General features: G+C 63.3%; 85 protein-coding genes, 1 tRNA gene, 2 pseudogenes and 1 riboswitch (1 of these 89 cut by a window edge). Of the genes and pseudogenes, 48 read left to right on the forward strand and 40 right to left on the reverse strand.

Going from position 1 to position 93,149, the window contains the following annotated elements:
- On the reverse strand, window positions 1-196 hold the start of the coding sequence (locus CK228_RS06620; RefSeq protein WP_095771846.1) for a pilus assembly protein N-terminal domain-containing protein. Its footprint begins 227 nt before the window's first position; only the first 196 of its 423 coding nucleotides appear in the window; it begins with the start codon at window positions 194-196; the stop codon falls past the left edge of the window.
- Between the two features lie 355 nt (window positions 197-551).
- Between CK228_RS06620 and CK228_RS06625 the strand changes: the two genes are divergently transcribed.
- The 9 genes from CK228_RS06625 to CK228_RS06665 all read left to right on the forward strand — a co-directional run bounded on the left by CK228_RS06625 (window position 552) and on the right by CK228_RS06665 (window position 9,656).
- A complete protein-coding gene (locus CK228_RS06625; RefSeq protein WP_027043512.1) occupies window positions 552-728 on the forward strand; it encodes a Flp family type IVb pilin in 177 nt (58 codons plus the stop codon).
- Window positions 729-903: 175 nt separating this feature from the next.
- Window positions 904-1,422 (forward strand): prepilin peptidase, encoded by a 519-nt coding sequence (locus CK228_RS06630; protein WP_095771847.1) that lies wholly within the window; start codon window positions 904-906, stop codon window positions 1,420-1,422.
- A gap of 214 nt (window positions 1,423-1,636) precedes the next feature.
- On the forward strand, window positions 1,637-2,452 hold the full coding sequence (cpaB, locus tag CK228_RS06635) for a Flp pilus assembly protein CpaB (RefSeq protein ID WP_095771848.1): 816 nt from the start codon (window positions 1,637-1,639) through the stop codon (window positions 2,450-2,452).
- Entirely contained in the window at window positions 2,449-3,975 is a 1,527-nt protein-coding gene (locus CK228_RS06640) for a type II and III secretion system protein family protein (protein ID WP_095787291.1), read from the forward strand. The genes cpaB and CK228_RS06640 overlap by 4 nt, the downstream gene beginning before the upstream one ends.
- Window positions 3,976-3,989: 14 nt before the next feature.
- Entirely contained in the window at window positions 3,990-4,730 is a 741-nt protein-coding gene (locus CK228_RS06645) for a CpaD family pilus assembly protein (RefSeq protein WP_095771850.1), read from the forward strand.
- Window positions 4,731-4,767: 37 nt separating this feature from the next.
- Complete coding sequence (locus CK228_RS06650) at window positions 4,768-6,057, forward strand: CpaE family protein (protein WP_020629131.1); 1,290 nt, start codon at window positions 4,768-4,770, stop codon at window positions 6,055-6,057.
- 24 nt (window positions 6,058-6,081) lie between these two features.
- Window positions 6,082-7,590: a CpaF family protein gene (locus CK228_RS06655; protein WP_095771851.1), complete on the forward strand. Its 1,509-nt coding sequence runs from the start codon at window positions 6,082-6,084 to the stop codon at window positions 7,588-7,590.
- A gap of 23 nt (window positions 7,591-7,613) precedes the next feature.
- A complete protein-coding gene (locus tag CK228_RS06660) occupies window positions 7,614-8,627 on the forward strand; it encodes a type II secretion system F family protein (protein ID WP_095771852.1) in 1,014 nt (337 codons plus the stop codon).
- A gap of 9 nt (window positions 8,628-8,636) precedes the next feature.
- The gene (locus tag CK228_RS06665) at window positions 8,637-9,656 is read left to right on the forward strand and encodes a type II secretion system F family protein (protein WP_095771853.1); all 1,020 of its coding nucleotides are present in this window, start codon (window positions 8,637-8,639) and stop codon (window positions 9,654-9,656) included.
- An 87-nt stretch (window positions 9,657-9,743) separates the two neighbouring features.
- Here the strand turns inward: CK228_RS06665 and CK228_RS06670 are convergent, their stop codons facing one another.
- Window positions 9,744-10,565 carry a tetratricopeptide repeat protein gene (locus CK228_RS06670; protein ID WP_095771854.1) on the reverse strand — a complete coding sequence of 274 codons (822 nt, stop codon included), beginning with the start codon at window positions 10,563-10,565 and terminating at the stop codon, window positions 9,744-9,746.
- A gap of 129 nt (window positions 10,566-10,694) precedes the next feature.
- Between CK228_RS06670 and CK228_RS06675 the strand changes: the two genes are divergently transcribed.
- From CK228_RS06675 to pdeM, 5 genes are all read left to right on the forward strand, one after another.
- Window positions 10,695-12,059: a leucyl aminopeptidase family protein gene (locus tag CK228_RS06675; RefSeq protein WP_095787292.1), complete on the forward strand. Its 1,365-nt coding sequence runs from the start codon at window positions 10,695-10,697 to the stop codon at window positions 12,057-12,059.
- Between the two features lie 77 nt (window positions 12,060-12,136).
- The gene (locus CK228_RS06680; RefSeq protein ID WP_095787293.1) at window positions 12,137-12,487 is read left to right on the forward strand and encodes a MarR family winged helix-turn-helix transcriptional regulator; all 351 of its coding nucleotides are present in this window, start codon (window positions 12,137-12,139) and stop codon (window positions 12,485-12,487) included.
- A 31-nt stretch (window positions 12,488-12,518) separates the two neighbouring features.
- Complete coding sequence (locus CK228_RS06685; RefSeq protein ID WP_095787346.1) at window positions 12,519-13,379, forward strand: NlpC/P60 family protein; 861 nt, start codon at window positions 12,519-12,521, stop codon at window positions 13,377-13,379.
- A 98-nt stretch (window positions 13,380-13,477) separates the two neighbouring features.
- Window positions 13,478-16,012 carry a ligase-associated DNA damage response DEXH box helicase gene (locus CK228_RS06690; protein WP_095787294.1) on the forward strand — a complete coding sequence of 845 codons (2,535 nt, stop codon included), beginning with the start codon at window positions 13,478-13,480 and terminating at the stop codon, window positions 16,010-16,012.
- Window positions 16,009-16,725 carry a ligase-associated DNA damage response endonuclease PdeM gene (gene pdeM, locus CK228_RS06695; protein ID WP_095787295.1) on the forward strand — a complete coding sequence of 239 codons (717 nt, stop codon included), beginning with the start codon at window positions 16,009-16,011 and terminating at the stop codon, window positions 16,723-16,725. The genes CK228_RS06690 and pdeM overlap by 4 nt, the downstream gene beginning before the upstream one ends.
- 6 nt (window positions 16,726-16,731) lie before the next feature.
- On the opposite strand, the gene CK228_RS06700 is transcribed toward pdeM, so the two are convergent.
- From CK228_RS06700 to CK228_RS35200, 4 genes are read right to left on the reverse strand one after another with little or no spacing between them, the layout of a single operon-like run.
- Window positions 16,732-17,667, reverse strand: coding sequence for a dimethyl sulfoxide reductase anchor subunit family protein (locus tag CK228_RS06700; protein ID WP_095787296.1), 936 nt, complete (start codon window positions 17,665-17,667; stop codon window positions 16,732-16,734).
- Between the two features lie 2 nt (window positions 17,668-17,669).
- Entirely contained in the window at window positions 17,670-18,404 is a 735-nt protein-coding gene (locus CK228_RS06705; protein ID WP_095787297.1) for a 4Fe-4S dicluster domain-containing protein, read from the reverse strand.
- A complete protein-coding gene (locus CK228_RS06710) occupies window positions 18,401-21,331 on the reverse strand; it encodes a molybdopterin oxidoreductase family protein (RefSeq protein WP_095787298.1) in 2,931 nt (976 codons plus the stop codon). Before CK228_RS06710 ends, CK228_RS06705 begins: the two co-directional genes overlap by 4 nt.
- Entirely contained in the window at window positions 21,328-21,486 is a 159-nt protein-coding gene (locus CK228_RS35200; protein ID WP_179295829.1) for a hypothetical protein, read from the reverse strand. Before CK228_RS35200 ends, CK228_RS06710 begins: the two co-directional genes overlap by 4 nt.
- 123 nt (window positions 21,487-21,609) lie before the next feature.
- Between CK228_RS35200 and CK228_RS06715 the strand changes: the two genes are divergently transcribed.
- Window positions 21,610-22,512 (forward strand): LysR family transcriptional regulator, encoded by a 903-nt coding sequence (locus CK228_RS06715; protein ID WP_095787299.1) that lies wholly within the window; start codon window positions 21,610-21,612, stop codon window positions 22,510-22,512.
- Here CK228_RS06715 and CK228_RS06720 read toward each other — a convergent pair whose 3' ends face one another.
- The 4 genes from CK228_RS06720 to CK228_RS06735 form a co-directional block, all read right to left on the reverse strand.
- A complete protein-coding gene (locus CK228_RS06720; RefSeq protein WP_095787300.1) occupies window positions 22,513-23,769 on the reverse strand; it encodes an Hsp70 family protein in 1,257 nt (418 codons plus the stop codon). It abuts the gene before it with no gap.
- 173 nt (window positions 23,770-23,942) lie between these two features.
- A complete protein-coding gene (locus CK228_RS06725) occupies window positions 23,943-24,734 on the reverse strand; it encodes a TIGR02186 family protein (protein WP_095771870.1) in 792 nt (263 codons plus the stop codon).
- Window positions 24,734-25,657, reverse strand: coding sequence for a sulfite exporter TauE/SafE family protein (locus CK228_RS06730; protein ID WP_095771871.1), 924 nt, complete (start codon window positions 25,655-25,657; stop codon window positions 24,734-24,736). Before CK228_RS06730 ends, CK228_RS06725 begins: the two co-directional genes overlap by 1 nt.
- A gap of 191 nt (window positions 25,658-25,848) precedes the next feature.
- A complete protein-coding gene (locus CK228_RS06735) occupies window positions 25,849-29,913 on the reverse strand; it encodes a peptidoglycan-binding protein (RefSeq protein ID WP_095787301.1) in 4,065 nt (1,354 codons plus the stop codon).
- 452 nt (window positions 29,914-30,365) lie between these two features.
- Between CK228_RS06735 and CK228_RS06740 the strand changes: the two genes are divergently transcribed.
- From CK228_RS06740 to CK228_RS06780, 9 genes are all read left to right on the forward strand, one after another.
- Window positions 30,366-30,827, forward strand: a complete 462-nt coding sequence (locus CK228_RS06740; RefSeq protein WP_081296132.1) for a MerR family DNA-binding transcriptional regulator — start codon at window positions 30,366-30,368, stop codon at window positions 30,825-30,827.
- A gap of 393 nt (window positions 30,828-31,220) precedes the next feature.
- Complete coding sequence (locus CK228_RS06745) at window positions 31,221-33,011, forward strand: acyl-CoA dehydrogenase (RefSeq protein ID WP_095771873.1); 1,791 nt, start codon at window positions 31,221-31,223, stop codon at window positions 33,009-33,011.
- Between the two features lie 102 nt (window positions 33,012-33,113).
- Window positions 33,114-34,283: an acyl-CoA dehydrogenase family protein gene (locus CK228_RS06750; protein WP_095787302.1), complete on the forward strand. Its 1,170-nt coding sequence runs from the start codon at window positions 33,114-33,116 to the stop codon at window positions 34,281-34,283.
- A 33-nt stretch (window positions 34,284-34,316) separates the two neighbouring features.
- Window positions 34,317-35,525, forward strand: a complete 1,209-nt coding sequence (locus CK228_RS06755) for an acetyl-CoA C-acetyltransferase (protein WP_095787303.1) — start codon at window positions 34,317-34,319, stop codon at window positions 35,523-35,525.
- 14 nt (window positions 35,526-35,539) lie between these two features.
- The gene (locus tag CK228_RS06760; RefSeq protein ID WP_095787304.1) at window positions 35,540-37,759 is read left to right on the forward strand and encodes a 3-hydroxyacyl-CoA dehydrogenase NAD-binding domain-containing protein; all 2,220 of its coding nucleotides are present in this window, start codon (window positions 35,540-35,542) and stop codon (window positions 37,757-37,759) included.
- 338 nt (window positions 37,760-38,097) lie between these two features.
- Entirely contained in the window at window positions 38,098-38,541 is a 444-nt protein-coding gene (locus tag CK228_RS06765; RefSeq protein WP_095787305.1) for a nuclear transport factor 2 family protein, read from the forward strand.
- A gap of 42 nt (window positions 38,542-38,583) precedes the next feature.
- The gene (locus CK228_RS06770) at window positions 38,584-38,775 is read left to right on the forward strand and encodes an RNA-binding protein (protein ID WP_245437981.1); all 192 of its coding nucleotides are present in this window, start codon (window positions 38,584-38,586) and stop codon (window positions 38,773-38,775) included.
- A gap of 120 nt (window positions 38,776-38,895) precedes the next feature.
- Window positions 38,896-39,534, forward strand: coding sequence for a helix-turn-helix transcriptional regulator (locus CK228_RS06775; RefSeq protein ID WP_095771878.1), 639 nt, complete (start codon window positions 38,896-38,898; stop codon window positions 39,532-39,534).
- A gap of 9 nt (window positions 39,535-39,543) precedes the next feature.
- A complete protein-coding gene (locus tag CK228_RS06780; protein ID WP_348629231.1) occupies window positions 39,544-40,404 on the forward strand; it encodes a thermonuclease family protein in 861 nt (286 codons plus the stop codon).
- Here the strand turns inward: CK228_RS06780 and CK228_RS06785 are convergent.
- Window positions 40,370-42,016 carry a lysine--tRNA ligase gene (locus tag CK228_RS06785; protein WP_095787347.1) on the reverse strand — a complete coding sequence of 549 codons (1,647 nt, stop codon included), beginning with the start codon at window positions 42,014-42,016 and terminating at the stop codon, window positions 40,370-40,372. The genes CK228_RS06780 and CK228_RS06785 overlap by 35 nt on opposite strands.
- A gap of 173 nt (window positions 42,017-42,189) precedes the next feature.
- Between CK228_RS06785 and CK228_RS06790 the strand changes: the two genes are divergently transcribed.
- Complete coding sequence (locus tag CK228_RS06790; protein ID WP_095787308.1) at window positions 42,190-42,603, forward strand: tellurite resistance TerB family protein; 414 nt, start codon at window positions 42,190-42,192, stop codon at window positions 42,601-42,603.
- A gap of 29 nt (window positions 42,604-42,632) precedes the next feature.
- Here the strand turns inward: CK228_RS06790 and CK228_RS06795 are convergent, their stop codons facing one another.
- The gene (locus CK228_RS06795; RefSeq protein WP_095787309.1) at window positions 42,633-43,484 is read right to left on the reverse strand and encodes a transporter substrate-binding domain-containing protein; all 852 of its coding nucleotides are present in this window, start codon (window positions 43,482-43,484) and stop codon (window positions 42,633-42,635) included.
- Between the two features lie 257 nt (window positions 43,485-43,741).
- Here CK228_RS06795 and CK228_RS06800 point away from each other — a divergent pair, with 257 nt between their 5' ends.
- The 3 genes from CK228_RS06800 (at window position 43,742) to CK228_RS06810 (ending at window position 45,971) form a co-directional block, all read left to right on the forward strand.
- Window positions 43,742-44,473, forward strand: a complete 732-nt coding sequence (locus CK228_RS06800) for a LuxR family transcriptional regulator (RefSeq protein WP_095771882.1) — start codon at window positions 43,742-43,744, stop codon at window positions 44,471-44,473.
- Between the two features lie 98 nt (window positions 44,474-44,571).
- Window positions 44,572-45,210 carry an acyl-homoserine-lactone synthase gene (locus CK228_RS06805; protein ID WP_095771883.1) on the forward strand — a complete coding sequence of 213 codons (639 nt, stop codon included), beginning with the start codon at window positions 44,572-44,574 and terminating at the stop codon, window positions 45,208-45,210.
- Window positions 45,207-45,971: an enoyl-CoA hydratase-related protein gene (locus tag CK228_RS06810; RefSeq protein WP_245437728.1), complete on the forward strand. Its 765-nt coding sequence runs from the start codon at window positions 45,207-45,209 to the stop codon at window positions 45,969-45,971. The genes CK228_RS06805 and CK228_RS06810 overlap by 4 nt, the downstream gene beginning before the upstream one ends.
- Before the next feature lie 58 nt (window positions 45,972-46,029).
- Here CK228_RS06810 and ppk2 read toward each other — a convergent pair whose 3' ends face one another.
- Window positions 46,030-46,938, reverse strand: a complete 909-nt coding sequence (gene ppk2 / locus CK228_RS06815; RefSeq protein ID WP_095787310.1) for a polyphosphate kinase 2 — start codon at window positions 46,936-46,938, stop codon at window positions 46,030-46,032.
- 113 nt (window positions 46,939-47,051) lie between these two features.
- On the opposite strand from ppk2, the gene CK228_RS06820 reads away from it, so the two are divergent.
- From CK228_RS06820 to CK228_RS06830, 3 genes are all read left to right on the forward strand, one after another.
- The gene (locus CK228_RS06820; protein ID WP_095787311.1) at window positions 47,052-48,317 is read left to right on the forward strand and encodes an ATP-binding protein; all 1,266 of its coding nucleotides are present in this window, start codon (window positions 47,052-47,054) and stop codon (window positions 48,315-48,317) included.
- Between the two features lie 108 nt (window positions 48,318-48,425).
- Window positions 48,426-49,151, forward strand: a complete 726-nt coding sequence (phoU, locus tag CK228_RS06825) for a phosphate signaling complex protein PhoU (RefSeq protein WP_095771886.1) — start codon at window positions 48,426-48,428, stop codon at window positions 49,149-49,151.
- A 97-nt stretch (window positions 49,152-49,248) separates the two neighbouring features.
- The gene (locus CK228_RS06830; RefSeq protein ID WP_095771887.1) at window positions 49,249-50,256 is read left to right on the forward strand and encodes a magnesium and cobalt transport protein CorA; all 1,008 of its coding nucleotides are present in this window, start codon (window positions 49,249-49,251) and stop codon (window positions 50,254-50,256) included.
- 67 nt (window positions 50,257-50,323) lie between these two features.
- Here the strand turns inward: CK228_RS06830 and CK228_RS06835 are convergent, their stop codons facing one another.
- Entirely contained in the window at window positions 50,324-50,842 is a 519-nt protein-coding gene (locus CK228_RS06835) for a GcrA family cell cycle regulator (RefSeq protein WP_095771888.1), read from the reverse strand.
- 357 nt (window positions 50,843-51,199) lie between these two features.
- Between CK228_RS06835 and CK228_RS06840 the strand changes: the two genes are divergently transcribed.
- The 3 genes from CK228_RS06840 (at window position 51,200) to CK228_RS06850 (ending at window position 54,488) form a co-directional block, all read left to right on the forward strand.
- Window positions 51,200-52,399 carry an aspartate aminotransferase family protein gene (locus CK228_RS06840; protein WP_095771889.1) on the forward strand — a complete coding sequence of 400 codons (1,200 nt, stop codon included), beginning with the start codon at window positions 51,200-51,202 and terminating at the stop codon, window positions 52,397-52,399.
- Window positions 52,400-52,415: 16 nt separating this feature from the next.
- Window positions 52,416-53,327, forward strand: a complete 912-nt coding sequence (gene argF / locus CK228_RS06845) for an ornithine carbamoyltransferase (protein ID WP_095198318.1) — start codon at window positions 52,416-52,418, stop codon at window positions 53,325-53,327.
- A 129-nt stretch (window positions 53,328-53,456) separates the two neighbouring features.
- Window positions 53,457-54,488: an Hsp33 family molecular chaperone gene (locus CK228_RS06850; protein WP_095771890.1), complete on the forward strand. Its 1,032-nt coding sequence runs from the start codon at window positions 53,457-53,459 to the stop codon at window positions 54,486-54,488.
- Between the two features lie 37 nt (window positions 54,489-54,525).
- Here the strand turns inward: CK228_RS06850 and apaG are convergent, their stop codons facing one another.
- Window positions 54,526-54,918, reverse strand: a complete 393-nt coding sequence (gene apaG, locus CK228_RS06855; RefSeq protein ID WP_010913396.1) for a Co2+/Mg2+ efflux protein ApaG — start codon at window positions 54,916-54,918, stop codon at window positions 54,526-54,528.
- Window positions 54,919-55,146: 228 nt separating this feature from the next.
- Between apaG and CK228_RS06860 the strand changes: the two genes are divergently transcribed.
- On the forward strand, window positions 55,147-56,298 hold the full coding sequence (locus tag CK228_RS06860) for a ceramide glucosyltransferase (protein ID WP_095787312.1): 1,152 nt from the start codon (window positions 55,147-55,149) through the stop codon (window positions 56,296-56,298).
- A gap of 33 nt (window positions 56,299-56,331) precedes the next feature.
- Here the strand turns inward: CK228_RS06860 and CK228_RS06865 are convergent, their stop codons facing one another.
- Complete coding sequence (locus tag CK228_RS06865; protein ID WP_095771892.1) at window positions 56,332-57,522, reverse strand: O-succinylhomoserine sulfhydrylase; 1,191 nt, start codon at window positions 57,520-57,522, stop codon at window positions 56,332-56,334.
- A 56-nt stretch (window positions 57,523-57,578) separates the two neighbouring features.
- A riboswitch (SAM riboswitch) is annotated at window positions 57,579-57,656 on the reverse strand.
- 138 nt (window positions 57,657-57,794) lie between these two features.
- Between CK228_RS06865 and CK228_RS06870 the strand changes: the two genes are divergently transcribed.
- Entirely contained in the window at window positions 57,795-58,889 is a 1,095-nt protein-coding gene (locus tag CK228_RS06870) for a 2'-deoxycytidine 5'-triphosphate deaminase (protein ID WP_095771893.1), read from the forward strand.
- A 244-nt stretch (window positions 58,890-59,133) separates the two neighbouring features.
- On the opposite strand, the gene araD1 is transcribed toward CK228_RS06870, so the two are convergent.
- The 4 genes from araD1 to chvE form a co-directional block, all read right to left on the reverse strand.
- Window positions 59,134-60,126, reverse strand: coding sequence for an AraD1 family protein (gene araD1 / locus CK228_RS06875; protein WP_095771975.1), 993 nt, complete (start codon window positions 60,124-60,126; stop codon window positions 59,134-59,136).
- A 289-nt stretch (window positions 60,127-60,415) separates the two neighbouring features.
- Entirely contained in the window at window positions 60,416-61,702 is a 1,287-nt protein-coding gene (gene mmsB, locus CK228_RS06880) for a multiple monosaccharide ABC transporter permease (RefSeq protein WP_095771894.1), read from the reverse strand.
- Window positions 61,699-63,231, reverse strand: coding sequence for a multiple monosaccharide ABC transporter ATP-binding protein (gene mmsA, locus CK228_RS06885; protein ID WP_095787313.1), 1,533 nt, complete (start codon window positions 63,229-63,231; stop codon window positions 61,699-61,701). The genes mmsB and mmsA overlap by 4 nt, the downstream gene beginning before the upstream one ends.
- A gap of 161 nt (window positions 63,232-63,392) precedes the next feature.
- On the reverse strand, window positions 63,393-64,466 hold the full coding sequence (gene chvE / locus CK228_RS06890) for a multiple monosaccharide ABC transporter substrate-binding protein (protein ID WP_095771896.1): 1,074 nt from the start codon (window positions 64,464-64,466) through the stop codon (window positions 63,393-63,395).
- Between the two features lie 311 nt (window positions 64,467-64,777).
- On the opposite strand from chvE, the gene CK228_RS06895 reads away from it, so the two are divergent.
- Window positions 64,778-65,767, forward strand: coding sequence for a LysR family transcriptional regulator (locus CK228_RS06895; RefSeq protein ID WP_095771976.1), 990 nt, complete (start codon window positions 64,778-64,780; stop codon window positions 65,765-65,767).
- 105 nt (window positions 65,768-65,872) lie between these two features.
- Window positions 65,873-66,217 (forward strand): protamine-2 (modular protein), encoded by a 345-nt coding sequence (locus CK228_RS06900; protein WP_095787348.1) that lies wholly within the window; start codon window positions 65,873-65,875, stop codon window positions 66,215-66,217.
- Window positions 66,218-66,475: 258 nt separating this feature from the next.
- On the opposite strand, the gene CK228_RS06905 is transcribed toward CK228_RS06900, so the two are convergent.
- From CK228_RS06905 to CK228_RS06930, 5 genes are all read right to left on the reverse strand, one after another.
- A complete protein-coding gene (locus CK228_RS06905; protein ID WP_095771897.1) occupies window positions 66,476-66,685 on the reverse strand; it encodes a hypothetical protein in 210 nt (69 codons plus the stop codon).
- Window positions 66,660-66,893 carry a hypothetical protein gene (locus CK228_RS06910; RefSeq protein ID WP_245318077.1) on the reverse strand — a complete coding sequence of 78 codons (234 nt, stop codon included), beginning with the start codon at window positions 66,891-66,893 and terminating at the stop codon, window positions 66,660-66,662. The genes CK228_RS06905 and CK228_RS06910 overlap by 26 nt, the downstream gene beginning before the upstream one ends.
- An 88-nt stretch (window positions 66,894-66,981) precedes the next feature.
- Window positions 66,982-67,263, reverse strand: a complete 282-nt coding sequence (locus tag CK228_RS06915; protein ID WP_095787349.1) for a hypothetical protein — start codon at window positions 67,261-67,263, stop codon at window positions 66,982-66,984.
- 23 nt (window positions 67,264-67,286) lie between these two features.
- Window positions 67,287-67,541, reverse strand: a complete 255-nt coding sequence (locus CK228_RS35690) for a hypothetical protein (protein WP_245437983.1) — start codon at window positions 67,539-67,541, stop codon at window positions 67,287-67,289.
- Window positions 67,542-67,837: 296 nt separating this feature from the next.
- On the reverse strand, window positions 67,838-68,233 hold the full coding sequence (locus CK228_RS06930; protein WP_095787314.1) for a hypothetical protein: 396 nt from the start codon (window positions 68,231-68,233) through the stop codon (window positions 67,838-67,840).
- Window positions 68,234-68,417: 184 nt separating this feature from the next.
- Here CK228_RS06930 and CK228_RS06935 point away from each other — a divergent pair, with 184 nt between their 5' ends.
- Together CK228_RS06935 and CK228_RS06940 are read left to right on the forward strand one after the other, a co-directional pair.
- On the forward strand, window positions 68,418-68,717 hold the full coding sequence (locus CK228_RS06935; RefSeq protein WP_095787315.1) for a DUF1236 domain-containing protein: 300 nt from the start codon (window positions 68,418-68,420) through the stop codon (window positions 68,715-68,717).
- A 132-nt stretch (window positions 68,718-68,849) separates the two neighbouring features.
- Window positions 68,850-68,987 (forward strand): hypothetical protein, encoded by a 138-nt coding sequence (locus CK228_RS06940; RefSeq protein ID WP_348628961.1) that lies wholly within the window; start codon window positions 68,850-68,852, stop codon window positions 68,985-68,987.
- A gap of 767 nt (window positions 68,988-69,754) precedes the next feature.
- Here the strand turns inward: CK228_RS06940 and CK228_RS06950 are convergent.
- From CK228_RS06950 to CK228_RS06990, 8 genes are all read right to left on the reverse strand, one after another.
- Window positions 69,755-69,828 (reverse strand) — tRNA-Gly (locus CK228_RS06950).
- Window positions 69,829-69,925: 97 nt separating this feature from the next.
- The gene (locus CK228_RS06955; RefSeq protein ID WP_095787316.1) at window positions 69,926-71,815 is read right to left on the reverse strand and encodes an acyltransferase family protein; all 1,890 of its coding nucleotides are present in this window, start codon (window positions 71,813-71,815) and stop codon (window positions 69,926-69,928) included.
- Between the two features lie 214 nt (window positions 71,816-72,029).
- Window positions 72,030-73,520 (reverse strand): hypothetical protein, encoded by a 1,491-nt coding sequence (locus CK228_RS06960; RefSeq protein WP_095787317.1) that lies wholly within the window; start codon window positions 73,518-73,520, stop codon window positions 72,030-72,032.
- Window positions 73,521-73,683: 163 nt separating this feature from the next.
- On the reverse strand, window positions 73,684-74,709 hold the full coding sequence (locus tag CK228_RS06970; protein WP_095771979.1) for a glycosyltransferase family 2 protein: 1,026 nt from the start codon (window positions 74,707-74,709) through the stop codon (window positions 73,684-73,686).
- A gap of 111 nt (window positions 74,710-74,820) precedes the next feature.
- Window positions 74,821-76,251 (reverse strand): HAMP domain-containing sensor histidine kinase, encoded by a 1,431-nt coding sequence (locus tag CK228_RS06975; protein WP_095787318.1) that lies wholly within the window; start codon window positions 76,249-76,251, stop codon window positions 74,821-74,823.
- A complete protein-coding gene (locus CK228_RS06980; RefSeq protein WP_095787319.1) occupies window positions 76,248-76,922 on the reverse strand; it encodes a response regulator transcription factor in 675 nt (224 codons plus the stop codon). The genes CK228_RS06975 and CK228_RS06980 overlap by 4 nt, the downstream gene beginning before the upstream one ends.
- A gap of 49 nt (window positions 76,923-76,971) precedes the next feature.
- Window positions 76,972-77,358: a hypothetical protein gene (locus CK228_RS06985; protein WP_095787320.1), complete on the reverse strand. Its 387-nt coding sequence runs from the start codon at window positions 77,356-77,358 to the stop codon at window positions 76,972-76,974.
- A gap of 176 nt (window positions 77,359-77,534) precedes the next feature.
- The gene (locus CK228_RS06990) at window positions 77,535-78,152 is read right to left on the reverse strand and encodes an outer membrane protein (RefSeq protein WP_095787321.1); all 618 of its coding nucleotides are present in this window, start codon (window positions 78,150-78,152) and stop codon (window positions 77,535-77,537) included.
- 437 nt (window positions 78,153-78,589) lie between these two features.
- Here CK228_RS06990 and CK228_RS06995 point away from each other — a divergent pair, with 437 nt between their 5' ends.
- Window positions 78,590-78,853 (forward strand): DUF6460 domain-containing protein, encoded by a 264-nt coding sequence (locus CK228_RS06995; protein WP_027047739.1) that lies wholly within the window; start codon window positions 78,590-78,592, stop codon window positions 78,851-78,853.
- 3 nt (window positions 78,854-78,856) lie between these two features.
- Here the strand turns inward: CK228_RS06995 and CK228_RS07000 are convergent, their stop codons facing one another.
- On the reverse strand, window positions 78,857-79,759 hold the full coding sequence (locus tag CK228_RS07000; protein ID WP_095787350.1) for a histone deacetylase: 903 nt from the start codon (window positions 79,757-79,759) through the stop codon (window positions 78,857-78,859).
- A gap of 133 nt (window positions 79,760-79,892) precedes the next feature.
- Here CK228_RS07000 and CK228_RS07005 point away from each other — a divergent pair, with 133 nt between their 5' ends.
- Window positions 79,893-81,233 (forward strand): MATE family efflux transporter, encoded by a 1,341-nt coding sequence (locus CK228_RS07005; protein ID WP_095787351.1) that lies wholly within the window; start codon window positions 79,893-79,895, stop codon window positions 81,231-81,233.
- Here CK228_RS07005 and CK228_RS07010 read toward each other — a convergent pair.
- Both CK228_RS07010 and CK228_RS07015 read right to left on the reverse strand, forming a co-directional pair.
- Window positions 81,226-82,305 (reverse strand): quinone-dependent dihydroorotate dehydrogenase, encoded by a 1,080-nt coding sequence (locus tag CK228_RS07010; RefSeq protein ID WP_095787322.1) that lies wholly within the window; start codon window positions 82,303-82,305, stop codon window positions 81,226-81,228. The two genes, CK228_RS07005 and CK228_RS07010, sit on opposite strands and share 8 nt — an antisense overlap.
- Window positions 82,302-82,652, reverse strand: a complete 351-nt coding sequence (locus tag CK228_RS07015; RefSeq protein ID WP_095771908.1) for a DUF952 domain-containing protein — start codon at window positions 82,650-82,652, stop codon at window positions 82,302-82,304. Before CK228_RS07015 ends, CK228_RS07010 begins: the two co-directional genes overlap by 4 nt.
- 107 nt (window positions 82,653-82,759) lie before the next feature.
- On the opposite strand from CK228_RS07015, the gene CK228_RS07020 reads away from it, so the two are divergent.
- The 3 genes and pseudogenes from CK228_RS07020 to CK228_RS07030 all read left to right on the forward strand — a co-directional run.
- Window positions 82,760-83,194 carry a hypothetical protein gene (locus CK228_RS07020; RefSeq protein WP_027047742.1) on the forward strand — a complete coding sequence of 145 codons (435 nt, stop codon included), beginning with the start codon at window positions 82,760-82,762 and terminating at the stop codon, window positions 83,192-83,194.
- Window positions 83,195-83,374: 180 nt separating this feature from the next.
- The gene (locus CK228_RS07025; protein WP_095787323.1) at window positions 83,375-84,034 is read left to right on the forward strand and encodes a response regulator transcription factor; all 660 of its coding nucleotides are present in this window, start codon (window positions 83,375-83,377) and stop codon (window positions 84,032-84,034) included.
- A gap of 159 nt (window positions 84,035-84,193) precedes the next feature.
- Window positions 84,194-84,443 (forward strand): annotated as a pseudogene (locus CK228_RS07030) (LysR family transcriptional regulator); the annotation flags it as partial.
- 36 nt (window positions 84,444-84,479) lie between these two features.
- Here the strand turns inward: CK228_RS07030 and CK228_RS07035 are convergent.
- Window positions 84,480-85,757: an MFS transporter gene (locus CK228_RS07035; protein WP_245437984.1), complete on the reverse strand. Its 1,278-nt coding sequence runs from the start codon at window positions 85,755-85,757 to the stop codon at window positions 84,480-84,482.
- 140 nt (window positions 85,758-85,897) lie between these two features.
- Window positions 85,898-86,551 (reverse strand): O-methyltransferase, encoded by a 654-nt coding sequence (locus tag CK228_RS07040; RefSeq protein ID WP_095787352.1) that lies wholly within the window; start codon window positions 86,549-86,551, stop codon window positions 85,898-85,900.
- Between the two features lie 92 nt (window positions 86,552-86,643).
- On the opposite strand from CK228_RS07040, the gene CK228_RS07045 reads away from it, so the two are divergent.
- Entirely contained in the window at window positions 86,644-87,279 is a 636-nt protein-coding gene (locus tag CK228_RS07045; protein WP_095787325.1) for a TetR family transcriptional regulator, read from the forward strand.
- Window positions 87,280-87,312: 33 nt separating this feature from the next.
- Here the strand turns inward: CK228_RS07045 and CK228_RS07050 are convergent, their stop codons facing one another.
- Complete coding sequence (locus tag CK228_RS07050) at window positions 87,313-90,822, reverse strand: PAS domain-containing hybrid sensor histidine kinase/response regulator (protein ID WP_095787353.1); 3,510 nt, start codon at window positions 90,820-90,822, stop codon at window positions 87,313-87,315.
- Between the two features lie 249 nt (window positions 90,823-91,071).
- Here CK228_RS07050 and mscL point away from each other — a divergent pair, with 249 nt between their 5' ends.
- The gene (mscL, locus tag CK228_RS07055; protein WP_027047745.1) at window positions 91,072-91,491 is read left to right on the forward strand and encodes a large conductance mechanosensitive channel protein MscL; all 420 of its coding nucleotides are present in this window, start codon (window positions 91,072-91,074) and stop codon (window positions 91,489-91,491) included.
- A 231-nt stretch (window positions 91,492-91,722) separates the two neighbouring features.
- A complete protein-coding gene (locus tag CK228_RS07060) occupies window positions 91,723-92,889 on the forward strand; it encodes a pyridoxal phosphate-dependent aminotransferase (RefSeq protein ID WP_095787326.1) in 1,167 nt (388 codons plus the stop codon).
- A 33-nt stretch (window positions 92,890-92,922) separates the two neighbouring features.
- On the opposite strand, the pseudogene CK228_RS07065 reads toward CK228_RS07060, so the two are convergent.
- Window positions 92,923-93,149 (reverse strand): annotated as a pseudogene (locus CK228_RS07065) (5-aminolevulinate synthase); the annotation flags it as partial.

Below are 93,149 nucleotides of genomic sequence, written 5' to 3' on the forward strand. Positions count from 1 at the left end.
TCGTGGAGGCGTCCTGGACCGAGGCATCAGCGATGGCCGGGTTGCCGACGACGATCGTGTCGGCGGGACGCGACAACTTCACGATCTTGGCCTGATTCATCGTCACTTCGATATCGGCGGCGGCCACGGCTGGCGTGATCAAGCTCGTGGCGGCAAGAAGCACGGCAATCAGGATTGAGGATCTCTGCACGGCCATCGATGCGCTCCCGCAAGCAAACTGTTCAACGGAACATGAACGAGATTGGTGAACCAACGGTTAAGTCGGCTTGCCGGCGCCGGATGTGGCGCTCGACGTGGCTGTTCACGGGGTTGGATTCGCGCCAGTCGCAAGCTTTGCCAAAGCCTTGTCTTTCGCGGCATTGGCTTGGGAAACAGTAGGTTAGCCAGCGCTTAGCGTCGGGTTAACCACGCATTCCGTTCGAGCCGGGAAAGGAATCGGTAAGGCTGTTTATTAAGCCGATCGAAAGAGCTTCTCCCTAGATTGGCAGCATCCGATCAACCATCACAGAAGTTGACGGAAGTGCTGTAACACGTGGAGTAGGAGCTCTCGAATGTCTAACCTTTTTGCACGTTTCGTGAAGGACGAATCCGGCGCGACCGCTATCGAATATGGTCTGATCGCCGCCCTCATCGCGCTCGCCATCATCACCGGCGCCGGCGCCCTTGGCAATGCAATCAACGCCAAGTTCACGTCGATCGGAACCACCCTGAACAGCAGCGGCAGCTGATCTGCCTATTGCTGAACGCTCAGCTAATGTTCTGGACAGGGGCCGCTACATAGCGGCCCCTGTTTTGTTCTCGTTGGCAAGGGTGGGCGTCTCTCTTTACGGGTCTCATCGAACGTTAATCGAACCGGCCTATATTGAATTGCTTGGAAGCCCCTACAAATAGGCATGAGCGCCGATGCTTGAAGCCCTGATCTTCGTCGTCTTTCCGTTCTGCATGCTGTTTGCAGCGATCTCCGACATGCTGTCGATGACAATTGCCAATCGCGTGTCGGTGCTGCTTGTCGTCGTGTTCGCGCTGGTCGCGCCGCTGACGGGTATGGAATGGGCAGCCTATGGTTGGCATTTCGCCGCCGGCGCCCTGGTCCTTGCCGTGACGTTTGGCCTGTTCGCAATGGGTGGCATGGGAGGCGGCGATGCCAAGCTGCTGGCCGCGACGGCCGTGTGGATGGGGTTGAACATCCAACTCGTCGAATACCTTGTTGTCTCGACACTCATCGGCGGCCTGCTGACGATCGCCATCCTGCTTTACCGGAAGTCGCCGCTGGCGGTTATGACGGGCAGCAATCCGTTCCTGCGCCATTTCGCGGAAGAGTCGGTCGGGATTCCCTACGGGATCGCGCTCGGCCTTGGCGGGCTGCTGACCTATCCGGACTCACCTTTGATGGTGTGGGCGCTGGCCAGGCTTGCGAGCTGAACGCGATCGTTTTCCGTTTCCCCCACCGCATTGCCCGGCCGGCTTTGAAATGAGCCTTCGCTAGGCCCCTTTGATCCGTGGCGGCGCGATCCAGACAATTTATGTAAACCTTAAATTAATCACGATCGTAAGCATTACATTAACCTTGTTTTGACGATTGCCGCTGCAAAGTCCGGCTTGGCTACGTGGTTTGCCAAGGGCGAGGTTCGGACAGATGCCAGCATCCCGACTTATTATTCTTAGCGTGGCGGTGGCCGCGGCGGGTGGCGCTGGCTATGTCGCGAAGAACATGGTCACCGCGCCGCCGCCGCAGATCGTGGTCGATTCCGGCCCCCAGGCTCCCGCCGTGCCCCTGCAGGACGTGCTTGTGCTCTCGGGCGATGTCGCGATGGGCAACGCGCTACAAAACAACATTTCCTGGCAATCCTGGCCGGCCGACGGGGTCAACGCGAATTTCATCACCAAGGCCAATGCTCCCGACGCCCTGGAGAAATTGAAGGGATCGATCGCCCGCGTGCCGATGTATGCCGGCGAGCCGGTGCGGCGCTCCAAGCTGATCGGCGAGGGGCAGAGCTTCATGTCGTCCATCCTGCCCTCCGGGATGCGGGCGGTCGCCACGACCATCTCGGCCGACACTTCGGCCGGCGGCTTCATCCTTCCCAACGATTTCGTCGACGTCATCATGACCCGCAGGGCGGATGCCAACAGCGGCAGCACCGGCTTCAACACCGAAACCATCCTCAAGAACATCCGCGTCCTGGCGATCGACCAGACGATCCAGGAAGACGAGGAGGGCAAGAAGACCAGGGTGGGCCAGACCGCCACGCTGGAGCTGACGCCCAAGCAGGCGGAGATCATCACCGTCGCCCAGCAGATGGCGGATCGCCTGACGCTGGCCTTGCGCGCGGTCGCGGACACCCAGGAAAAGAATGTGGGCGAGGCCGACTATCTCGTTTCCGGCAATGGCCGCAAGGGAACGGTGAGACTGATCAAGTCGGGCGAAGTCTCCGAAGTAGGGGCAAGGAAATGAGGCTAAGCGGTAAACTGCCGGCAATCGCAGCCGCGGCATTCAGCCTGCTGCTCGTCGGAACGAATGTGCATGGCGTCGTCGAGGCGAAGAGCACGCAGGTGTCGGCCACGACAGCCACGCAGCGCGTCAAGCTCGGCCTCAACAAATCGGTGGTCATAGACCTGCCGAGCGATGCCTACGACATTCTCGTCGCCAACCCGACCGTTGCCGATGCGGTGACCCGCACTGCAAGGCGTATCTATCTGTTCGGCAAATCGGTCGGCGAGACCAACATTTTCGTCTTCGGCCCGAACGGCGAACAGATCGCCAGCCTGGACCTGGCAGTCGAACGCGACGTCGCCGGCCTGGAAGATTATATCAAGCGCTTCCTTCCGACCTCGGACGTGAAGGTGGAACTGCTGAACGACAATGTCGTCTTGACCGGAATGGTCGATACGCCGCTGGACGCGAAGCGGGCGGTCGACCTGGCGACGATCTTCGTCTCAGGCGGTGAAGCAACGACCGGGCAGTATTCGCAGACCGCGGCCGGCGGCTCGGCCCAGAGCGGCGTCGACATCAACAACCCCGACCAGGAACGACGCGTCTCGAAGATCGTCAATCTTCTGCAGATCATCGGCGACGACCAGGTCACGCTCAAGGTGACCGTCGCTGAAGTCAGTCGCTCTGTGATGAAGCAGCTTGGTGTCAACATGGTTGGCAGCGGCAACAGCAACGGTATCAGCTGGAACGCGCTAAGCTCGCCGAATTACGGCTTGGGCAAACCACTATCGCAGAATTCAGGCTTTAGCCTTGGAAGCGCAACCTCACCCTTTCAGGCCTACATAAATGCGATGGAACAGTCGGGAGTCATGAAAACCCTGGCTGAACCGACACTGACGGCTGTCTCGGGTGAGAAGGCGACATTCAAGGTCGGCGGTGAGTTCAATATCATTACCGGGCGCACAAGCAACGTCTCCACGGACAACCAGACCGGCCAGGTGACATACACCAACCAGCAGATTGAATACGGTATTGGCCTCGAGTTCCAACCGGTCGTGCTGTCGGCTGGGCGTATCAGTCTCAAGGTCAGGACGGCCGTTTCGGAGCCGACCACGGAAGGTGGCACGACCTTGGAAGCGGGGGGGGCCTTACCTGGCACCACACTGCTGTCTATCCGTAAGCGCCTTGCCGACACCACGGTCGAATTGCCTTCCGGCGGCTCCATGATGATTGCGGGTCTGGTCCGCGACGACGTGCGTCAAGCGGTCTCCGGACTGCCAGGTCTCACCAAGATCCCGGTCCTTGGCACCTTGTTCCGCAGTAGAGACTTCGTGCGCAATGAGACCGAGCTGGTGATTTTCATCACGCCCTATCTCACCAAGCCAGTGGCGCGCAACGATCTCGCCAAGCCGGACGACAATTTCAACCCTGCCAGCGACGGCGCCGCCAATTTTCTTGGCAAGGTCAATCGCGTCTACGGCACCATGCAGACAGACAAGCCCAACGGCCGTTACCACGGCGTTGTCGGCTACATCTACAAGTGAATGGGGAAGCGGACATGTCTCAGTCAGCGTTGAAGACAAGGACCATCGCCACGACGATGCGCGCCTGCCGTTCGCGGACCGGCCTGCGGGTGCTGCCGGTTCTGGCGGTGGCGATGACCGCCGCTCTGCTGGCCGGGTGCGCCCAGCGCGACAGCATCACCGTCGGCGCCGTTCCGGACGACTATCGCACCAACCATCCGATCGTCATCGCGGAGAAGAACCAGAAGATCGACCTGCCTGTCGGCGCCGGCGACCGCGGCATGACCGGTTCGCAGCGCGACACGCTGCTCGGTTTCCTCGATGGCTACGACAAGAGTGCTGCTCCGACATTGACCATCCAGATTCCGAGCGGATCGGCCAACGAGGTCGCCGCGACGGCGGCCGGCCGTGATTTCGCCAGGCTCGCGGTCGCCAGCGGTATCAAGCGCAACCGGATCGTCGTGGTCTCCTACCAGGCCGGCTCGAGTGAGACATCCGCTCCGGTTCGCGTCTCCTATATCGCGGTGAGGGCGCAGACCGACAAATGCGGACGCTGGCCCGACGATGTGCTCGAGACGTCGGAAAACAAGCACTATGCCGACTTCGGCTGTTCCTATCAAAACAATCTCGCTGCCCAGATGGCCAACCCGGCCGATCTGCTCGGGCCGCGCAAGCAGACCACCATCGACGCTGAAAACCGCGGCAAGGTGATCGATGTCTATCGTGCAAGAGGTATTTCGGATGAATTCCTCGGCAATTCGGAAGTGACGTACTGAGCCGAGCCCTCGAGGAAGAGAAGCCACGGAAAAGAGCATGACCATGAGCAATCTTGCCTATGACGCCACCGTGGACGGCGGTGATACATCACCGCAGGACATCGCCGCGATGCAGGCGTTGCGGCCGGTTCCGCGCATCTCGATCCAGGCATTCTGCGAGACCGAGGGCGTCGCCAATCCGGTCGAGCGCGCCGGCGAGGACCGCCGTATGACCAAGGCGCATCTCAAAGTCCATATGGGCGGCATTCCCACGGCGATCGAGTTCTATCAATCGGCGCCGACCCCGAACCTGATCCTGCTGGAGTCACGCAGCGAACCCAAGCAATTGCTGGAGCAGCTCGCCCAGCTCTCTGAATACTGCGATCCATCCTCGAAAGTGGTGGTGATCGGCCATTACAATGATGTCGGTCTCTATCGCGAGCTCATCCGCTCCGGCATCTCCGAATATGTCATCGCGCCCGTTTCGATGGCTGACATCGTCAGTGTCGTGTCGTCGATTTTCGTCGATCCGGAGGCTGAACCCATCGGCCGTTCGATCGCCTTTGTCGGCGCCAAGGGCGGTGTCGGCTCTTCCACCATCGCCCACAATGTCGCCTGGGCGATGTCCTCCCTGTTCAAATCCGAGGTCGTCGTCGCCGACCTCGATCTCGCCTTCGGCACGGCCAACATCAATTTCGACCAGGATCCGGCCCAGGGCATCGCCGAAGCGGTGTTCTCGCCCGAGCGCGTCGACGAAGTCTATCTCGACCGGCTGCTGACGCAGTGCGCCGAGCATTTGTCGTTGCTCGCCGCGCCCTCGACGCTGGAACGCGTCTACGACTTCGATCCCGACGCCTTTGCTCAGCTTGTCGATACCGCGCAGCGCAGCGTGCCGCTCCTGGTCCTGGACGTCCCCCATGTCTGGACGGGCTGGGCCAAGAACACGCTGGTCAAGGCCGACGAGATCGTCATCACGGCGACCCCGGAACTGGCCAATCTGCGCAACACCAAGAACATGGTCGACATGCTCAAGCGGCTTCGCCCCAACGACCCGCCGCCGAAGCTGATCATCAACCAGGCCGGCGTTCCCAAGCGGCCGGAAATTTCGCCGTCCGATTTCGCCGAGCCGCTCGGCCTGACGCCAATGTCGGTCATCGGCTTCGATCCATTGCTGTTCGGCAATGCCGCCAACAACGGGCGGATGCTCGGCGAGATGGATGCCAAGAACCCGGTTGTCGCGATCATCAACGAGATTGCCCACGTGCTGACCGGGCGAAGCGAAATCCGCACGAAAAAGAAGGCCGGCCTGGGCAGTCTGCTCGGCAAGCTCTCGCGCAACAAGAAGTGACGCTTTTGGAACCGGTAGTCGATCATGTTCGGTAAAAGAGGCAACGACGACGGCAACCGGTTCACACCGGAATTCCGCCAGCCAGCACCGGCGCCGGCCGCGCCGCCGCCAGCGGGTTCGGCGGATACGGCGGTTCTTGCCCGGCCCGCGGCACCGCTGCAGCCAAGCGCGCCTGTGGCGCCGCCGGCTCGCCGCGCCGTCGAGGCGCCGCCCATCGCGCCGGAGGCGAGGCGCCCCCAACGCGAAAAGAGCGAAACCTATTACGACACCAAGAGCCAGGTCTTCTCGGCGCTCATCGACACGATCGACCTGTCGCAGCTGGCCAAGCTCGACCCGGAGACCGCGCGCGAGGAAATCCGCGACATCGTCAACGACATCATCGCGATCAAGAATTTCGCAATGTCGATCGCCGAGCAGGAGGAATTGCTCGAGGACATCTGCAACGACGTGCTTGGTTATGGGCCGCTCGAACCATTGCTCGCCCGCGACGACATCGCCGACATCATGGTCAACGGCTCCAAGAACGTCTACATCGAAGTCAATGGCAAGGTCGAGCAGACCGGCATTCGCTTTCGTGACAACCAGCAGCTTCTCAACATCTGCCAGCGCATCGTCAGTCAGGTCGGTCGCCGTGTCGATGAATCCAGCCCGATCTGCGACGCCCGCCTTCCCGACGGCTCCCGCGTCAACGTCATCGCTCCGCCCCTCGCCATCGACGGCACCGCGCTCACCATCCGCAAATTCAAGAAGGACAAGTTGACGCTCGATCAGCTGGTCAAGTTCGGGGCCATCTCGCCGCAGGGCGCCGAAGTCCTCAAGATCATCGGTCGTGTTCGCTGCAACATCGTCATCTCGGGCGGCACCGGTTCCGGCAAGACGACACTGCTCAACTGCCTCACCAATTACATCGACCGCGACGAGCGCGTCATCACCTGCGAGGACTCGGCCGAACTGCAACTGCAGCAGCCACATGTCGTGCGTCTGGAAACCCGACCGCCCAACCTCGAAGGCGAAGGCGAAGTGACGATGCGCGACCTGGTCAAGAACTGCCTGCGCATGCGACCCGAGCGCATCATCGTCGGCGAGGTGCGCGGACCCGAAGTGTTCGATCTTCTGCAGGCGATGAACACCGGCCATGACGGTTCGATGGGAACGATCCACTCGAACAGCCCGCGCGAATGCCTGAACCGTATCGAATCCATGATCGCCATGGGCGGTTATTCGCTGCCGCAGAAGACCGTGCGTGAAATCGTCGTCGGTTCCATCGATGTGATCATCCAGGCGGCGCGTCTGCGCGACGGATCGCGTCGTATCACTCACATCACCGAGGTGATCGGGATGGAAGGCGACGTCATCATCACGCAGGACATCGTCCTCTACAACATCAAGGGCGAGGACGCCAACGGCAGGCTGCTGGGCGAGCATGTCTCGACCGGCATCGGCCGCCCGCATTTTTGGGATCGGGCTCGCTACTACGGCGAGGAGCAGCGCCTCGCGGTTGCGCTCGAGGCTATGGAGAAACGCGCTGACTGACGCGGCGTTGAGGGTTCTGGTCGATGTTTGGAATTGACGGCACCGTATTGGCGTTTGTCGTGCTCGCCGGCTTCAGCGCCGGCGCGGTCGCCTATGCATTCCTGTTCAACCAGATCAGCAACGAGAAACAGGCTGGCAAGCGGCTGGAGACGATCAAGGCCGCCGAGACGGACCGGTCCGTCGTCAAGGCCACCCGCGACCGCGCGACGGATGCAGCCAAGCGCCGGAAATCCGTGCAGGATTCGCTGAAGGAACTCGACGAGAAGCAGAAGACCAAGGACAGCGCCATCAAGAAGCCGCCGCTGAAGGCGCAACTCCGGCAGGCCGGGATGAAGGTCTCAATCGAGCGTTTCTACATCTATTCCGCCATATGCGGTCTCGCGCTGACGGTGGTCGCGTTCGTGGCCGGTGCGCCGATGCTTGTCTTGCCCGGTGTGTTGTTGGCTGGCGCGCTCGGCCTGCCGCGCTGGTTCGTATCGTTTCGCCGCGCGCGCCGGGTCAAGGCATTCCTCAACGAATTTCCAAACGCGCTCGACATCATCGTGCGCGCGGTCAAGTCCGGCCTGCCGCTGAACGATGCCGTACGCCTCATCGCCAACGAATCCCCCGAGCCGGTGAAGATGGAGTTTCGCCGCATCGTCGATTCGCAGCAGATGGGCCTGTCGATCCCCGATGCGACCTTGCGCATGCCCGAAACCATGCCGTGCACCGAGGCGAGTTTCTTTGGCATCGTCATCCAGATCCAGTCGCAGGCCGGCGGCAATCTGTCCGAGGCGCTGGGCAACCTTTCACGCGTGCTTCGTGATCGCAAGAAGATGAAAGCCAAGGTGCAGGCGCTGTCCATGGAGGCGAAGGCGTCCGCCGCCATCATCGGCGCGCTGCCCTTCATCGTTGCCTTTCTCGTCTATCTTTCCAGCCCCGACTATCTGATGCCGCTGTTCAACACCAGCGTTGGCAATCTGATACTGGGCTGTGCCGCTGTATGGATGTCGATCGGCATCCTGGTCATGCGCAAGATGATGAACTTTGAAGTCTAGGGCCGCGGCATGACCGACCAAGTCATCAAATCATTGACGGATCCCAGCCTGCTGATCGCGCTGCTGGTCGCCATCGCCGTGTTCGCGACGGTCTTTACATTGCTGCCGGCATTCGGCGGAAACCAGCTCAAGTCGCGCATGAAGTCGGTCGCGCTGGAGCGCGATGAGCTTCGCGCCAAGCAGCGCGCGCGGCTCGCGAGCGAGGCCGATCGCCGCCGCAAGGGCCTGCGCGAGCAACAGTCGGTCGGCATGCGCAACATTGTCGATCGGCTCGACCTGCGGCGCGCACTGGCCGACGAGAGCACCTTGCAGAAGCTCAAGGTCGCCGGCTTTCGCGGACAGAACCCGCTGACGCGGTTTCTCTTTTTCCGCCTCGTGTTGCCTTTTGTCGGCTTCGCGCTGGGGCTGGTCTACATATTCGTGCTCGGAGGATTGCCCGACAAACCCCTGGTCATCCGGCTGTTCGTCTGCATCCTGGTCGCCTATGGCGGCTTCTATGCCCCGGTCGTCTATGTCAACAATCGCGCCACCAAGCGCAAGCAGTCGATCCAGATGGCGTGGCCGGATGCGCTGGACCTGATGCTGATCTGCGTGGAGTCGGGCATGTCGGTGGAAGCCGCGCTCCGCAAGGTCGCCGACGAGATCGGCGCGCAGTCGGTGGCTCTGGCGGAAGAATTCATCCTGACTAACGCCGAGCTCTCCTATCTGCAGGAACGCAAGCAGGCCTATGAGAATCTTGCGAACCGTACCGGTCTGGAATCGGTCAAATCGGTGTCGCAGGCGCTCGTCCAGGCCGAACGCTACGGCACCCCGGTGGCGCACGCATTGCGCGTGCTTGCCGCCGAAAGCCGGGACCAGCGCATGAATGCCGCCGAGAAGAAGGCCGCCGCCTTGCCGCCCAAGCTCACCGTGCCGATGATCCTGTTCTTCCTGCCGGTGCTTTTCGCCATCATCCTGGGTCCGGCCGGCATCCAGGTCAGCCAGCGCGGCATCTTCGGCACCGATCATCCGTCATCATCGACCAAGTAGCGGCGAGGCACGTGGAAACAAACGAAGAAGCCGCGCTGAACTCAGCGCGGCTTCTTCGTTCACTTGGGGCCTTTGTAGATCGTCGCCTCAGTTGGTTGCCGTCTTCGGCTTGTCCTGATCCTTGAGCTGCCTCCAGGCATTCTGTTGCGCAAGCATCTGCCTGAGATAAGCGACATTGGCCTGTGCCTGCTCGGGCGAGAGCTCCTGCGAGGCGATCTTCTCGGCTTCGTCGAAGCGGCCCTGCAGGCCGACGACCAGCGCCAGGTTCTGGCGCACGCGGCTATCGGCGTTGGGCTGCTGGGCGGCCGAACGCATATAGGTTTCCGCGGTGCGCAGATCCCCCTCCAGCACATAGGACATGCCGAGATTGGAGAGAACCGAGGGCTCGTTCGGCTTGAGTTCGAGCGCCTTTCGGTAAAGCTGGCGCGCATCGTCCTTCTGACCGAGCTGATCAAGGATGGCCGCTTCCGCCGACACCAGCTTCCAGTCGGGATATTCCGGTGTCTGTGCGCGGCGCACGGCGTCGAGCGCTGCCTCGAACTGGCCATTGGCGGCCAGCGCCTTGCCATAGGCGGCGAGCACGTCGCGATCCTTGGGATAGGCGATCGCCAGTTTGCGCATCACGGCAAGCGACTGGTCGGCATCGCCGTCCATCTGCAGCGCGGCCGCGAAGTTGGTTGCGATGCGCTTGTCGTTGGGATTCCTGGAGTAGGACTGGCCGAGGGCGGCCGTGGCATTGTGCACTTCTCCCGCCGACATGCTCTCCAGCGGCTTGCCGCTGGTACGAGCGATCGAGCCGGTAGTCATCCTGCTGGTTCCGCATCCGGCGACGCCCGCCGCGAGCGCCAGCATGAGGGCGGTGGTGGCGAGCCGTTTTCCTCTGGCATTCATTGTGCGGTTGGTCGGCATCGACACCTAAGCCTCCATTCATGCGCGGCCATTGCGTGGCCATCTTCCCTCCCGCAGAAATATTCTGTTAACCCTAACGGAGAGTTAAGAAACGCCGACTCGCGAAGGGTCGGCAGGAGAGAACATCGAATGCCTGTCGAACTCGTCGAGACGAAATTGCAAGGTGCGCTGCCGGTGCATCTGGTGGCCCGTGACGGCCTGGAGGCCGCGGGCCTTGCGCCATCTGCTGTCGCATGGGCCAGGGCCAACGGCTTTTCCGGCGAGGCAGGCAGGACGCTGGCCGTGCCCGGCGAGAACGGCGCACTTGCCGGCGCCCTGTTCGGCACCGGCGACGGGGAAGGTTCACTCGCGCTCGGTGCACTGTCGAAAACCCTGCCGGAAGGCGACTGGCATTTCGCCTCCCTTCCTGCCGAGCCGGAACTCGCGGCAATCGCGCTGGCGCTCGGCGGCTATGTCTTCACCCGTTACGGCAAGAAGCCAGGCAAGGCGCTGCGTTTCGACGTGCCGGCCGGCGTCGACGCGGCGCGCGTTCGCCGCATCGCCGATGGCGTCTTCCTGGCCCGCGATCTGGTCAACACACCGACCAGCGACATGGGGCCGGATGATCTGGAGAAGGCGGTGCGCACCCTGGCCGCGGCTCACAAGGCCGAAGTCTCCGTCATCAAGGGCGACGAGTTGCTGACCCAGAACTTCCCGATGATCCACGCCGTCGGCCGCGCTTCATCAGGTGCGCCGCGTCTGATCGACATGATCTGGGGGCAACCGGGCGCGCCGAAGGTGACGCTGGTCGGCAAGGGCGTCTGCTTCGACACAGGCGGTCTCGACATCAAGCCGTCATCCGGCATGCTGTTGATGAAGAAGGACATGGGCGGCGCCGCCAATGTGCTTGGCCTGGCCTCGATGATCATGGCCGCCGGGTTGAAGGTGCGACTGCGCGTGCTGATCCCCGCGGTCGAGAACTCGATTGCCGGCAACGCTTTTCGACCCGGCGACGTGCTGGCAAGCCGCAAGGGCATCACTGTCGAGATCGGCAACACGGACGCCGAAGGCAGGCTCGTGCTCGGCGACGCGCTGGCGTTGGCCGATGACGAGGAGCCGCAGCTGCTGGTCGACATGGCGACGCTGACCGGAGCGGCCCGTGTCGCGCTTGGCCCTGATCTGCCGCCTTTCTATACCGGCGACGAGGCGCTGGCCTCTGACCTCGCCGCTGCATCGCTGGCGGTCGAGGATCCGCTGTGGCGGTTGCCGCTGTGGCGGCCCTACGATGCTAAGCTGTCGTCGAAGATCGCCGACGTCAACAATGTCACCACGGACGGTTTCGCCGGTTCGATCACGGCGGCGCTGTTCCTCAAGCGCTTTGTCGACAAGACGGCGAGCTGGGCGCATTTCGACATCTTTGCCTGGAACCCCGCCGATCGCCCGCATGGGCCCGCCGGTGGCGAGGCGCAAGGCATTCGCGCGCTGGAGCGGGTCATCTCGACACGCTTTGGCTGACGGGGTGGCAGCAAGCAGCGCCGGCAAATCGCTAAAACTGAAACGGAACCGAAACAATTTGCCGTCATGCTGGCGCGATGTCGATTGCGATGCGCCCGAGCCAGGCCTTGCGACTGTGGCAGCAAGTCATGCTGTCGCAGGTGCGCGACGATGCGCCCGACCTGACCATGCGCCAGACGGCGATCCTGTTCACCATCTATCTCGATCCGCCGCCGCACACGGTGCGCGGGCTGGCCGCCCGCCTCAACGTCACCAAGCCGGTGATCACCCGCGCGCTCGACACGATGGGCGCGCTGAAGCTGGTGTCGCGCCATCGCGACGAACTCGACAAGCGCAACGTGCTGATCAAGCGCACGGTCGAGGGCGCGCTCTTTGTCGAGCGCTTCGGCGATGGTATCATCGCCAGGGCGCTTGAACTGCCCATCTGACCATCTTGCCCATACAACAGGGTTGCCGATTTTGACTGCTCACGATGCCCGTCTCCACGCCTTCCGTTCCGACCTTGCCGACGCAAGGCTGAAAGGCGAGGTTTCCGCCGAGCGTTTTGTCGCCGGCCGGCCGGCGCGGATTTCGGCTTCGGTGGCAGACATCCGCAAGGCACCGCGCGCGGATGCCGGCATCAACACGCAAGCCCTGTTCGGCGACGATGTGCTGGTTTTCGAGGATGCCGAAGGCTGGGCCTGGATCCAGGCCGAACGCGACGGCTATGTCGGCTACGTCGCCGCAACCGAGCTGGGCGGACGGGAACACGCGCCTACCCATATCGTCTCGGTGCCCCGCACCTTTCTCTATCCCGGTCCGGATCTGCGCTTTCCGATCGCGGGACAGCTGTCGATGGGGTCGACGGTGACGGTGAGGGGAGCCGCCGAGACGCGCGGCACACACTACGCCGTCCTGCCGTCGGGCGAAGCGATCATCGCGGGTCACCTCAGGCCAATCGCAGAAATTGCCGCCGACTATGTCGCGGTTGCCGAGACGTTTCTAGGCACGCCCTATCTGTGGGGCGGCGCGTCCGGCTTCGGCATCGACTGTTCCGGCCTGGTGCAACTTGCGATGCGCATGGCGGGCAAAAACGTGCTGCGCGATTCCGACATGCAGGCGGCAAGCATTGGCGAGCCGCTCGAACCGGGTCCGGATTATGCCGGATTGCGCCGGGGCGACCTCGTCTTCTGGAAAGGCCATGTCGCTGTCATGACCGATGCCGAGACCATGATCCACGCCAACGGCCACACCATGCTGGTCTCGCGCGAAGGGCTGAAGGACGCCACCGCCCGCATCGGCTACCTCTATGGCGGCCCGACCGGGTTTCGAAGGCCGTGAGCTTCTTCCTCCTCTCGTAAACGGGGCGAGGAACGCTACGATCCCCTTTTGTTCCGATTTTCCTTGGCGATCGCCCGTAGCCGCGCTACCTCTGGCGCGTGACAGTTGAGCCGCGCCTTGCCGAGCAGAATGCCGCCATTGCCCTGCCCGAGCCATTCCTCCGATGGTTCGGCGAGAAAGGCTGGTCGCCGCGCGGCCATCAGATCGAATTGCTGGCGAAGGCTCAAAGCGGCCAATCGGTACTGTTGATCGCGCCGACCGGGGCCGGCAAGACGCTGGCCGGTTTCCTGCCCTCGCTCACTGAACTCGCCGTCAGGCCAAGGCGAAAGCCGGGGCAGGTGCATCGCGGCATCCACACGCTCTACATCTCGCCGCTCAAGGCGCTGGCCGTCGACATCGAGCGCAATCTCGGCAAGCCGGTCGAGGAGATCGGTCTGCCGATCAGCATCGAGACGCGCACCGGCGACACGCCTTCCCACAAGCGCCAGCGCCAGAAGCTGGCGCCGCCGGATATATTGCTGACCACGCCCGAGCAACTGGCGCTGCTGATCGCGGCAGGTGATGCAAAGCGCTTCTTCGCGGATTTGCGCTACGTCGTGCTCGACGAATTGCATTCGCTGGTGACGTCCAAGCGCGGACATCTCTTGGCGCTCGGCTTGGCGCGGCTGCGCAGCTTTGTGCCCGGCCTGCAGACGATCGGTCTGTCGGCAACGGTGGCCGAGCCCGACGAACTGCGGCGCTGGCTGGTCAGCCAGAATCCACCGGGCGACATGGCCGAATTGATCGTCGTCACCGGCGGTGCGAAGCCCGAAATTTCCATCCTCGATTCGGAGGCGCACGTGCCGTGGGCGGGGCATTCGGCCCGCTATGCCACGCCGGAGATCTACCGCGAGATCAAGCGCCACAAGACGACCCTGCTGTTCGTCAACACCCGCAGCCAGGCGGAGCTGCTTTTCCAGGAATTGTGGCGGGTCAACGAGGACACGTTGCCGATCGCGCTGCATCACGGCTCTCTCGACGTCGGCCAGCGGCGGCGCGTCGAGAAGGCGATGGGCGACAACGCGCTGCGCGCCATCGTCGCCACCTCGACCCTCGACCTCGGCATCGACTGGGGCGATGTCGACCTGGTTGTGCATGTCGGCGCGCCGAAGGGCGCCAGCCGGCTGGCGCAGCGCATCGGCCGGGCCAACCACCGCATGGATGAGCCATCCAAGGCGATCCTGATCCCGGCCAATCGCTTCGAGGTGCTCGAATGCCGAGCAGCGCTCGACGCCAATTATCTTGGCGCGCAGGACACGCCGCCGCTGGTCGATGGCGGCCTCGATGTGCTGGCGCAACATGTGCTCGGCTGCGCCTGCGGCGCACCGTTCCGTGCCGACGATCTCTACGAGGAAGTACGAACGGCGGCACCCTACACCAGCCTCGATAGGATTACCTTCGACCGCGTCATCGATTTCGTCGCCACCGGCGGCTATGCGCTGAAGAATTACGAGCGCTATGCTCGTATCCGCCTGAACAAGGACGGGTTGTGGCGCGTCTCCAACCCGCGCGTGGCTCAGCAATACCGGCTGAATGTCGGCACCATCATCGAAGTGCCGGCGCTCAACGTGCGTTACGTCAAAGCAGGCAGCAAAGGCTCGGCTACACGCGGCGGCGCCGTTCTCGGCAAGATCGAGGAGGCCTTCCTCGAAACGCTGACGCATGGCGACACCTTCATGTTCGCCGGCAAGGTGCTGCGTTTCGAGGGCATACGCGAGAACGAATGCTTCGTGTCCAACGCGCCCGGCAGCGACGCCAAGGTGCCCTATTATGGCGGCGGCAAGTTCCCGCTTTCGACCTACCTTGCCGAGCAGGTCCGCATCATGCTGGACGATCCGCAGCGCTGGAAGAAGCTGCCGGAGCAGGTGGCCGACTGGCTGCGATTCCAGGCCGACAAATCGGTTCTGCCCAAACGCGATGACCTGCTGATCGAGACCTTTCCACGCGGCAACCGCTATTATCTGGTCGCTTATCCCTTTGAAGGCAGGCTGGCCCACCAGACGCTCGGCATGCTGCTTACCCGGCGCCTCGACAGGGCCGGCGCCAGGCCGCTCGGCTTTGTCGCCACCGATTACGCCCTTGCCATATGGTCGCTGGGCGACATGGGCGCGATGTTCAAAGCCAGGAAACCGTCTCTCGGCGCATTGTTCGACGAGGACATGCTGGGCGACGACCTCGAAGCCTGGCTGGCCGACAGCTGGCTTCTCAAGCGCACCTTCCGCAATTGCGCGCTGATTTCGGGGCTGATCGAGAAGCGCCATCCGGGCCAGGAGAAGAGCGGCCGTCAGGTCACCGTGTCGACCGACCTGATCTACGATGTGCTGCGCAGCCATGAGCCGGACCATATTCTGCTGCAGGCGACGCGTGCGGATGCGGCGGCCGGCCTGCTCGATGTCAGCAGACTTGCCGACATGCTCTCGCGCGTCCAGGGTCGAATCATGCATAAGAATCTCGAGCAGATTTCGCCACTGGCCGTGCCGATCATGCTCGAGATCGGCAAGATGCCGGTGAACGGCGAAGCCGATGAAACACTGCTGATGGATGCGGCGACTTTGGTCGCGGAGGCCATGGGGCCGGAAATGAGTGAGGGATGAATTTTTCGCTGGCGCGCACGTCGCTGATCGCCGAGGCCGACATGATAGGCATCGCCGGCGAACGTGCGGTCTGCGATCCGCGCGGCGTGCTCTATTTTCCCGAGCTCAGGCTGTTGGCGGTCTCCGACCTGCATCTGGAAAAAGGCTCTTCGCTGGCAAGGCGCGGCACGCTGATCCCGCCCTATGACACCGGCGCGACCTTGCTCAGACTGCAGGCCGTCATATCCGACTACCAGCCGTCGATCGTCATCAGCCTGGGCGACTCCTTTCACGATGGCGGCGGTGCCGAGCGCATGCATGCGAGTTTTCGCGAGCGGCTGGAAGCGCTGATGGCAGGCCGTGACTGGTTCTGGGTCGCCGGCAATCACGATCCGGAAGCGCCGGCCGATCTTCCCGGTGAAACGGTGCGGGAATTGGCCATAGGCTCGCTGCTGTTCCGGCATGAGCCGTCGAAAGTGCGCGTCGAGGGCGAGATCGCGGGCCACCTGCATCCCTGCGCGCGCATCGTCCAGCGCGGCCGTTCGGTGCGGCGGCGCTGTTTTGCCGGCGATGGCGGCCGCATGATCATGCCGGCCTTCGGCGCCTACACCGGTTCGCTCAACGTGCTCGATCGCGCCTATGCCGGGCTGTTTCGCCTGGAATCGCTGATGGCCTACATGCTTGGCAGCGACCGCATCTTCGCCATCTCCCGCTCGATGCTGCGGCCAGGCTGAGCAGCCCTATCTGCCGTAATATAGGGTGACCGTGTGCTTTGCCTCGGCGAAGAAAAGCCAGCGCTCGACCAGCATCCCGGCGAACTGGACGATCGCAGCGAGCACCGACGGGATCGCCCCAAAGGGCCACGGCAAGGCGAAAGTGGCCGCGAGCAGCAGAACGGGCAGGGCGAAGGCTAATCCCTGTGTGAGCATGCGCAGCTTCGCACCGTGCTTGCGCGCGATGCGAAAGCCCATTTCCTTGAGCAGATAGTTTTCCTCGGTATGCGGCCATTCCAGCGACCGTACCGTGCCGCCGGCCAAACCGGTCGCGGTGTTGGCGGTGGTAGGGATTTCGAGACGGTCATTGTGCCGCCAGGTCGCGAGCTTCCAGCCCCAGCCGGCAAGAGTGGCCAGCAGCGACAACGCCAGCACGGCCACCGAGCCGATGCCGAACCCCTGCAGCAGCGCGTTCAACAGAAGGCTGCCGGTCATGGCCGCGAAGATCAGATAGGCCGGCAAAGTATAGCGGCTGTGCCATTGGGCGATCGGTTTCAGCGACGCGTAGATCATCCCGGTGGTGCAGACGGTGACGATTGCACCGATGGCGGCCAGCAATCCGGCAATCGCCACCCAGCCGCCAGTGCGGCCCAACAACACCCAGCCGAGCCCGAACAGTCCCGCCGGGATGAAGGTGATGACCGACGACACGCCTTCGCGCGACAGCCAGGAGCTGCGCCATTGCGAGAACGCCCGCCAGGCGCGCTCGGGCCTGCCGAGATGGCCGGTCGAGGACAACAGTCCCGCCGCGATCAGGCCGAGCGCCAAGCCCAGGCCGACGAAGCCGAGCCAGAAATCGGCCGGGACGATCTGCAATCCAGCCAGCACGCCGAGCAATGCCAGCAGGCCGTAGCCGGCACCTGTGGCGGTGGTGAAGAAGACGACGGAGAAGGCTGGATGCATGGTCAGTTCGAAAGCATGCGATCGACCCAGCCGAGGAAGCCGCCTTCGGCCCGCACCGGCTCCAGCGCCTTCGCCGGCACCGATGCGCCGCGCTGCGTATGGGCGCGCGGCGGCAGATATTTGTTGGTCGGTTGATAGCCGAGTTCCGGCATCAGGTCGACGCCGCCGCGCTCCGCCACCAGTCGCGAGACGGCGGACTGGGGATCGCCGAGATCACCGAAATGCCGCGCGCTGGTCGGGCAGGCGGCGACGCAGGCCGGCACGCGGTCTTCTTCGGCCAGGTTGTCGTTGTAGATGCGGTCGACGCATAGCGTGCATTTCTTCATCACGCCGACATCGGTGTCGAATTCGCGCGCGCCATAGGGGCAGGCCCAGCTGCACAATTTGCAGCCGATGCACTTGTCCTCGTCGATCAGCACGATGCCGTCCGAGGCCCTCTTGTAGGAAGCGCCGGTCGGGCAGACGGTGACGCAGGCCGGCGTCTCGCAATGCAGGCAGGAGCGCGGGAAGTTCACCGTGCGCCCACCCATCTCTGTCGTGTGCTCGTAACTGTGCACGCGGTTGAACCAGACGCCGTCGACATGGCCGCCATAGGGGTCGATGTCGGTCAGCGGTGCCATGTGACCGCCAGTGTTCCACTCCTTGCAGGCGGTGACGCAGGCCTGGCAGCCGACGCAGGTGTCGAGGTCGATGACCAGGCCGAGTTTCTTGCCGGTATGGGCGGGGAGGCAGGTCATTCGGCGGCCTCTCTTGCCCGGCGGAATTCGGCGCCGAAGCGAAGGATGTCGGGCGAAGGCTCGAAATGCGGCGGCTGGCTGAAACGCTCGAATTGCGGCTCGCTGAAGCCGGCCTCTTCCGCGCTGCATTTGACGATGCGCACACGCAGATCGAACCATGCCGCCTGGCCGGTCACGGGATCGGAATTCGAATAGCGTTTGCCCTGAGCGTCGGACGAGGTCTGGTCGCCGATGATATGGTTGAGCAGGAAGCCGCGATTGCTCTCGGCGGCATCATCTTTCAGTCCCCAGCTGCCGCGCCTTTTGCCGATCGCGTTCCAGGTCCAGACCGTGCTTTCGTTCACCCCGTCGACCAGCTTGATCTGCCCCTTCACTCTGCCGTTGATGCTCTCGATCCACACCCAGTCGTCATCGACGAGACCGAGGCCGGCGCCGGTCCGGTGATGCACGAACAGCCGGTTCTGGCTGGTGATCTGCCGCAGCCACGCATTCTGCGAACCCCAGGAATGATACATGTGCATCGGCCGCTGCGTCAGCGCGTGCAGGGGGTATTTTTCGAGGTCGACCGCCGCTTCTTCGAATGGCATGTACCAGAACGGCAGCGGATCCATGTAGGTCTCGATGCGCTGCCGCTCGGCCTCCGGCGGCAGGACACGGCCATGGCCGCGTGCGGCGAGCCGAAAGCGCTGCAGGGGCTCGCAATAGAGCTGGAAGACGATCGGCTCGGCCTTCGGGATGAAACCCATCTGCACCGCGAAATCGAGATAGGAGCGGTTGGCCATCTTGTAGTAGCGCTGGTCGTCGGCGAAGTCGTGATGCCAGAAGCCGCCATTGTCGATGTAGCGCTGCAACTGGTTCGGATTGACCTCGCCCTTGCCAATCGATGTCCCATCCTTGCCGCGCCAGCCGGCCAGCGGTCCGATGCCCGGTGTGCGCTCGTGGTTGACGATATAGTCGGCATAATCGGCATATCTGGCCGCTCCGTCCTCGCCGACGAAACCGGGCAGGCCAAGCCGCGCGCCAAGCTCGATCAGCACCGACTGGAACGGCCTGACGTCGCGATCGGGCTCGACGACGGGATGGCGGATGGCATCGCCCGGCCCGTCGGCATGGCTGATCGGCCGGTCGAGCAGGCTGATGCAATCATGGCGCTCGAGATAGGTGGTGTCCGGCAGCACGAGGTCGGCAAACGGCACTGTCTCGGAATAATAGGCGTCGGAATAGATGATGAAGGGGATCTTGTAGTTGCCCGCCTCGTCGTGGTCGGTCAGCATACGCATCGTCTCGACGGTGTTCATCGAGGAATTCCAGGCCATGTTCGACATGTACATCATCAGCGTGTCGATCGGATAGGGATCGCCGGCCCAGGCATTGCGGATGACGGTGTGCATAAGCCCATGCGCGGCGAGCGGCGCGTCCCAGGAATAGGCTTTGTCGATGCGGGTCGGCGTGCCGTCTTCGTCGACCAGCAGGTCGTCCGGCCCGCAGACGAAACCAAGCGGCATGCCGTCCAGCGGCGTCATCGGCTTGACCGTCTTGCCGGCGGGTTTCGGCCCCGGCGGCGCCGAACGGGGATAGGGCGGCTTGAAGCGAAAGCCGCCGGGAACATCCACCGTGCCCAGAAGCACTTGCAGCAGGTGGATGGCGCGGCAAGAGTGAAAGCCGTTCGAATGGGCTGATATGCCGCGCATTGCATGCATCGAAACCGGCCGGCCCTTGATCGTCTCGTGCCGGCGCCCGGCCCAGTCGGTCCATGCAATAGCCAGTTCGATCGTCTGTTCGAAGGCGACATGGGCAAGCTCGGCGGCGATCCGGCGGATCGTATCGGCGGCAATGCCGCAGCGCTGCGCCACCGCATCCGGCGCATAGCTGTCGTCGAGATAGCGGTCGGCGATCAACTGGAACACCGGCGTGCAGCGGCAACCGCCGACTTCGAAGCTGCCGGTCAGCGCCGGCTTCGCTTCTGGGTCGGTTGCCTTGATGGCGGTTTTCTCCACCCTGTCCCAGGCCAGTGGATTGCCGTTGGCATCCCTGACGAACAGCCCGTCGTCGGACGCGCCTGGCTCCTGCACGACGAGGACATGGGCGTTGGTGTAGCGGAGCAAATAATCGAGATCGACACGGCCGGCCTTCAGCAACTCGTGGATGATCGCGAAGACGAGCAGGCCGTCCGTGCCGGGCCGGATGCCGATCCAGTCGTCGGCAATCGCATTGTAGCCGGTCCGGCAGGGGTTGATCGACACCACCTTGGCGCCGCGCGCCTTGAGCTTGCCCAGTCCGATCTTGATCGGGTTGGAATCATGGTCCTCGGCGACGCCGAACAGCATGAAATATCGTGTGTTGTCCCAGTCGGGCTCGCCGAACTCCCAGAACGAGCCGCCGATCGAATAGAGCCCGCCGGCCGCCATGTTGACCGAACAGAAGCCGCCATGGGCGGCGAAATTCGGCGTGCCGAACTGGCTCGCCCACCAACCGGTCAAGGATTGCGACTGGTCGCGGCCAGTGAAGAAGGCGAGTTTTTTTGGATCGGTGCGACGGATCGCCGAGAGCCGCTGCGTCGCGATCGAAAAAGCCTCCTCCCACTCGATCTCGCGGAACGCGCCGGAGCCGCGCGGGCCGGTGCGCAGCAGCGGCTTCTTCAGCCGGGCGGGGCTGTAATGCTGCATGATGCCGGAATTGCCCTTGCCGCAGATCACGCCGCGATTGACCGGATGGTCCTTGTTGCCGTTGATGTAGCGGACCTTGCCGTCCTTGATGTGCACGTCGATGCCGCAGCGGCAGGCGCACATATAGCAGGTCGTCTTGGCGATGCTGTCGGAAATGCCAGGCGAGGTGTCGACGCCGTCGCCTTCATCGGGCGCGCGCGTGTCGGCAAGCGGGCGTTGCGATGGTGCCGAATTCGCGCCGCGCGGCGTTGGATGCCTCATGATCCGGATGTGCCCGCGCGGCCGGCCGATTTGGCGCGTGTCTTCGGCCCGGGGCCGCGCATGTAGTGCTCTTCCGGGTGATAGCGATCGCCGGCCAGCCGTCTGCGGATGCCGCGGGTCCACTGCGCGAGAAGGGACTTGAACCGCCCGATCATTTTAGTCTCTGCCATTCTCTGGCGAATTTTTTCTAACTTCGCGTGAAAATGTAGAATGAAGCTATCGATCCGTCTAATCAGTTGTTCTTGTAAATTCGATCGATATTGGTTCTTAATGCTGACATGACCCTGGATCAGTTGCGCATTTTCGTCGCCGTCGCCGAACGCGGCCACATGACCAAGGCGGCGGAGCTTCTGGGCATCTCCCAGTCGGCGGCATCGGCCGCCATTCGCGCGCTTGAAGAGCAGCACGGCGTCCATCTGTTCAACCGCGTCGGCCGCAACATCGAGCTTGCCCAGACCGGCCACCGGTTCCTGCCGGAGGCAAAGGCCGTGTTGGAGCGGGCCGCCGCCGCGCGCAATGTGCTGGAACATGTCTCGCAGACGGTCGCCGGCAGCCTCTCCATCGCCGCCAGCCTGACCATCGCCAGCTACTGGCTGCCGCGCCGGCTGGCGTCCTTTCACGAGGCCTATCCCGCGGTGCGGCTGAGCGTCAGCATCGGTAACACGAGGCAGGTCGAGGCCAGCGTGCTGGATGGAACCGCCGATCTCGGCCTGGTCGAGGGGCGCACCGAATCCGACATATTGCGCCGGGCCAAGGTCGATACCGACCGGTTGATGCTGGTGGTTGCCGCGTCACATCCCGAAATCGTCGAAACCGCGCCGGGCCGTCCCGACATCAGGGGCCTGCGCTGGATCATCCGCGAGGGCGGGTCGGGCACGCGCGAGGTGCTGGAGGATCTGGCGCGGCGCGAGGGGATTTCGCTTGCCGATTTGCAGGTGTTCCTGGTGCTGCCAAGCAACGAGGCGGTTCGCCAGGCGGTCGAGGCGGGTGCCGGCGCCACCATCATTTCGGAGCTCGTCGTCGGACGCGCCGTCGCCGAAGGCAGCCTGCGGTCCGTGCCGCTCGAACTGCCGAAACGCGACTTCGCCATGATCACCCACCGCGACCGCCAGGCAAGCCTGGCCCAGATGGCGCTGAAGGCGCATCTCGGCGCCGAGACGACCCGAAGCGGTTCAGCCTGATCAGCCGAACTTCCGTTGCGCATCCAGTGCCAGGCCAAGCCCGACCGAGCCGAACATGTCGCCGTCGATGACCGAAGCCTGCGGCACCAGCGCCAGGATTTCGCGTCTTGCCAGCGGGATCGCGGTCGAGCCGCCGGTCAGGAACACCGCGGTGATGTCGGACGGCTTGACCTGCGCGTCCCGCATGGTCTCAGCCACCGTTGCGGTGACCCGCGCGATGTCCCGGGCGATGGTGGCGTCCAGTTCGTCACGCGTGATTTCGGCGGCGAACTCCACGTCGGATAGCCTCACCGCGACTTCGGCCGATGACAGGTCGGTCAACTCTATCTTGGCCTTTTCCACCAATGCCGCCAAAGCGTGCCCATAGCGGTGCTCGACAATGTGGATGAACCGATCGACCAGGTCGGCGCGGGCGGCCTCGTAACGGATCTGGCGCAGATGCGTCATCGCCTTGGCGGTGTAGACCAGGTTGATGCGCTGCCATGTCGCGAGATCGATGAAGTAGCTGGCCGGCAGATTGCGCTTACCGTCCTTGGTCTGGGTCAAATAGCCGAGCTGCGGCATCACATGGGCAATACTGAGCAGCCGGTCGAAATCCGTACCGCCGATATGGACGCCCCGGCTGGCCAGGATATCGTCCTTGCGGTCCGGCAGTCGGGCACGTTCAGGCGAGACGCGCACGACTGAAAAGTCGGACGTGCCGCCGCCCATGTCGATGATCAGCGCCAGCTCCTCGCGCGTCACCCTCTGCTCGTAGTCGAGCGCCGCGGCAATCGGCTCGAACTGGAAGGCGATGTGCTTGAAGCCCTGGGCATGCGCGGCCTTTTCCAGGTCGCTCTGCGCGTTCGCGTCGGCCTGTGGGTCGTCATCGACAAACTGCACCGGACGGCCGAGCACCACGGTCTCGACCAGATCGCCGCCATCTTCTTCAAGCTTCTTTCTGAGATGCCCGAGGAACAGGCCGATGATCTCCATGAAGCCGATCGAGCGCGCCTTGATGCGCGTCTTCTCATGCGCCAGCGAGCTGCCCAGCACGCTCTTCAGCGAGCGCATCAGCCGGCCTTCCACGCTGTCGGTGTAGTTGGCGATGGCCTGGCGGCCAAAACAGATGCGGCCGTCCTCGAAATTGAAGAACACCGCGCTGGGCAGCGTGACCTGGCCGCCTTCGAGCGCGACGAGGTGGGGCTGCCCGTTGCGGACCACGCCGACCGTGGAGTTCGAAGTGCCGAAGTCGATACCGGCGAATGCTGGTCGCAAGGCAGCCTCCTGTCATTGGCGGCAGACAGCGGATCGGCGCTCGCGGGAGAAGCGTGCGCTGTGGTTCCGGGCGACCGGACCGCTCTGCCGAATTGAATTGTGCGTGCTTGCCCGTTGGGCGGGGAGGTGCGGTCTATAGCATGACGCGGGAAAGGGAAACCCCTTTTGGCCGCTCAATCCTTGCGGAAGATCAGCCTGCCGAGCCAGCCCGTCAGCATGGCCAGCGATATGGCGAAGACGCCGTAGAGGAAGGAGTAGTCATGGGCGACCCGGAAGATCGACTGTTCGAAGCCGGACTTGCGGATTTCGAGCTGGGCTGAGCTCTCCTTGATGAACAGGCCGCTCTTGAACAGGAAGGCGCGGGCCTTATGGGTTCCGACCGGCACATTCGGTGCCAGCCTGACGGTGGCGCGGAACAGGTTCTGCGACAGGAACTGCACGCCGCCGACATTCTCGCTGTAGAGGCCGGCCGCGCCCTTGCGTTCGCGCAGCGCCGCGGTGAATTCCTCGATCGTTGCCGGGCCGTCGCCGGCGTCGGCGGGCTGCATGTAGAGGTTGGAGGCCCCGAGCGACAGTTGCTTGTAGCTGTTTGGTTCGGTGATGTCCTGCAGCGGCCGCGTCGTCGCCACCGAATAGGAGACCGGCACGTTCTCGAAGGTTTCGGAGTCCAGATTGACCCAGACGCCGAGCACCCGGTCTTTGCGGCGTACCACCACCGGCTTGGGTGGCCCTTCGAGCACGACGATGACGTCGTAGCGGCCCTGGCGGGCGACCAGCGGATCGGGATTTTCCAGCGAGCCGAAGATGGTCAGGTCGGCGCCGGAAAAACCGGCGGTGATCGAGACATTGTCGGTGGAGAGACCGATCTGGATGCCTTCCGTCAGCGGCGTCTGTGCCTTCGCCGGCGCGGCGGCGGTAAGCAGTGACAGGAGGATGGCGGCTGCGAATGCCTTCGGGCCCGCCATCAGTTGAGGCCCGCGCTGGACAGCGAATAGAGATTGGGCGGGGTGACGAAAAGATCGATGGCCAGCCTGATCGCCACAGCCAGCACCAGCAAGGCCAGCAGCGCCCTGAGCTGCTCGCCGCGCAGCCTCTGGCCGGCCTTGGCGCCATATTGCGCGCCGGCGACGCCGCCCGCCATCAGCAGGAAGGCCAGCACGACGTCGACCGTCTGGTTCGTGGTGGCGTGGACCAGCGTGGTGTAGGCGGACGTGAAGATGATCTGGAACAGCGAGGTGCCGATAACGACATTGGTCGGCACTTTGAGCAGATAGATCAGCGCCGGCACCATGATGAAGCCGCCACCGACACCCATGATCGACGACAGGAAGCCGATGCCGGCGCCAAGGCCGAGCACCGGGATGACGCTGACGAACAGTTTCGACGCCCTGAAGCGCATCTTCAGCGGCAGCCGGTGTATCCAGTTGTGCTGGCCGGATTTCTTCAGCACCGGCGCGGCGCCGCTGCGTGTGGCGCGCAGCGCATTGATGCTTTCGACCAGCATCAGCCCGCCGACCGTGCCGAGCAGCACGACATAGAGCAGCGAGATGAACAGGTCGAGCTGACCAAGTCGGCGCAGCAAGGCGAACACGTAGATACCGGCGGTGGAGCCGATGATGCCGCCGGCCAGAAGCACGCCGCCGAGCTTGAAGTCGAGCGTGCCTCGCTTCATGTGCGACAGCACGCCCGAGACGGACGAGGCGATGACCTGGTTGGCGCCGGTGGCGACCGCGATCGCCGGAGGGATGTTGTAGAAGATCAGGAGCGGCGTGATGAGAAACCCGCCGCCGACGCCGAACATGCCCGACAGGAAGCCCACCGCAGCGCCCATGGCCAGCAGCACGAAGACGTTGACGGAAATTTCCGCAATCGGGAGATAGATGCCCACCCGTCAGTCTCGATCAGTTTGCCTGTCGGCGAATACAGCCGTTCTGGGCAGTCTCGCACCGAAAAGCCAATTTTTCCTTGCGCCGACGCGGCGGCGGGGTCAAACCCCGTCGCCGCGTCGAAACAAAAAATATCTCAATCAGTTAACAGGCAAATGTGTGGCAAGAGCGTCGTGGAAACGACGCTTCTCTGTTATTTGCGCGCCAGCAGCGCCCGCACCAGTTTTTCATCGACAGCGCCGGTCGCCGGCAGCTTGTTGTCGGTCTGGAAAGCGATGATCGCGGTCTTGGTCTTCTCGCCCATGACGCCGTCGGCGCCGCCGGCGTCATAGCCGTTCTTGTTGAGGATGAGCTGGATGTTCTTGACCGCCTTCTTCATGTCGATGCCGGCGGTCGTCTGCGGCGTGCCTTCCTGCCAGGATTCGGGAATGTCGGCCGAATTGGTCGCCGCATTGAGCGGCTTGGCCTTCCACAGTTCGGTCGCGGCGCGTGCCCGCTCGAGCTGTTCGGGCCGCAGCGCATTGGCGATCTCGTCGCGCTTGGCGGCAGCGTCCTTGTCGCCGGTCTTGGCGACGAGAGCGAACCATTTGTAGGATTCCTCGAGGTTCTGCTTCATGCCGACGCCCTTGGCGGCCAGGATACCGAGATTGAACTGGCTGTCCTTGACGCCGAGATCGGCGGCCTCCTGGAACCAGTGCGCGGCCGATTCATTGTCGGTCACGCCATCGGCGGCCATGGCGAACAGCACGGCCAGATTGTGCATGGCGCTGGCATTGCCCTGCTCGGCGGCCAGTTGGTACCAGGTCTTCGACTTCTTGATGTCGCGGGCGACGCCGATGCCCTTCTCATAGAAATTGCCGATGCGGTATTCGGCCGGGGCGAAACCGAGTTCAGCCGATTTCTCGTACCATTTGGCGGCTGCCGCCATGTCTTCCTTGACGCCGCGAGATTCCGCGTAGCGCGAGCCGATCTCGAACAGCGCCTTGGCGTCGCCACCAGCGGCGGCATCGCGCAGCGCGGCCGGGCCGGCATCGGTCGGAATGTCGAACTTGGCCGCGGCTGCTGTCGCAGGGGCAGCCGTCGGTGCAACGGCACCGGTCGTGTCCTTGGCGATGGCGTCGTTGGCCGCCGTTGGGGCTGCGACCGGCTGGGTATCGGTATCCGTCGCTTGCGCACCGCCGGTAGCAGCGGCCGGCTCTGAAGCCGTCGCATCCATAGGGGGCGCGGCGATAGGCGCAACTGGTGCTGGAGCGGCCGAAGCCATGGGGCCGGAAGAGGCGGCAGAAGCAGCGGCCTCTGCAACCGGCGCCGTATTCGCCATTGCGTCCGTGTCCGACGGCATCGCCATGGCGGTCTGCGCCACCATGTCGTCCTTGGTCGTGGGCGCGGATTGCTCGGCCTGCCTGACGGCACGGGCCGGCTCGTCGTCCGTCGCTGCCGGCTGGGCTTCCGCCTTCGGCTGGCTCGCCGTGTCGACGGATGCAGTCTGCACCGGCTGCGCGGCAACGACCGGTGCGGCGTCGTTGTTTGCCACCTGAACGGGATCAGAGAGGAACGCCTTGCCGAGCTGCAGGCCGGCAAGCGCCAGCATGATCGCTGCCGCCGCCATCAGGATCGGCTTGCGCCGCGCCTTGAGCAGGTCGCCGATCCTGAGCGCCTTCACCGGGCCTTTCACCGTCGACTGGCGCTTCAGGGCGTCGGCCTCCGCGGCGGCGGCCTGCGCGGCGCGCCGCGCGGCTGCGATGAAATCCGATTTGGCGGCGTCGCTTTCGCCAAGCTTTGCCGGCTGGCCGCGCTCGTCGCGAACCCGCTTCATGATGGCATTGAGGTCGGGCGCGCCGGAGCCTGGCTCCAGCGGGCGGTTGGCCACTTTCGGGTCGAGCGGCTCGTCAAGATCGACCGTCGGAATATCGCTGCTCGGCGGCGAACCGGCCAGCGGCGGGACGTCCGCCGCCACCTTCTTGCCCTTGAAGGCGCGGGCCAGCCCGCCGAACATCGATTTGCGGCCTGCCGGCTGGTCCTTCTCGGCGATGGTGTCGGAACCGAGTGCGGCCATAGCGGCGGCGGCGGCGGCTTCCGCCGGCGTTCGCGTGCCCAGCTCGCCACGCGTACCCGGGTCGCCACGCGTACCCAGGTCGCTACGCGCGCCCTCGTTACGCATTATGGCGGCGGCGCGGGCATCGAGATCGGCCATGTCGCCGGTCAGCGGCATCGGCTCGTCGATATCCATCGACGGCGCTTCGACAGCCATCTTGGCGGTTCGTGTGCGGCGCTTGCCGGCCGCCTCGTCCTGGCGCGTGGCCAGGAGCTCGCTCACCGCTTCGGACGGCTCGTTGGTTTCCAGCGAACCCAGCCTGTCGACGATCTTGAGCAGCGTGTCGTGGATGGCCTCGAAAGTTCGCGAATTGCGCTCGTCGGAGCGCCGCGTCAGCGTTTCCAGCGTTTTCAGGTCCTGGGCGAGTCCGGAAACCGCCGACGCATTGGCGTTCGACCCGGCCAGCGAACGCACCGCGTTCTCGGCCGCTTCGCGTGCCGCGCCGAGGATGGAATCGCGGGTTCCGGCCAGCGCCTTCTCGATTTCGTCGAGGCGCGGGCTGATGTCCTCAAATTCCGGCAGCGGCGTGCTGGGCCTGGACAGATGGGCGGACAGGCCGGCGACCTGTGCCTCCAGGCTGCGGATCAGCGCCGGATCGATGCCGGCCACTTGGGCCGCCGAGGCGTCGAGCCGGCTGGAAATGTCCTCGAGCCGGCTTTCCAGTCCACGGATCGCCGCTTCGCCGGCGGGATCGGCGGCGCGGCTCTCCATGCGCGTGGCGAGTGCGGTGAAGCGGGCGTCGATGGCTTCCATGATGCCGGCGCTGTCGATCTGCGGCGCGAGGCGCTGGTCGAGCCGGTCGGCAACCTCGTCGAGACGGCGCTCGAGATCGCGAAACAGCATGTTGCCCTGTTCGATGGCATCGCCCTGGCGGCGTTCCATCATGCCGGACAGCACGTCGAAGCGCTGCTCGAGCCCGTGGAAGATGTAGTCGGCGTCGGGCATGGCCGGCGCCTGGTCGATCTTGTCGGCGATGAGGGTGATCTGCTTGGCCAGCCGTTCCATCGCCTGTTCGGGCAAATTAGCGCGGCCGGCGAGTTCGTCGACGCGGCTCGACAGGGTGCTCAGGCGATCCATGACCGCGTTGCCGGGGCGATCCTGCGCCACCTCCTCGATCTGCCGGGCGAGCGAGTCGATGCGCTTCTCGATACGGTCGAAGGCTTCGTGGTCGACGGAATTGGCCTGTGCCGCGACGGTCGAGGCAACGATGGCGCGGGAAATCTCGTCCAGCCGCTCATCGATCATGGCAAGCGTGTCGCCGCCGCGATTGTCCTGCTGGCCCGCGAAGTGTTCGACGGCGCCGGCCAGCGTGCGCACCTTTTCCTCGAGCGAGCGCAGCGACAGCGATTCAGGCAGATTGTTGACGGCGTTGCTGATCTGCTCCAGCCGGTCGGTCAGGGCCGCAAGGGCGGGGTCGTCGGAGCGCTTGCGCTGGTCGGCGTCGACGCGGTCCTCGAAAGCCGTCCAGCGGCGGTCGAAATCGTCCCAGCGGCGGTCGACCTTCTGCACGCTCTCCTCGCGCGCCAGCGTGTCGAGCGCGGCCTTCACCTGCTCGAGTTCCAGCCGCAGCATGTTGACGCTTCTGTCGTCGCTTTTCTCCGACAGCGACTTGATGGCGCCGGAAAGCCGTTCGAATTCGACGCCGAGTTCGGCACTGCCCTTGCCCGCTGTGCCGGACCTGGCGTTGGCCTGGAAAGCGCGGTCGATATCCTTGCGCAGCGCATCGAATTCGCGCTGCAGGCCCGCCGTCATCTGGTGGCGCAGTTCCTCGCGCATGCCGCGCAATTCGCCGGCGATCTTGCCGACCATGGCGACGCTGTCTTCCTGGCCGCGCACGCGGTCGATGTCACGGGCGATGGCCTGGTAGTTCTGGTCGAAGGCGGGGGCCGGCGCCGGGGTCTGCGGGCGCGCCGCCGGCCGCGGATCCTCATACCAGCGCTGCTGAGCGGTTGGCTGGGCGGCGGGATAGCGCGGTTCGGTGGCTGGATAGCGCGTGTCCGCGCCGTATTGGCGCGGAGCGGGACGTGCCGTCACCTCCTCGCGGGTCTGCCCCAGCCGCTGTTCCAGCGTCTCCAGCGAGCGGTTCAGTTGCTCGAGCGTGGTCTGCGGCTTGCGCTGCCTGCCGGCGTTGAGTGTGTCGAGATAGGACCGCTTGCTGTTCATCGGTGCGTCCGTCTTTCAGATTGGCCGGCTTGCGACCAGCTCCCCAAGTCCCTGCCGGAACGAAGGCGACCGCGCTTCCACGGTGGAAGACAAGCTTCCCGGGGTTCCACCCGCGCTCCGAAAACCGTGAAAAATTCGATACAGGATAAACACGGGTAGCCGACGCGCCCACATTTCCCCCAACGTGGTAAACAACGCGTTAACCAAGCTTAAGAAGTTGGAAGGAAGTTCGCGCTCGCTTCCACGGTGCGGCATAAAGCACCTTCACAGAACGCCCCTTGCGTCATGAGGCGGCTATCGGTATAGAATTGACGTAAACGTAAAAGGCGCATTTGAGTGTGCTGTTTGCGATTTTGTTTGTCGAAACCACGACTGGAAGCACGCCCCCGCTTCCAGTCAGGCGACGCATGGTCCAGGACCGCGGCGCCACCAGACGGGGAAAGCCAGTGACCATGAAGCTTATCTCGGCCGGCGAGACCGCGGCCAATACCAATAATGTATCTGTCGAAGCCGGCGAGGACCTCGCCCGCATCGGCGAAATGGCCAAGAAATACGGCGTGACGCTGCGCACGCTGCGTTTCTACGAAGACAAGGGCCTGCTCAACCCGCAGCGGGACGGCTCCACCCGTCTCTACACGCGCCGCGACAAGGCCCGCCTGAAGCTGATCCTGCTCGGCCGCAAGGTCGGGTTCTCGCTGCGCGACGTCAAGCAGATGATGGATCTCTACGATCCGACGGGCTCCAACACCAAGCAGCTGCGGCTGGCGCTGGACAAGTCGGAGAAGCAACTCGCCCGCCTGCAGAAGCAGCGGGCGCTGATCGATGACGCCATCAACGAGCTCTCCGGCTCGATGTCCGCGGTGCGCCAGATGCTGGCCGAGCGCACGGCACCGCAGGCAAGCGTCGCGAGCTGAAGCAATCCACCGGTTCCGACTCAGTCGGAGTCTCGACCATCAAAGCCGCGTGGCTCTGCCGCGCGGCTTTTTCGTTGCCTGCATCTGTCCAGCTGGTTTCCTCGGCGCTGGCCTGCATGACGTCGCACCGCTAGAGCAATTCCAGGAAAAGTGTGAGCGGTTTTCCGTCCGGACTTGCGTTAAAACAATGAGATAGAGCGTTTCGCCGTTTCCGTGAAACGGTGAAACACTCTAGCTTCCCCAAGCTGGGTGGTCGGGAAATCTTGTCGCATCAAAAAATTGACGTTTACGCAAACGTCAATTTTTGCTATCCCGGCTTCAACACGGGTCTGCATGCTGCCCTGACATCAATTCGGGGGCATTCGGACCAGGTCCGCAGGGTGGAGAAAAAGCATGCCGACATACAGGGCGCCGGTCCAGGATACGCTGTTCGTACTCAACGAGGTGCTGGGCTATCAGCGCTATTCGAACCTTCCCGGATTTGCCGACGCGACGCCAGACGTGCTGGAAGCGATCCTGGCCGAAGGGGCCAAGCTCGCCGAAAACGTCATGCATCCGCTCAACCGCGTCGGCGACATGGAAGGCTGCGTGCGTCACGACGACGGCTCGGTGACCACGCCCAAAGGCTTCAAGGAGGCCTTCGGCCAGTATCGCGAAGGCGGCTGGATGGGGCTGGCGGCGCCGGTCGAGTTTGGCGGCCAGGGCCTGCCCTATGCCGTGCACACCGCCGTCGCCGAATACATGGTCTCGGCCAACATGTCGCTGATGATGTATCCGGGCCTGACCCAGGGCGCCATCGCGGCGATCATCACCCACGGCACCGACGAGCAGAAGGCCAAATGGCTGCCGAAGATGGTCGAGGGCTCCTGGACCGGCACCATGAACCTGACCGAACCGCATTGCGGCACCGATCTCGGCCTGCTGCGCACCAAGGCGGTGCCGAACGGCGACGGTACCTACAAGATCTCGGGCCAAAAGATTTTCATTTCAGCCGGCGAGCACGACATGTCGGACAACATCGTCCATCTGGTGCTGGCCCGCATCGAAGGCGCGCCGGAAGGCGTCAAGGGTATCTCGCTGTTCATCGTGCCGAAGCTCAAGCTCGATGCTGCGGGCAATCCGGGCGAACGCAACACGCTCTCCTGTGGCTCGATCGAGGAGAAGATGGGCATCCACGGCAATTCGACTTGCGTCATGAACTATGACGAGGCCGAAGGCACGCTGCTCGGTGAGGAGAATGGCGGCCTCAAGGCGATGTTCACGATGATGAACGAGGCCCGCCTCGGCGTCGGCCTGCAAGGGCTTTCGCTGTCGGAGATCGCCTACCAGAACGCCGTTGCCTACGCCAAGGACCGCTTGCAGGGCCGTTCGCTCTCAGGCGCCAAGGCGCCGGACAAGAAGGCCGACCCGATCATCGTCCATCCCGACATCCGCCGCTCGCTGATGACCATGAAGGCCTTCAACGAGGCCGGCCGTGCGCTGGCGCTGTGGACGGCGATCAAGTCCGACGTCGCGCATCGCTCCGCCGACGACAAGGACCGCCAGGCGGCGGACGACTACACCGGCCTGATGACGCCGGTGGTCAAGGGCGTGCTCACCGACAAGGGCTTCGACCACGCCGTCATGGCGCAGCAGGTGTTCGGCGGTCACGGCTATATCGAAGAGCACGGCATGAGCCAGTTCGTGCGCGATGCCCGCATCGCCATGATCTATGAAGGCGCCAACGGCATCCAGGCGCTCGACCTCGTCGGCCGCAAGCTCGGCCTGAATGGCGGCCGCGCCATCCAGGCCTTCTTCAAGGAGGTCGGCGAATTCTGCGAGGAGAACCGCGCCGACGAGAAGATGGCGCCCTTCACCAAGGGGTTGAAGAAGGGCCTGAACGACCTGCAGGCCGCGACCATGTGGCTGGTGCAGAACGGCATGGCCAAGCCCGACAATGCCGGCGCGGCCTCGACCGACTATATGCACCTCTTCGGCCTTGTTGCTCTGGGCTACATGTGGGCGCAGATGGCCAAGGCAGCTCAGGGCAAGACCGGCGCCAACGGCACCCAGTCCTTCTACGACAACAAGGTGGTGACGGCGCGCTTCTTCATGGAGCGGATCATGCCGGAGACGTCGGCGCATCTCGCCCGTATTTCGAGCGGCGCTGACACGCTGATGGCCCTGCCTGCGGAAGCGTTCTAAAGATGGTTGCCCTCTCCTTAGGGGGGAGGGTCGGTTGAGGCCAGCGTGACGTGCGCCGGCCTCAACGCTGACGATGCGCTCTGGGAGGAGTACCATATCCACATGACCAGCCCCGCCGAGATACTTGGCCTTCCCAAGCCCGCCTGGGCGGCGGACGAGGTCGGCATGCTCTACGACATGGCAACCCGCTTCATGTCGGAGGAGATCGCGCCGCGCTACGACGAGTTCGAGAAGAACGAGATGGTCGACCGCGAGAGCTGGCGCAAGGCCGGCGCCGCCGGCCTGCTCTGCGCCTCGATGCCGGAGGAATATGGCGGTTCCGGCGGCAGCTTCGCGCATGAGAGCGCCATCATCGAGGCGATCGGCCATGTCGGTGTAGACGGTTTTGGCATCGGCCTCCACAATTCGATCGTCGCCCCTTACATCCTCCACTACGGCTCCGAGGAGCAGAAGAAGAAGTGGCTGCCGAAGCTCGCCACCGGCGAGCTGATCGGCGCCATCGCCATGACCGAACCGGGCGCCGGCTCCGACCTGCAAGGCGTCAAGACGCGGGCCGAGAAGGACGGCAACCAGTACAGGATCAATGGTTCCAAGACCTTCATCACCAACGGCCAACTGGCCAACTTCATCATCGTCGTCACCAAGACCGACCCGGAAAAGGGCGCCAAGGGCACCTCGCTCATTGTCGTCGAGACCGACGAGGTCGAAGGTTTCGAGCGCGGCCGCAACCTCGACAAGATCGGCCTGAAGGCCAACGACACGTCGGAACTGTTCTTCAACGACGTGCGCGTCCCGACCTCCAATTTGCTCGGCCACGAGGAAGGGCAGGGCTTCATCCAGCTGATGCAGCAATTGCCGCAGGAGCGGCTGCAGATCGGCACAGGCGCCATTGCCATGATCGAGCGGGCGCTGGCGTTGACCATCGACTACGTCAAGGAACGCAAGGCCTTCGGCAAGGCGATCATCGATTTCCAGAACACCCAGTTCAAGCTGGCCGAGCTCAAGACCGAGGCGACGATCGGCCGCGTCTTCTACAATGACTGCGTCACCCGCCACATCAATGGCGGCCTCGATCCCGTGACGGCCTCGATGGCCAAGTACTGGCTGAGTGACCTGCAGGGAAAAGTCGTCGACGAATGCCTTCAACTGCACGGCGGCTATGGCTACATGAATGAATATCCGATCGCCCGCATGTTCCGCGACGCTCGCGTCCAGCGCATCTACGGCGGCACCAACGAGATCATGAAATTGCTGATCGGCCGCTCGCTCTGAGAGCGGCGACCGGCAAACCCAAGGAGCACGAAAATGGCCGAAGCTTACGTCTATGACGCCGTGCGCACGCCGCGCGGCAAGGGCAAGAAGGATGGATCGCTGCACGAAGTGCCGGCGGTGCGGCTTGCCGCCAAGACGCTGGAAGCGCTGCGCGACCGCAACGGGCTGGACACCGGCACCGTCGACGACATCATCTTCGGCTGCGTCGATCCGGTCGGCGAGGCCGGCTCGGTCATTCCGCGCGCCGCCGCCTTCGAGGCCGGCTACGACACCAAGGCGCCTGGCATGCAGATCTCGCGCTTCTGCGCCTCCGGTCTCGACGCCATCAATTTCGGCGCCGCCAAGATCGCGCAGGGCGCCGACGAGATCGTCATCGCCGGTGGTGTCGAATCCATGTCGCGCGTCGGCATGGGTGCCTCCGGCGGCGCCTGGTTCATGGATCCTTCGGTCGGCCTGCCCGGCTGGTTCGTGCCGCAAGGCATCTCGGCAGACCTGATCGCCACCAAATACGGTTTCTCCCGGGACGACGTCGACGCCTATGCGGTCGAAAGCCAGACGCGGGCCGCCAAGTCCTGGTCTGACGGCCGCTTCAAGAATTCGGTCATTCCGATCAAGGACCAGAACGGCCTGACCATCCTCGACCATGACGAGCACATGCGGCCTTCGACCGACATGCAGTCGCTGGCATCGCTCAACCCATCCTTCGTCATGCCCGGCGAAATGGGCGGCTTCGATGCGGTCGCGGTGCAGAAGCACCCCGAGGTGGAAGAGGTCAACCACGTCCACCACGCCGGCAACTCGTCCGGTATCGTCGACGGCGCGGCGGCCGTGCTGCTCGGCTCGAAGAAGGCCGGCAAGGCGATGGGCCTCAAGCCCCGCGCGCGCATCCGCACCTTCGCCAATATCGGCTCCGAGCCGGTGCTGATGCTCACCGGCCCGGTCGATGTCACCGAGAAGCTCCTGAAGCGCGCCAAGATGAAGCTGTCGGACATCGACCTGTTCGAGCTCAACGAGGCCTTCGCCTCGGTTGTGCTGCGCTACATGCAGGCTTTCGAGATCCCGCACGACAAGATCAACGTCAATGGCGGCGCCATCGCCATGGGCCATCCGCTCGGCGCCACCGGCGCGATGATCTTCGGCACGGTGCTGGACGAACTCGAGCGCCGCGATCTGAACACCGCGCTGGTGACGCTGTGCATCGGCGCCGGCATGGGCACCGCAACGATCATCGAACGCGTCTGACGGGGAGAGAAACAATGAGCTACATCAATTTCACCCTCGATACCGACGCTGACGGCATTGCGCTCGTCACCTGGAACATGCCGGATCGCTCGATGAACGTGTTCACCGAGGAGGTGATGGGCGAACTCGACAAGATCATCGACCAGGTGGTGGCCGACGCCGGCATCAAGGGTGCGGTGATCACCTCGGGCAAGGACAGCTTCTCCGGCGGCGCTGATCTGACCATGCTGCAGAAGATGCTTGCCGTGTTCGCCAGGGAAAAGACCAAGGACCCGGAGAAGGCGGCAAAGCTGCTGTTCGACAATGCCGGTCGCATGAGCGGTCTGTGGCGCAAGCTCGAAACATCGGGCAAGCCCTGGGTATCGGCGATCAACGGCACCTGCATGGGCGGCGCCTTCGAATTGTCGCTGGCCTGCCACGGTCGCGTCGCCGCCGATTCAGACAAGGTCAAGATGGCCCTGCCGGAAGTCAAGGTCGGCATCTTCCCCGGCGCCGGCGGCACCCAGCGCGTGCCGCGGCTGACCGATCAGCAGCAGGCGCTGCAGATGCTGACCTCCGGCCAGAATCTGTCGCCGCAGAAGGCCAAGGCCATGGGCCTGATCCACGAGATCGCCGAGCCGGCCAAGCTGGTCGAGACGGCAAAGGCCATGATCAGGAACGGACTGAAAGCCGTCCAGCCCTGGGACGAGAAGGGCTTCAGGCTGCCCGGCGGTCAGATCTATACGCCGGCCGGCTTCAATCTGTGGCCGCCGGCCATCGCGATCCTGCGCCGCGAGACCTATGGCAATTATCCGGCCGCCGCCGCCATCCTGAAATGCGTCTATGAAGGCCTGCTGGTGCCGTTCGACACCGCTCTGAGAATCGAACAGCGCTATTTCACCGAGATCATGCAGACCAGGGAAGCGGCGGCGATGATCCGCTCGCTGTTCGTGTCACTGCAGGAACTGAACAAGGGCGCCCGCCGCCCGGACGGCGTGCCGGAAACCAAGTTCAAGAAGATCGGCATTCTCGGCGCCGGCTTCATGGGCGCCGGTATCGCCTATGTCACGGCCAAGGCCGGCATTCCGGTGGTGCTGCTCGACCGCGACATGGAGTCGGCCGAAAAGGGCAAGGCGCATTCGGACAGCCTGGTCTCGGATCAGGTCAGGAAGGGCCGCGCCAAGCCGGAGGAGAAGGACAAGCTCCTGTCGCTGATCACGCCGACAGCCGATTATGCCGATCTTGCCGGCTGCGACCTCGTGGTCGAGGCGGTGTTCGAGGATTCGGCCGTCAAGAAGGCCGCCACAGAACAGGCGGAAGCCGTGCTTAAGTCGTCCGCGATCTTCGCGTCGAACACCTCGACCATTCCGATCACCTCGCTGGCGAAGAATTCGGCTCGGCCGAAGCATTTTGTCGGCATCCACTTCTTCTCGCCGGTCGACAAGATGATGCTGGTCGAGATCATTTTGGGCAAGAAGACCGGCGACAAGGCGCTCGCCACCGCGATCGACTTTGTCCGAGCCATCAAGAAGACACCGATCGTCGTCAACGACACGCGCGGCTTCTACGTCAACCGCTGCGTGCTGCGCTACATGTCGGAAGCCTACAAGATGCTGATCGAGGGCGTGCCCGCGCCGATGATCGAGAATGCGGCGAAGGCCGCCGGCATGCCGGTCGGTCCCTTGGCGCTGACCGACGAGACGGCGATCGACCTTGCCCAGAAGATCATGAAGCAGACCATCAGGGATCTCGGTGACAAGGCCGTCGACCCCAAGCAGATAGCGCTGATCAACACCATGGTCGACGACCATGGCCGCTTCGGCCGCAAGAACGGCAAGGGTTTCTACGATTATCCGGCCAAGCCGGCCAAGAAGAAGCTGTGGCCGGGACTGAAGGACCTCTATCCGCAGCTTGCGCCCGAGAAGGTCGATTACGAGGAGCTGCAGCAACGGCTGTTGGTCACCACGGCGCTGGAAGCGGCGCGGGTGATGGAGGAAGGCATCGTCACCGATCCTCGCGAGGCCGATGTGGGCTCGATCCTGGCCTTCGGCTTCGCGCCCTACACTGGCGGCGCGCTGTCCTATATCGACGGCATCGGCGCCAAGGAATTCGTCAAGATCGCCAAGGGACTGCAGAAGAAATACGGCGCCGAGTTCAAGGCGCCCAAGCTGCTCCTCGACATGGCCGAAAAGGGCGAAACTTTCTACCAGCGCTTCGATCCCTACGCCAAGGGCGACGTGAAACAGGCCGCCTGACGCCGGCCGAAACACAAAGGCTGGCCGACACACAAGGGACGCCATAGCACGTTCATTTTGCGCATGATGGCCACGGCACGCAGCCGTGGCCGAGCGGATGTTCATAACCTCCCATCAGGGCCTGCGCCCGGATAGGCTGATCTCCGACCATCGACCGCTGAAACCGCGCTCTTCGCGCGGCCAAGGGCGCGCCGTCTGGGCGTGGCGGCACGCAGTTTTGTTAGCGATCCGCCAGCTGCGCCCGGGTAGTGTCTCAGTTTGAAATCCGGCGGCCTTTACGCGCTGCTCGCTCTTGCCCTTCCGATGCGGTATGATTTTGTTTGGGAAAGCCAAATTTGATGGGCATTGGAATGTTGTCCTCCGACCTCACGAATGTCATCGAACAGGATCATTTGGCTGTGGGTGCTTTTGTTAAGGGCGATCCCGAGCCCCTGAAAAGCCTGTATTCGCGACGCGATGACGTGATAATCGCGAACCCGTTCGGTCCACCGGCCAGGGGATGGACAAAGGCTGCTGAGACCATGGATCGAGCTGCCGCCAACTACCGGGATGGCGAGGTCATCGGCTTTGAGCGAATTGCCGAGTACGCGACGGCAGACTTGGGCTATATCATGGAGATCGAGCGGGTCCGATCCAAGGTTGGCGGCGCCGATAAACTGGCGCCGATTGCGCTTCGGACCACCACTATTTTCCGGCGGGAGGATGGCGTGTGGAGGATCGTTCTACGTCACGCCGATCCTATCACGTCGGGACGGCCAGCGGCGTCGGTGGTTGGTCAGTAGAAGATACCAACCGGACCGAAAGGTCAAAAGCGTCCCGCCGATGTGATCGGCAATGCCGTCCGCACCATGCGCATTGCTACCGGCGAGGAAGCCGACGATCTGCAGGTCGACGGCAAGAGCGCCGCCGCCAAAGAGCTTGATTCGAAGGGTGGCAAGAAGCGCGCCGAGAATATGACGCCAGAACGGCGCGCCGAGATCGCGAAGAAGGAGGCGGAAAGCCGCTGGAAGCGCTAGGCGCGCGCCTCTCGCCATTGCCGCTCCGCAAACTAAGACACTACCTGCGCCCGGTGGACATGGCGGCGAATGCGCGCTAGACAGGAAGAGGCATTTTTTCCTGTTTCGAGGAGAGCGAGATTGCTCTCGCATGAGCGTGTCTGGGCTGCCATCGATGCTCTTGCCGAGCGCTATTCGCTTTCGGCGTCAGGTCTGGCGAGGCGCGCGGGCCTCGATTCGACCGCCTTCAACAAGTCGAAGCGCCTGTCCTCGGATGGCCGGCCGCGCTGGCCCTCGACCGAATCACTGGCCAAGATCATCGAGGCGACGGGTGCCTCGCTCGACGAATTCACCGGGCTGATCGAAGGCCGCATAGGCGCTGCGCCCGCCTACAGGCGCTCCGTGCCGCTGCTCGGCTTTGCCCAGGCCGGTGCCGGTGGCTTCTTCGATGATGCCGGGTTTCCGGCCGGGCAGGGCTGGGATTTGGTCGAACTGCCGGCGCAATCGACCGAAAGCTCCTATGCGCTGCAGGTGCAGGGCGATTCCATGCTGCCGCTCTATCGCAATGGCGACGTCCTCATCGTCGAGCCGGGAGCCATCACCCGCAAGGGCGATCGCGTCGTCGTCAAGACCATATCGGGCGAGGTGATGGCCAAGGTGCTCGAGCGCCAGACCGTCAAGTCGATCGCGCTGGTCTCACTCAATCCCGATCATCCCGACCGCGACATTCCCATGCGCGAGGTCGAATGGGTGGCGCGGATTGTCTGGGCAAGCCAGTAGGTCTGGCTGGTGCGGGTACCTCATCTCATTGTGGCGGTTCTGATGATCCCGGTGATGGCGGCCCTGGTCGTCGCCGGCGGCCGCACGCTGAAAGGAAGCCAAGGCACCGTCGCGGTGGATCAGATCGATCCCGGCGCGGACACGATCTCTCAGGCCGGCACCGATGCCGGGTCTGACGAGCCGGCCACCTCAGCCATTCCCGCGCCGGCCGTTCCGCCACCGCCAAAGGCGGCGGTGCATTCGCGGGCGATCGATCCGGACGTCGTCGCGCCGCCGGAACTGCGCGCCGGGGAACTCGAGCGGGTCGAGCCGCGCCAGCCGCTGAGCAAGCTGGCGCTGGCCATGCCGCCCAAGCCGAAGATGCCCGATGACTGGAATGGCACCAAGCTGTTCCAGCCGGTCGCGACCGCCGCCGGCCTGATCGAGGCGAAAGGCTATTCGGTCGCGATCTCTGGCATCGATGCCGTCGGGCAGGACGAGACCTGCACCACCGACGGCAAGTCCTGGCCGTGCGGCATTCGTGCGCGCACGGCGTTCCGCGCTTTCCTGCGCGGCCGCGCCGTGGTCTGCACGGTGCCGCCCGAAGGCGGCCGCGACCGCATCGCGGCGGAGTGCCGGATCGGCAAGCAGGACGTCGGCCAATGGCTGGTCGACAATGGCTGGGCGCGTGCCGCCAAGGGCGGGCCCTATGTCGCGGCCGGTGAAAAGGCGCAAAGCGCGAAGAAGGGCATTTTCGGGTCGGCGCCGAACCTGGCCGGCATATCAGCGGTTCCGCCCGCGCCAGCCCCGGCGCCTCAGGCGCCGGGCTCGATCCTGGAAGAGGTCGACGGCGCCCTCAAGCCAGCTGACCAGCCAGCGCCTGCTGAATGAGCGCGCGGGTCTCGGCGACGCCGTAGAGCGCGGCGAACGAGCCGAAGCGCGGACCGCGCTCCTGGCCGATGAGCACCTGGTAGATCATCTGGAAGAAGGCGCCCGAAACGCCCGGGCCGCCCTCCGGGCTCTGCTTGGAATGATCCTGATAGCGTTCGATCTTGCGCGCCACATTGAGCGAAGCGTTCTGGATCGCTTCGCCGCCGGCATCCGCCGGCAATGCACCAAGTGCCGCGTCCAGGGCCTCGAGCGCCTCGCGTTCGACCTCGTCGGCCGCACGGAAGGTCTTCGTCGGCCGCACGAAATCGTCGAAATAGCGGATGGCGTGGCCGACCAGCTGGTCGAGATCGGGATGCGTCTTTGGCGTCACGCCTTGCGTATGGCGCGAGATGAAGCCCCACAGCACGTCCTTGTTCTGCGCATTGGAGGCGCTGACCAGGTTGAGCAGCAGCGAGAACGGCACCGGCATGTCGATATCAGGCGGATTGCCGTCATGCATGTGCCATACCGGATTGCCCAGCCGCTCCTTCCAGTCCTGCCTGGGGTAGGCGCCCAGGAAGGTGTAATACTCATCCACCGCCCTCGGAATGACGTCGAAATAGAGCTTCTTGGCCTGCCGCGGCCGCTGGTACATGTAGAGCCCGAGACTTTCGGTCGGCGCATAGGTCAGCCACTCGTCGATGGTCAGGCCGTTGCCCTTCGACTTCGAGATCTTCTGGCCGTTTTCGTCGAGGAACAGCTCGTAGACGAAATGCTCCGGCGCGCGCCCGCCCAGGATGTTGCAGATGCGGTCATAGACCACCGCGTTGGTCTGATGGTCCTTGCCGAACATTTCGAAATCGACGCCGAGCGCTGCCCAGCGCATGCCGAAATCCGGCTTCCACTGCAGCTTCACCCGGCCGCCGGTGATCGAAAGCGTGGTCTCGGTGCCTTCATCGTCGAAGGTGATGGTGCCGGCCTTGGCGTCGACATGCTTCATCGGCACGTAAAGCACACGACCGCTCTTCGGAGAAATCGGCAGGAACGGGCTGTAGGTCGCCTGCCGTTCCGGCCCGAGCGTCGGCAGCATCACCGCCATGATCTTGTCGTAGCGCTCGGCGGCGCGCAGCAGCATGGCGTCGAAACGGCCTGACTTGTAGTACTGCGTCGCGCTGGCGAATTCGTAGTCGAAGCCGAACGTGTCGAGGAAGCGGCAGAGCATCGCATTGTTGTGGTCGGCGAAGCTCGCATAGTCGCCGCCGAACGGATTGGGGACCGAAGACAGCGGCTTGTGCAGATGCGGCTCGAGTGCCGCGCGATCCGGCACGTTGTCGGGTATCTTGCGCATCCCGTCCATGTCGTCGGAGAAGCACAGCAGCTTGGTGGCGACCTTGTCCTGTGTCAGCACGCGGAATGCATGGCGCACCATCGAGGTGCGCGCCACCTCGCCGAACGTGCCGATGTGCGGCAGGCCCGACGGGCCATAGCCGGTCTCGAACAGGATCGTCTCGGGGAAGTCGCTGCCTTTGTAGCGCTCGATGATCTTTTTGGCTTCCTCGAACGGCCATGCCTTGCTCTCGGCCGCTGCCGCCAGCAGTTCGGGGTTGAGATCGATTATGTTTGATCCCGCCATGGTCGCGTTTTCCAAATTGTTCGCCGGCCAGATCATTCGCCGGTATGGTCGCAGTGTCGATTTTCAACCGGTCCTCTAGGCGCGCATGGCCGGAGCGTCAACGCGTGGGGCGCTTTTTCCTTGCGACCTTCGACCCCCGTTCCTACCTTCGAAACCCGTTCAAGGAGTAAAGAATGCCGTCGCCGACCCCGCATGAAGCCCTGATCTACCTGATGGTCATCACCTCGGCCTCCGACCGCGACATGACCGATGTCGAACTGGCCCGGATCGGCGACGTTGTCCGCTCATGGCCGGTGTTCGAGGATTTCAAGCAGGACCGCCTGGTTCCCGTCGCCCAGGCTTGCCAGAAGCTGCTGCAGGAAAAGGATGGCCTCGAGGGTGTCCTGGCCCAAATTGGCGACGCCCTGCCGGAGCGCCTGCGCGACACCGCCTACGCCGCCGCCTTCGAAGTGGCCGCCGTCGATCTCGAAATGCGCATGGAGGAAGTCCGGGTGCTGCAGTTGATCCGCCGCAAGCTCGATCTCGACACGCTGACCGTCGCCGCCATCGGCCGCGCGGCCAAGGCGCGGCTGCGCACCCTGACCTGAATCTCAACAACCCTGGGCCGTGCTCTGAATCAGAAAAAACTGACCGGGAAATAGCGCAGGTAGAATTCGGCGAAGGTGCCTTTCATCGAGATCTCCTGCAGCGCGTAATCGATCGCTGCGGCCAGCGCCGGATTGTCCGCCCGTGTGGCGATAGCCATGCCCGTGCCCAGATATTCGGGCGCCAGATAGGGACCGCCGGCAAAACGGCAGCACCGGGCTGCATCCGAGCCGCCCAGCCAGAAGGCGAAACGCATGCCGTCACCGAAGGCGGCATCGATCTTGCCCGCCTTGAGATCGCTGTAGAGGGCTTCCGGTCCGTCGAAGGAGACGATTTGGACCGTGCTGAAATAGTCGCGCAGCATGCGCTCATGCGCCGAGCCGGCGAGAACGCCGACGCGCTTGCTGCGCAGCTTGTCGAAGACCGGTTCGGCAAGTGCCTTGTTCTTCGGCGTGATGAAGCGCGCCGGAAACGGCAGATAGGAGCGCGAGAAGGCGTATGTCTGGCGCGATTGCGGCGTCGCGGCGATGCCGGCGATGATTGCTTCGCCTTCGCCTTTCTCGAGGGCCCCTTCAAGCTCGCCCCAGGGCAATGCCTGGATCTGGCATTTGTCGGCAATGCCGAGTTCGGCGCAGATGGCGCGCGCCAGGTCGATGTGGAAACCGGACAGCTTTCCCGCGCCATCGAGGAAATTGAAAGGCGGAAAATCCGTGGTCGTCAGGAATCGCAGCCGTGGCAGTGCCGAGAGGTCGGGCTTCGGCAACCGCTCCTTGGCGTCCCACAATACCGGTACCTGCGGTTCGGCCGCGCGCGCCGCAGGAGCCGATGGCAGTGCCGCGATCAGCAGCGACGCCAGGACCAGGAACCTCCATTGGAACGCCACGATAGAACTCCGCGCCCTCGATTAGCACCGGTTTTGGTACGAAAATGGTACAGGCACAATGGTTTTTGATTTCAACGCGCCAATTTCAGGCTATGCTTTAGCACGTTTGCAAACAGCGGTGGCTGCCCTGGTTGGGGGACCCGGGTCGAGAACCACAACCGAGAATGTGCGTGTTGCAATCCGTGGTCGGTGGCCAAATGCAGACAACGCATGGACCATTGATCTCAATGCATGAGGCAACATGGGGTTATGTTGCGATGGGTCAATTCGATCGCACGCTGGAATACATAGACCAACTGCAGCACGCCGGAACGGCGGCGGCGGTCTGCGAGAAACTTTTGGGCATAACCTCGGATTTCGGTCTGACCGCGCTGATGGCGGGAACCGTTCCGCAGCCAGGCACACCGACAGGGCAGCAAAAGCAGCATGTGCTGCTTTGCGACTGGCCTGTCGAATGGCTGGAGCGCTACGTGGCGCGCAACTATGTCGATCACGATCCGGTGGTCAGCCACATGAAGCAGCTGCAGGCGCCGTTCCAGTGGCGCGAAGCCGCCCAGGGCATTAGCTTCGACAAGAGCAGCGATGAGGTGATGGGCGATGCCGGCGCCTTCAAGCTGCGCGACGGGCTGGCCTTCCCGCTGATCACGCTCGATGGCCAGATCGTCATGGTGTCGCTGGGTGGCGAGGCCGTGCAGCTGTCGGCGGCCGAGTTCGGCCTTGTGTCGCTGGTCTCGACCTATGCCGTTGGCCGCGCCATGCAAATCCACACCATGGCGACCAAGACCATCGACCACATAGAACTGACCCCGCGCGAGCGCGAATGCCTGCAATGGGCCGCCGTCGGCAAGTCGGAATGGGAGATTTCGCAAATCCTCGGCATCTCCGAACACACGTCGGAGAAACATCTTCTTAACGCCAAAAGCAAACTCGGTGCCGTCAACCGGGTCCAGGCCGTCGCCGAAGCGATAAGGCGCGGCTACATTAGTTAGGTCGGCCGTGCCGACCTGGAATTTCTTGCCTACGTGATCACGCAATTTTCTCGTTGAGGCACGGCCGTATCTTCCTCTTAAACCCAGGAGACGACGGCATGCTTTTTTGTCTTACAACTCAGGAATTGATGGAACGTCCCGACCTTTGGGAGGCCGTCCATCGTCTACGCTACCAGATATTTGTCGAAGAGATGGGGTGGGAGGACCTGCGGCGGCCGGACGGATTCGAGGTCGACCAGTTCGACCATGACGAGGCGGTGCATCAGATCGTCATCAGAGGCAACGAAGTCGCGGGCTATCAACGGATGTTGCCGACCACGCGGCCCCATCTGCTGACCGAGGTCTTGGCAGACCTTTCCGAAGGAACGCCACCATCGGGCCCCAACATCTGGGAATTGACCCGCTATGCGGTGGCTCCCGGCTTTCGCGATGGTCGTCGCGGCGTCTCGACCGTCGGAACCGAATTGATCGCCGGCTTCGTCGAGTGGGGGCTGAAGCGCGGTGTCGACAAGGTGATCATCGAGTTCGAGCCGATGTGGGTGCTGCGCGCCCTGCAGCTGCATTTCCTGGCGACGCCGTTGGGCTATCAGCGCACCTATGGCAATCAGCAGGTCGTGGCGACCCTGCTCTCCTTCAATGAGCACACGCTGGACGTTGTGCGTTCGCGCCGCAACCACCACGCTCCCGTCCTGGCCCGGGGATATCCCGACATGTTCGGCCAAAGGAGGGCGTCATGAGGTTGGAGACCGCCATGAACCCGCACCCGCAACCGGAACTGCGCAACCACACGCTGATCGTCACCGTGTCGTCGAATGACGGCCGGCCGGTGCTCGACAGAAGGGCCTATGAAAGCCTTGCCAGGACGTTCCATGAAGCCGCCGACAATGACGAGGTCCGTGTCGTCGTGCTGCGTGGCCTGGCAGGCTGCTTCTGCCTCGGCGGCGACTTTTCCGAATTCCTCGACGCCACCAAGCACCAGAAGCTGATCGCCGCCGTTACCGACATGTTCCGCACGTTGGCGACATTCCCCAAGCCCATCCTCGCCTGCGTCGACGGCGATGCCGTCGGTGTCGGCTGCACCATCCTGTTCCACTGCGACATGGTGATCGCCTCGAATGAAAGCACGTTCCGCGTGCCGTTCGTCGATTTCGGCCTTGTGCCGGATGCGGCGACCAGCATCCTGGCGCCGCAGAAGCTCGGCTATGCCGGCGCCTTCCGCTTCTTTTGTCTCGGCGACACGCTTCACGCCGAGGACGCCAGGGCACTCGGCCTCGTCGCCGAAATCGTGCATGACGGCGTGGAGGAGGCGACACTTGGCCGCGCCAGGCAGCTCGCCAAGAAGCCGGTTGCCGCCCTGCTGCAGACCCGCGGCCTGCTCAAGGGCAACACCGGTGCGCTGTGCGACCGCATCGACCAGGAGATATCGCTGTTCCAGCAGGCGTTGCAAGACGACACCACGCTGCGGCGCCTGCAGCGGATCGCCCGGCTCGCGGCCTGAGCAACCGCGTCAAGAGCCACGCGCCGCGCTGCCAGGTGGCCGCGCGGCGCGGGAAGGCCTAGCCTTCCTTGCCGAGGAATGACGGCCCTTCGCCGATGATCTTCTTGTCTTCCTTGCCGATGATATCGAGATCGCGCCCCTCATAGGGTACCGACAACAGGATGCGCCGCATCACCGCCAACCGCGCGCGGCGCTTGTCATTGGCCCGCACGATGATCCATGGCGCGAATGCCTTGTGGGTGCGCTCGAACATGGTGTCGCGCGCCTTGGTGTAATCGTCCCATTTCGTGATGCCGGCGACATCGATCGGCGAGAACTTCCAGCTCTTCAGCGGGCTGTAGCGGCGATCGTGAAAACGCTCGAGCTGCGTTTCCCGGCCGATGTTCAGCCAGAATTTGAAGAAATGGATGTCGTCGTTGACGATCATTCGTTCGAAATGCGGCGTCTCGTCGAGAAACTTCTCGTGCTGCTCGGGCGTGCAGAAGCCCATCACCGGCTCGACGCCGGCGCGGTTGTACCAGGAACGGTCGAAGGTGACGAATTCGCCTGCCGTCGGGAAATGATCGACATAACGCTGGTAGTACCATTGTCCAATTTCGGTGGGGGTTGGCTTGGTCAGCGCCACGTTGCGCGCCGTGCGCGGGTTGAGATACTGGTGCACCACGAAGATCGTGCCGCCCTTGCCGGCGGCGTCGCGGCCCTCGAACAGCGCCATCACCCGCTTCCCGGTCGCCTGCAGCCAAGCCTGCGCCTTCACCAGCTCGATCTGCAATTTCTCGAGCGTCTCGTCATAGTCGTCGCTTTTCATCTTCTTGTCGTAGGGGTAGCCGCCCGCGGTCAGCTTGTTGTCCTCGACCCAGTCCGGGAGCTCGGGATTCTCGATGTCGAACGCCCGCTCCTTGCCGTCGATCCTGATCTTCAGCGGACCTGACGTCGCTGTTGCGGGATTTTCCTTGGCCTTTTTCATCGAGACGAACCCTTTCCAGCTTACGGACTCATGCTATTGGGAGCCTCCATGCCGGTCTAGCAGGAAGTTGCCATACGGCCGGACAGCGCCCGAGAGGGCTATAGGATGCGCGGATGGCTGAGCAAAGCGCAGAGCAGGCAAGTGTGGCGCAAGCCATGGCCATCCGGCTGTGGAACAGCCGCTGGCTGCTTGCGGCCGGTGTCGTCGCGGTTCTGACAGCTTTTGCCTTTGCCAATATTTCCGCCTACGTGCTGGTGCCGGCGCTGCTCCTGTTGCTTGTCGCTGCGATGCTGCCAGCCGCAGGCCTGCGCCAGTCCGGCGAGAATGCCGCCGCGATCGAGGCGATCGGCCTGCAACGCCTGTCAGGCGAATATCTTGCGGCCGCCGTCGCCGATCCGCTGATCATTTTCGACCGCTCCGCCAGCATCGTCCATGCCAACGCCGCGGCCTTTGCCGCTTTCGGCGGCATCGCACCGGGCCTGTCGCTACCGCTGAAATTCCGGGCGCCGGAAATGCAGACGCTGCTCGACAGCGTGCTGTCGGGCACGATCGCCTCCGATGTGGTCGACTATACCGAAAAGCTCCCGGTCGAACGGGCCTACCGGGTCAGCGCGTCCTCGGTCGGGCACGGCACCGACCTGTATGTGCTGGTGTTCAAGGACCAGAGCGAAACGCGCAGGATCGACCGCATGCGCGCCGATTTCATCGCCAATGCCAGCCACGAATTGCGCACCCCGCTCGCCTCGATCGCCGGTTTCATCGAAACGCTGCGCGGACCGGCCCGCAACGATCCGGCGGCGCGCGAGCAGTTCCTGCAGATCATGCAGAACCAGACCGGCCGCATGGCGCGTCTGATCGATGACCTGCTGTCATTGTCCCGGCTGGAGATGAAGCCCTATCTGAAGCCCGGAACCGAAGTCGACCTGCGCCAGACCGTCGACAGCGTCATCGATTCACTGGCCCCGCTTGCCCGCGAAAATAGCGTCGTCATCGAGCGTGATTTCGCCAAGGGACCACTCAATGTGCCGGGCGATCGCGACGAGCTGTTCCAGGTTTTCGAGAACTTGCTGGAAAACGCCTGCAAATACGGCCAGTCCGGCGGCCGTGTCGTGGTCTCGATCGCGCGCGCCGATGACGGTTCCGAACCCGGCATCGACGTCACCATCCGGGATTTCGGTCCCGGCATTCCCGAGGAGCACATTCCGCGCATCACCGAGCGCTTCTATCGCATCGATGTCGAGACCAGCCGGACCCAGAAAGGCACCGGCCTTGGCCTGTCCATCGTCAAGCACATCCTGACGCGCCACAATGCCAGGCTGACGATCAAATCCGAGGTCGGTAAGGGCGCCGCCTTCTCGGTTCATTTGCCGACGCACTGATAGTGCCCTAGTTTCCCCTGGAAGCGTTTCTTTTTTCTGTCATCCGGCTAGCGTATCAGCGGGGATTCGAGGAAACGACTCAAGAACCCGTGGGAAGGCATTTCATCCATGCAGTCCGTGCACATAATGAGCGCCTTTGACGAGGAGCTGAAATATCTGTCGAAGCGCATCGCGGCGATGGGCGGCCATGCCGAGCGCATGGTCGAGCAGGCGGTCGCCGCTCTCGTCAATGCCGATCCTGGGCTGGCCCAGAAGGTCATTAACGACGATGCAGTGCTGGATGAGGGGCAGCGCGAGATCGACGACAAGGCGATCATCATCATCGCCAAGCGCCAGCCGATGGCGACCGACCTGCGCGAGATCGTCGGCGCCATCCGCATTTCGGCCGACCTCGAACGCGTCGGCGACCTCGGCAAGAACGTCGCCAAGCGGGTGGTCGCCGTCACCGACGGCCGCCAGCCGACCAGCCTGTTTCGCGGTCTGGAGGCCCTGGCCAATCTGGCGCTGACCCAGCTCAAGGAAGTTCTCGACGTCTACGCATCGCGCTCGGTCGACAAGATCGGCTTCGTGCGCGACCGTGACGATCAGATCGATGCCATGTACACGTCGCTGTTTCGCGAATTGCTGACCTACATGATGGAAGATCCTCGCAACATCACGCCCTGCACGCATCTTCTGTTCTGCGCCAAGAACATCGAGCGCATCGGCGATCATGCCACCAACATCGCCGAGACCATCTATTACATCGTCACCGGCGACCAGATGCCGGCCGAGCGGCCGAAAGGCGACAAGACGGACAAGATCAGCCTTTCGGCGCCGCTTCCGGCGAAATGAACGTTCATCCTCTCGAACGCCAGATCATATTGCGCTAAACTATCCCGGCGTTAAGCTTCTCAGGCCTTGATAAGGGGCCTGCTTTCAGGAGGCTGCGATGGAATATGTCCGAGAGTTCAAGCCCGCGGCGCCGACATCAGGCATCATCGCCTCCAGTGTCTACATGGCCGGGCGGCGCATCGCGGACATTCCGATCGAGGAAGCCGGCGAATGGGCCAAGAAATCGGGACATGTCGTCTGGATCGGGCTGCTCGAACCGGATCGCGAGCTTCTGTTGCGCGTCCAGGCCCAGTTCCATCTGCATGAGCTGGCGATCGAGGATGCAGAGCATCCGCACCAGCGGCCGAAGATCGAGCAATATGGCGATGCGCTGTTCATCGTCGCCCGCACCGCGCAATTGATCGAAGGACGGGTGACTTTCGGCGAGACGCATCTATTCGTCGGCTCGGGCTACATCGTCAGCGTCAGGCACGGCCCGTCGACCTCCTACGCCGCCGTGCGCCAGCACTGGGAAAGCTGCCCGCATTCGCTGGCCAAGGGCGAGGATTTCGTTCTCTACGCCATTCTCGATTTCATCGTCGACAACTACATGCCGGTGCTCGAACAGATCGAGGACGAGGTCGAGGTGATCGAGGACCGGGTGCTTTTGAAGCCGATGACCGGCCCCGATATCGAGCGGCTCTACATGCTACGCCGCGATCTGCTGCGCCTGCGCAATGCGGCGCTTCCGCTGGTGGAGGTCTGCCGCCGCCTGACCAGCGCCGACCTGCCGCAGATCCATTCAGCCATGCACCCGCTCTTTCGCGACGTGACGGATCACATCCGCACCGTCCAGGAAAAGATCGACAGCCTGCGCGAGGTGCTGGCCTTCGCCTTCGAGGCGAGCCTGCTGGTCGGTCAGAGCCAGGAAACGGCGATTTCCAAGAAACTCGCCTCATGGGCGGCCATATTGGCGGTGCCGACGGCGTTCGCCGGCATCTACGGCATGAACTTCACCGACATGCCGGAACTGAAGATGGAATATGGCTACCCCATCGTGCTGGCCACCATCGCGGCGATCTGCGCGTTTCTCTACTGGCGGTTTCGCAAGAATGGGTGGCTGTGAAAGGAAGTCAGTAGAAATTAGTGAGGAGTGAACAGTGCTCCACGCGCCCCATTTCACTACTCACTACTCACCGACTCCGCCGCCGCTCCGCCGCTGGCTGGAAGGCCACGCGGGCGTGGTACTTGCAATAAGGACCGGTTTCGGCGGCCTCGTTGCCGCAGAAGTTGAAGTCCTCCGATAGCGGATCGCCGTTCGGCCATTTGCAGGTGCGCTCGGTCAGCTCGACGAGTTGCAGATGCCGTGAGATCGGTACCACGACATTCTCGACTGGGCGGATATAGTGCCGCGCCACCGGCTCGGCGTCGAATTGCGTCTGAAGGGCGGTCGCGCCGATCGATGTCGTGACGTGGCGAGCCGTGCTCGCGGCGCGCGCCACCGATTTCTGAACGGTCGAGCCCTGTGTCGTCTTCTTCTGGCGTGCCGGCGTCGCCGTTGCGCGGCCGCGGCCCGACAGCTTCAGACGGTGCACCTTGCCGATGACGGCATTTCGGCTCACCCCTCCAAGCTGGGCAGCAATCTGGCTTGCGCTCAAACCCTCCGACCACAATTTTCTGAGAAGTTCGACCCGCTCGTCAGTCCAGTTCATGAGACCGCGCTCCTGCTAAGCGTGCGGCAATCAGAATCCTTTCCCGACCCAGCACCACTGCTGGGGCAGACACCACATATATCTGGTGATTAGGTCCGCCGCACGAAATCTAGTTATTTCTCGACTACAATTACCTTATGCGCAGACTCGGTGACAAGAGTCCCAAGTGCAACACGAATCGGTTTTTTCGGTTTTCCCCAACTTGCCGGTCGCTTATGAGCCGGCGTCTCGTCAGGGGGCTTGCCGCGTGCCACTACGCGACCTTTTCGTTGACTTCATGGCCGAAAAACACGATAAGCCGCACAAGGCCGCCGCTTTGGCGGCTTTTTTGATTTTCCGGTACCGGAGACGCATATAATGAGCGGTTCGGCGCTTTACGAGACCTTTGCTCGCGCTCCCCTGGCTTTCGACCACGGGGAAGGCACTTGGCTGGTTACCGACAAGGGCGAGCGATATCTCGATTTCGCCGGCGGCATCGCGGTCAATTCGCTCGGCCACGGCCATCCGCATCTGGTCGCTGCGCTGACCGAGCAGGCGGCAAAGCTGTGGCACGTCTCCAATCTCTACGAGATTCCCGGGCAGAGCCGGCTTGGCGAGCGCCTGGCCGATGCCACATTCGCCGACAAGGTGTTCTTCACCAATTCCGGCGCCGAGGCGCTGGAATGCGCGATCAAGACGGCGCGGCGCTACCATTTCGTCAAGGGGCATCCCGAGCGCTTCCGCGTCATCACCTTCGAAGGCGCCTTCCATGGCCGCACGCTGGCGACCATCGCGGCCGGCGGCCAGTACAAATACCTCGAAGGCTTCGGCCCCAAGGTCGAAGGCTTCGACCAGGTCGGCTTCGACGACATCGATGCCGCCGAGAAGGCGATTACGCCGGAAACCGCCGCGATCCTGATCGAGCCGGTGCAGGGCGAGGGCGGCATCCGCCCGGTCCCGACGCAGTCCCTGAAGCGGCTGCGGCAGCTTTGCGACCAGCACGGCCTGTTATTGATCTATGACGAGGTCCAGTGCGGCATCGGCCGCACCGGAAAGCTGTTCGCGCATGAATGGTCAGGTGTTGCGCCCGACATCATGGCGATCGCCAAAGGCATTGGCGGCGGCTTTCCGATGGGCGCTTGCCTTGCAACCGACGAAGCAGCTGTCGGCATGACGGCTGGCGTGCACGGCACCACATTCGGCGGCAATCCGTTGGCCATGGCGGTCGGCAACGCCGTGCTCGACGTGGTGCTGGAAGAGGGCTTCCTCGAAGACGTCCAGCGCAAGGCATTGCTGATCAAGCAGGGCCTGGCGGCGATCGCCGACGAGTTTCCCGATGTCATCGAAGACATCCGGGGCACCGGCCTCATGCTTGGCCTCAAATGCGCCATGCCCAACACCAAGGTGAACATGGCGCTGCGCGACCAGCATTTGCTGGCGGTTCCGGCCGGCGACAACGTCATTCGCCTGCTGCCGCCGCTCACCGTCACCGACGCCGAGATCCACGAAGCGCTCAACCGCATCCGCGCCGGTGCCAAAGGCCTGGCGGATGCCATCGCCGTGGCCGCCGCGAAGTAATTCCGGAAAATTGCCGATGTCAGTTCGCCATTTCACCGATCTTTCCACCGTTTCCGAAGGCGACCTGCGCTTCATGCTGGACGACGCGGTGGTGCGAAAGGCGCGCCTCAAGGCCGGCGAGCGGACCCGGCCGCTCGAAGGCAAGGTGCTGGCGATGATCTTCGACAAGCCGTCGACGCGCACGCGCGTCTCCTTCGATGTCGGCATGCGCCAGCTCGGCGGCGAGACCATCATGCTGACCGGCACCGAAATGCAGCTTGGCCGCTCCGAAACCATCGCCGACACCGCCAAGGTTCTGTCGCGCTATGTCGACGCGATCATGATCCGCACCACCTCGCATGAACGGTTGCTGGAGCTGACCGAGAACGCCACGGTTCCGGTGATCAACGGGCTGACGGATGACACCCATCCGTGCCAGTTGATGGCCGACATCATGACCTTCGAGGAGCATCGCGGTCCGGTGGCCGGCAAGACCATCGCCTGGACCGGCGACGGCAACAATGTGCTGCATTCGCTGCTCGAGGCCTCGGCGCGGTTCCGCTTCAACCTCAACGTCGCCGTGCCGGAAGGCAGCGAGCCGGCGCAGAAGCATATCGACTGGTCCAAGGCGCATGGCGGCAAGCTGCACTTCACCCGCTCGCCCGAGGAAGCCGTCGACCAGGCCGACTGCGTCGTCACCGATTGCTGGGTGTCGATGGGCCAGGAGCATCGCGCCCGCGGCCACAACGTCTTCTCGCCCTACCAGGTCAATGCCAAGCTGATGGCGCATGCCAAGCCGGACGCGCTGTTCATGCACTGCCTGCCGGCGCATCGCGGCGAGGAAGTCACCGACGAGGTCATCGACGGACCCCATTCGGTGGTCTTCGACGAGGCCGAGAACCGGCTCCACGCCCAAAAGGCGGTGCTTGCCTGGTGTCTTGGGGCTTGAAGTGTCTTGGGGTTCGAAGTGGCTTGGGGTTTGAAAGGTCCGGGCGCTTGATCTGCGGAGGCGCGATGCCTATCTGCGCCGCATCACGCAAATCAAGCGCGTTTGGACGCATGCACCCCAGGGGGCGGCATGGCCGCGCCCTGGAGCTTTGTCATGTTGGAAACGCATCAAGTGACTGAACATCACCCCAAACTCGGCGAGTTCGGCTATGCCGGCGACGACCATGTCGTGCCGTTCGAGGTCGGCCCGCTCGACGTGCGCGGCCGTACCGTGCAGCTCGGGCCGATGCTCGACGCCATTCTCAGCCGCCACGATTATCCCGAGCCGGTCGCCCGCCTTCTGGCGGAAGCCTGTGTGCTGACGGTGCTGCTCGGCACCTCGCTCAAATTCGAGGGCAAGTTCATCCTGCAGACCCGCACCGATGGGCCGGTCGACATGCTGGTGGCGGATTTCACCACGCCGTCGGCGCTGCGTGCCTATGCGCGCTTCGATGCCGATCGCCTCGAGGCACTGGTCGCCGCAGGCGAAACGTCCCAGCAGACACTGCTCGGCGGCGGTGTGCTGGCACTGACCATCGACCAGGGCGCCCATACGCAGCGCTATCAGGGTATCGTCCAGCTCGACGGCGAGACACTGGAAGACGCGGCGCGCACCTATTTCCGCCAGTCGGAGCAGATCCCGACGGATATCAGGCTGTCCGTGGCCAAGCTGTTGACGCCCGGCGTCGGCGGCGCGCGCGAACAATGGCGCGCCGGCGGTATCCTGGCGCAGTTCCTGCCGCAGGCGTCCGATCGCATGCGCGTTCCGGACCTGCACGGCGGCGATGGCGATCCGCGCGAGGAGATCCATGATCCCACCGACAATTCCTGGCAGGAATTGCTGGCGCTGCTCGGCACCATCGAGCCGACTGAGCTGATCGATCCGACGATCGGTACCGAACGGCTGCTCTATCGCCTGTTCCATGAGCATGGCGTGCGGGTTTTCGGCGGCGTTCCCGTCGCCGACCAGTGCTCATGCTCGCGCGACAAGATCCGCGGCATCCTCGAGGGCTTCTCCGCGCAGGAGATCAAGGACAGCACCGAGGATGGCGGCATCCACGTCGCCTGCGAATTCTGCTCGACACAGTACGACTTCGATCCGGCGGAATTTGCCGCGCAATAAAGCCAGTCCTTCTCCTCGTAAAACGGGGAGAAGGACGCTAATTCACCGTACGCCTGGTCCCCGGCAGATCCAGCGAAAATGCCGGGATGGCGATGTCGAAAGTCTCGCCGCGCTTGTTGCGCATCGTGTAGTGCCCGACCATGATGCCTGATGGCGTCGAGAGCGGGCAGCCGGACGTGTATTGATAGCTGTCGCCGGGATTGAGTTCGGGCTGGTCGCCGACGACACCCGGGCCACGCACTTCCTCGACCCGGCCGGCACCGTCGGTGATGTGCCAATAACGCGACAGAAGCTGCACGAATTCGTCCGACTGGTTGTCGATCGTTATCTGATAACCCCAGACATAGCGGTTCTCGGAAGGATCGGAGCGGTCCTCGAGGTAGAACGGCCTGACCTGCACTTCGATGTTGCGCGTGACGGCGCGGTACATAAGCGGCTCCAAAACGATCCGATACCTTTCGGCGCTCCCGGCGAGCAGGTCAACGAGCGCGTCTTGTCGCGCCTCGTCTTGAAACGCAGGTGCCGGCAAAGAATGTCATTTAAGTGACACATGACAATGATGGGGTGCGCCGACCAATGCCGGGCGACTCGGGCGCTCTGTCGAACTGTCGAAAACGGCCGCCACACCGGCCGGTTTTTCTGGAGTGAACGGATCTCGATGGAACTCACTCTCATAACCGCCTTGCTGTCGTCCGCTCTCATTGCCTCAAACCTCGCCAGTATGCTGCTCGCCGCCTCACAGCTGAGACGGCGCACCACGATCGCACCGCCGGCCGGCAAATCGCCGCCGGTATCGATCGTCATACCCTCGCGCGGCGTCGAGCCGTTCACGCAGGAGACGCTGGAGCGCGCTTTCTCGCTCGACTGGCCGCGCTACGAGCTGATCTTCTGCGTTGCCCATGGCGACGATCCGGTGGTCAGGTTGATCCGCGCCGCCATTGGCCGCTTTCCAAGAGTGCCGGCCCGGCTGTTGATCGGTGACGACCGCGTCAGCGCCAATCCCAAGCTCAACAATTGCGTCAAGGGTTGGGAAGCCGCGCGGCACAACTGGGTCGTCCTCGCCGACTCCAACGTGCTGATGCCGAGAGACTACATCCAGCATCTGATGGCGGCGTGGCAGCCGGATACCGGCCTTGTCTGCTCGACACCGATCGGCTCGCGGCCGGAGGGCTTCTGGGCCGAGGTCGAATGCGCCTTCCTCAACACGCTGCAGGCCCGCTGGCAATATGCCGGCGAGGCGCTCGGCCTTGGCTTTGCCCAGGGCAAGAGCATGCTGTGGAACAAGCCGATGCTGGATGCCAATGGCGGCATCCGCGCGCTGGCCGCCGAAATCGCCGAGGACGCCGCTGCGACCAAGCTGGTCAATGGGCTTGGCCTATGCGTCAATCTCGTCGCGGCACCCTTCGAGCAGCCGCTTGGCAGGCGCACGCTTGGCACGATCTGGTCACGCCAGGCCCGCTGGGCGCGCCTGCGCCGCGTAACCTTCCCGCGGTTCTTCGCGCCGGAAATCCTGACGGGCGCGGTGGTGCCGCTGGCGCTTGCGCTGGTTGCGGCGGCAAGCGCCGGCTTCAGCCTGCCGCTGACGGCCATCGCCGTGCTGGCGGCCTTTTATCTACCGGAATGCGCCTTGGCTTGGTCCAAGGGCTGGCACCTGTCGCCGCGCACGGTCGCGGCGATGATTGCGCGGGACTTGATGCTTCCAACCATGTGGGCGCGCGGCTGGCTCGGCGGCGCCGTCGACTGGCGCGGCAATGCGATGATCATCGGCACCAAGGCCGCCGAACTGGAAGAGGCGTCGTCGCGCGCCTGATCGCGGCGCGGACGACGCTGCCTCGACGGCTCCCTATTTGGCGCCCTTCAGCGCCTGCGCGATGTCTTCCAGAAGGTCGTCGGTATCCTCAAGGCCGACCGACAGCCTGAGCGTTCCTGGCCCGATGCCGAGTTCGGCGCGCGCCTCTTCGCTTAAATTCTTGTGCGTGGTCGTCGCCGGATGGGTGATCAGGCTCTTGGCGTCGCCGAGATTGTTCGAGATCAGCACGATGTCGAGCGCGTTCTGCAGGGCGAAAGCCGCCTGCTTGCCGCCCTTGACGTCGAGGCAAATCAGCGTCGAGCCGCCCGACATCTGCTTCTTGACGATCTCGGCCTGCGGATGGTCGGCGCGGCCGGGATAGATGACGCGGGCAATCTGCGGCTGCTCGGCGAGGAAATCCGCGATCTTGCCGGCGCTCTCCGTCTGCTGGCGCACACGCAGCGGCAGTGTCTCCAGGCCCTTCAGCAGTGTCCAGGCGTTGAAGGGCGACAGGCTGGGGCCGGTGTGGCGGAAATAGTCATGCAAATTCTCGTCGATCCACTTCTTGTCCGACAGGATCACGCCGCCGAGACAGCGGCCCTGGCCATCGATGTGCTTGGTGGCCGAATAGACGACGATATGCGCGCCGAGCTGCAACGGCTTCTGCTGGAGAGGCGTGGCAAAGACATTGTCGACGACAAGCCGCGCGCCGATCGAATTGGCGAGCGCAGCCACAGCGGCGATGTCGACCACTTCCAATGTCGGGTTGGTCGGGCTTTCCAGGAAGAACAGCTTGGTGTTGGGCCTGACCGCCTTTTCCCAGTTGGCGATATCGGTGCCGTCGACCAGCGTCGCCTCGATGCCGTAGCGCGGTGCCAGCGTCTCGACCACCCAACGGCAGGAGCCGAACAGCGCGCGCGCCGCCACGATGTGGTCACCGGCCTTGACGCTGCAAAGAAGCGCCGCCGTCACCGCCGCCATGCCCGATGCCGTGGCGCGCGCATCCTCGGCGCCTTCGAGCGCACACATGCGCTTTTCAAACATGTCGACGGTCGGATTGGCGTAGCGCGAATAGATGAAGCCCGGCTCCTCGCCCTTGAAGCGGGCTTCGGCGGCTTGCGCCGTTTGATAGACATAGCCCTGGGTCAGGTACATCGCCTCGGAGGTCTCGCCGAAGCCGGAACGCAGGGTTCCGCCATGCACGAGGGCTGTTTGAGGCTTCCAGTTGCGCTTCTTGCTGCTCATTGCTTTTGTTCCAGACACAAAAAAACCGGTCGCGAAAGTCGCAACCGGTCCATACGGCCTCGCGGCCAACGGTCCTTTAGCGACTTGTTTAACGTGGCTGCAAGCCGACCGGCCAAATCACCACGGGATAACGACCCTTTAGACCCGTACCACGCTTGCGTCAATTGCCGGCTTCATTAAGAGGTTTGTACCAAGCAGGTTCCGCAAAAGTGTTTCACGGTTTTGCGGCGAGAACCTGCGGCAGGAAAATCGTCTGGCCTAGGAGCGGAGCCTTGCGGCAGACAGGCATTCTTCCCGATCAGGATATCTCGGCGCTGTTCCAGTCCGGCGCGCTGAAGTCGCCGCGCGCGCTCGATGCCGACCAGATCCAGCCGGCCAGCCTCGATCTCAGGCTCGGCGACAAGGCCTGGCGGGTGCGGGCGTCCTTCCTGCCGGGTCCGGATCATCGGGTTGCCGACAAACTCGATCGGCTGAAGCTGCATGAGTTCAGCCTCGCCGACGGCGCCGTGCTGGAAACGGGCTGTGTTTACATCGTGCCGCTGCTGGAAAGCCTTGCGCTGCCCCCAACCGTGTCCGCCTCGGCCAATCCGAAGAGTTCGACCGGGCGGCTCGACATTTTCACCCGCGTCATGACCGACCGTGGCCACGAGTTCGACAAGATCGCCGCCGGCTACAACGGTCCGCTTTACCTGGAAGTCAGCCCGCGCACCTTCCCGATCGTCGTGCGCACCGGCTCGCGCCTGTCGCAGATCCGCTTCCGCACCGGCAACGCGCTGCTCTCGGAAGCCGAATTGCATGAATTGCACCGCGCGCAGATGCTGGTCGCCACCGAGCCGCCGAATATTTCGGGCGGCGGCATCGCGCTGTCGATCGATCTCAAGGGCGACGGTGACGGGCTGGTCGGCTATCGCGGCAAGCATCACACCGGCCTTGTCGATGTCGACAAGCGCGCCGCGCAGGACGTCGTCGATTTCTGGGAACCCATCCACAAGAGCGGCGCCGGCGAACTGGTGCTCGATCCGGACGAATTCTACATTCTCGTCAGCCAGGAGGCGGTGCATGTGCCGCCGCTCTATGCTGCCGAGATGACGCCCTTCGACCCGCTGGTCGGCGAATTTCGCGTCCATTATGCCGGCTTCTTCGATCCGGGCTTCGGCCATTCGGCGGCCGGTGGCACCGGCAGCCGGGCGGTGCTTGAAGTGCGCAGCCACGAAGTGCCGTTCATCCTCGACCATGGCCAGATCGTCGGCCGGCTGGTCTACGAGCACATGCTGAAGCGGCCGCAGGCGCTCTACGGCACCGATCTCGGCTCCAACTACCAGGCACAGGGCCTGAAGCTCTCCAAGCACTTCCGCGCCGCGCGCTGAACCCCGATTGCCGCCAGGCAAGATACTTGCCTGCCGGCACATCATGCGTGGCTGTCGGTCGCCGGGATGGCGGCGCTCAAGGCGAACAAGAAAATGCAGATCTCGAAATGGATCCCGTCGGCGGCAGGCGCCGCCCGGCGCTGTAAGCCACGGAGGAAGAACAGGCGAGGGATAGGGCCAAGCCCGCTAAGATGAAACCAAGCCCCATCCCGTTCATTTTCTCTCCCAGGATATTGGCGCTATCTCAAAGCGCCTTCACCGCCACCTTCACTGGTTTTTCGATCTCGAGCGGGTTGCGCAGCGGCAGGCCGAAATCACCGGCCTCGATCTCGAACACATCACCGGCCTCGGTCTTGACGCCGTCGGCGAAGGACAGCGTCGCGGTGCCGAACATATGCACATGCACGTCGCCCGGCTGGCGGAACGCCGAATATTTGAAGTGATGGTGTTCCAGATTGGCGATGGTGTGCGACATGTTCGCTTCGCCCGACAGGAACGGCTTTTCCCACAGCGTCTTGCCGTCGCGCACGATGCGCGAGGTGCCGCGGATGTCGGAAGGCAGGTCGCCGATCAGGATCTCCGGACCGAACGAGGCATTGCGCAGCTTGGAGTGGGCGAGGAAGAGATAGTTCACGCGCTCGGTCACGTGGTCGGAAAACTCGTTCGACAGCGTGAAGCCGACGCGGAAGGCGGCGCCGTCATCGCCGATGACATAAATGCCGGCGATTTCTGGTTCCTCGCCGGCGTCCTTGGCGAAGGCCGGTGACAGGAGTGCGGCACCCGGCGCCACGGCCATCGTGCCGTTGCCCTTGTAGAACCATTCCGGCTGCACGCCGACCTGGCCCTTGGCGGGCTTGCCCCCCTCCAGTCCCATGCGGAACATCTTCATGGAATCAGTGAGCTGCTCCTCGCCATCGGTGCTGAGCTTCTTGTGCATGGAATCGCGCGTCGCCGCCGAGCCGAGATGGGTCAGGCCGGTGCCGGTGAGGTGCAGATGCGCCGGGTCGGGGTGATTGATCGGCGACAACAGCCTCCCCTTCTTGTAGGCGGCATCGAGGTCGACCGTCTCGCCGAGCCCCTTGCGCTCGATCAGGGTGGCCAGGCCGACGCCGGTGCGGGCCGCCTCCATCGCCAGCGAATAGACGCTGCGGGCGCCGTTGATGATCCGGGTCTTGCCGCCATTGCGGGCAACGACGCGGATGGTCTCGGCGTCATCGAGAATCTGCGAGATCAGCATGATCAATCCTCTCTCATGTGCCTTGGCATGGCTGCCGCCGTGGCAAACCTCCCCAAGCGCGGCTGGGACGTCGCCCATGCCACGGGTGAAATTCTCCGTTCGGATTGCGCTCGCGGGGCCTGGTCCCTTGAGGGAACTTCTTCGTGCCGGTCGGTTGCCGGCAGCGCCGCGATGTGACCCGTATGCCTTCCTCGTTGCCTCGCCGGAGCGGTTCGGTCCGCTCCCGGTATTTTGTTTTTACGCAATTCCCGTGGGAAAACCGCGATGCGCTTTCCTGGAATTGTTCCTGTCAGGCCTTGTTCTTGTTGTAGACGTCGAAGATCACGGCGCCGAGCAGGACCAGACCTTTGACCACCTGCTGCCAGTCGACATTGACGCCCATGATCGACATGCCGTTGTTCATCACGCCCATGATGAAGCCGCCGACCACGGCGCCGATGACCTGGCCGACGCCGCCCATCGCCGAGGCGCCGCCGATGAAGACGGCGGCGATGACGTCGAGCTCTGAGCCCAGACCGGCCGCCGGCACGGCCTGGCCAAGGCGAGCCGCGATGATCAGGCCGCCCAGCGCCGACAGCACGCCCATATTGATGAACACCAGCAGCGTCAGCCGCTCGGTGTTGATGCCAGACAGCTGCGCCGCCTTGGGGTTGCCGCCCATGGCGTAGATGCGGCGACCGATGGTCATGCGCTTGGTGACGAAGACGAACAGCGAGATCAGCACGCCCATGACCAGCAGCACCACCGGCAGGCCCCTGTAGCTGGCGAACTCATAGACCAGGAACAGCGCCAGCGCGCTGGCGACCAGCGTCTTGACGACGAACAGGGGGAAGGGCTCGGCTTCATAGCCGTGGCGTTCGCGCTTGCGTCGTGTCCTCACGCCGAAATAGGCATAGGCCAGCACGGCGATCAGGCCGAGCACGACCGTCGTCATGTGCAGCGTCAGGCCGCTGCCCACGATGGTCTTGCCGGCGGCGTTCACCGTGGGCGGGATCAACGTCAGCGGGCCGATAACGTCCGGGATGAAGCCGGAGCTCAACGCCTTGAAGCCGTCTGGAAGTGGGCCTACCGAGGAGCCGCCGCCCAGCAGCGCCTGGCAGATGCCGCGGAAGATCAGCATGCCGGCCAATGTCACGATGAAGCTCGGTATTCGGTGATAGGCGATCCAATAGCCTTGCGCCGCACCGATCAGGCCGCCCACGATCAGGCAGACGATCGAAACCACCAGCGGATTGCTGAGCGGCCCGAGCTGCCAGATGACCATCATGTTTGCCGCCAGAGCGCCGATGAAACCGGCGACCGAGCCGACGCTGAGGTCGATATAGCCGGAAACGATGACCAGCAGCATGCCCAGCGCCATCACGATGATGAACGAGTTCTGCTGCACCAGATTGCTGAGGTTGACCGGCTTGAACAGCGTTCCCGACGTGGTGAACTGGAAGAACAGCATGATGACGATCAGCGCGATGATGAGACCGTATTCGCGCAGGTTCGTCGTCAGCGCCGAGACGGCAATGCGTGGACGCTGGTCCTCGGCGATGTTGCCCTGCGGGGCGGGGGCGCTGTCGGTGCTCATGCTGCTTTTCCTTCTCCCCGAACGATGGCGCGCATTATTTTTTCCTGGCTTGCGTCCGCCGCGGGCATTTCGCCGACGATGCGGCCTTCGTTCATGACGTAGATGCGATCGGTGATGCCGAGCAATTCCGGCATTTCCGACGAGATGACCACGATCGCCTTACCCTCCGAGGCAAGACGCGCGATGATCGTGTAGATTTCGTACTTGGCGCCGACGTCGATGCCGCGCGTCGGCTCGTCGAGGATCAGCAAATCCGGATCGGCGAACAGCCATTTCGACAACACCACCTTCTGCTGGTTGCCGCCGGAAAGATTGCCCGTCATCTGATAGACGCTCGAAGCGCGGATGTTGGTCTTCTTGCGATAATCGTTGGCAACGGCGAGTTCGCCCAGATCGTCGATCACGCTGTGACGCGACACGCCGCCGAGATTGGCAAGCGTGATGTTGTGCTTGATATGGTCGATCAGGTTGAGACCGTAAGTCTTGCGGTCCTCGGTCACGTAGGCGATGCCGTGTTCGACCGCCTTGCTCACGGACGAGACATCGATCGGCTTGCCCTTGAGCAGCACCTCGCCCCTGATGTGGCGGCCATAGGAGCGGCCGAACAGGCTCATGGCGAATTCGGTGCGGCCGGCGCCCATCAGCCCGGCTATGCCGACCACCTCGCCCTTGCGCACATTGATGTCGATGCCCTTGATCACCTGCCGTTCGGCATGAATCGGGTGATAGACCGACCAGTTTTTCACTTCGAAGACGACCTCGCCGATCTTTGGTTCCCGCGGCGGATAGCGGTCGTCGAGCGAACGGCCGACCATCGAGGTGATGATTCGGTCTTCCGAGATATCCTTCTTGGCCAGCGTCTCGATGGTGCGCCCGTCTCGGATGACGGTAACCTTGTCGGCGACCCGGTTCACCTCGTTGAGTTTGTGCGAGATCAGGATCGAGGTCATGCCTTGCCGCTTGAACTCGAGCAAAAGGTCGAGCAGCGCCTGGCTGTCCTTCTCGCTGAGCGATGCGGTCGGCTCGTCGAGGATCAGCAGTTTGACTTCCTTGCTCAACGCCTTGGCGATCTCGACCAGCTGCTGCTTGCCGACGCCGATATTGGTGATCAGCGTCTTGGGGTCCTCCTTGAGGCCCACCTTCTTCAACAGCGCGCTGGTGCGCGCCTCGTTGGCGTCCCAGTCGATCATGCCGTATTTGGCGTGTTCGTTGCCGAGGAAAATGTTTTCGGCGATCGACAGCATCGGCACCAGCGCAAGCTCCTGGTGGATGATGACGATGCCCTTGTGTTCGCTGTCATGGATGCCTTTGAACTGGCATTCCTGGCCTTGAAAGATGATCTGGCCTTCATATGTGCCCGCGGGATAGACGCCCGACAGCACTTTCATCAGCGTCGACTTGCCGGCGCCGTTCTCGCCGACCACGGCGTGGATTTCGCCTTCCTCGACGGAGAGGTTGACATTCGACAGCGCCTTCACGCCGGGAAACGTCTTGGTGATGTCGCGCATCTCCAAAATCGTCGAGGTCATCAGGGCAAGCTCCTAGACATTCTTGTTTTTACGCAATTCCCAGGGGAAAGCGTTACGCGCGTTTCCTGGAATTGCTCTAGGCCGGCAGTAACAATACCGGGGTCGCTTGTGAACGAAAAGGGGCCCTGCGTCGCGCAGGACCCCAGATTTCGTAACAGAGATTACTTCAGGTCTTCGGCCTTGATGTAGCCGGAGTCGACGACCAGCTTCTGGTAGTTCGACTTGTCGACATCATGCGGCGTCAGCAGGATCGAGGGAACGACCTTGACGTCGTTGTTGTAGGTCTTGGTGTCGAGGCCGTCAGGCTTGCCGCCCGAGAGCACCTTGTCGACCAGTTCGACGGTCGACTTGGCCAGTTCGCGGGTGTCCTTGAACACGGTCGAATACTGCTCGCCCGAGATGATCAGCTTGACCGAGGCGGTCTCGGCGTCCTGACCGGTCACGATCGGCCAGGGCTGAGCGGCCGTGCCGTAGCCCACGGCGCGCAGCGAGGCGGTGATGCCGCGCGACAGGCCATCATAGGGCGACAGAACGCCATCGACGCGGCTGCCGTCCGAGTAGTTGGCCGACAGCAGGTTGTCCATACGCGCCTGGGCGGTTGCCGCCAGCCAGCGCAGCGTGCCGACCTTGTCCATGCCGGTCTGGCCGGACTTGATCTTGATCGAGCCGTCGTCGATCAGCGGCTGCAGGACGGAAATCGCACCGTTGTAGAAGAAGAAGGCGTTGTTGTCGTCGGGCGAGCCGCCGAACAGTTCGACGTTCCACGGCTTGGTGTTCGGGAAGCGCTCCTTGAGGCCCTTGACCAGCGAATTCGCCTGGATCACGCCGACGCCGAAATTGTCGAAGGTGGTGTAATAGTCGACATTGGCGGTCTTCTTGATCAGGCGGTCATAAGCGACGACGACGACGCCCGCGTCAGCTGCCTTCTGCAGCGCATCCGACAGGGTGGTGCCGTCGATCGAGGCGATGATCAGCGCCTTCGGGCCCTTGGTGATTTCGTTCTCCAGCTGGCTGAGCTGGTTGGGGATGTCGTCCTGCGCATATTGCAGGTCGACGGTGTAGCCGAGAGCCTCGAGCTGGGACTTGACGGCGTCGCCGTCATTGATCCAGCGCTGCGAAGTCTTGGTCGGCATCAGCACGCCGACGAGACCCTTGTCGGCCGCGTGCGCCGACGAATAGGTCATGGCAGCGATGCCAAGCGCCGCGACTGCGGCCAGTGTCTTGATGATTTTCACGTAACTCTCCCTGGTTGATGGACGCAGCACCCCGGGGGTCGCGGGCCGCGCAATCGTGCAGAAGTGCCGACGCACTGCTGCCGTCATATCGATCTCCGGTATCCTCCCATGGCCCCGAGCCGCTGATTTCAATCGATACGATTTTATCGTCGGCGACCGTTGCGTCTCGGAACGGGCTGACGTTGCCGTCCTTTTGCCATAACTGTCAAATGCGATCTTTGATGGTTGCTATACCGCAAGTGGTATATGTTATGACGCTTGACGGGTTGCTGGCAAATGCCGGCGGGCCGCGGGCGGAGGCAGGAAAAACCATGGCGGCGTTACGGAATCCGGCTGCGGGTTCAAATGATTACAACGAGACCCCAGGCGATGGCGAAACCCTGCTGCGCAGCGGCCTCAGCCTGCGTCATATGCGCATGATCGTCGCGCTCGACGATCACGGTCGGGTGAGCGCGGCGGCGCAGGTCATGAACATTTCGCAGCCGGCGGCATCGCGCATGATTGCCGAGATGGAGGCGGTGCTCGCGGTCAAGCTGTGCGAGAGGCTGCCGCGCGGCATCACGCTCACGCCCTACGGCAAGGCCTTGGCCAGGCGTGCGCGTTCGATCCTGCTGGAGATGCGCGAGGTCGATCGCGAGATTTCCGAGCTCAAGGCGGGCAAGGGCGGTTCCGTGTTTCTCGGTGCGGTGACGGCGCCGGCGATCGAACTGGCGGTGCCGGCGATCCGCGAAATCCGCCGCATCTATCCACGCATCGAGATCACCATGCAGGTCGAGACCTCGAATGTGCTGGCGCGCGAACTGATCGCCTCGCGCCATGATTTCATCATTGCGCGCATCCCCGACGATCTCAATCCGCGGCTGTTCGAATCGCGTGTCATCGGCGTCGAGAAAGCCTGCCTGATCGTGCGTCGTGGCCACCCGCTGACCAGGGGCAGTGTGGTGCGGCTGGAAGACACTGCCGCCTATGACTGGGTTTTCCAGTCGGGCGGCTCGCCCTTGCGTCAGGCGATGGAGAGCAATTTCCTCAACCGCAACATCGCGCTGCCGGACCGGATCCTCAACACCAGTTCGCTGCTCCTGACGCTGGTCATGGTAGCGCAGTCCGACGCCATCGCGCCGGTCTCGGTGCAGGTGGCGAAATTCATCCAGAATCCCGACGGACTCGCCGGCGCCATCGATGTCGTCCAGACCGAGTTCGACATCGAGGTCAGGCCCTACAGCCTGATCACGGTCAGGAATCGCGCGCTGTCGCCAGCCGCCAAGATGCTGCACGATTTCATCCTGCGCGAAGTGGGGTGATGGAACAAGAAGTGCAGTCACACGTTCAGGCCAAACGGCATGCTCGCTGGAGCTCGTTTAGGGCGAGGGAACGAGATGCCGATGTCAACAACTCGGGAGGTTTTGATGAAACGTCGGTTGTTTCTCACAGGAATGCTGGGCGTTGCGGGGGCCGTGGCGTTTGCGGGCATAGCCGGACCCGGCAGCGCGGTTGCCGGCATTCCTCAGGGCGACGGAATTCTCGATGAACTAGACAAGCCGGATCCGGCTGTCTTCGAAGGCGATGACGACCTCGAAGTGGAAAAGGTCTCTCACCGTCGTTGGCATCATCGCTACTACGGAGATCGCTATTACGGAGAGAGGCGGCGGCGGCGCCGCGGCTGGAGAAGGGTTTGCCGTCGGTATTGGCGCCATGGACGCCGTCATGTGCGTTGCTGGCGCGAGCGGGTGTGGCTCCGCGTCTGGCTGTGACGACCCGTTGACGAAAGGCCGGCCACCGCTGCGTGCCAGGACGGAGACACAGCTTGCCATTGCCCGGGCCATGATGCGCGCGGGCAAGTTGCTTTAGGTAATCACAACACCGTAAAAATCGTACATTCATTTTCAATTGAAATGAGACGACAGGAGAGTAGGATTTTGGCTCTTCGCCCGGCTTCCTCAAACGGCCGGCGCGGCCCGGCTAGTCATCCTGTGTCAACCTGAAGGCTGGCCGGGCCGCCTCGACGATCCCTAGCGACCGAGCGGCCATCGCGAAAGCGAGACGAGTTCAGCCTCGTCTTTGATGCCGGCCATATAGTTTGCGATAACCCGCGATGCGATCATGTCGAGGGTGTCCGGTGGCGGATGCTCAAGTTTCAGCTTGTCGAAAACCCTGCCGAAGAGCGCCAATTCGGTTGCGTCGAAAATGCCGGCTTCAGTCGCCTTTCGCCGAATTGGCATGATCTTCCTCCCGCAAATCCTGAAGGGAACCATGCCGTAAGTCTTCTTCGCCGCGCAAGTGCTTTATCCGGCCGATGATTGCGGGCTTCACCCATTGCGTCGCCGGATGCTTCATGCCCTTCGGCGCCGGCCCGGCGTGCTCCCGGATGCGCTCCCACAACCGCTCTGGGATCGCCCCGACATAACGGCCTGTCGCCCGATCCGCCATCAGGTCAAAGGCCGGCTTTCCAGCCTTGCGCTCGACGCCGAGCCGCAGTTACTCGAAGGCGGACCTGGCCCGCCTTCGAGTCCTAGATTCAGCCGCCCATCTTCTTTGCCATGGCGCAGAAATCTGCGTGCGACTTGTTGAGCGTGGTATCGCCGCAATCTTTCAACACCGCTTTCTGTTCATCGGGTTTCATAGCCGTCCATGCGGCCTTGAAATCCTTTTCCGTCTTCAAAGTTTTCATGCCGGCATCGGTGAAGAACGGCGACATCTTTGCCGGATCGTCGAGTGCAGATGTGTTGCCGGCGGCAAGAGCCGAACCGGTCATCATCGCAAGCGCCATCGCGCCCATTGTGAGCATCTTGATATTCATTGTTTCCTCCGTCGTTGGGTCATTCAGCATGACCTTGGGAAAAAACGTGGATTACCGAACTCGGTTCCCAGCGCTCCACTAGCGCATCCCTGCATCATGAATATGTAGATCGTGCCAATTTCTTCATCGATCTCTTCGCCCGGAATGCCTGGCCTCAGCCGCCCGTTTCGCATGGCCCGGCTGGAATTGATGAAGGCCGACCCGACATAGCGGCCGGTCGCCCGATCCGCCATCAGGGCAAAGGCCGGCTTTCGAGCCTTGCGCTCGACGCCGAGCAACTCGTATTCATCGACCGGGTAGCATTTCGCCTTCAGCCAGTCGTCGACGGGCCGCCGCGGACTTGCTGTCGCGGCGCTTCGATACCATTCCTTCAAGGCCAGCCTTGTCGAGCTTTTAGCCAATCGTGATATAAGTCACTGATAACATTACTTTTGGGGCTACTATCGCGGCTGACAACATGGCCCAGACAACGTACGCGAGGACGGAAACACAGCTTGCCATTGCTCGGGCCAGGATGCGGGCTGGAAAGTCCTTCTAGGAAGCTCCGATTGACGGCACCCTATTTTGCGCCTTTCTAGGCAGCATACACGATCCACACTAGAAGAACGAACAGAGCCGCACCCAACGCAAACAGCGTATAGCCCGCAAGGAGTAAAAGGATGGGGAAAAAGTCACTGCGGTAGGCTGTCAGGATCATCCGGACTAGAGGGTTCGAAATTTCATTGTGCAATACCTCGTCTTTGTTTCCTACCACTCCGATACGTGGAGTTTTGTTCGCCTCAGTCGCCTCAGTCGCCTCAGTCGCCTCAGTCGCCTCAGTCGCCCCTGCCCGCTCTGACTTCGCCGCTGTCTCGGAATTCTCAGCCGCCTCTAAAATCCTGTTTGATATATGGGTCGCCACCAACGGATCATCGGATAGATGGTCCGGTGAAACCGGTTTGGCGAAGATTTCAACGCCATGTGTGCCCATGGGCCAGTAAGCGTCTTTCCTGACTTAAGTTCCCTCCAAAGGGCCGCGCGAGAGCAAGATGGGCCTTTGGTCCGACCAGTATCCGACTGAAGTCCGCCGTCAGGGAACCATGCCGTTGGCGGTAAGTTCGGAACAGCGGCGGGCGGAAGGTCCCGCTGTCGTCAGATTACAAGAGGAGAAAATTATGAGAATGCATCTAACCAGCGCCGCGGCGGCGCTCGTCCTGCTTGCCGGCGTTGGCGCAGTGGCCGCGGAGGATGTTGTCATCACACCTGAGCAGGATACCGTAGTACGCGAATACGTGAAGAAGCAGCCGCTGGCTTCCGTCAAGCTTCCGGGAGTGGAACTCAACGTCGGCACAGCTCTGCCGGATACGGTCGAATTGCACGAGGTTCCGAACGTCAAATACCGCTACGTTGTGATCGACAACCGGACGGTTCTTGTGGAACCGAGCACGCGTAAGATCATCAAGGTCTACAACTGATCTGATGTAACAGCTCGTCGCCTTCATTGGCGGCGGGCTTTACGAGGAATTGCGATAGGTATCACCATGTCACATCGTGAGGTTGGGAATTCCGAGGCTTTGGCGTCGCGCGTCGTCGATCTCAAGACCCGAATGCTCGAAGCGAACATTACAGACGGCGAGATCGAGACATTCCAGAAGGTGGCTGCCCTTCTGGAGGATGTCCATGGGCGTATCGAGGGCGACGACCTGATTGCCGCGTCGTTCCTTGTCGACCCGCATGTCGGTTGAAGCGGCCTGTTCCCGGGGCTCATGTGGACCGCGATCGACCGCTGGGGCGTCAAGTCCGGCCTCCATCAAAGGACTGAAGTCCCTTCCCGATCCGCCAGAAGGCCCAGCCTGGAACATTTTCCGCCACTCTTGTTTGTTCTCAATGGGACACCGGTTGGGAGAAATACGGAAATGGCTTTGTGCGATGAATTGAGCGACGTGACGATGGAGTTCCACTGTCCGGCCTGCTCACACCCTATGGCAAGGCCTGGTTCCTGGCTCCGCACAATCGGAAGCTTCAGATGCGACAGCTGCAAAGCTATGGTGCGCATAGGTTATGAAAAGAAGCTGTCGATCTTTGCGGGCTACCTGAAAAACCGGCACCAGCATGGCGCCGGCGTCGCGCCATCACGCCAGGCGGATCGACCAATTCCGCGCTTTCCTCTGCATGGAGCATAAGCCCTGGCGGCCCGGCGGTTGACGATTGGGGCACTTGGTCAGCAGCCGGGCCTAACCGGCGGTTTGTTGGGGTATGTGGGTCGCCGCCGGCTGGGGCAAAAATGCGCCGAACCGAAGAGGCTGGCATCATTCGAACAGGCGATCAGGAATGCGGGCAAGCGCGTCCTTACAAGAATAGAGTTGCCTGATCGAATCTTTACGCCAGTTTGAATGATATCGGGTGCAACCAGCAAAAGGCGCGCCTCCCGCCTCACAAGGGAGACGCGACGTGGCGAACCAATCCCAATTCAATCAGACAGGCTCAGGAGTTGCGGTCCCTGTCCGCAAGCTGGAGCGGGTAGCGGGAATCGAACCCGCGCGTTCAGCTTGGGAAGCTGACAGGCTACCATTACATCATACCCGCGCGTGCCCTCGTTACCATGAGGTTCGGCCTTCGGGCAATCGCAAAGCGGTTCCCTCGAACAAACGCTTTCGCTGGTCCTCGGCGCTGGCCGTGATTCCTATTTTGCCTTGGCGACTTTGTTGCTGGCGGCAAAGCTTGGCCAGTATTTCGAGATGGCGAGCGTCGCGCCGGCGGACGAGAAATGACCGTAGTCGAAGTAGAGAAACTGCCTGGTGCCGGCGTCGGCATAGGAGCAGCCGGCCGCGTCGCACAGATAGGCCAGCGGGTCGATGAAAGTCGCCCCTTTGACGAATGGCAGCACCTGCTTGTTGATGTCCGGATCCATGGCCATCGGCCAGGATGTGTTCGCGACGTGCTCCCTTCTTGCGAAGAAGGCGATTTTCTGGACGTCGGCGATGAACTCCGGAGACTGGCCGATGACATAGACCTTGACGCCCATGTCGCGCAGCCGGTCGACTGTCTTCTGCAGGCCGTCGAAGCCCCTTGCCTGATAGTCGGTCCACCGGCCGCTCAGGATCACCGCCTGGATGTTGGCATCGTGGATGATCGACAACGCCCGTTCGTTGAAACGCGTGCAGGCCGGCCGGGCATAGGAAAAGTAGCTCAGATTGGGCGGGCAGCCGGCATAGGTATACTGGATGATATTGGCCTGGATTTTCTGCGCATTGGCTTCCAGCCCCGACACGTAGTGCGCGGCGAAGGAATCGCCCCACAGCAGCACATTGGTGGGAAAGCCGTGCGTTCGGGTGCAGTCGGCGAGGTTCCAGTTCTCGATCCGGCTCGCGCCCTCGTTGAAACAGACGCCATTGCGCCAGCCACCCACCAGGACCCGTTCCGTCGAGAAATCCGGGAACCGTTGCGGAAAACCCTTGCCCAGCGCACCGGCCAGGCCGCCGACGCACAGCAGGGCGATCGCCGCGGCCGAGAAGGCGAAGATGGGCAGGGGGGCGGTGAAGGCTCGCTTCTGGCGGAAGGGCTGCTCGACATATTTCCACGAGAACGTCGCAAGCGCGACGCTTGCCACGATCATCGCCATGATCGTCGGCACGCCGATGGCCTTGAGCGAGAGATAGTGGACGAACGAATTGATCGGCCAGTGAACGAGGTAGAGCGAATAGGAGATAAGGCCGATCCACACCAGCGGTGCGAGCCGCAGCACCTGCGTGGCGACGGGGACGACCGGCCTGTCCGCATGGGGCTGGCCAGCATAGATGAGCAGCGCCGTTCCCATGCAGGGAAACAGGGCATTGTAGCCCGGAAACGGATCGCTTTCCGAAATCGTCAGAAAGCCGAAGGCGATCAGGCCAAAACCGGCCAGCCCGATCAGTTCAGTCAGCGGACGGCTGGCAAGCGCCGGCGGCTTTCTCAGCATCAGCATGGCGCCCAGCGCCAGCTCCCAGATGCGCGTCGGCAAGAGGTAGAAGCCGGCGGTCGGCGCCAGCGTGGTTGCCATGACCGCCAGGGCAAAACTGCCTACGGCAATCGGCAGCAATATCGTCAGCCAGCGCTTCGAGGCGTATCGGTAGATCAGATACACCAGGACCGGTGCGAAGATATAGTACTGCTCCTCGACCGAAAGCGACCATGTATGCAGCAGCGGCCGCAGTTCCGCGTCGATGGAGAAATAGTTGGTCGTTTTCCAGAAATAGATGTTCGACCAGAAGGTCGAGGCCGCGATCACGCTGAGGCTGTACTCGTGGAGATCCGACGGCAGGAGGATGAACCAGGCGGCGATACTGGCGAGCAGGATGACGAAGGTCAGCGCCGGCAGGATGCGCCGCGCGCGGCGCCAGTAAAAGCGGCCGATCGAGAACTGGCCGCGCTCGAGGTCGTCGAGCAGGCTGCCGCTGATCAGATAGCCCGATATGACGAAGAAGATATCGACACCGGTGAAGCCGCCGGGAATGGCCGATACGCCGAAATGGAAGAGCACGACGGGCAGCACCGCAACGGCCCGCAGGCCATCAATATCACGCCTGTAGTTCATTCGGCGGGTCCGTACGCCGTGGCCCTTGGCAGCCGTGCGGCGGAACCTGACATGCTCCTCATGCGGCGATGTCCCCGTCGTTCGAAAAATCGTGGCTCGTGGGTTTCACGGACTGTGCTCTGCAACACAAGTTTGCTGCACTGCAACATCCATGTCAAGGCAGATGCCAGATCTTCGAACGCTGACGAAACCGGTTTCGAACGGAGGCTGTAGATCAGGCGGGAGGCAGGTAGATCACGGCGTCGTCGTCCGCATAGGCTCGCTTCCAGCCCAACTCCGCGAAGAATGGGATGCGGGTATCGTCGGCCGTAAGGAGTGCCCAGCCGATGGCGTATTTCTTCAACTGGGCCTCGAGCAGCGGTTTTCCGTCGCTGTGTCCCGTCGCGTCCTCGGCTTTCGTGAAGCCGCCGAGGAACAGCTGGTCCGTCCTGCCGTCGACGTAGGTCTTGATGCCGTGAAAGATCAGCGTGCCGCCGAAATTATAGGAATTCAGCACATTGCCGGAAAGCTGGTGATCGCGTGCGTATGCGAGGGCGCCGTTGGCCGCTGTCTTCGGGCTCGGCGCCACCTGATAGGCACTGCCGAGGATGACGACCGCACCGATCAGCAGGACAGCGATTGCGCCGCAGATCGCGTAAAACTGGCTGGCGAAGAGTCTTTCCAGTCCGTCACGCTTTTCCGCCAGCCAGGTCGGGGTCGAGACCGAGGGGTATTGCCGGGCGACTTCGACCGCGATCACCAAGGGGATCAGCAGGAAGGGCAGATATACGAACCGCAGATGGGCGAGATAGACATGCAAGGCGAAGACGATGAACACTGCCTTGGCCCAACCGATCCGCAGCCTCGATACCAAAAGTCCAAAAAGCGCCAACAGCATCACCGCTTCCTGGAGGATCTGCTCCTGCGCGTTGAACGCCCGCCACTCCAGGATGAGTGGCACCGCCTCGTTGCCATAGGCCACCGTGAACGTCGCCAGGATGGCTTTCATCCCATAGGGATGCATCAGGCTGACCAGCGGGCAGAGCAGGCCGAAAGCAACCCATTTTGCCAGGAGGGCGGGTTTCGACAGGCCCGAGCGCGCCAGGAGATCGAGCCCGGCGAAGGCAGCGATGACGAAGCTCAGGGTGAACGTGGCATGAAGGTTGGCCCACAAGACCACAAGCACCAGCAGCCACGGGGGCGGGGCTCTCTCTTCCTGCGCGGCGCCAAACAGCATTGCCGTCCAGACGACGATGATCGGCAAGGTGAAGACGTGTGGACGGGCCGTGTAGATCGGGGCGATCAGCAAAGCCGCGGCGAAGGCCAGCGCTATCGCCAGTGTCGGCTTCAGCCATGCGCTGAGGAACCATCCCATCAGGAAGACCGTCAGGCTGACCGTGGCGATGATCAGTGTGACGACGCCATTCCAGCCGCCGGCACGGTAGGCGAGGGCCAGAAAGACCTGCCCCAGCCATTCCTTGGCGATCCAGGGCTGACCGGCGAACGTATAGGAATAGGGGTCGACGACGGGAAACGTCCGGTTTTCCAGAAAGTCCAATCCGACCTTCACCTGCCACCAACTGTCGGGATCCTGAAGCATCGCGCTGGCCAAGGTGGCAAGCAGATAGGCCACCAGGCAGGCGCAGAGAAGGCAGAGTATCAGCCTGATGCGTTGCGCGTCCCCGAGCGACGGCCTCGCCGCCGCGATTGCTGTGGACTGGTTCATGTCGCGGCTCCAGGTGGCGGCGTCGCCGCCACGACTGGTGTATAGCCGAGCGTCGTGTAGAGAAGCCCGACGGCGCCAAAGCGCAGCATCCGCGAGACATCAAACGGAAGAGCCGACCGCATCCTGCCCATGCCGTTCCCGTTGCATCCGCTCGCCCTTCGCCTCAGCCACGCGCGGCTCTTTTCGCCATCTCCTGCAGGCGATGGACGGGCAGGTCGCTGTCCTTGGCCGGCTGGTCGCGCGAAACGATTTCGTTGACGAAATACAGCGGCCGCCGCTTCGTCTCCATGTACATGCGGCCTAGATACTCGCCGAAAATGCCGAGCACTAGAAGCTGGACGCTGCCCAGGATCAGCATGATCGCGGCAAGGCTCGTCCAGCCGGGCACCACGTTGCCCCTGGACCATTCGATCAGCGTGTAGCCGAGCACGACCAGGCCGAGCAGGCCGAACATTATCCCCAGCATCGAGGCAAACCGCAAAGGCACGATCGAAAAGCTGGTCATCGCGTCGACCGCCAGCAGGATCATCTTCTTCAGCGGATAGTGGGTGGTGCCGGCGAAGCGCCGGTGCCGCTCGTAAGGGAAGGCGACCTGCCTGAGCCCGATCCAACTCACCATGCCGCGAATGAACCTGTAGCGTTCGGGCATCGCATTCAGATGGTCGAGCGCCCGGCGGCTCATCAGCCGGAAGTCTCCGGAGTCCGGTGCGATCTCGACATCGACCATCCGGCCGAGCAGGCGGTAGAACATCGAGGCGGAGGCCAGCTTGAACCAGCCTTCGCCGTCGCGCTTGACCCTCTGGCCGTAGACGACGTCGAAGCCTTCATCCATCTTCGCCATCATCGCGCCGAGCAGTTCTGGCGGATCCTGGAGATCGGCGTCGAGAATGAGGATGCGCTCGCCGCGGCAGAATTCCAGCCCCGCGCTCAAGGCGATCTGGTGGCCGTAATTGCGGGCAAGGTCGATGGCGACCACATGGTCGTCCTTTTCGGCCAGTTCGAAAATGGCCTCGCGGGTGCCGTCGGTCGCCCCATCGATGACAAGCACGATCTCGTAGGAACGGCCTTGCTCGAGGCATACGGCGCTGACGCGTCGGTGAAGCTCGGCCACGCCGTCGCGCTCGTTGTAGCATGGCACGACGACCGACAGCGTGACCGCGCGGTGCGCGCCGATTTTTCCCGTTCCCACCAAAGCCTGGCTCCCGCTCTTGCAATGGCAATAGCGGCAATTGGTTAGAAAACAGATAAGCCAGGGATCGACATCGGATCATCGGCCGGCCGACGCGATGGGCTCGGCACGTCACGAACGCACCGGCAACTCCATGCGGATGCGGGCGCCGCGCCAGGAGCCCGTCAGGATGCGGATCGTCCCGTCATGCAGCAGCGCGATCTGCCGGGCGAGGTTCAGTCCCAGCCCCGCGCCGCGCGACTGCGGCTGCAAGCGGTAGAAGGGCTCGAAGACGTTCTCGCGCTCTGCCGCGGGAATGCCCGGCCCCTCGTCGCGCACCTCGATGCCACCGGCCGCGTCGATGGCGATCGTGATCGTGCCGCCGCCGCCGCCATGCTCGATTGCGTTGCGCACCAGGTTGGCGAGCGCCCGCTCGATCTGCAGGACATTGATCTCTGCTCGCGCCTTGTTTGGCGACGGTTCGAAGGCAAGGTCATAGCCGGCCTCGATGGCGAGCGGTGCGAAGTCGGCCGCCACCCGGCTGACGAGATCGTCGAGATCGACGATCTGGCGCTGGTCCGACGGGCGGTCGAGCAACTGATGGTCGAGCAGTTGCTGGGCAAGATGCGACAGGCGTTCGATGTCACGCAGCAGTCGCGCGCTCTGCGGTTCCTGCTTCAAAAGTTCGGCGCGTGTGCGCAGGATGGCGATCGGCGTGCGCAGTTCATGCGCCGCGTCGGTGAGGAAGCGGTTGTGGCGGTCGTAACCCTGGGCGAGGCGGGCAAGCGCCTCGTTGAAGGCATGCACGAGCGGCGCGATTTCCTGCGGCACCTGCTTGACCGGCAGTTGCATGGCGCGGGTGCCGATGTCGATGCGCGCCGCCTGGCGGACCGTTTCGACAAGGCCGGCGAAGGAACGGCGCACCACGGCTGGCGTCGTCACCAGCGTCGTCGTGCCCATGACGAGAATGATGGGCAAAAGCAGGATCGCGATGACGAGCGCGAGGGCCGGCAGGGCGCGCTCCCAGTTCCTGCTGCCGTCAGGATTGCGGGCGACTTCGACGGTGGCCGAGATGTTGATTTCGAGGCCGTCGGTTTGCTGGCGCGACGACTGCGTCGCGGCGATGATCTGCACCATGCCGGCTTTGGTCGAAGCGTTTTCGATATAGGCTTCCGGCCGCATGTCCTTGTCGGAGAACCCGATCGTGGCGTGATCGGCCGCGTCAAGCAACTCGTCGAAGCCTTTGGTGTAGATGTCGGGTATGTTGCCGGCACGGACGCTCTCGCCGCTGCCATCGCGAACGAGGTACCAGACATTGGGGAAGCTCTCGCGAAACGCGGTGAGTTCCTCCGTTTCACGCACGATCAGCCTGCCGTCCTTGTCCCGGTCGACGGCATCCTTGACGGCCGCGACGGCGGCCTCGTTGTCGATCAAAAGGCGCGGATTGGCGATCCAAAGGGCTGCCGCGCAAAGCACGATGAAGATGAGCAGCGTCGCCGCTTGCAGCAGGATCAGCCGCCGGACCAGGATCCATTGCAGCGAGCCGGTGCGGACCTTTTTCACGAGACCGCCCGCAGGAGATAGCCGAGATTGCGGATCGCCCGGATCTCGATGCCGGCGGCGACATCGTCGAGCTTGCGGCGCAGCCGCGAAATATGCGCATCGAGCGCATTGGAGCCGATCTCGTCGTCGAGGGCATAGACAGCCTCTTCCAGCGCGCTGCGCATGATGGTCCGGCCCGGCCGGCGGATCAGCGTTTCCAGCACCAGCCTCTCGCGCCGCGGCAGATCGAGCGCCTGGTCCTCGATCAGCGCCTCGCGATGGCGGAAATCATAGGTGAGGCGGCCGACCATTGTCTGGTTGGCGCGCGATGTGAACGAGCGCCGGTGCAAGGCATGAAGCCGCGCGACGAGTTCCACCGTGGCGAAGGGCTTGACCATGTAATCGTCGGCGCCGGCATCGAGCCCGGTGACCCGGTCGTCCAGCCCGCTCATCGCCGTCAATGCGATGACAGGCACATCCAGATGCAAGGCACGCAAGCGCGGTATGAGGCTGAGACCGTCGCCATCCGGCAGCCGGCGGTCCAGCACCACCGCGTCGTGATAGCCCAGGCGGGCCATCGCCTCGGCATCGGCCAATGTCGCGGCATGGTCGACGATGATGTCCACACGCTCGAGAGCGGCCTTGAGCACGGAGGCCATTTCCGGTTCGTCCTCGATCAACAGGACGCGCATGAATATTCTCCTTTATCCGCGGCCGGTCGGGGTCTGCGGCCGCGGCAGTTCATTCGCATTCCAGCTTTGGCTGGCGGAAATTGGTGATGAACCAGCGGCCGCCGGAAGCGCGGGCATAGAATGTGTAGAAGCATTCCTGACGCTCGATATAGCCGGGCGTCTCGGTCTCTTCATAGACGGTTCCGTGTTTTGTCTCGCGAACCTCGCCGCTCGATGTCCCGGAAACCGATGACGTCGACACCTTGCGCCACTGATAGGCGCGCTCGCCCTGGCCAAGATCGACGATCGCCGTGGGCGGACCATAGTCGAGGACGACCGATTCGACCGGCTGCCCGACATAATTTTTCATGATGTCGGAGGCACAGCCTGCGAGCGCGATTGCGATGAAGACGATCTTCGGGGCCTGGGTCAGGAGGCTGGCGCCATGCGTGGACATATCGGAACAGATTCCCATGGTGAAAATTCACGCGCGGACCTAGATCGCGAAGATTGCATCGACATTGCAGCGACGCGTGGGAAGGGCGCCATTGCGGAAAAAGCCGCTGTGCGGTGGATATCGAGACACCGGATTGCGCGACGCCCAGCGGCATCGTGCAATCCGGTTCGCTCGGTCTAGAACCGGTAATTGATGCCGGCCTTCAGTTCATGGCTGCCGATCGTCGTCTTCGACGTGCCAAGAGCCGATGTCGTCTCGACGCCGCGGGTGCGGACGTAGTCGTACTCGACCTTGGCGGACAGCCCGCCGGCGAAGCCCTGCTCGATGCCGGCGCCCAGGAGGTAGCCGACCTTCCATCCATCGGCGCTGCTGACGTTGTCGCCCTTGTCGAATTTGGTCAGGGCAACGCCGCCGGTGCCAAACAGCAGCGTCTGGTCGAAGCTCAATCCTGCCTTGGCCTTGGCGGCGCCGCGCCATTTCTCCTTGATCTTGCCGCCCTGGACGTCGTGTTCGGCGCCGCCCAGATAGGAGCCTTCGATCTCGGCGCCGAGAACGGTGGGACCCATCTGCTGGTTGTAGCCGGCCTGGACGCCGCCGCTGAAGCCATTGCGGCCTGCAAACGGGTTTGGCATCCCGGTGAACGCCGTGCCGCCATGCACGCCGACATAGGCGCCGCTCCACTGGAAGGCGGGCGGGTCGTTGTAGGTGGGTGAAAGGTCGGCGGCCATCGCCGGCCCGAGAAGGCAAAAGGCGAGGCTAGCCGCCGTCAGGACGATCTTTACTCGAGAAGACACAGCATTACTCCAACACAAACGCGCATCCAGCAATCGACACGCAGGTTAACTCCCGGGGAGCTTGGCCGCTGGGGCGGTCAGGGCTCCTGTTTGGTGTCTTTCAGGGATGGCTGCACGGTCCTGAGACTGGCGTTCGCCAGCTGTGGCAGGGGGTCGGAGCGCCGCGCAACCAGTCACCTGAAAGACGCCGACTGTCTCGCAGGTGAAAATTGCACGCACATTGCGCAAAATTCGAAAATGACGATTTTGTGCTTTATTTTCAACAAATTAAAATGATCTTGTTTACCTATATTTAAGAATTGCGGGCCGTCTGAAGCTCGGAGTCTCGATCCCCTGTTCCAGCCCGGGCACAAACCGCGCTGGCTTGATGGATAGCCGCCAAGCACGTATCTCTGGGCCGTGCCCGTGAGCCTGGGCATCTCAATCGGGAGACGACCTTGTCCGCACTGACGCGCTTTCTCGGCGACTCGCCGCTCAGGGTGATCCTGAAGCTGCTGGTGGTGTCGTTCCTCGTCGGCCTTGTCATGAATGCCTTCGGCTGGTCGCCGATGGATGTCTTCTACGGCATCCAGAAGTTCTTCATCGATCTCTGGAACCTGGGCTTCCACGCCATTGACCGCTTCCTCGGCTACATCCTGCTTGGGGCCGCGATCGTCGTGCCGGCCTTCATCCTGCTCAGGATCGCCAACTATCGGAAGTGACTTTCAGCTGTAGGCCGAAGCGACCTCGAACAGGATGGCGTGCCGTGCGGCAAGGGCCGGAACATCAGTGGAATAGCCGCCACCGATGACGCCGCAGATCGGAATGCCGAGCGCACGAAAATGGCCGATGACCATCTCGTCGCGGGCGTGCAGGCCGTCATTGGAAAGCGCCAGCCTGCCAAGCCGGTCCTCGGCATGGACGTCGACGCCTGCATTGTAGAAAACGATGTCCCAGCGCGCCCGGGCCGACAGCTCCGGCAGGATCGTGGCCAGCCTCCGGAGATAGGCGGCATCGCCCGTGCCGTCGGGAAGCGCGATGTCGAGATCGGAGGCGATCTTGCGCGCGGGATAGTTGCGCTCGCTATGCATGGAGAAGGTGAATACACCTGGCTCGTCGCTCAGAATATCCGCCGTACCGTCGCCCTGATGCACATCGAGATCGACGACCAGGATGTTTTGTGCGGCACCCTCGTCGAGCAGCACCAGCGAGGCGACGGCAACGTCGTTGAAGGTGCAGAAGCCGGCGCCTTGCGCGCGCCGCGCATGATGGCTGCCGCCCGCGGTGTTGCAGGCGATGCCATGGCGCAAGGCGAGCCGCGCGGCCAGTATCGTGCCGCCGGTCGCAAGCTGCGCGCGGCGCGAAACGCGCGGGCCGACCGGAAAGCCGATCTCGCGTTCGATTTTTTCCGGCACTGAACAGTTGATGACCTGGTCGACATAGTCGGCCACATGGGCAAGCCTCAGCCATGATGCCGGTGCGGGATCCGCGGCGTTGAGCGCGTCAGACCTGGCCAGGCCGCGTGCGCGCAAAGCCTCCATCAGCAGCGGATACTTGCTCATCGGGAAGCGATGGTTGGTGGCAAAGCCGGCGTCGTAGTCGGGGTGGTGGACGATCTGCAGGGGCATGAACGGAATCCGGCGGCTTCGCGCCAGACCGGGATTTCGGTTGGCCATCGCGGGAAGAATGATTGCGCGGTGGCCGGAAAATGGGGCACATCGGCTCTTCGATCAAGCCGCAAATCAGCAAGGCAGCAATCCCTTGGACAAGGGCGCAACTCCAGTCGACGCCAGAGCTTTTGTCGTTACCAACCGTTCCGTGCTCGCCATAGCGGTGCCGATGACGCTCGCCTATCTGACCACGCCGATGCTCGGCCTGGTCGACACGGCTGTTGTCGGCCAGTTCGGTAACGCTGCTTTGCTCGGCGGCCTTGCGGCGGGCGCACTTGTTTTCGACGTCGTCTTCACCAGCTTCAATTTTCTGCGTTCGGGCACCACCGGCCTCGTCGCCCAGGCTTTCGGGCGTGGCGACGCGCTCGAGGAACAGGCGGTGTTCTGGCGCGCCGTGCTGATCGCGGTCGTTGCCGGTGTCGTGCTGGCGGCGCTTTCGCCGTTGATCGCCATCGGCGGCCAGTGGTTCATGGGCGCCGAACCGCGCGTCAGCGAGGCGATGGGCGTCTACATCAGGATCAGGCTGCTTGCCGCACCGTTCTCGCTGATCAACTACGCTATTCTCGGCTATGTGCTGGGGCGTGGCGAGGGCGGGCTCGGCCTTGTGCTGCAATTGGTGCTCAACGGCATCAACATCGCGCTCTGCTTCCTGCTTGGCCTGAAGCTTGGCTGGGGCGTTGCCGGCGTTGCCTGGGCAACGGTCACGGGCGAATTCCTGGCCATGCTGCTGGGTCTCGCCGTCGTGGTCCGTCGCTTCCGCGCGACCCCGCCCTTGCCGCGCCATCGGCTGCTCGACATGGCCGCCTTCCTGCGCATGCTGTCGCTCAACCGCGATATCATGATCCGCTCGTTCTCGCTGCTTGCCGCCTTCGCGCTGTTCACCCGCCAGGGCGCGCAGTTCGGCACGGTGACGCTGGCAGCCAATGCGGTGTTGATGAACTTCTTCCTCGTCGCCGGCTATTTCCTCGACGGATTTGCCACCGCCGCCGAGCAGCTCGCGGGCCGTGCCGTCGGCGCGCGCGCCGAGCAACCCTTCCGGCGGGCGGTGCGGCTGACCCTGTTCTGGGGTTTAGGGCTGGCCGGTGCCGCGACCCTGGTGCTGCTGTCGGCCGGCGCCAACCTGGTCGCCATCGTCACGACATCGCAGGAGGTCCGTTCGGTGGCCGACATCTATTTGCCCTGGGCGGCATTCACCGCGCTGAGCGGCGTGCTGGCGTTCCAGATGGATGGCGTCTTCATCGGCGCGACCTGGTCGCGCGACATGCGCAACATGATGTTGCTGTCGTTTCTGGTCTTTGCCGTCGCGCTGCTGACGCTGGCGCCCGCCTTCGGCAATCACGGCCTGTGGGCGGCGCTGCACGTTTTCCTGCTGGCGCGCGGCTTCAGCCTGCTGACCATTTTGCGGTTGCGGGTGCGGACGGCGTTCAGCTGAGCGGCTTGGACGCCCACCGATCGAGGTGGCTGTCGCGCAATTCGCCAATGGACTTCAGCCGCTCCGTCTCGCAAAAGCGTGCCATGCCGGCGACGATACGGCCCGGCAGCGCGGGTCCGGCATAGATCATGCCGGTGTAGAGCTGCACCAGGTCGGCCCCGGCGCGGATCTTCTCCAGCGCGGTCTCGGCGGAATCCACGCCGCCGACCCCGACAATGGCGATGCCCGGCCCGAGCAGCTTGCGCATCTTCGCCAGCACGACAGTCGAGCGTTCGAACAGCGGTTTTCCCGAAAGCCCGCCGGTCTCGCCTGCGACGCCGGCGCTGCGCAGCGGCGGCCGCGAAATTGTGGTGTTGGAGACGATGATTCCGTCGATCCGTTTTTCCGCGACCTCGGCGGCGATGTCTTCCAACTCGGCCTCGACCAGATCCGGCGCGATCTTGAGGAAAATGGGCGGCTGGGCCGCCGCCGACGCGCGCGCGGCCATGACACGCGACAAAAGTTCGCCGAGTTGCTCGCGCGCCTGCATGTTGCGCAGGCCGGGCGTGTTGGGCGAGGAGATGTTGACCGTGAGGTAGCTGGCATAGGGGGCAAAGCGGGTGACGCCGCGCTCATAGTCGCCGATGCGATCGGCGCTGTCCTTGTTGGCACCGATATTGACGCCGACAATGCCGGAACGTCCCTTGCGCGCGGCAAGGCGTTTTTCGGCCGCGGCATGACCTTCATTGTTGAAGCCCAGCCGGTTGATCACCGCTTCATCCGCCGTCAGCCGGAAGATGCGCGGTTTCGGATTGCCGGCCTGCGGCAGCGGCGTGAGCGTGCCGACCTCGGCAAAGCCGAAGCCAAGGCCAAGCAGCGCGTCGGGCACCTCGGCATTCTTGTCGTAGCCGGCCGCCATGCCGAGCGGGTTGGGGAAATCGAGGCCGCAGAGGCTGGCCTTCAGCCTGATATCGCGCACCGTCCGCGCGCCGGCAGGCAGGCCGCAGCGCAGCGCCGCGATCGACAGGCCATGCGCAGTTTCCGGATCGAAGGTGAACAGCAGCTTCTGGCCCAGTCGGTCGAGCACGCTCATTGCCCCTCCAGCGGCGGGAACCGATGCGCGCCATCGGCACCGAGCGGCAGCGGCCGCACCCATTTGACGGCATCCAGCACCAGCACGCCGTAAAGATGCGGAAACAGCGCGCCGCCGCGCGAAACCTCGTATTTCAGCGCGTCGCCCAGGCTGGCGTCGTCGACGGCGACCAGCAGAAGGTCTGTCTGGCCGGAAAAATGCTTTGCCGCGGTTTCCCGGACCTGCGCCGCCGTGGAGAAATGGATGAAGCCGTCGGCGACGTCGATCGGCGCGCCGGTGAAGCGGCCCCTGGCTTCGGCCTCGCGCCAAAGCGCTTGCGGGGTTATCTTGTAGATAAACTGAGACATGGTTGCGCTATAGTCTGAACCAGTCGTGCGGGGAAGGCCACGCCAAGGGTCTTCCCCATTTCCGGCGCAAACATGCGATATTTCAGGCCTTGGCCATGGAGGACAACATGCGTCTGCAACACATCTTGATCCCCGCCGCGCTGGTTTCACTGGTCGCGGTATCAGCTTATTCGGAAGAGACCGATCGCTACCGGCTGGAAAAATCCGCCAACGGCTATGTCCGCATGGACACGCAGACCGGTGCGATGTCGATCTGCGAGGAACGCTCCGGTCAGCTCGTCTGCAAGGTGGCGGCCGACGAACGCGCCGCGTTCCAGGACGAAATCGACCGCCTGCAGACCTCGATGAAGGCAATGGACGAGCGCGTCACCAAGCTGGAGAATTCGCTCTCCGCCCGCCTCGAATCGAAACTGCCGAGCGAGGAGGATTTCAACAAGACGATGAGCTACATGGAGCGCTTCCTCAGGGGCTTCATGGGCATCGTCAAGGATATGGACAAGGATAACGGCGGCGGCGCCCAGCTCAACTCGCAGAAGACCTGAGCTCCTATGGCGCCGTGCGTCCTTTGGACGCGCAAAGGACGCCTTAGGACTTTGATCTTGCGAAGCAGGGAAAACGCGGCGCACTGGTTTTGCCGCTTGAAAACAGCGCGCTGCCCCTCATAATCGTCCGACTGGTCCCGAAAAGCTTAAAAATCATCGACGGGATTCGGGGAGGAACATTTGCCGTCAGGCTATTCTTTCGTCATCGCCGACGATCACCCGCTGTTTCGCGGTGCGCTCCGCGAAGCGCTTGCCGGCATCGGCAGTGTCGCCGCCATTCACGAGGCCGGCGATTTCGAAAGCGCCAAGGCATTGGTCGTGGCCAATGAGGATGTCGATCTGGTGCTGCTCGATTTGTCGATGCCGGGCGCCAGCGGTCTCTCCGGCCTGATCTCGCTGCGCGGCATTCACCCTGCGGTGCCACTGATCGTGGTCTCGGCGCATGACGATCCGGCGACCATCCGGCGCGCGCTCGATCTCGGCGCATCCGGCTTCATCTCCAAATCGGCCAGCATGGAGGAAATCCGCAACGCCGTGCAATCGGTGCTGGCCGGCGACATCGCGGCGCCCGTTGGCGTCGATCTCGGTGTCGAGCGCGATCCCGAAATATCGGACCTGATCAAGCGGCTGCAGGCGCTGACGCCGCAACAGACGCGCGTGCTCGGCATGCTGGCCGAAGGCTTGCTCAACAAGCAGATCGCCTATGAGCTCGGTGTTTCCGAGGCGACCATCAAGGCGCATGTCTCGGCCATCCTGCAGAAGCTCGGCGTGGACAGCCGCACCCAGGCGGTGATCCTTCTGTCCAAGATCGGCACCGACCCTTTGCAGACCAACAGCTGAGCGTCTGCGTCGCCCGTTCAATCGGGACACTGGACCTCTGTCCGCACCGGTCGGGCGTTGAAACTCACGAAGCTGATGGCGGCCATGATCCAGACGCCGATGCCGCCATAGAGCATCACCCAGCCAAAGCCGTTGCGCAGTGCATTATGGACAACGGAATCAGCCGGTCTCGCCGCATCGGTGTTCTCTTGCCGCCTCCCCGCCCGGCACCGTCGAGGTCAGCCGCAAATTCGGCCTTCCACCGCTGCCGGCGTCGGAGATCGTGCTGTTGTCCACGCTCTCAGACCCGCAATCGCGCGATGCATCGCGCACCCTTGCCATGGCGTTTCGCGAGCACCGTCCGTCGCCGGCGGCCAGCGGCGCGAAGCCCCGGTTCCGCAATTCGCACACGCTGGACAGCCCCGTCTGAGGCTATCGACCCGCGTCTGTGCGATGGCGCCGAATCTCAGCGATAGTTTTCGACGGCTGAACCCAGTTGCGGCGTGGCATCATCCTCGGTCGGCCGCGAAGGATTGCGCGCCCGGCCGATGGCGGCGCCGAGGCCGAGCGATGCGATCGCCACCAGCGGAATGCCGGCGATCCAGGGCAGGCGCGGTGCCAGCGCGTAAAGCGCCGTGCCGATCGACGGCCCCAACGAGTCCTTGAGGTCGACCGCCACCGACGAAGCCGCCATGTAGGAGGCGCGCCGTGCGGGCGGCGCCAGCGCATTGACGGCGGTCGGCACCAGCGGTCCGACCAGCATCTGCGCGATCGAGCACAGGCTGACCGCTCCGATCAGCGTCAGCATCGCCGGCGAGGCGGCGAGCAGCGCAAAGGCGAGGATCGTCGCAAGGCCGGCGCCGACCGTCAGCCAGAGCGCGGATCGTGCCTCGATCAGGCGGCTGACCAGCATCTGCAGGCCGACCGTCAGGGCGGCGGCGTAGGCGAACAGCGCGCCGACGCCGGATGGCGTCAGCGTCCCTGCATCCTGCGCGTAGAGCGGGATCACCGCCTCGATCCAGTTGCCGGCGACCTCGAACAGCACGACCCAGAGCAGCAGCTTCGCCAGCCGGCCGTCGCGGAACGCCGGCAGCAGCGCGGACAGGCCTTCCTCTTCGTTGTCTTCGCCGCCGTGGCGATCGTCGCCGGCGGCGCGGCCGATGCCGATCGTCTCGTTCAGGGCGAAGAGCATCACGATGCCGCCCAGCACAAGCATCGTGCCGCCGGCGAGGAAAACGCTGCGTAGCGATAGCAGCGCCAGCAGGGCGCCGCTGGCCGGCCCGAGAATCTGCCCGGCGCTTGAACTCACGCGCGCCAGGCTGAACCAGCGCGGATGCGCGGATGGCGGGGTCACATCGGCGATCGTGGTCAAAATCGTTGGATGAAGCACCGATTCGCACATGCCGGTCAGAAGCAGCACGATCGCGGTAACGGCGATACCATGCACGAAGAACAAAGCCAGGAAGCCGGCGCCGACGCCAAGCGACGAGGCAATCAGCACCGGCCGCCGGCCGACCCGGTCGGCGATGCCGCCGATCAGCGGCGCCGCCAGCAGTTCGCCCCCGGCATAGCAGCCAAACAGCAGGCCGATCGCGCCGACGGGAATGCCCGCCTCGCTGCTTGCCCAGAGCGGAAAGAAAGGCACGAGCGCGCCATCGGCGAAACCCGCGCAGAAGAACAGCAGAAGCCCCATCAGGGCTGGGCGCGGGGCTGCGCGCCAGGAGGAAAGAAGCGTGTTGATCATGACGTCACCTGCGCATGGAGGCCGACTGTCGTCGACGCCCGGGGTTTGCGCGTTGGTTGACGTAAACGCCTACGGTCGCCCTGGAGCGACAAGGAGGTTTGAGCCGCGTGGTAGTATCCAATACGGCGATGGGGCCGGCTTCAGCCGAGCCGCACGGACAATTCGACGTCCTCGCCGAACGGCGTGGACATGTAGCCCGACGCCGGCGAGCGCACCCGCTCGAGATATTCGGGCGAGAAATCGGCATTGTCGGCGATGACCAGCGCGCCTGGCCGCAAGCGGCTCTCGACCAGGCTGAGGATCTCCGGATAGATCGCCTTGGCGCCGTCGAGCAGCAAAAGGTCGATCGTTTCGGGCAGGTCGGTGCTCAGCGTTTCAAGCGCGTCGCCCTCGCGGATCTCCACCAGGTCGATGAGGCCGCCCTCGGTCAGATTGGCCTTAGCCCGCATCACCTTGGACGGCTCGAATTCGGTGGTGATCAGGCGGCCGCCGCCATTGTCCCTGAGCGCTGCCGCAAGATAGAGCGTCGAGATGCCGAACGAGGTGCCGAACTCGATGATGATGCGCGCGCCGCTGCTGCGCGCCAGCATGTAGAGCAGCGTGCCGGTCTCCGGCGAGATCGCCAGCCAGAGGTCCTTCAGCCGACCGTAGAAATCGACATATTCGGTCTTGCTGTTGATCAGGCGCGCCCGCTCTTCGTGCGAGAGTCCCGCCACCGGACTGGTTGCGGCATTGGCTTCTTCGAACAGGCGGGCGAGCAGCGGGGCCAGCGGGGCATTGGTCAGCGTCGTCATGAACGTCTCCGGTCGAAATGGCTGCGTGCTTGTGTTGCGCCGAAAATACGAATAATCCTTCAGGTTTCCAATTCGCATTACCGGGCCGAGACATGACCGAACGCCCAAGTCATTCGATTTCCTCACGAAAACAGCCCAAACAGGCTCGCGCTTCGGACCTTGTCGCGGCTCTTTTGCAGGCTGCTGTTCAGGTTTTGGAGAAGGAAGGCGCGCCGCGTTTCACCACCACGCGCGTGGCCGAAAGGGCCGGAGTCAGCGTCGGCTCGCTCTATCAGTATTTCCCCAACAAGGCGGCACTTCTGTTCCGGCTGCAGAGCGACGAATGGCAGCAAACGACCGACCTGCTGTGCCGTATTCTCCAGGAGGTCGAGAAGCCGCCCCTCGAGCGGCTGCGCATCCTGGTGCATGCCTTTGTCCGCTCCGAGTGTGAAGAAGCGGCAGTGCGTGGCGCGCTCAACGACGCGGCGCCGCTTTATCGGGATGCGCCAGAGGCTCAAGAGGCGCGGGCTTCGGCGGAGCGCACGGTCGAGATATTCATGCAGGAGACACTGCCCGAGGCCTCCGATGCCACCCGAGCCATGGCCGGCGAGCTGGTCACGACGATGCTCAGTGCGGCGGGACGGGATTTTTCGGCAAGTTCGCGAATGCCGGCGGAGATCGAGACCTATTCCGATGCGATAGCCGATATGTTCTGCGCCTACCTCAGGAGCCTGGGGCACAGGGCCTGAAAGCGCCAGCTGTGGCCGGCCGGCCCGTTGGCGTCACTCTGCCGCCGATGCCAGCGGCCTCACCCTGGCCATCATCGAACGCAGCACCGCCGGTTTCAGCGGCTTGTTGATCACCGCAATATCGAGCCCAGCTGCCGCCGCCCGCACCTCGTTGGACCGGTCGGCGGTGACCAGCACGGCGGTCAGGTCGTTGCCATGGGTCGCACGCAGCCGGGCGATGATATCGAGGCCGGTTTCGCCGTCGAGATGGTAATCGGCAAGCACGATATCCGGGCGGTGTAGCGCGGCGTTCTCCAGATCCCGTGAGCCGGACACGGTATCAACCTTGCATCCCCAGCCTTCGAGCAGCAGCCGCATGCCCTCCAGGATGCGGGCGTCATTGTCGATACACAGCACATGCAGCCCGGCGAGCGAAGCCGCGGCACGGGCGGGAGCCTTGGTTTCGACCTCGCGTCGCGGCTCCTGCACCGCTGCGACCGGCAGGATGACCGAAAAGCGCGTGCCCTTGCCTGGATTGGAGAAGATGCGGATTTCCAGCCGAAGCACCCGGGCGATGCGGTCCACGATGGAGAGGCCAAGGCCGAGCCCTTCGGCTTCGCGCGCGCCTTCATCGAGCCGGGTGAACTCATGGAAGACCGTGTTCAGCTTCTCGCCGGCAATGCCGATGCCGGTGTCGATCACCTGGATCTCCGCCAGTTCGCCGCGCCGCCGCACGCCGACCAGGATGCGACCCCTGCGGGTATACTTGATGGCGTTGGAGACAAGATTCTGGATCAGGCGGCGCAACAAATTGCGATCGGTCACCACCGTCAGCGAAGACGGCATGATCGTCAGGCCGAGTTTTTTCTCGGCGGCCATCGGCCGAAAATCATTGCCGATCTGGCGCAGCAGGCCGTCGAGATTGAAGGCGGTATCGTCCGGCTTCATCGCCCCGGCATCGAGGCGCGAGATGTCGAGCACGGCGCCGAGAATCGTCTCGACCGATTCCAGCGAGGATTCGATATTGACCGCCGCCTTGCCGGCTGGGCCTTTGCCGGCCTTCTCGATCAGCGAGGAACAATAGAGCCGGGCGGCGTTCAGCGGCTGCAGGATGTCGTGGCCGGCGGCGGCGAGGAAGCGCGTCTTGCCGAGATTGGCCTCCTCGGCCAGCATCTGCGCCTGCGCCAGTTCCTCGTTGACCCGGGTCAACTCCTCGTTGACCCGGGTCAGCTCGATGGTGCGGGTCTTGACGCGCTGTTCCAGCGATTCATTGGCACGCTTCAGCGCCAGATCCTGTTCGACGCGCCCGGAAATGTCGGCATAGGTGGCGACGATGCCGCCATCCGGCATCGGGTTGGAGCGCAGTTCCAGGATGCGGCCGCTGGTCTTCAGTTCCATCTGCCAGGGGCTGACGAAGCTGGTCAGCCGGTTGAGCATCGCCACGCGCTGGTCGGCGGGGATGTCGCCGCGCTCGGCGAGATGGCGTAGAATCTGGTCGAGCGAGACGCCGACCTGGCCCATCTCGTCGGGCAGGTCGAACAGCGCCCGGTACTGGCGGTTCCAGCAGATCAGCCGGAAATCGCGGTCGAAGACGGTGATGCCCTGCTCCATCTGGTCGAGCGCGATCTGCAGGAGGTCGCGGTTGTGCTGCAGCGCCTCGGTGGCGTCGTCGAGAAGGCGGAAGGCATCCCGGGATTCGCGGTCATGGCGCCGGAACAGCAGCGATAGGATCAGCCGCGCCGAGGAGGAGCCGACGGCGCTGGCCAAAAGCTGCTCGGAGAAGCGGATGACCTCCATGCTCGCCTGCTCCTTGCCGTGCAGCGAGGTGCCGTTGGTCTTCTCGAACGACTGGAAGGAACGCTCGGTGCGCTCGACGCCGAGGTAGCGCGCGATCGTGTCCTTGAGGTCGTTGACGGTGATGGCGGTGCGGAAGCGGCGCAGGCTCGGCATCGGACTGGCGTCGCGTGGCACGAAGATCGACGCCTGGATGCGCTCCAGCGGCACCGACGCGCGCGACAGCGAGCCAAGGGCGAAGAACAGCGTGTTGATCGACAGGCTCCACAACACGCCATGGTTCAGCGGTTCGGCGACCGTTCCGAACAGCGCCTGCGGCCGCAATGCCTCGAAACCGAACAGCCCTTGCAAGATGATGTCGGCATCGGGTGCGACAAGCGAGGGCAAAAGCAGTGTGTAGCCCCATACGAGGATGCCGGCGATCATGCCGAGTGCGGCGCCCCTGCCATTGGCGCCGCGCCAGATCAGCCCGCCGATCAGCGCCGGCGCGAACTGCGCGATGGCCGCGAATGACATCAGCCCGATCGACGACAGCCGCGCGCTGTTGGTGCTCTCGCGGTAGTAGAGGAAGGCGATGAACAACAGGATGAAGATCGCTCCGCGCCGCACATTCAGGATGAGCGTCGACCAGTCCTCGTTCTCGGAGGTCGAGGTCTTGAGCAGGCGGCGCACGAACAGCGGAATGACGAGGTCGTTGGAGATCATGATCGAGAGCGCCACGCTTTCGACGATGACCATGGCCGTTGCCGCAGACAGCCCGCCGATGAAGGCCGCCATGGCGAGCACGTCGTGGCCGCTGAACAGGGGCAGCGACAGCACGTAGAGATCGCTGCTGGTGCCGGTGCCGACCAGCGACAGGCCGGCAAAGGCGATCGGCAGCACGAACAGGTTGATCGCCACGAGATAGAGCGGAAACACCCAGGTCGCGGTACGCAGTTCGGCTTCACCGCGGTTCTCGACGATGGTGACGTAGAACTGCCGCGGCAGCATGACGATGGCAAAGCCGCTCAGACAAGTCAGCACCAGCCAGGTGGCGAGCGAGGTGTTGTAGCCCATCGCCTGGCGCACTTGTGCATTCTGCGCCAGCTTGGCGAACATGTCGCCCGGGCCGCCGAAGATCAGGAAGGTGACCATCAGACCGATTGCCAGGAAGGCGGCGAGCTTGACCACGGTTTCGACCGCCACCGCCAGCACCAGCCCGTCCTGATGTTCGGTGGCGTCGGCATGGCGGGTGCCGAACAGCACGGCAAACAAGGCCAGCAGCATGGCGACGACCAGCGAGATGTCGCTGACGAACGGATCGAAAGAGGGCGGCGATCCCGTATAGTGCTCGACCATCAGGCTGACCGAGCCGGAAATCGCCTTCAGCTGCAGCGCGATATAGGGCACCGCCCCGATGGTGGCGATCAGCGTGGCGATCGCCGCGACGGTGAAGCTCTTGCCGTAGCGCGCGCCGAGGAAGTCGGCGATCGAGGTGATCTTCTCGGTCTTAGCCAGCCGCACGATGCGGTTGAGCAGCGGAAAACCGAACACGAACACCAGCAACGGGCCGGTATAGATGCCGAGGAATTCGAGGCCGCGTTCGGAGGAGAGCCCGACCGAGCCGAAGAAGGTCCACGAGGTACAATAGATCGCCAGGCTGAGCGCATAGATGAAGGGTCGCGCACGACCGGGCCCGGAGATGGCCGAGCGGCGGTCGCCCAGGCTGGCGATGGCGAACAGCAACGTCACATAGGCGATCGCGATGATGACGATGAACAAGCCTTGCACGCCCGGAATTTCCTCCTTTGCAGTCTTTCTGTCCGGCTTGTCCGAACGCAATCACAGCTTGGGTCCCAAGTCCATCACGGCTTTGGGTGCATGAAGCGCGTGATTTCTGGAGGCTAACGGCAGGGAAGGAGAAAGCGATTGCTTTCTCCTTTTTGCCCATGTTGCAACCGGAGGTTTTTGTTATGTTGTCGCCGGGTCGATGCGGCAAGGACGGAACGGCAGCGCGGCCCGCCATGCAAGGAGGGTCGAATGCTGAAAGAATTCCAGGAATTCATTTCCAAGGGTAACGTGATGGACTTGGCCGTCGGCGTCATCATCGGCGCTGCCTTCGGCAAGATCGTCACTTCGCTGGTCGATGATGTCATCATGCCTTTCATTGGCGCGCTCGGAGGGGTCGATTTCAACAACTACTTCATTGGCCTGTCGCACAATGTAACTGCGACCAACCTTGAAGATGCGCGCAAGCAAGGCGCGGTCTTTGCCTATGGCAGCTTCATCACCGTGGCGCTGAACTTCCTGATCATTGCCTTTGTCATCTTCCTGATGGTCAAGGGGGTGAACAATCTGCGCCGGCGGCTCGAGCGCGAGAAGCCTGCTGCCCCGGCCGCGCCGCCCCCCGCCGATGTCGCGCTGCTCACCGAAATCCGCGATCTGCTCGCCAAGCGATAAATTCAGCCAGCCATTGCTGGACCAAAGCCCCGGTCGTTCGCGGCTGGGGTTTTCTGTTTTCGTATCTGGTAAAGAGCGGCAAGCCTAGAGCAATTCCAGGAAAAGTGTGAAACGGTTTTCCCGGGAAACCGCGTAGCGCTTTCCCTGGGGAATTGCGTTAAAACAAAGAGTTAGAGCGGGTTGCCGTTTCCGTGAAACGGTGAACTGCTCTAAGGGAAAACGGATTTGTCCATGAGCCTGATCGATAGCTTTCGCGCCGAAGCCCGCGCCGCACCGGAAAGCGGCATTGTCGCCGTCGTCAATTACGGCCGCCTGCGCGAGGGCCTGATCCCGTTATGGGCCGGCGAGGGCGACCTGCCGACACCCGCCTTCATCACCGATGCCGCGTCGAAGGCGCTGGCCGGCGGCGAGACGTTCTACACATGGCAGAGGGGCATCCCCGACCTCAGGCAGGCGCTGGCACGCTACTACGCCAGGCATTTCGGCAAGACGTTCCCGGAGGAGCAATTCATCGTCACTGGATCCGGCATGCATGCCATCCAGATGTCCCTTACCGCTCTTGCCGGCGCCGGCGACGAGGTGATCTATCTGTCGCCGGCCTGGCCGAATTTCGACGCTGCCGCCGCCCTGTCGGGAGCCGTTCCGGTGCCGGTCACGCTCGATCATTCCGGCAATGGCTGGTCCTGCGACGTCGAGAAGATCGCCGCGGCGATCACGCCGCGCACCAAGGCGCTGTTCATCAACACGCCGTCGAACCCGACCGGCTGGACCGCCGATCACGAGACCTTGCAGGCCATCCTCGACCTGGCGCGCGCCAAGAACGTCTGGATCATCGCCGACGAGATCTATTCGCTGTTCCACTACGGCCATGGCCGTGCGCCGTCCTTCCTCGACATAGCGACGGAGGAAGACCGCATCCTGTTCGTCAACTCCTTTTCCAAGAACTGGGCGATGACCGGCTGGCGCGTCGGCTGGATCAAGACGCATCCAAGCCTGCAGCAGGTGTTCGAGAACCTGATCCAGTATTCGAATTCCGGCGTTGCCCAGTTCATGCAGCGCGGCGCGGTGGCTGCGCTTGACGAGGGCGATGGCTTCGTCGCCGAACAGGTGGAGCGGGCGAGAAAAGCGCGCGACCTGGTCTGCGGCATTCTCGGCGCCACCGGCCGCGCGCGGTTTGCCGTGCCGCAGGGCGCCTTCTATCTGTTCTTCACCGTCGACGGCATCACCGATTCCCGCACCGCCGCCTTCGACATCGTCGACAAGGCCAATGTCGGCCTGGCGCCCGGCACCGCCTTCGGCCCCGGCGGCGAAGCCTTCCTCAGGCTGTGCTTCCACCGCCGCCTCGACCAGATCGAGGAAGCAGCGCACCGGCTGGCGAAATGGATGAAGACTATTTAGCCAGCCCGCGTCGGCTGGCAGTCGAGTCCCGTTTCAACCGCCGGACTTGGGCACCAGGAGCGGAACGATCCGATCGCTCTTCGCAACAATGGGCCGTCCTGCCGAGCCGTAGGGAATGCCGAGCGCGTCCCAGGTCTCGACCAGCGCGTCCTGCAGCTCGGCGATCAGCGCATCGGAATGGAACGGTGTCGGCGTGATGCGCAGACGTTCGGTGCCGCGCGGCACGGTCGGGTAGTTGATCGGCTGGATGTAGATGCCGT

Origin of the sequence: Mesorhizobium sp. WSM4312, assembly GCF_002294875.1 — a bacterium.
Classification (GTDB): Bacteria; Pseudomonadota; Alphaproteobacteria; order Rhizobiales; family Rhizobiaceae; genus Mesorhizobium.

Excerpts from the sequence above, each read along its gene's own strand:
- CK228_RS06860 (WP_095787312.1), top strand. The coding sequence starts at position 55,147 with ATGGAACTCACTCTCATAACCGCCTTGCTGTCGTCCGCTCTCATTGCC.
- CK228_RS06785 (WP_095787347.1), bottom strand. The coding sequence starts at position 42,016 with ATGGCGGGATCAAACATAATCGATCTCAACCCCGAACTGCTGGCGGCA.
- CK228_RS06645 (WP_095771850.1), top strand. The coding sequence starts at position 3,990 with ATGTCTCAGTCAGCGTTGAAGACAAGGACCATCGCCACGACGATGCGC.
- CK228_RS06765 (WP_095787305.1), top strand. The coding sequence starts at position 38,098 with ATGGGCATTGGAATGTTGTCCTCCGACCTCACGAATGTCATCGAACAG.
- CK228_RS06750 (WP_095787302.1), top strand. The coding sequence starts at position 33,114 with ATGACCAGCCCCGCCGAGATACTTGGCCTTCCCAAGCCCGCCTGGGCG.
- CK228_RS06955 (WP_095787316.1), bottom strand. The coding sequence starts at position 71,815 with ATGAACTACAGGCGTGATATTGATGGCCTGCGGGCCGTTGCGGTGCTG.
- CK228_RS06940 (WP_348628961.1), top strand. The coding sequence starts at position 68,850 with ATGCTCGAAGCGAACATTACAGACGGCGAGATCGAGACATTCCAGAAG.
- mmsA (WP_095787313.1), bottom strand. The coding sequence starts at position 63,231 with ATGACCTCGACGATTTTGGAGATGCGCGACATCACCAAGACGTTTCCC.
- cpaB (WP_095771848.1), top strand. The coding sequence starts at position 1,637 with ATGCCAGCATCCCGACTTATTATTCTTAGCGTGGCGGTGGCCGCGGCG.
- mmsB (WP_095771894.1), bottom strand. The coding sequence starts at position 61,702 with ATGAGCACCGACAGCGCCCCCGCCCCGCAGGGCAACATCGCCGAGGAC.
- CK228_RS06740 (WP_081296132.1), top strand. The coding sequence starts at position 30,366 with ATGAAGCTTATCTCGGCCGGCGAGACCGCGGCCAATACCAATAATGTA.
- CK228_RS06735 (WP_095787301.1), bottom strand. The coding sequence starts at position 29,913 with ATGAACAGCAAGCGGTCCTATCTCGACACACTCAACGCCGGCAGGCAG.
- CK228_RS07060 (WP_095787326.1), top strand. The coding sequence starts at position 91,723 with ATGAGCCTGATCGATAGCTTTCGCGCCGAAGCCCGCGCCGCACCGGAA.
- CK228_RS06850 (WP_095771890.1), top strand. The coding sequence starts at position 53,457 with ATGGCCGCGCCCTGGAGCTTTGTCATGTTGGAAACGCATCAAGTGACT.
- CK228_RS06705 (WP_095787297.1), bottom strand. The coding sequence starts at position 18,404 with ATGACCTGCCTCCCCGCCCATACCGGCAAGAAACTCGGCCTGGTCATC.
- CK228_RS06915 (WP_095787349.1), bottom strand. The coding sequence starts at position 67,263 with ATGAATATCAAGATGCTCACAATGGGCGCGATGGCGCTTGCGATGATG.
- CK228_RS06980 (WP_095787319.1), bottom strand. The coding sequence starts at position 76,922 with ATGCGCGTCCTGTTGATCGAGGACGAACCGGAAATGGCCTCCGTGCTC.
- CK228_RS06680 (WP_095787293.1), top strand. The coding sequence starts at position 12,137 with ATGTCGATTGCGATGCGCCCGAGCCAGGCCTTGCGACTGTGGCAGCAA.
- CK228_RS06960 (WP_095787317.1), bottom strand. The coding sequence starts at position 73,520 with ATGAACCAGTCCACAGCAATCGCGGCGGCGAGGCCGTCGCTCGGGGAC.
- CK228_RS06655 (WP_095771851.1), top strand. The coding sequence starts at position 6,082 with ATGTTCGGTAAAAGAGGCAACGACGACGGCAACCGGTTCACACCGGAA.
- CK228_RS06675 (WP_095787292.1), top strand. The coding sequence starts at position 10,695 with ATGCCTGTCGAACTCGTCGAGACGAAATTGCAAGGTGCGCTGCCGGTG.
- CK228_RS06710 (WP_095787298.1), bottom strand. The coding sequence starts at position 21,331 with ATGAGGCATCCAACGCCGCGCGGCGCGAATTCGGCACCATCGCAACGC.
- CK228_RS06905 (WP_095771897.1), bottom strand. The coding sequence starts at position 66,685 with ATGCCAATTCGGCGAAAGGCGACTGAAGCCGGCATTTTCGACGCAACC.
- CK228_RS06715 (WP_095787299.1), top strand. The coding sequence starts at position 21,610 with ATGACCCTGGATCAGTTGCGCATTTTCGTCGCCGTCGCCGAACGCGGC.
- CK228_RS06830 (WP_095771887.1), top strand. The coding sequence starts at position 49,249 with ATGGAATATGTCCGAGAGTTCAAGCCCGCGGCGCCGACATCAGGCATC.
- apaG (WP_010913396.1), bottom strand. The coding sequence starts at position 54,918 with ATGTACCGCGCCGTCACGCGCAACATCGAAGTGCAGGTCAGGCCGTTC.
- CK228_RS35200 (WP_179295829.1), bottom strand. The coding sequence starts at position 21,486 with ATGATCGGGCGGTTCAAGTCCCTTCTCGCGCAGTGGACCCGCGGCATC.
- CK228_RS06755 (WP_095787303.1), top strand. The coding sequence starts at position 34,317 with ATGGCCGAAGCTTACGTCTATGACGCCGTGCGCACGCCGCGCGGCAAG.
- CK228_RS06670 (WP_095771854.1), bottom strand. The coding sequence starts at position 10,565 with ATGCCGACCAACCGCACAATGAATGCCAGAGGAAAACGGCTCGCCACC.
- ppk2 (WP_095787310.1), bottom strand. The coding sequence starts at position 46,938 with ATGAAAAAGGCCAAGGAAAATCCCGCAACAGCGACGTCAGGTCCGCTG.
- CK228_RS06810 (WP_245437728.1), top strand. The coding sequence starts at position 45,207 with ATGAGGTTGGAGACCGCCATGAACCCGCACCCGCAACCGGAACTGCGC.
- araD1 (WP_095771975.1), bottom strand. The coding sequence starts at position 60,126 with ATGCTGATCTCGCAGATTCTCGATGACGCCGAGACCATCCGCGTCGTT.
- CK228_RS06865 (WP_095771892.1), bottom strand. The coding sequence starts at position 57,522 with ATGAGCAGCAAGAAGCGCAACTGGAAGCCTCAAACAGCCCTCGTGCAT.
- CK228_RS06900 (WP_095787348.1), top strand. The coding sequence starts at position 65,873 with ATGAAACGTCGGTTGTTTCTCACAGGAATGCTGGGCGTTGCGGGGGCC.
- argF (WP_095198318.1), top strand. The coding sequence starts at position 52,416 with ATGTCAGTTCGCCATTTCACCGATCTTTCCACCGTTTCCGAAGGCGAC.
- phoU (WP_095771886.1), top strand. The coding sequence starts at position 48,426 with ATGCAGTCCGTGCACATAATGAGCGCCTTTGACGAGGAGCTGAAATAT.
- CK228_RS06640 (WP_095787291.1), top strand. The coding sequence starts at position 2,449 with ATGAGGCTAAGCGGTAAACTGCCGGCAATCGCAGCCGCGGCATTCAGC.
- CK228_RS06700 (WP_095787296.1), bottom strand. The coding sequence starts at position 17,667 with ATGCATCCAGCCTTCTCCGTCGTCTTCTTCACCACCGCCACAGGTGCC.
- CK228_RS06910 (WP_245318077.1), bottom strand. The coding sequence starts at position 66,893 with ATGGCGGATCGGGCGACAGGCCGTTATGTCGGGGCGATCCCAGAGCGG.
- CK228_RS06630 (WP_095771847.1), top strand. The coding sequence starts at position 904 with ATGCTTGAAGCCCTGATCTTCGTCGTCTTTCCGTTCTGCATGCTGTTT.
- CK228_RS06800 (WP_095771882.1), top strand. The coding sequence starts at position 43,742 with ATGGGTCAATTCGATCGCACGCTGGAATACATAGACCAACTGCAGCAC.
- pdeM (WP_095787295.1), top strand. The coding sequence starts at position 16,009 with ATGAATTTTTCGCTGGCGCGCACGTCGCTGATCGCCGAGGCCGACATG.
- CK228_RS06790 (WP_095787308.1), top strand. The coding sequence starts at position 42,190 with ATGCCGTCGCCGACCCCGCATGAAGCCCTGATCTACCTGATGGTCATC.
- CK228_RS06660 (WP_095771852.1), top strand. The coding sequence starts at position 7,614 with ATGTTTGGAATTGACGGCACCGTATTGGCGTTTGTCGTGCTCGCCGGC.
- CK228_RS06985 (WP_095787320.1), bottom strand. The coding sequence starts at position 77,358 with ATGTCCACGCATGGCGCCAGCCTCCTGACCCAGGCCCCGAAGATCGTC.
- CK228_RS07010 (WP_095787322.1), bottom strand. The coding sequence starts at position 82,305 with ATGAGCGTGCTCGACCGACTGGGCCAGAAGCTGCTGTTCACCTTCGAT.
- CK228_RS06805 (WP_095771883.1), top strand. The coding sequence starts at position 44,572 with ATGCTTTTTTGTCTTACAACTCAGGAATTGATGGAACGTCCCGACCTT.
- CK228_RS07045 (WP_095787325.1), top strand. The coding sequence starts at position 86,644 with ATGACCGAACGCCCAAGTCATTCGATTTCCTCACGAAAACAGCCCAAA.
- CK228_RS07000 (WP_095787350.1), bottom strand. The coding sequence starts at position 79,759 with ATGCCCCTGCAGATCGTCCACCACCCCGACTACGACGCCGGCTTTGCC.
- CK228_RS06820 (WP_095787311.1), top strand. The coding sequence starts at position 47,052 with ATGGCTGAGCAAAGCGCAGAGCAGGCAAGTGTGGCGCAAGCCATGGCC.
- CK228_RS07040 (WP_095787352.1), bottom strand. The coding sequence starts at position 86,551 with ATGACGACGCTGACCAATGCCCCGCTGGCCCCGCTGCTCGCCCGCCTG.
- CK228_RS06665 (WP_095771853.1), top strand. The coding sequence starts at position 8,637 with ATGACCGACCAAGTCATCAAATCATTGACGGATCCCAGCCTGCTGATC.
- CK228_RS06835 (WP_095771888.1), bottom strand. The coding sequence starts at position 50,842 with ATGAACTGGACTGACGAGCGGGTCGAACTTCTCAGAAAATTGTGGTCG.
- CK228_RS06625 (WP_027043512.1), top strand. The coding sequence starts at position 552 with ATGTCTAACCTTTTTGCACGTTTCGTGAAGGACGAATCCGGCGCGACC.
- CK228_RS06650 (WP_020629131.1), top strand. The coding sequence starts at position 4,768 with ATGACCATGAGCAATCTTGCCTATGACGCCACCGTGGACGGCGGTGAT.
- CK228_RS06745 (WP_095771873.1), top strand. The coding sequence starts at position 31,221 with ATGCCGACATACAGGGCGCCGGTCCAGGATACGCTGTTCGTACTCAAC.
- CK228_RS06840 (WP_095771889.1), top strand. The coding sequence starts at position 51,200 with ATGAGCGGTTCGGCGCTTTACGAGACCTTTGCTCGCGCTCCCCTGGCT.
- CK228_RS06760 (WP_095787304.1), top strand. The coding sequence starts at position 35,540 with ATGAGCTACATCAATTTCACCCTCGATACCGACGCTGACGGCATTGCG.
- CK228_RS06930 (WP_095787314.1), bottom strand. The coding sequence starts at position 68,233 with ATGGGCACACATGGCGTTGAAATCTTCGCCAAACCGGTTTCACCGGAC.
- CK228_RS07035 (WP_245437984.1), bottom strand. The coding sequence starts at position 85,757 with ATGATCAACACGCTTCTTTCCTCCTGGCGCGCAGCCCCGCGCCCAGCC.
- CK228_RS07015 (WP_095771908.1), bottom strand. The coding sequence starts at position 82,652 with ATGTCTCAGTTTATCTACAAGATAACCCCGCAAGCGCTTTGGCGCGAG.
- CK228_RS07020 (WP_027047742.1), top strand. The coding sequence starts at position 82,760 with ATGCGTCTGCAACACATCTTGATCCCCGCCGCGCTGGTTTCACTGGTC.
- mscL (WP_027047745.1), top strand. The coding sequence starts at position 91,072 with ATGCTGAAAGAATTCCAGGAATTCATTTCCAAGGGTAACGTGATGGAC.
- CK228_RS06725 (WP_095771870.1), bottom strand. The coding sequence starts at position 24,734 with ATGGCGGGCCCGAAGGCATTCGCAGCCGCCATCCTCCTGTCACTGCTT.
- CK228_RS06895 (WP_095771976.1), top strand. The coding sequence starts at position 64,778 with ATGGCGGCGTTACGGAATCCGGCTGCGGGTTCAAATGATTACAACGAG.
- CK228_RS06935 (WP_095787315.1), top strand. The coding sequence starts at position 68,418 with ATGAGAATGCATCTAACCAGCGCCGCGGCGGCGCTCGTCCTGCTTGCC.